At 58.3% G+C, this 115,343-nt stretch carries 113 protein-coding genes, 1 tRNA gene and 1 riboswitch; of the genes, 90 read left to right on the top strand and 24 right to left on the bottom strand.

All coding sequences use genetic code 11. The features are described from left to right. Positions 1 to 5 precede the first annotated feature (5 nt). From VN622_09740 to phoU, 25 genes are all read left to right on the top strand, one after another. On the top strand, positions 6 to 707 hold the full coding sequence (locus tag VN622_09740) for a cytochrome c3 family protein (GenBank protein ID HWR36137.1): 702 nt from the start codon (positions 6 to 8) through the stop codon (positions 705 to 707). A gap of 69 nt (positions 708 to 776) precedes the next feature. Next, positions 777 to 3,866 carry a TAT-variant-translocated molybdopterin oxidoreductase gene (locus VN622_09735; protein ID HWR36136.1) on the top strand — a complete coding sequence of 1,030 codons (3,090 nt, stop codon included), beginning with the start codon at positions 777 to 779 and terminating at the stop codon, positions 3,864 to 3,866. A 6-nt stretch (positions 3,867 to 3,872) separates the two neighbouring features. Next, positions 3,873 to 5,288 carry an NrfD/PsrC family molybdoenzyme membrane anchor subunit gene (gene nrfD / locus VN622_09730; GenBank protein ID HWR36135.1) on the top strand — a complete coding sequence of 472 codons (1,416 nt, stop codon included), beginning with the start codon at positions 3,873 to 3,875 and terminating at the stop codon, positions 5,286 to 5,288. Further along, positions 5,281 to 5,817, top strand: a complete 537-nt coding sequence (locus tag VN622_09725) for a DUF3341 domain-containing protein (GenBank protein HWR36134.1) — start codon at positions 5,281 to 5,283, stop codon at positions 5,815 to 5,817. The genes nrfD and VN622_09725 overlap by 8 nt, the downstream gene beginning before the upstream one ends. A 43-nt stretch (positions 5,818 to 5,860) precedes the next feature. Continuing rightward, the gene (locus tag VN622_09720) at positions 5,861 to 6,526 is read left to right on the top strand and encodes a cytochrome c (protein HWR36133.1); all 666 of its coding nucleotides are present in this window, start codon (positions 5,861 to 5,863) and stop codon (positions 6,524 to 6,526) included. After that, positions 6,523 to 7,734, top strand: a complete 1,212-nt coding sequence (locus tag VN622_09715; protein HWR36132.1) for a hypothetical protein — start codon at positions 6,523 to 6,525, stop codon at positions 7,732 to 7,734. Before VN622_09720 ends, VN622_09715 begins: the two co-directional genes overlap by 4 nt. Beyond that, positions 7,724 to 8,440 carry a hypothetical protein gene (locus tag VN622_09710; protein HWR36131.1) on the top strand — a complete coding sequence of 239 codons (717 nt, stop codon included), beginning with the start codon at positions 7,724 to 7,726 and terminating at the stop codon, positions 8,438 to 8,440. The genes VN622_09715 and VN622_09710 overlap by 11 nt, the downstream gene beginning before the upstream one ends. Positions 8,441 to 8,474: 34 nt before the next feature. After that, positions 8,475 to 9,347, top strand: coding sequence for an SCO family protein (locus VN622_09705; protein ID HWR36130.1), 873 nt, complete (start codon positions 8,475 to 8,477; stop codon positions 9,345 to 9,347). Positions 9,348 to 9,353: 6 nt separating this feature from the next. Further along, positions 9,354 to 10,337, top strand: coding sequence for a cytochrome c oxidase subunit II (coxB, locus tag VN622_09700; GenBank protein ID HWR36129.1), 984 nt, complete (start codon positions 9,354 to 9,356; stop codon positions 10,335 to 10,337). A gap of 85 nt (positions 10,338 to 10,422) precedes the next feature. After that, positions 10,423 to 12,057, top strand: coding sequence for a cytochrome c oxidase subunit I (gene ctaD, locus VN622_09695; GenBank protein ID HWR36128.1), 1,635 nt, complete (start codon positions 10,423 to 10,425; stop codon positions 12,055 to 12,057). A 46-nt stretch (positions 12,058 to 12,103) separates the two neighbouring features. After that, positions 12,104 to 12,709, top strand: coding sequence for a cytochrome c oxidase subunit 3 family protein (locus VN622_09690; GenBank protein ID HWR36127.1), 606 nt, complete (start codon positions 12,104 to 12,106; stop codon positions 12,707 to 12,709). 9 nt (positions 12,710 to 12,718) lie between these two features. Beyond that, a complete protein-coding gene (locus VN622_09685; GenBank protein ID HWR36126.1) occupies positions 12,719 to 13,015 on the top strand; it encodes a cytochrome C oxidase subunit IV family protein in 297 nt (98 codons plus the stop codon). A 408-nt stretch (positions 13,016 to 13,423) separates the two neighbouring features. Then, on the top strand, positions 13,424 to 14,542 hold the full coding sequence (locus VN622_09680; protein ID HWR36125.1) for an enolase C-terminal domain-like protein: 1,119 nt from the start codon (positions 13,424 to 13,426) through the stop codon (positions 14,540 to 14,542). Between the two features lie 140 nt (positions 14,543 to 14,682). Next, positions 14,683 to 17,673 carry an FAD-linked oxidase C-terminal domain-containing protein gene (locus VN622_09675; GenBank protein ID HWR36124.1) on the top strand — a complete coding sequence of 997 codons (2,991 nt, stop codon included), beginning with the start codon at positions 14,683 to 14,685 and terminating at the stop codon, positions 17,671 to 17,673. Continuing rightward, entirely contained in the window at positions 17,670 to 18,887 is a 1,218-nt protein-coding gene (locus VN622_09670; protein ID HWR36123.1) for a Xaa-Pro peptidase family protein, read from the top strand. Before VN622_09675 ends, VN622_09670 begins: the two co-directional genes overlap by 4 nt. A gap of 102 nt (positions 18,888 to 18,989) precedes the next feature. After that, positions 18,990 to 19,682 (top strand): response regulator transcription factor, encoded by a 693-nt coding sequence (locus VN622_09665; protein HWR36122.1) that lies wholly within the window; start codon positions 18,990 to 18,992, stop codon positions 19,680 to 19,682. Continuing rightward, positions 19,679 to 21,394, top strand: coding sequence for an ATP-binding protein (locus VN622_09660; protein ID HWR36121.1), 1,716 nt, complete (start codon positions 19,679 to 19,681; stop codon positions 21,392 to 21,394). Before VN622_09665 ends, VN622_09660 begins: the two co-directional genes overlap by 4 nt. 100 nt (positions 21,395 to 21,494) lie before the next feature. Beyond that, positions 21,495 to 22,196: a PhoU domain-containing protein gene (locus tag VN622_09655; GenBank protein ID HWR36120.1), complete on the top strand. Its 702-nt coding sequence runs from the start codon at positions 21,495 to 21,497 to the stop codon at positions 22,194 to 22,196. Positions 22,197 to 22,282: 86 nt separating this feature from the next. Then, entirely contained in the window at positions 22,283 to 22,558 is a 276-nt protein-coding gene (locus VN622_09650) for a hypothetical protein (GenBank protein HWR36119.1), read from the top strand. Positions 22,559 to 22,763: 205 nt separating this feature from the next. Continuing rightward, positions 22,764 to 23,768: a phosphate ABC transporter substrate-binding protein PstS gene (gene pstS, locus VN622_09645; GenBank protein ID HWR36118.1), complete on the top strand. Its 1,005-nt coding sequence runs from the start codon at positions 22,764 to 22,766 to the stop codon at positions 23,766 to 23,768. A gap of 72 nt (positions 23,769 to 23,840) precedes the next feature. Further along, on the top strand, positions 23,841 to 25,526 hold the full coding sequence (locus VN622_09640; GenBank protein HWR36117.1) for a putative porin: 1,686 nt from the start codon (positions 23,841 to 23,843) through the stop codon (positions 25,524 to 25,526). A gap of 288 nt (positions 25,527 to 25,814) precedes the next feature. After that, positions 25,815 to 26,777, top strand: coding sequence for a phosphate ABC transporter permease subunit PstC (gene pstC, locus VN622_09635; protein HWR36116.1), 963 nt, complete (start codon positions 25,815 to 25,817; stop codon positions 26,775 to 26,777). Then, positions 26,767 to 27,639, top strand: coding sequence for a phosphate ABC transporter permease PstA (gene pstA / locus VN622_09630; protein ID HWR36115.1), 873 nt, complete (start codon positions 26,767 to 26,769; stop codon positions 27,637 to 27,639). Before pstC ends, pstA begins: the two co-directional genes overlap by 11 nt. A 51-nt stretch (positions 27,640 to 27,690) precedes the next feature. Beyond that, a complete protein-coding gene (gene pstB, locus VN622_09625) occupies positions 27,691 to 28,452 on the top strand; it encodes a phosphate ABC transporter ATP-binding protein PstB (protein ID HWR36114.1) in 762 nt (253 codons plus the stop codon). Then, the gene (gene phoU, locus VN622_09620) at positions 28,449 to 29,156 is read left to right on the top strand and encodes a phosphate signaling complex protein PhoU (protein ID HWR36113.1); all 708 of its coding nucleotides are present in this window, start codon (positions 28,449 to 28,451) and stop codon (positions 29,154 to 29,156) included. The genes pstB and phoU overlap by 4 nt, the downstream gene beginning before the upstream one ends. Before the next feature lie 74 nt (positions 29,157 to 29,230). On the opposite strand, the gene VN622_09615 is transcribed toward phoU, so the two are convergent. Beyond that, entirely contained in the window at positions 29,231 to 29,695 is a 465-nt protein-coding gene (locus VN622_09615; protein ID HWR36112.1) for a MerR family transcriptional regulator, read from the bottom strand. Between the two features lie 375 nt (positions 29,696 to 30,070). Here VN622_09615 and VN622_09610 point away from each other — a divergent pair, with 375 nt between their 5' ends. After that, positions 30,071 to 31,018: a phosphate acyltransferase gene (locus VN622_09610; protein ID HWR36111.1), complete on the top strand. Its 948-nt coding sequence runs from the start codon at positions 30,071 to 30,073 to the stop codon at positions 31,016 to 31,018. After that, positions 31,008 to 32,150, top strand: coding sequence for a butyrate kinase (buk, locus tag VN622_09605; protein HWR36110.1), 1,143 nt, complete (start codon positions 31,008 to 31,010; stop codon positions 32,148 to 32,150). Before VN622_09610 ends, buk begins: the two co-directional genes overlap by 11 nt. A 63-nt stretch (positions 32,151 to 32,213) precedes the next feature. Here buk and VN622_09600 read toward each other — a convergent pair whose 3' ends face one another. The 3 genes from VN622_09600 to VN622_09590 form a co-directional block, all read right to left on the bottom strand. Further along, positions 32,214 to 32,948 (bottom strand): endonuclease/exonuclease/phosphatase family protein, encoded by a 735-nt coding sequence (locus tag VN622_09600; GenBank protein ID HWR36109.1) that lies wholly within the window; start codon positions 32,946 to 32,948, stop codon positions 32,214 to 32,216. Next, positions 32,945 to 33,103, bottom strand: coding sequence for a hypothetical protein (locus VN622_09595; GenBank protein ID HWR36108.1), 159 nt, complete (start codon positions 33,101 to 33,103; stop codon positions 32,945 to 32,947). The genes VN622_09600 and VN622_09595 overlap by 4 nt, the downstream gene beginning before the upstream one ends. A 174-nt stretch (positions 33,104 to 33,277) precedes the next feature. Next, on the bottom strand, positions 33,278 to 33,622 hold the full coding sequence (locus VN622_09590; GenBank protein HWR36107.1) for a hypothetical protein: 345 nt from the start codon (positions 33,620 to 33,622) through the stop codon (positions 33,278 to 33,280). A 282-nt stretch (positions 33,623 to 33,904) separates the two neighbouring features. On the opposite strand from VN622_09590, the gene VN622_09585 reads away from it, so the two are divergent. Continuing rightward, positions 33,905 to 34,300 carry a hypothetical protein gene (locus VN622_09585; protein HWR36106.1) on the top strand — a complete coding sequence of 132 codons (396 nt, stop codon included), beginning with the start codon at positions 33,905 to 33,907 and terminating at the stop codon, positions 34,298 to 34,300. 133 nt (positions 34,301 to 34,433) lie between these two features. On the opposite strand, the gene VN622_09580 is transcribed toward VN622_09585, so the two are convergent. Beyond that, complete coding sequence (locus tag VN622_09580) at positions 34,434 to 36,650, bottom strand: sigma 54-interacting transcriptional regulator (protein HWR36105.1); 2,217 nt, start codon at positions 36,648 to 36,650, stop codon at positions 34,434 to 34,436. 15 nt (positions 36,651 to 36,665) lie between these two features. Between VN622_09580 and VN622_09575 the strand changes: the two genes are divergently transcribed. Then, positions 36,666 to 36,995, top strand: a complete 330-nt coding sequence (locus VN622_09575) for a hypothetical protein (protein HWR36104.1) — start codon at positions 36,666 to 36,668, stop codon at positions 36,993 to 36,995. A 53-nt stretch (positions 36,996 to 37,048) separates the two neighbouring features. Here the strand turns inward: VN622_09575 and VN622_09570 are convergent, their stop codons facing one another. Beyond that, the gene (locus tag VN622_09570) at positions 37,049 to 37,183 is read right to left on the bottom strand and encodes a hypothetical protein (GenBank protein HWR36103.1); all 135 of its coding nucleotides are present in this window, start codon (positions 37,181 to 37,183) and stop codon (positions 37,049 to 37,051) included. Between the two features lie 99 nt (positions 37,184 to 37,282). Between VN622_09570 and VN622_09565 the strand changes: the two genes are divergently transcribed. The 10 genes from VN622_09565 (at position 37,283) to moaA (ending at position 44,850) form a co-directional block, all read left to right on the top strand. Then, positions 37,283 to 38,053: an electron transfer flavoprotein subunit beta/FixA family protein gene (locus VN622_09565; GenBank protein HWR36102.1), complete on the top strand. Its 771-nt coding sequence runs from the start codon at positions 37,283 to 37,285 to the stop codon at positions 38,051 to 38,053. 57 nt (positions 38,054 to 38,110) lie between these two features. Continuing rightward, on the top strand, positions 38,111 to 38,341 hold the full coding sequence (locus tag VN622_09560; GenBank protein HWR36101.1) for a hypothetical protein: 231 nt from the start codon (positions 38,111 to 38,113) through the stop codon (positions 38,339 to 38,341). A 68-nt stretch (positions 38,342 to 38,409) separates the two neighbouring features. Continuing rightward, positions 38,410 to 38,655, top strand: coding sequence for a hypothetical protein (locus VN622_09555; protein HWR36100.1), 246 nt, complete (start codon positions 38,410 to 38,412; stop codon positions 38,653 to 38,655). Then, positions 38,652 to 38,900 (top strand): hypothetical protein, encoded by a 249-nt coding sequence (locus VN622_09550; protein HWR36099.1) that lies wholly within the window; start codon positions 38,652 to 38,654, stop codon positions 38,898 to 38,900. The genes VN622_09555 and VN622_09550 overlap by 4 nt, the downstream gene beginning before the upstream one ends. After that, a complete protein-coding gene (locus VN622_09545; GenBank protein ID HWR36098.1) occupies positions 38,900 to 39,892 on the top strand; it encodes an electron transfer flavoprotein subunit alpha/FixB family protein in 993 nt (330 codons plus the stop codon). Before VN622_09550 ends, VN622_09545 begins: the two co-directional genes overlap by 1 nt. Before the next feature lie 38 nt (positions 39,893 to 39,930). Further along, a complete protein-coding gene (locus tag VN622_09540; protein ID HWR36097.1) occupies positions 39,931 to 40,152 on the top strand; it encodes an alpha/beta hydrolase in 222 nt (73 codons plus the stop codon). Positions 40,153 to 40,209: 57 nt separating this feature from the next. Continuing rightward, positions 40,210 to 41,925, top strand: a complete 1,716-nt coding sequence (locus tag VN622_09535) for an electron transfer flavoprotein-ubiquinone oxidoreductase (GenBank protein HWR36096.1) — start codon at positions 40,210 to 40,212, stop codon at positions 41,923 to 41,925. A 130-nt stretch (positions 41,926 to 42,055) separates the two neighbouring features. Continuing rightward, positions 42,056 to 42,619 carry a cysteine hydrolase family protein gene (locus VN622_09530; GenBank protein ID HWR36095.1) on the top strand — a complete coding sequence of 188 codons (564 nt, stop codon included), beginning with the start codon at positions 42,056 to 42,058 and terminating at the stop codon, positions 42,617 to 42,619. Positions 42,620 to 42,885: 266 nt separating this feature from the next. Beyond that, the gene (locus tag VN622_09525) at positions 42,886 to 43,503 is read left to right on the top strand and encodes a hypothetical protein (GenBank protein HWR36094.1); all 618 of its coding nucleotides are present in this window, start codon (positions 42,886 to 42,888) and stop codon (positions 43,501 to 43,503) included. A 104-nt stretch (positions 43,504 to 43,607) separates the two neighbouring features. Next, a riboswitch (molybdenum cofactor riboswitch) is annotated at positions 43,608 to 43,762 on the top strand. A gap of 71 nt (positions 43,763 to 43,833) precedes the next feature. After that, entirely contained in the window at positions 43,834 to 44,850 is a 1,017-nt protein-coding gene (moaA, locus tag VN622_09520; protein ID HWR36093.1) for a GTP 3',8-cyclase MoaA, read from the top strand. An 84-nt stretch (positions 44,851 to 44,934) separates the two neighbouring features. On the opposite strand, the gene VN622_09515 is transcribed toward moaA, so the two are convergent. The 4 genes from VN622_09515 to nadA all read right to left on the bottom strand — a co-directional run bounded on the left by VN622_09515 (position 44,935) and on the right by nadA (position 48,611). Continuing rightward, positions 44,935 to 46,038, bottom strand: coding sequence for an ATP-dependent 6-phosphofructokinase (locus tag VN622_09515; protein ID HWR36092.1), 1,104 nt, complete (start codon positions 46,036 to 46,038; stop codon positions 44,935 to 44,937). Between the two features lie 105 nt (positions 46,039 to 46,143). After that, positions 46,144 to 46,740 carry an Ig-like domain-containing protein gene (locus tag VN622_09510; GenBank protein ID HWR36091.1) on the bottom strand — a complete coding sequence of 199 codons (597 nt, stop codon included), beginning with the start codon at positions 46,738 to 46,740 and terminating at the stop codon, positions 46,144 to 46,146. A gap of 226 nt (positions 46,741 to 46,966) precedes the next feature. Then, entirely contained in the window at positions 46,967 to 47,407 is a 441-nt protein-coding gene (locus VN622_09505) for a DUF2203 domain-containing protein (protein HWR36090.1), read from the bottom strand. A 73-nt stretch (positions 47,408 to 47,480) separates the two neighbouring features. After that, positions 47,481 to 48,611 carry a quinolinate synthase NadA gene (gene nadA / locus VN622_09500; protein ID HWR36089.1) on the bottom strand — a complete coding sequence of 377 codons (1,131 nt, stop codon included), beginning with the start codon at positions 48,609 to 48,611 and terminating at the stop codon, positions 47,481 to 47,483. A 359-nt stretch (positions 48,612 to 48,970) separates the two neighbouring features. Here nadA and VN622_09495 point away from each other — a divergent pair, with 359 nt between their 5' ends. The 3 genes from VN622_09495 to VN622_09485 all read left to right on the top strand — a co-directional run bounded on the left by VN622_09495 (position 48,971) and on the right by VN622_09485 (position 52,286). Further along, entirely contained in the window at positions 48,971 to 50,107 is a 1,137-nt protein-coding gene (locus tag VN622_09495; GenBank protein ID HWR36088.1) for an SH3 domain-containing protein, read from the top strand. Between the two features lie 250 nt (positions 50,108 to 50,357). Beyond that, a complete protein-coding gene (locus VN622_09490) occupies positions 50,358 to 50,582 on the top strand; it encodes a hypothetical protein (GenBank protein ID HWR36087.1) in 225 nt (74 codons plus the stop codon). Positions 50,583 to 50,603: 21 nt separating this feature from the next. Then, positions 50,604 to 52,286: a hypothetical protein gene (locus VN622_09485; GenBank protein ID HWR36086.1), complete on the top strand. Its 1,683-nt coding sequence runs from the start codon at positions 50,604 to 50,606 to the stop codon at positions 52,284 to 52,286. 158 nt (positions 52,287 to 52,444) lie between these two features. On the opposite strand, the gene VN622_09480 is transcribed toward VN622_09485, so the two are convergent. Both VN622_09480 and VN622_09475 read right to left on the bottom strand, forming a co-directional pair. Further along, positions 52,445 to 53,671 carry a DegT/DnrJ/EryC1/StrS family aminotransferase gene (locus VN622_09480; GenBank protein ID HWR36085.1) on the bottom strand — a complete coding sequence of 409 codons (1,227 nt, stop codon included), beginning with the start codon at positions 53,669 to 53,671 and terminating at the stop codon, positions 52,445 to 52,447. A 155-nt stretch (positions 53,672 to 53,826) separates the two neighbouring features. Further along, complete coding sequence (locus tag VN622_09475; GenBank protein ID HWR36084.1) at positions 53,827 to 54,210, bottom strand: DUF309 domain-containing protein; 384 nt, start codon at positions 54,208 to 54,210, stop codon at positions 53,827 to 53,829. A 318-nt stretch (positions 54,211 to 54,528) separates the two neighbouring features. On the opposite strand from VN622_09475, the gene VN622_09470 reads away from it, so the two are divergent. After that, a complete protein-coding gene (locus tag VN622_09470; protein HWR36083.1) occupies positions 54,529 to 57,708 on the top strand; it encodes a carboxypeptidase regulatory-like domain-containing protein in 3,180 nt (1,059 codons plus the stop codon). A 99-nt stretch (positions 57,709 to 57,807) separates the two neighbouring features. On the opposite strand, the gene VN622_09465 is transcribed toward VN622_09470, so the two are convergent. Continuing rightward, entirely contained in the window at positions 57,808 to 58,575 is a 768-nt protein-coding gene (locus VN622_09465) for a urate hydroxylase PuuD (GenBank protein ID HWR36082.1), read from the bottom strand. Between the two features lie 292 nt (positions 58,576 to 58,867). Here VN622_09465 and hfq point away from each other — a divergent pair, with 292 nt between their 5' ends. Together hfq and hflX are read left to right on the top strand one after the other, a co-directional pair. Continuing rightward, positions 58,868 to 59,188 carry an RNA chaperone Hfq gene (gene hfq / locus VN622_09460; GenBank protein ID HWR36081.1) on the top strand — a complete coding sequence of 107 codons (321 nt, stop codon included), beginning with the start codon at positions 58,868 to 58,870 and terminating at the stop codon, positions 59,186 to 59,188. 172 nt (positions 59,189 to 59,360) lie between these two features. Beyond that, on the top strand, positions 59,361 to 60,692 hold the full coding sequence (gene hflX, locus VN622_09455; GenBank protein HWR36080.1) for a GTPase HflX: 1,332 nt from the start codon (positions 59,361 to 59,363) through the stop codon (positions 60,690 to 60,692). 63 nt (positions 60,693 to 60,755) lie between these two features. On the opposite strand, the gene VN622_09450 is transcribed toward hflX, so the two are convergent. Next, positions 60,756 to 61,706 carry a putative sulfate exporter family transporter gene (locus VN622_09450; GenBank protein ID HWR36079.1) on the bottom strand — a complete coding sequence of 317 codons (951 nt, stop codon included), beginning with the start codon at positions 61,704 to 61,706 and terminating at the stop codon, positions 60,756 to 60,758. Positions 61,707 to 62,215: 509 nt separating this feature from the next. Here VN622_09450 and VN622_09445 point away from each other — a divergent pair. The 11 genes from VN622_09445 (at position 62,216) to VN622_09395 (ending at position 71,840) form a co-directional block, all read left to right on the top strand. Beyond that, the gene (locus tag VN622_09445; protein ID HWR36078.1) at positions 62,216 to 62,695 is read left to right on the top strand and encodes a hypothetical protein; all 480 of its coding nucleotides are present in this window, start codon (positions 62,216 to 62,218) and stop codon (positions 62,693 to 62,695) included. Further along, positions 62,692 to 63,456, top strand: a complete 765-nt coding sequence (locus tag VN622_09440; GenBank protein HWR36077.1) for an ATP synthase F0 subunit B — start codon at positions 62,692 to 62,694, stop codon at positions 63,454 to 63,456. The genes VN622_09445 and VN622_09440 overlap by 4 nt, the downstream gene beginning before the upstream one ends. Then, a complete protein-coding gene (gene atpH, locus VN622_09435) occupies positions 63,457 to 63,996 on the top strand; it encodes an ATP synthase F1 subunit delta (GenBank protein ID HWR36076.1) in 540 nt (179 codons plus the stop codon). A 101-nt stretch (positions 63,997 to 64,097) separates the two neighbouring features. Then, the gene (atpA, locus tag VN622_09430) at positions 64,098 to 65,636 is read left to right on the top strand and encodes a F0F1 ATP synthase subunit alpha (GenBank protein HWR36075.1); all 1,539 of its coding nucleotides are present in this window, start codon (positions 64,098 to 64,100) and stop codon (positions 65,634 to 65,636) included. A gap of 112 nt (positions 65,637 to 65,748) precedes the next feature. Then, positions 65,749 to 66,786, top strand: a complete 1,038-nt coding sequence (gene atpG, locus VN622_09425) for an ATP synthase F1 subunit gamma (protein ID HWR36074.1) — start codon at positions 65,749 to 65,751, stop codon at positions 66,784 to 66,786. A 141-nt stretch (positions 66,787 to 66,927) separates the two neighbouring features. Then, entirely contained in the window at positions 66,928 to 68,376 is a 1,449-nt protein-coding gene (atpD, locus tag VN622_09420) for a F0F1 ATP synthase subunit beta (GenBank protein HWR36073.1), read from the top strand. A gap of 124 nt (positions 68,377 to 68,500) precedes the next feature. Continuing rightward, a complete protein-coding gene (locus VN622_09415) occupies positions 68,501 to 68,917 on the top strand; it encodes a F0F1 ATP synthase subunit epsilon (protein HWR36072.1) in 417 nt (138 codons plus the stop codon). Between the two features lie 235 nt (positions 68,918 to 69,152). Continuing rightward, entirely contained in the window at positions 69,153 to 70,013 is an 861-nt protein-coding gene (locus VN622_09410; protein ID HWR36071.1) for a 3-hydroxybutyryl-CoA dehydrogenase, read from the top strand. 89 nt (positions 70,014 to 70,102) lie between these two features. Next, a complete protein-coding gene (locus tag VN622_09405; GenBank protein ID HWR36070.1) occupies positions 70,103 to 70,459 on the top strand; it encodes a hypothetical protein in 357 nt (118 codons plus the stop codon). Positions 70,460 to 70,581: 122 nt separating this feature from the next. Beyond that, positions 70,582 to 71,385, top strand: a complete 804-nt coding sequence (locus VN622_09400) for an MBL fold metallo-hydrolase (GenBank protein ID HWR36069.1) — start codon at positions 70,582 to 70,584, stop codon at positions 71,383 to 71,385. Positions 71,386 to 71,396: 11 nt separating this feature from the next. Further along, a complete protein-coding gene (locus VN622_09395) occupies positions 71,397 to 71,840 on the top strand; it encodes a hypothetical protein (GenBank protein ID HWR36068.1) in 444 nt (147 codons plus the stop codon). A gap of 53 nt (positions 71,841 to 71,893) precedes the next feature. Here VN622_09395 and VN622_09390 read toward each other — a convergent pair whose 3' ends face one another. Together VN622_09390 and VN622_09385 are read right to left on the bottom strand one after the other, a co-directional pair. Further along, positions 71,894 to 72,802: a dihydroorotate dehydrogenase gene (locus VN622_09390; GenBank protein HWR36067.1), complete on the bottom strand. Its 909-nt coding sequence runs from the start codon at positions 72,800 to 72,802 to the stop codon at positions 71,894 to 71,896. 62 nt (positions 72,803 to 72,864) lie between these two features. Then, on the bottom strand, positions 72,865 to 74,490 hold the full coding sequence (locus VN622_09385; protein HWR36066.1) for an alkaline phosphatase family protein: 1,626 nt from the start codon (positions 74,488 to 74,490) through the stop codon (positions 72,865 to 72,867). Between the two features lie 180 nt (positions 74,491 to 74,670). On the opposite strand from VN622_09385, the gene serS reads away from it, so the two are divergent. Next, entirely contained in the window at positions 74,671 to 75,963 is a 1,293-nt protein-coding gene (gene serS / locus VN622_09380) for a serine--tRNA ligase (GenBank protein HWR36065.1), read from the top strand. Between the two features lie 354 nt (positions 75,964 to 76,317). Here serS and VN622_09375 read toward each other — a convergent pair whose 3' ends face one another. Further along, positions 76,318 to 77,661 (bottom strand): GAF domain-containing protein, encoded by a 1,344-nt coding sequence (locus tag VN622_09375; protein HWR36064.1) that lies wholly within the window; start codon positions 77,659 to 77,661, stop codon positions 76,318 to 76,320. Between the two features lie 181 nt (positions 77,662 to 77,842). Between VN622_09375 and VN622_09370 the strand changes: the two genes are divergently transcribed. The 8 genes from VN622_09370 (at position 77,843) to VN622_09335 (ending at position 84,930) form a co-directional block, all read left to right on the top strand. Further along, the gene (locus VN622_09370) at positions 77,843 to 78,094 is read left to right on the top strand and encodes a hypothetical protein (GenBank protein HWR36063.1); all 252 of its coding nucleotides are present in this window, start codon (positions 77,843 to 77,845) and stop codon (positions 78,092 to 78,094) included. Between the two features lie 106 nt (positions 78,095 to 78,200). Continuing rightward, positions 78,201 to 79,190 (top strand): PilZ domain-containing protein, encoded by a 990-nt coding sequence (locus VN622_09365; protein HWR36062.1) that lies wholly within the window; start codon positions 78,201 to 78,203, stop codon positions 79,188 to 79,190. A gap of 46 nt (positions 79,191 to 79,236) precedes the next feature. After that, positions 79,237 to 79,620, top strand: coding sequence for a hypothetical protein (locus tag VN622_09360; GenBank protein HWR36061.1), 384 nt, complete (start codon positions 79,237 to 79,239; stop codon positions 79,618 to 79,620). Positions 79,621 to 79,663: 43 nt separating this feature from the next. Beyond that, a complete protein-coding gene (locus tag VN622_09355) occupies positions 79,664 to 80,368 on the top strand; it encodes an outer membrane lipoprotein carrier protein LolA (protein ID HWR36060.1) in 705 nt (234 codons plus the stop codon). A gap of 322 nt (positions 80,369 to 80,690) precedes the next feature. Further along, positions 80,691 to 80,906, top strand: coding sequence for a hypothetical protein (locus VN622_09350; GenBank protein HWR36059.1), 216 nt, complete (start codon positions 80,691 to 80,693; stop codon positions 80,904 to 80,906). A gap of 341 nt (positions 80,907 to 81,247) precedes the next feature. Then, positions 81,248 to 82,837: an L-glutamate gamma-semialdehyde dehydrogenase gene (gene pruA, locus VN622_09345; GenBank protein ID HWR36058.1), complete on the top strand. Its 1,590-nt coding sequence runs from the start codon at positions 81,248 to 81,250 to the stop codon at positions 82,835 to 82,837. A gap of 357 nt (positions 82,838 to 83,194) precedes the next feature. Next, entirely contained in the window at positions 83,195 to 83,566 is a 372-nt protein-coding gene (locus VN622_09340) for a response regulator (protein HWR36057.1), read from the top strand. A gap of 140 nt (positions 83,567 to 83,706) precedes the next feature. After that, on the top strand, positions 83,707 to 84,930 hold the full coding sequence (locus tag VN622_09335) for an ATP-binding protein (protein ID HWR36056.1): 1,224 nt from the start codon (positions 83,707 to 83,709) through the stop codon (positions 84,928 to 84,930). A 401-nt stretch (positions 84,931 to 85,331) separates the two neighbouring features. Here VN622_09335 and VN622_09330 read toward each other — a convergent pair whose 3' ends face one another. From VN622_09330 to VN622_09320, 3 genes are all read right to left on the bottom strand, one after another. After that, positions 85,332 to 85,688, bottom strand: a complete 357-nt coding sequence (locus VN622_09330) for a MarR family transcriptional regulator (protein HWR36055.1) — start codon at positions 85,686 to 85,688, stop codon at positions 85,332 to 85,334. An 86-nt stretch (positions 85,689 to 85,774) separates the two neighbouring features. Then, entirely contained in the window at positions 85,775 to 86,224 is a 450-nt protein-coding gene (locus VN622_09325; protein HWR36054.1) for a pyridoxamine 5'-phosphate oxidase family protein, read from the bottom strand. Further along, a complete protein-coding gene (locus VN622_09320) occupies positions 86,221 to 86,685 on the bottom strand; it encodes a nuclear transport factor 2 family protein (protein ID HWR36053.1) in 465 nt (154 codons plus the stop codon). Before VN622_09320 ends, VN622_09325 begins: the two co-directional genes overlap by 4 nt. A gap of 484 nt (positions 86,686 to 87,169) precedes the next feature. Here VN622_09320 and VN622_09315 point away from each other — a divergent pair. Next, a tRNA-Leu gene (locus VN622_09315) sits at positions 87,170 to 87,256 on the top strand. 25 nt (positions 87,257 to 87,281) lie between these two features. On the opposite strand, the gene VN622_09310 is transcribed toward VN622_09315, so the two are convergent. After that, on the bottom strand, positions 87,282 to 87,449 hold the full coding sequence (locus VN622_09310) for a hypothetical protein (protein HWR36052.1): 168 nt from the start codon (positions 87,447 to 87,449) through the stop codon (positions 87,282 to 87,284). A 60-nt stretch (positions 87,450 to 87,509) separates the two neighbouring features. Between VN622_09310 and VN622_09305 the strand changes: the two genes are divergently transcribed. Further along, positions 87,510 to 88,166 (top strand): alpha/beta fold hydrolase, encoded by a 657-nt coding sequence (locus VN622_09305; GenBank protein ID HWR36051.1) that lies wholly within the window; start codon positions 87,510 to 87,512, stop codon positions 88,164 to 88,166. A gap of 59 nt (positions 88,167 to 88,225) precedes the next feature. Here VN622_09305 and VN622_09300 read toward each other — a convergent pair whose 3' ends face one another. Continuing rightward, positions 88,226 to 88,969, bottom strand: a complete 744-nt coding sequence (locus VN622_09300; protein ID HWR36050.1) for a TrmJ/YjtD family RNA methyltransferase — start codon at positions 88,967 to 88,969, stop codon at positions 88,226 to 88,228. A gap of 262 nt (positions 88,970 to 89,231) precedes the next feature. Between VN622_09300 and VN622_09295 the strand changes: the two genes are divergently transcribed. The 9 genes from VN622_09295 to trxA all read left to right on the top strand — a co-directional run bounded on the left by VN622_09295 (position 89,232) and on the right by trxA (position 95,646). Further along, complete coding sequence (locus VN622_09295) at positions 89,232 to 89,783, top strand: LemA family protein (protein ID HWR36049.1); 552 nt, start codon at positions 89,232 to 89,234, stop codon at positions 89,781 to 89,783. Between the two features lies 1 nt (position 89,784). Further along, positions 89,785 to 91,551 (top strand): DUF2207 domain-containing protein, encoded by a 1,767-nt coding sequence (locus VN622_09290; protein HWR36048.1) that lies wholly within the window; start codon positions 89,785 to 89,787, stop codon positions 91,549 to 91,551. 410 nt (positions 91,552 to 91,961) lie between these two features. Then, entirely contained in the window at positions 91,962 to 92,534 is a 573-nt protein-coding gene (locus VN622_09285; protein HWR36047.1) for a hypothetical protein, read from the top strand. Further along, positions 92,527 to 92,952: a phage holin family protein gene (locus VN622_09280; GenBank protein ID HWR36046.1), complete on the top strand. Its 426-nt coding sequence runs from the start codon at positions 92,527 to 92,529 to the stop codon at positions 92,950 to 92,952. The genes VN622_09285 and VN622_09280 overlap by 8 nt, the downstream gene beginning before the upstream one ends. Then, the gene (locus VN622_09275; protein ID HWR36045.1) at positions 92,949 to 93,164 is read left to right on the top strand and encodes a hypothetical protein; all 216 of its coding nucleotides are present in this window, start codon (positions 92,949 to 92,951) and stop codon (positions 93,162 to 93,164) included. Before VN622_09280 ends, VN622_09275 begins: the two co-directional genes overlap by 4 nt. 215 nt (positions 93,165 to 93,379) lie before the next feature. Then, the gene (locus VN622_09270; GenBank protein ID HWR36044.1) at positions 93,380 to 93,718 is read left to right on the top strand and encodes a PilZ domain-containing protein; all 339 of its coding nucleotides are present in this window, start codon (positions 93,380 to 93,382) and stop codon (positions 93,716 to 93,718) included. Beyond that, complete coding sequence (locus tag VN622_09265) at positions 93,715 to 94,380, top strand: response regulator transcription factor (GenBank protein HWR36043.1); 666 nt, start codon at positions 93,715 to 93,717, stop codon at positions 94,378 to 94,380. The genes VN622_09270 and VN622_09265 overlap by 4 nt, the downstream gene beginning before the upstream one ends. 148 nt (positions 94,381 to 94,528) lie before the next feature. Continuing rightward, positions 94,529 to 94,885, top strand: a complete 357-nt coding sequence (locus tag VN622_09260) for a hypothetical protein (GenBank protein HWR36042.1) — start codon at positions 94,529 to 94,531, stop codon at positions 94,883 to 94,885. 428 nt (positions 94,886 to 95,313) lie between these two features. Beyond that, entirely contained in the window at positions 95,314 to 95,646 is a 333-nt protein-coding gene (trxA, locus tag VN622_09255; protein ID HWR36041.1) for a thioredoxin, read from the top strand. Between the two features lie 100 nt (positions 95,647 to 95,746). Here trxA and lexA read toward each other — a convergent pair whose 3' ends face one another. Further along, a complete protein-coding gene (gene lexA / locus VN622_09250; protein HWR36040.1) occupies positions 95,747 to 96,361 on the bottom strand; it encodes a transcriptional repressor LexA in 615 nt (204 codons plus the stop codon). A 397-nt stretch (positions 96,362 to 96,758) separates the two neighbouring features. Here lexA and VN622_09245 point away from each other — a divergent pair, with 397 nt between their 5' ends. The 10 genes from VN622_09245 to VN622_09200 all read left to right on the top strand — a co-directional run bounded on the left by VN622_09245 (position 96,759) and on the right by VN622_09200 (position 108,826). After that, positions 96,759 to 98,279, top strand: coding sequence for a glycoside hydrolase family 27 protein (locus tag VN622_09245; GenBank protein ID HWR36039.1), 1,521 nt, complete (start codon positions 96,759 to 96,761; stop codon positions 98,277 to 98,279). A gap of 247 nt (positions 98,280 to 98,526) precedes the next feature. Then, positions 98,527 to 101,094, top strand: coding sequence for a diguanylate cyclase (locus VN622_09240; GenBank protein ID HWR36038.1), 2,568 nt, complete (start codon positions 98,527 to 98,529; stop codon positions 101,092 to 101,094). A gap of 111 nt (positions 101,095 to 101,205) precedes the next feature. Beyond that, entirely contained in the window at positions 101,206 to 102,657 is a 1,452-nt protein-coding gene (locus VN622_09235) for an AMP-binding protein (protein ID HWR36037.1), read from the top strand. Between the two features lie 727 nt (positions 102,658 to 103,384). Beyond that, positions 103,385 to 104,587, top strand: a complete 1,203-nt coding sequence (locus VN622_09230; GenBank protein HWR36036.1) for an acetyl-CoA C-acetyltransferase — start codon at positions 103,385 to 103,387, stop codon at positions 104,585 to 104,587. A 35-nt stretch (positions 104,588 to 104,622) separates the two neighbouring features. Then, positions 104,623 to 104,988 carry a hypothetical protein gene (locus VN622_09225; protein ID HWR36035.1) on the top strand — a complete coding sequence of 122 codons (366 nt, stop codon included), beginning with the start codon at positions 104,623 to 104,625 and terminating at the stop codon, positions 104,986 to 104,988. Between the two features lie 77 nt (positions 104,989 to 105,065). Then, a complete protein-coding gene (locus VN622_09220; protein ID HWR36034.1) occupies positions 105,066 to 105,986 on the top strand; it encodes a 3-hydroxyacyl-CoA dehydrogenase family protein in 921 nt (306 codons plus the stop codon). A 96-nt stretch (positions 105,987 to 106,082) separates the two neighbouring features. Further along, complete coding sequence (locus VN622_09215; GenBank protein ID HWR36033.1) at positions 106,083 to 106,886, top strand: enoyl-CoA hydratase-related protein; 804 nt, start codon at positions 106,083 to 106,085, stop codon at positions 106,884 to 106,886. A gap of 647 nt (positions 106,887 to 107,533) precedes the next feature. Then, positions 107,534 to 108,046: a 6,7-dimethyl-8-ribityllumazine synthase gene (gene ribE, locus VN622_09210; GenBank protein ID HWR36032.1), complete on the top strand. Its 513-nt coding sequence runs from the start codon at positions 107,534 to 107,536 to the stop codon at positions 108,044 to 108,046. 42 nt (positions 108,047 to 108,088) lie between these two features. After that, complete coding sequence (gene nusB, locus VN622_09205) at positions 108,089 to 108,508, top strand: transcription antitermination factor NusB (GenBank protein ID HWR36031.1); 420 nt, start codon at positions 108,089 to 108,091, stop codon at positions 108,506 to 108,508. A gap of 42 nt (positions 108,509 to 108,550) precedes the next feature. Continuing rightward, on the top strand, positions 108,551 to 108,826 hold the full coding sequence (locus VN622_09200; GenBank protein HWR36030.1) for a hypothetical protein: 276 nt from the start codon (positions 108,551 to 108,553) through the stop codon (positions 108,824 to 108,826). 177 nt (positions 108,827 to 109,003) lie between these two features. Here VN622_09200 and VN622_09195 read toward each other — a convergent pair whose 3' ends face one another. After that, positions 109,004 to 111,052 (bottom strand): hypothetical protein, encoded by a 2,049-nt coding sequence (locus VN622_09195; GenBank protein ID HWR36029.1) that lies wholly within the window; start codon positions 111,050 to 111,052, stop codon positions 109,004 to 109,006. A gap of 941 nt (positions 111,053 to 111,993) precedes the next feature. On the opposite strand from VN622_09195, the gene rpsL reads away from it, so the two are divergent. From rpsL to VN622_09175, 4 genes are all read left to right on the top strand, one after another. After that, complete coding sequence (rpsL, locus tag VN622_09190; GenBank protein ID HWR36028.1) at positions 111,994 to 112,368, top strand: 30S ribosomal protein S12; 375 nt, start codon at positions 111,994 to 111,996, stop codon at positions 112,366 to 112,368. 22 nt (positions 112,369 to 112,390) lie between these two features. After that, on the top strand, positions 112,391 to 112,861 hold the full coding sequence (gene rpsG / locus VN622_09185) for a 30S ribosomal protein S7 (GenBank protein ID HWR36027.1): 471 nt from the start codon (positions 112,391 to 112,393) through the stop codon (positions 112,859 to 112,861). A gap of 154 nt (positions 112,862 to 113,015) precedes the next feature. Then, positions 113,016 to 115,115 (top strand): elongation factor G, encoded by a 2,100-nt coding sequence (fusA, locus tag VN622_09180; protein HWR36026.1) that lies wholly within the window; start codon positions 113,016 to 113,018, stop codon positions 115,113 to 115,115. Between the two features lie 90 nt (positions 115,116 to 115,205). Next, positions 115,206 to 115,343 (top strand): GTP-binding protein (locus VN622_09175; protein HWR36025.1); only part of this gene is annotated, 138 nt, incomplete at its 3' end.

Here is a 115,343-nt window from a genome sequence, read left to right as displayed (position 1 = left end):
TAACCATGGCGCAAATCTTCCATAGAAGTGCCAACACCATCGCGCGGGTCTCGATCTTCGCTGCCATGTTCCTGGTGGCGGGGTTGATGTGGGCCGCTCTCCAGATGCAGCGTTCGCCGTACTTCACGTATGCGGGAGTAGCCAAGGCTCAGCCTGTCATGTTCAGTCATCAACATCATGTGTCTGGACTTGGGATCGACTGCCGGTATTGCCATACGTCGGTAGAGGTCTCGGGTTTTGCCGGCATTCCTCCGACGAAGACCTGCATGAACTGCCATTCGCAGATCTGGACGAACGCACCGATGCTGGAACCTGTTCGTGAGAGCTTCCGAAGCGGGAAATCGCTGGTCTGGACGCGCGTCAACGATTTGCCGGATTTCGTGTACTTCGACCACAGCATCCACGTGAACAAGGGTGTCGGCTGCAACACCTGCCATGGCCCGGTGGACAAGATGCCGCTGATGTACCAGTACGCTTCGCTGCAAATGGAGTGGTGCTTGAACTGCCACCGCGCTCCAGAGAAGTACCTGCGGCCGCGCGACCAGGTATTCAACATGGCATATGAACAGCCGAGTGCCGGCCACGAGGTAACTCTGGCGGATGGCAAGAGCTTTACGGATCAGGAGTCTCTGGGGAAGTACCTGAAGACGTCCTACAAGGTGCGCAGCGTTCAGGACATCACGAGCTGCAACACCTGCCACAGGTAACGACGAACAAATGCCGGCAAACGACCGGCGCCAGTTGGAAGACATCGACGAGCGGAACTGACAAACCGAATGGATAACGAGCAAAAGACTGGTAAGAACGAGCCCGCAAAGACGGGTCCGGATGTTTGCCCAGGCAAGCACGAGAAACTGGAGCTGGCCGAAATTCGTGACAGGCTCTCCGATGCGAAGGGCGCGCAGTATTGGCGCAGCCTGGAAGAACTCGCGAATTCGCCTGACTTCGAGGAATTGCTGCATCGCGAGTTTCCGCGTCAGGCCTCGGAGTGGACGGGCGGCGTATCGCGTCGCAACTTCCTAAAGGTAATGAGCGCCTCGCTGGCGTTGGCTGGCCTCAGCGCCTGTACGAAGCAGCCGCTGGAGCCCATCGTCCCCTATGTGCGCCAGCCGGAAGAGATCACGCCGGGCAAGCCGCTTTTCTTTGCGACGGCAATGCCGTTCGGCGCATACGCCATCCCTGTATTGGCAGAGAGTCATGAGGGGCGTCCGACGAAGATCGAGGGCAACCCTCAACACCCGGCGACGCTTGGCGGCAGCGACATGTTCTCGCAGGCGAGCGTACTCACCATGTACGATCCGGACCGCTCGCAGACGATCACGTATCTGGGCGACCCACGTCCCTGGGGACAGTTCCTGAATGCGATCCGAGGTCCGATCAACGCCCAAAGAGCAGCGGGTGGCGGGGGGCTACGTATCCTGACCGGAGCGGTAGGTTCGCCCACTTTGGCCGCCCAGATACGAGATGTGCTGAGAGCCTTCCCGCAGGCCAAGTGGCACCAGTGGGAGCCCGTCAACCGCGACAACATACGCGGTGCCGCGCAAATGACCTTCGGCCAACCGGTCGAGACGCTTTATAACTTTGAAAACGCCGAAGTGATTCTCTCGCTCGATGGCGACTTCCTGTCGAGCGGCTACCCGGGATTCCATCGATACGCACGACAGTTCGCGGCGCGGCGTCGTCCGGAGTTGAAGGAGCGCATGATGCGCTTCTACTCCATCGAGAGCACGCCGACGAACACGGGCGGCAAGGCCGACCATCGCTTGCCGGTACGCGCCTCTGACATCGAGAATATCGCTCGCGCTATTGCCGCACAGGTTGGGGTGGCCAACGCCGGGGCCGGTCAGCTTAGTCCCGAGCATCAGAAATTCGTCTCGGCGGTGGGAAAGGAACTACAAGGCAAGCGCGGTCGCGCCGTTGTCGTCGCAGGCGATCACCAGTCGGTTGCCGTGCACATGCTGTCGCACGCGATGAACCAGGCGCTCGGCGCGGTCGGACAGACCGTTTCTTACGCGCCTCCCATCGAAGCCAACCCGGTAAACAACGGGCAGTCATTGCGCGAGTTGGTGGGCGACATGTGGGCCGGAAAAGTCGATCTGCTGATGACCTTCGGCGTGAATCCCGTGTACGACGGGCCAGCCGATCTCGATTTCGCGAAGGCGATGCAGAAGGTGCCGCTGCGCCTGCACCACGGGCTACATGCGGACGAGACGGCGAACCAGTCGCACTGGCACGTGAACGCAGCGCACTACCTGGAAATGTGGAGTGATGCGCGGACGTTTGACGGAACTGCCGGCATCATCCAGCCGCTGATTGCGCCGCTGTACGGCGGCAAGAGCGAGCATGAAATCTTTGCCGTCCTGAACAACCAGCCGGATGCAACCGGCTATGACCTTGTACGCAAGTATTGGCAATCGCAGGTGAAGGTTGCTGATTTCGAAGTGTGGTGGCGCAAGGTGCTGCACGACGGCTTCATTGCTGATTCGGCGCAGGTGGCGATCACGGTCGCTCAGCGAGCAACGGCCATTCCGCAGACTGTGCCATCCGATGCGAACGCCATGGAAGTGATCTTCCGCCGCGATCCGGCGATCTATGACGGCCGCTTCGCGAACAATGCCTGGCTGCAGGAAATGCCGAAACCGATGACGCAGATGACTTGGGATAATCCCGTGCTCATCAGCGTTGCGACCGGCCAGAAACTCGGTGTCAAAAGCGAAGACGTGGTCGAGCTGGAGTTGCAAGGGCGCAAGGTGAGGGGCGCGATCTGGTTGCAGCCTGGACACCCTGACAACTCTGCGACCGTATTCCTGGGCTACGGGCGTGACCGTGCCGGACGCGTCGGCTCGGGAGTGGGCTTCAACGCTTACCAGATTCGGAGAAGCGAAACGCCCTGGTTCGCAACCGGCCTGAAGGTGACGAAGACGGGCGAGCAGTACGGCTTTGCCTGTACGCAGGGCCATCAGAACATGGAAGGCCGCGCATTGGTGCGTGCGGCTACGCTGGAAGACTTCATTAGCAATCCGGGCTTCGCGCACGAGATGGTGGAAGCTCCTGCTCCGGGACTCACGTTGTACCAGGCATACGAGTACAAAGAGCATAAGTGGGGTATGACGATCGACCAGAATTCCTGCATCGGTTGCAAGACCTGCGTGGTCGCATGCCAGGCAGAGAACAACATTCCTGTCGTCGGCAAGATGGAAGTGAAGCGCGGCCGCCACATGCACTGGCTGCGCGTGGATAACTATCACGAAGGCTCGCCCGAAAATCCCAAGACCTTCTACCAGCCGGTCCCATGCATGCAGTGCGAGAACGCACCGTGCGAAGTGGTCTGTCCGGTAGGCGCGACGGTTCACAGCAGCGAAGGCCTGAACGACATGGTCTACAACCGCTGCGTTGGTACGCGCTATTGCTCGAACAATTGTCCGTACAAGGTGCGCAGGTTCAACTTCCTGCTTTACCAGGATTGGGACACGGCACAGCTCAAGATGTTGCGCAATCCGGATGTGACGGTACGCAGTCGCGGCGTGATGGAGAAGTGCACGTACTGCGTGCAACGCATCACACATGGTCGAATTCGCGCCGAACAGGAAGACCGTCGCGTACGTGATGGGGAAGTGCTCACGGCGTGCCAGCAGGCGTGCCCGGCAGACGCCATCGTTTTCGGCGACATGAATGACCCGAACAGCCGCGTTTCAAAGCTGAAGGCATTGCAGCGTAACTACGGTTTGCTCGAAGACCTGAACACGCGTCCGCGCACGACCTATCTCGCGGTGGTGCGGAACCCGAATACCGAACTCGAGCCCGTTCACAAGAACGAGGAACATGCTTTGGGCAATCAACCCGAAGCCACCGGCAAGGGAGTATAGGTAGCGATGCACGAAGGTCCAGAGGAAAAGACACTTTTGCATGATCGGCTGTTGCCGGGGCAGGCGCCGGTTCTGGAACCGGGTCATACCTTCGGCACGGTCACGGACAAGATTTCGTGGATCGTGCTGCGCCGTCCGGTAACGCTGGGCTGGGTGGGCGGATTCGCCATCGCGTTCAGCCTGCTGATGCTCTTGCAACTCGCGGTCGGTTATCTCGTCTTTCGGGGTACCGGCATTTGGGGCATCAACATTCCGGTGGGCTGGGGCTTCGCGATCATCAACTTTGTTTGGTGGATCGGTATCGGTCACGCCGGAACGCTGATCTCAGCGATTCTGTTGCTGTTCAAGCAGAGCTGGCGTAACTCGATCAACCGTTTCGCAGAAGCTATGACGCTGTTTGCCGTGGCTTGTGCGGGTATGTTCCCGCTCATCCATACCGGCCGTCCGTGGCTGGCGGTGTATTGGCTGTTCCCGTACCCAAACACGATGGGCGTTTGGCCGCAGTTCCGCAGTCCGCTCATCTGGGACGTGTTCGCGGTATCGACTTACGGAACCATTTCGCTGCTGTTCTGGTTCGTAGGCCTTATTCCGGATTTCGCGACTTTCCGTGATAGCGCGAAGAACAAATACGCGAAGGCCGTATACGGATTGCTCTCGATGGGCTGGCGAGGTTCGGCCCGTCACTGGAAACGATACGAGAGCACGTACCTGTTGCTGGCTGGCCTGGCGACGCCGCTCGTGCTCTCCGTTCACACGGTTGTCAGCTTCGACTTCGCAAGTTCCATTCTGCCCGGCTGGCACACGACGGTGTTCCCGCCGTACTTCGTCGCAGGCGCCATCTACTCCGGTTTCGCCATGGTGCTGGTGCTCGCGATTCCGATCCGTCACTTCTATGGGTTGCGCGACATGATCACCATGCGGCACCTGGATAACGCCGCAAAGGTCATGCTCTCCACCGGACTCATCGTCGCCTATGGCTACGCGATGGAAGTGTTCTTCGCGTGGTATAGCGGCAACGGCTACGAGCGCTTCATGATGTGGAATCGCATGACGGGACCGTACTGGTGGTCGTACTGGACGCTGATCCTGACGAACATCTTGATCCCGCAACTGCTCTGGACCCGCTCCATTCGTCTTGCACCCGTCAAGCTGTTCTTGATTTCCATCGTCATTCTGATCGGCATGTGGCTCGAGCGTTTCGTCATCGTGGTGACGAGCCTGCATCGTGATTTCCTGCCGTCATCGTGGGGCATCTACACGCCGACGCGCTGGGACTATGCGACCTTCGCCGGGACGCTTGGCCTGTTCTTTGCGGCGATGTTCCTGTTCGTCCGAATCATGCCGGCGATCTCAATCTTCGAAATGCGTACGCTCCTGCCCGAAGCTGAACTGAAAACGGAGGAGGTGGCGGCCCATGACTGATGCGCCTATCTACGGACTCATGGCCGAGTTTGATAATCCGACCGACATCGTTGAGGCTGCCGAGCGGGCTCATGCTGCGGGGTACCGCCGCATGGATGCCTATAGCCCTTACCCGATTGAGGAACTGTCGGACGCAATTGGCTTTCGCAAAACTCGCGTGCCGCTGGTCGTTCTGGTCGGCTCAATCCTGGGTGGCTTGTCCGGCTACCTGCTCCAGTATTGGATTTCCGCGGTGAGCTATCCCCTGAACATCGGCGGACGCCCTTATCACTCATGGCCATCGTTCATCATCGTGACCTTTGAGATGACGATTCTGTTCGGTGGCATTTCGGCTGTTGTGGGCATGTTGGCGCTGAACGGCTTGCCAATGCCGTATCACCCTGTGTTTAACAATCCGCGATTCTCAGCCGCCAGCCGCGACCGGTTCTTCCTCTGTATAGAGGCGTCCGATCGTCAGTTCGATCCCGAGAGCACGCGTGCTTTCATGAGAAGCCTCAACCCGCTGGACATTGCGGAGGTGTCGAATTAACACGCCGACGCAAATCGAACACCGCAGCGCAGTGAAGATTGCCATGAAGAAATGGATGGCGGCAGGAATTATCGGCGCGTCGATATTCATGCTGGCGGGATGCCGGCAGGATATGCACGATCAACCGAAATACAAGCCGCTGAGAGTCAACGAGTTCTATGCGGACAATCGCTCTGAACGTCCGATGGTCGAGGGCACGGTGGCGCGCGGCAATCTTCGCGAAGACACCTACTTCTACACGGGAAAAATTGGTCCGAACCCGGGCGACGTGTTCCCGTTCCCGATGACGGCTGACGTGCTGAAGCGTGGACAGGAACGCTTCAACATCTTTTGCACTCCGTGCCACTCGCGCGTGGGCGACGGCAACGGCATGGTCGTGCAGCGTGGCCTGCGGCGGCCTCCGTCGTACCACATCGACCGGCTGCGAAAGGCGCCCGTCGGCTACTTCTTCGACGTGATGACGAACGGCTTCGGAGCGATGCCGGATTACGCGGCGCAAATCCCGGTGAAAGACCGCTGGGCAATCGTCGCTTATATCAGGACTTTGCAACTGAGCCAGAACGCTACGCAGGCTGATGTTCCCGCCGGAACGCAGATTTCGACGACGGCACCGGCCCTGACAGTTGGTCCCGAGAAGCCTATGGAGGGCAGGAAGGGAACGCACGGCGAGAGCGGCGACGTTCGCAAGGAAAGCGAGTTGCAGAAATGAGCACGACGAACGTTAGAACCGGAGACTTCGCCGCGCCTGCCGCGCTGACTGCATTAAGACAGCGCGCGATCGTTGCCGGCGTTGTCGCCGGGACCGTCGCCATCATCGGGGCATTCATTACGCCAGAGCAGTTCTTTCGCGGTTATCTCATGGGCTTCATGTGGTGCCTGGGCCTGTCGCTGGGATCGCTGGTGCTGCTGATGATCGGACATATGTCGGGCGGCAACTGGTGGATGCTGTCGCGCCGCGTCTTTGAGGCGGCCACGCGCACTCTGCCCATGATGACCGTTCTGTTTATCCCCGTCATTGTGGGCATGAAGAGCCTGTTCGTCTGGACGCACGCAGACCTCGTCAGGGGCGACCACGTGCTGATGGCGAAGGCTCCGTATCTCAACTTGACTTTCTTCATCGTTCGCGCGGTCATCTACTTCGCAATTTGGAATGGGCTGGCGTATTTCCTGAACAAGTGGTCGGCGCAGCAGGATGCGGATACGAACCCGAACATCTGGCGGCGCATGAAGACCATCTCGGCGATTGGCTTGGTCCTCTACGCGTTCACCATCACGCTGGCCACTGTGGACTGGCTCATGTCGCTGGATCCCCATTGGTATTCGACCATCTACGGGATGCTGTTCATGGACGGCCACATGCTATCGGCGATCTCACTCGCCATCGTGGCACTCGTGATGCTGGCGAGATACGCGCCGATGAACGAAGTTGTGCTTCCCGATCACCTGCATGACTTGGGAAAGCTGTCGCTTGCGTTCGTAATGATCTACGCCTACTTCTCGTTTTCGCAGTGGCTGATTATCTGGATGGCTAACCTTCCGGAAGAGATTGTCTGGTACCTGGACCGCATCAAGAACGGCTGGCAGTTCGTCGCGCTGGCGCTCATCGCGTTGCACTTTGTATTGCCGTTTGCGCTGCTACTCTCGCGCGATCTGAAGCGCTCGGCGAAACGCCTGGTACCGCTCGCGCTGCTGCTGATTTTCATGCGCCTGGTCGATCTCTACTGGCTTGTCGCCCCGAATCCATTTCCGGGCTCCGAGCATCATCAATTCCAGATGCACTGGACCTATCTGGCCGCGCCAGCTGCTCTCATGAGTTTCTGGGTGGCGGCCTTTCTATGGAACCTGAGCAAGCGGCCGCTGCTGGCAGTGAACGAACCGCAGTTGCCGCGACTGTGGGAGCGCAGCCATGGACATTAATCAGCGCGATCACGATATTCACGGCGAGGATCATCTGCAAAACCGGGATGTAGCGTATGAACGCCGGGACCTTGGCGCGCGCGGAATCATCCTGTTCTTCGTTTTCCTGTTCATCACGGGACTCGTGATTCATTTCGCGGTTTGGGGTATGTACAGGATTTTCACGAACGAAGCGGCAAAGCAAGACCCTGTGTTGCATCCGCTGGTGAGCCCCGAAAAGCTACCGCAAGCGGCGATCCTGCAGAATACGCCGGCCACGAACTTCGACAAATTTCCGCAGCCGCGCCTACAAGTGGACGACACAACAGACATGGACAAATTCCACTGGCAGGAGAACCAGATATTGAACGCGCAGCCCTGGCAGGATCAGCAGGGTTCGGTTCATATCCCGATCTCGCATGCCATGGAATTGATGTCGGAGCGTGGATTGCCGTCGCGCAACGTTCCCGCACCGATGACATTGATGGAGACGCAGGGCGTGGCAAGCAGTCAGCCGCCGATGGATCAGACGGAGAGCGGCAACATCGCTCTCAGCGACAGCAGGCGGCAGTCCGACGCGAGCTCCGCGCCGGGCGCTCCGCAGGGCGACACGAAGAACGTCTCCGGACGCGAGCGCGAGCGGCCGATTCCTGGAGTTAATCCGAACGAACCGAAGAACCCGAGCCGCGGTGCGGGCGAGAGTCAGAAAGCCGGTTCTCCGCGGTAGTTGGCTGATAGCCGCCGATAGTACGGCGACAGAAATGGAATACGTTGTGAGCGGGTTGCGATCATTATTCTCGAAATGGGCTGTATTAGCCGTGATGCTGGCGGCTGGCAGCGTCGCCTCTTTGGCGCAGTTCATGCAACCGCCGGACACGAAGCGAGTGTCTCCGCCGGGGCTGGAACACGTCACGATCGAGCAGAAACTCGATGCCCAAGTTCCACTGAACTTGCAGTTCAAAGACGAGCAGGGCCGAGCGGTAAAGCTGGGCGACTACTTCCATGCCGGCAAGCCGGTGTTGCTGACGCTGGTGTACTACGAGTGCCCGATGCTCTGCGGCGAAGTTCTGAACGGCGCAACTGCCGCTATGAAAGTCCTGAAGTTCACACCCGGCAATGAATACGAGGTGGTGACTGTCAGCATCGACCCGCGCGAGACACCTGATCTGGCACTCGCCAAGAAGCAGTCGTACATGGAAAGGCTTGATCGTCCAGGCGCGGAGAAAGGCTGGCACTTCCTTACCGGGAACGAACCGGACATAAAAGCACTTGCCGACGCCGTGGGCTGGGAGTACCAGTACGACCCGAAGACGAAGCAGTTCGCGCACGCGGCAGGGATCGTCCTGCTGACGCCACAGGGCCGCGTTGCCCAGTACTACTACGGCGTCGAGTATTCAGCGAAGGACTTGCGCCTGGGGATGGTCGAAGCTTCAAAGAACAAGATCGGCACGATCGCCGACAGGGTATTGCTCTACTGCTATCACTACGACCCGAGAACCGGAGCCTATGGCGCTGTCATCACGAACATCATGCGCGCTGCTGGCGGAGCCACCGTTCTCATACTCGGCAGTTTCCTCGTGCTGATGTTTCGTCGTGAAGGACACGACAAACGGCACGGAATAGGACGGGCTTAGATATCTATGTGGCCGAACCTTCCACTATTTCCCGAGCGCGCTTCTACTCTGGCCGGCCGGGTCGATGCACTCTATTTTTTTCTGATTGCGGTGGCGTTGTTTTTCACGACGCTTATAGCCGTACTGATCCTGGTGTTTTCGATTCGCTACCGCAAGCAGCGGCAATTGAAGGCAAAACAGATCGAAGGCTCTCTTGCGCTTGAGCTGACATGGACGCTGATACCGCTCAGTATCGCCATGGTCATGTTCGTCTGGGGATCGGCCGTCTTCTTCTACCAAGCGCGTCCACCGCGCGGCGCCATGGAGATTTATGCCATCGGCAAGCAGTGGATGTGGAAGTTTCAGCATGTGGAAGGTCAGCGCGAGATTAACGAACTGCACATCCCCGTCGGGCGCGACGTGAAGATGATTATGACCTCGCAGGACGTAATTCATAGTTTCTTCGTGCCGGCGTTCCGCGTTAAGGCTGATGTGTTGCCGAGTCGCTACACGTCAACCTGGTTCCGGGCAACGACTCCCGGCACCTATCACCTGTTCTGTGCAGAGTATTGCGGCACGCAGCACTCGGGGATGATTGGCCGGATCGTCGTCATGGAACCCTCGGCCTACGAAGCATGGCTGGGCGGCGGAGGAACCGAAGGGTCGCTCTCCGCAACCGGGCAGAAGCTGTTCCAGGAACTCGGTTGTGCCACCTGCCATCGCAGCGACACGCAGGGGCGCGGTCCGAACCTGGTAGGAGCGTTCGGCAAACCGGTCATCCTGGAAGACGGGCGAACCGTTGTGGCAGATGAAACGTACGTGCGCGAATCTATCCTGAATCCGGGCGCGAAAGTCGTTTCGGGCTTCAAGCCGATCATGCCGACTTTTGAAGGACAAGTTTCGGAAGAGGGACTCGTGTCCCTAGTCGCTTACATCAAGTCGCTTTCGCAGACCCAGCAAGGGACGCAGAAACAGAACGAGCCGGCGGCACCCGTTCCGGCCGGGAAGTAGAACGATTGGCGCGCAGAGAGCAATCTCTGCCAGGCACGCAACGGACGCGCTTTGAGCGCGTCGCCTAGAACCTGAGGGCGTAACAATGGCAACGACGGTACAACCAGTCGAGCAACAGAATTACCTGAACAGCAATTACGGTATCAAGTCCTGGCTGCTGACGACGGACCACAAGCGCATCGGCTTGCTCTACCTGATGTCTATCACGCTGTTCTTCTTCCTCGGCGGCTTCTTCGCGATGCTGATCCGCCTGGAGTTGCTGACGCCTGCAAGCGACCTGATGCAGTCGGACAACTACAACAAAGTATTCACCATGCATGGCATCATCATGGTGTTCCTCTTCCTGATCCCATCCATTCCGGCGGTCCTCGGTAATTTCCTGGTGCCGCTGATGGTGGGCGCGAAGGACCTCGCATTTCCCAAGATAAATCTAGCGAGCTGGTACCTATTCATGCTGGGCGGCGTGGTGGCGCTCTACGGTATGGTCACCGGCGGTGTGGATACGGGTTGGACCTTCTATACGCCTTTCAGTACCACGTACTCGAATACTAACGTGGTGACGGTGGCGATCGGAGTGTTCATCACGGGATTCTCGTCGATCTTTACCGGACTGAATATCATGGTGACCGTTCACCGCATGCGCGCGCCGGGCATGACCTGGGGACGTCTGCCGCTGTTCATCTGGTCGCATTATGCCACCAGCGTCATCATGGTTCTGGGCACGCCTGTCATCGCCATCACCCTGTTGCTGGTCGCGCTGGAGCGCTTGTTCCACATCGGCATCTTCAACTCGCAACTCGGTGGCGACCCGCTACTGTTCCAGCACCTGTTCTGGTTCTACTCGCATCCTGCCGTGTACATCATGATTCTGCCAAGCATGGCGGTGATCAGCGAAATTGTGGCCTGCTACTCGCGCAAGCGCATCTTTGGATACAACTTCGTCGCGCTCGCCAGCGTAGCCATTGCGGTGTTCGGTTTCCTGGTTTGGGCGCACCACATGTTCGTTGCCGGAATTTCGGTGTACGCGGCGATGATCTTCTCGCTGCTCAGCTTCCTGGTGGCGATCCCGTCCGCGGTGAAGGTGTTCAACTGGACAGCAACGCTCTACAAGGGTTCCGTGCACTTCGATACTCCGATGCTGTACGCATTCGGGTTCATCGGGCTATTTACGATCGGCGGCCTGACTGGATTGTTCCTGGCGTCGATCGGCATCGACGTTCACGTACACGATACTTACTTCGTCGTGGCGCATTTCCACTACATCATGGTGGGCGGTGCGGTCATGGGCTACCTGGGCGGACTGCACTTCTGGTGGCCGAAGATATCCGGCCGTTTGTATCCGGAAGGCTGGGCCAAATTGTCAGCGCTGCTGATCTTCGTCGGCTTCAACGTCACATTCTTCCCGCAGTTCTTACTTGGCTACCTGGGCATGCCTCGCCGCTATGCCGCATATCCCGAAGAGTTCCAGGTGTTGAACGTCTTGTCGACGGCAGGCGCTTCGATCCTGGCGGTCGGCTACGTGTTGCCGATGATCTATTTTGTATGGTCATTGCGTTACGGGAAGATCGCAGGTCCGAATCCGTGGAATGCAGCGGGACTCGAGTGGCGCACGTCTTCTCCACCGCCAACCTACAACTTTGAAGAAACGCCCATTGTGACCTGGGAAGCCTACAACTACGACGAGATCTCTGAGGAGAAGGGGGTGGAGGTTGCCGGCTAGCCATCCAGCCACGAATCAGCATCAACTTCAGCATCACTTCGCTGACATGGAACAGCAGCGTGAGACTGCCGCGTTTGGCATGTGGCTGTTCCTTGTCACCGAAATCATGTTCTTCGGCGGCATGTTCTGCGCATACCTGGTTTATCGCGTGTCGTACTTCGACGCGTTCGTCGCGGGCAGCCAGAAGATGAACATCACGCTTGGCGCGCTGAACACGGCTGTGCTCATCTGCAGTTCCGTAACGATGGTGCTCGGCGTACACGCGGCGAAAACCAACCGGCGGCGCGCGACTGTTCTGTTCCTGCTCCTCACGATCATGCTTGGATTGGTGTTCCTTGGCATCAAGGCCGTGGAGTACCACGAGCACTGGATTGCCGGTGAGTTTCCTGGGCCGAATTTCCATTTCGACGGCCCTGACCCACGGCATACGCAACTGTTCTTCTCCCTGTATTTCGCCATGACCGGCCTGCACGCGCTGCACATGATCATCGGCATCTGCGTCGTGGGAACAATCGCATACTTCGCGTGGAAAGGGCACTACTCGTCCGAGTTCCACACTCCGGTGGAGATCACCGGCCTGTACTGGCACTTTGTTGACGTGGTCTGGATCTACCTGTTCCCGCTGCTCTACTTGATCAGCCACAAGCATTGAGGGAAACGAATGTCTGAGCCTGTTGCAACTGTCAAAACGTTTATGGGCGTGTTCGTCACACTGCTCATCCTCACTGGCATCACGGTGGCCGTTTCGCTCATCAATCTCGGCCCTTTTAGCGCCGTCATCGCGTTAACCATAGCGACCATCAAAGCCTTGCTGGTCGTGTTGTTCTTCATGGAAGTACGCTACTCGCCGAAAATAACGATGGCCGTAATCATTGCGGGCATCTTCTGGCTCGGCATTCTCCTAGCGCTGAGTATGACGGACTATCTCAGTCGCGCGTGGGGGACTTACGGCCAGTAACGAACGCCGGCGGTCGCCAATCGGGGAGCCTTAGGGCTTCCTTCTTCTGCCGCCCTAATTGTCGCGCTGAATCTTCTTCCGGCAGTCTTTATCGAACTCCGCTGCCCACAATCGCTTCTACATCAACTGCGATATCAATTCAGTTCTTCTGCCTTCATTGTCTTCCTGAGCGCAGTCGCGCAATCGAAGGACCCTATGAAGGACCCTATGATCAGCACGAAGCTGGCAAAATGGATCCTTCGACTCGGGCTAACGCCCTCGCTCAGGAGGACGCATTTTTGCTGTAGCTCAGCGACTAAGCGACTAAGTAGCTCCGGCAATTGATGAGCCGCCAGCATCGCTCCGCCATTCCGCTGCCAACTGCGCATCAGACCGTACCATCTAGATAGATGAAGAACTCATTCAACGATGGCTAACGTCCTCACAAGCCGCGGAAACAAAGTTGCAATCGAGCAGATCGAGGTGGACGCATTCACCATCCCTACTGATCTTCCAGAATCGGATGGCACGCTCGAGTGGGATCGCACGACCCTTGTGGTGATACGTGCGAAAGCCGGGGGCGAGACCTCTCTCGGCTATGGGTATGCCGACCTTGCGACGGCCAAACTGATCGGAACGACACTCGCGCCTGTAGTTGAGGGGATGGATGCGATGTCTACAGAAGCGGCCTGGTGGGCCATGGTGCGCCGCATCAGGAACCTGGGACGTCCTGGCATCAGCAGCATGGCCATCTCGTGCGTAGATTCCGCGCTGTGGGATCTCAAGGCGCGCCTGCTCGGAGTCCCGTTAGTCACTTTGATTTGCGGGGCTGTGCGCTCCTCCGTACCGATTTATGGCAGCGGCGGATTCACCTCGTATTCCGACCAGCAGTTGCAAACGCAACTCGATGGCTGGGCCCAGCAGGGCATACGGATGGTGAAGATGAAGATTGGGCGCGATGCTGTCGCCGATGGAAATCGCGTCAGGAGTGCGCGGGCCGCCATTGGGCCAGACATCGAATTGTTCGTGGACGCCAATGGGGCCTACTCGCGCAAGCAGGCGATTGCTCAGGCGGAACGCTTCGCTGCCTTCGATGTGCGCTGGTTCGAAGAACCCGTTTCATCGGATGATCTTGAAGGATTGCGGCTGATTCGCGACCGCGCGCCGGCAGCTATGGACATCGCAGCTGGCGAATACGGCTACGACGCTTACTATTTCCGCCGCATGCTGGATGCCGGAGCCGTGGACGTTCTCCAGGCGGATGCGACGCGGTGCGGTGGCATTACGGGCTTCCTTCAAGCCTCCGCCTTGTGCGTAGCTCACGGCCTTGCTCTTTCGGCGCACACAGCGCCTGCTCTGCACACGCATCTCGGCTGCGCGCTCACGCCAGTGCGGCATCTCGAATATTTTCACGATCACGTCCGGATTGAGCAGATGTTGTTCGACGGCACTCCACGGCTCGTGAAAGGAGAGCTTGCGCCGGACATGTCACGCATTGGGCTTGGCCTGGAACTCAAGCGCGCCGATGCCGAGCGCTACGCTGCCTGACACTCTTCTCACGACTCTATGCCGATTTAGAAGGAGAGCGAATGTCCTCAGATCTGGTTTCCATCGCCAAGAACAACCTTAACCTTTCCCCCACGCCACCACCCACGCGATGGAGCGGCGTGGCAGGCGAACTCGCGCAGATGTTACTAAGCCGCGTTGAGGGAGAAGTTCGTTTCGACGATGGCAGCCGCGCGCTCTATGCGACGGATGGCTCGAACTATCGGCAGGTGCCAATCGGTGTGGTCGTGCCGCGCAGCACAGACGATGTGCTCGCGACTTTGGAAGCCTGCCGGAAAGTGGGTGCGCCCGTGCTGGCGCGAGGCGGAGGAACCAGTCTGGCGGGGCAGTGCTGCAACGTGGCAGTCGTAATGGACTTTAGTAAGTACATGAACCGCGTGCTTGAGATCAACGCAGCCGGCTCCTATGCGCGCGTGCAGCCCGGCGTTGTGCTCGACGACCTTCGCAAGCAAGCCACCCTCCACGGGCTGACATTTGGCCCCGATCCTGCGACGCACAACCATTGCACACTCGGCGGCATGATCGGCAACAACTCCTGCGGAGTGCACTCGGTGATGGCCGGGCGCACGTCTGACAACGTCGAAGACCTCGACATCGTTACCTACGACGGCCACCGAATGCGCGTGGGGCGCACGTCGGACGACGAACTCGAGAAGGTCATTCGCGAAGCTGGCCGTCGCGGAGACATTTACCGACGCCTCAAGGCGCTGCGCGACCGCTACGCGCAACTCGTGCGCGACCGCTATCCGAAGATTCCGCGACGTGTTTCCGGCTACAACCTCGACGAACTTCTTCCGGAGAACGGCTTCAACGTCGCGCGCGCTCTCGTCGGGTCGGAATGCACCTGCGTCATTGTGAATGAAGCCAAGCTGCGCCTGGTCAAGAACCCAGCCGTGCGCACGCTGGTTGTGCTCGGCTATCCGGACGTTTACTCGGCCGGAGATCACATTCCCGAGGTGATGAGCTTCGGGCCAATCGGTTGCGAGGGTATCGACGACCACCTGGTGAGCTACATCAAGAAGAAGAACATGCACATTCGCGACCTCGACCTGCTGCCGGAGGGAAACGGATGGTTGCTGGTTGAGTTCGGCGGGGACACCAGGGATGAATCGGACGACAAGGGCAGACGCATGATCGATGCCCTGCGCGGCAGCCCGAATGCGCCGAAGATGCAACTTTACGACGACAGGACAAAGGAGCAGATGATCTGGGAGATACGCGAGTCGGGCCTTGGTGCGACGGCGTTCGTCCCCGGAGAACCGGTCACATGGGAAGGATGGGAGGACTCGGCGGTTCCGCCCGATAAGGTCGGTGCTTACCTGCGCGACTTCCGCAAGTTGCTTGAGAAGCATGGCTATGGATGCGCACTCTACGGACACTTCGGCCAGGGCTGCATTCACACGCGCATCGACTTCGTCCTGAGCAGCGCGGACGGCATCGCGAACTACCGATCATTTGTCGAGGAGGCCGCCGACGTTGTGATCAGCTACGGAGGCTCGCTCAGTGGCGAACACGGGGACGGGCAGTCGCGCGCCGAACTGTTGCCCAAGATGTTTGGGCCGGAACTCATCGAAGCATTTCGCGAGTTCAAATCCATATGGGATCCGGAATGGAAGATGAATCCAGGGAAGGTGGTGAGCGCATATCGTCTCGACGACAATCTCCGGCTGGGCGAGCATTATCGCCCATGGGAGCCAAAGACTCACTTCCACTATCCCGAGGATCATGGGAGTTTCGCGAACGCGGCTCTGCGATGCGTAGGAGTCGGCGAGTGCCGTCGGCATGAGGGCAAGACCATGTGCCCGAGTTATCGCGCGACGCTGGAAGAGATGCATACGACGCGTGGTCGCGCGCACCTCCTCTTCGAAATGGTGAAGGGCGATGTGCTCCATGATGGCTGGCGCGATGAAAGCGTGCGTGAATCGCTCGACCTGTGCCTTGCCTGCAAGGGCTGTAAAGGCGATTGTCCGGTCAACGTGGATATGGCGACCTACAAGGCTGAGTTTCTCGCGCACTACTACGAGGGCCGCATCCGTCCGCGCCACGCTTATGCTTTCGGGAACGTGGATATTTGGGCCGCGCTTGCCTCGAACTTTGCGGGGATCGCAAACCTCGTGACGCAAACGCCTGGCCTGAGTGCGATTGCAAAGTTTGCTGCTGGAATGCCGCAGCAGCGTCAAATCCCCGCCTTCGCTCCGGTCACGTTTAAGAAGTGGTTTCGTGAACGTCCAGTGCGAAACGGCAGTCGCCCAAAAGTTCTCCTGTGGCCGGATACCTTCAACAACTACTTCCTGCCGCACACATCGAGGGCAGCTGTCGAAGTGCTTGAGGCTGCCGGGTTCCAGGTCGTTGTGCCGCAGGAGCGACTCTGTTGCGGACGGCCGCTCTACGATTTTGGAATGCTCGATCGCGCGAAGCGCTTGATCCGCCGAACGCTCGACGTCCTGGGCGACGCAATCGATTCCGGCATTCCCGTCGTCGGACTTGAGCCGAGTTGCGTGGCGGTCTTCCGCGATGAGATGCCGAACCTGTTTCCCAACGACGAGCACGCGAAGCGGCTGCACGACCAGACATATATCTTCAGCGACTTCCTGGAGCAGCACGCGAAAGACTTCGCACCGCCGCCGTTACATCGGAAGGCCATCGTGCAGGGTCACTGTCATCACAAGGCCCTGTTCCGCATGGATACAGAAGAGGCCGCGCTGAAGAGAGCCGGGCTGGATTGTGAAATACCCAATAATGGTTGCTGCGGTCTGGCAGGCTCGTTCGGCTTCGAGAAAGACAAGTACGACGTTTCGATGAAGATTGCAGAGATCGAGCTGAAGCCGCTGCTCGAACGCGCCACGCCGGAGACCATCATCGTGGCCGATGGTTTCAGTTGCCGCGAACAGATTGCGCAAACCTCCGACCGGCACGCGCTACACCTGGCGGAGGTCATGCAGATGGCATTACACGGCGAGCAATCTGTTCCGAAGCAATTCCCAGAGCAGGAGATCGTCGCCGTCCAGGAGCGAGAGCGGAAGCTGTCCATCTTGCGGGTTACGTTGCGGGCTGCGGCCGGACTGGCGGTGATTGCGGGTGGCGCGCTCATCTGGGCGATGAGGCGCAAGTGAGCGACGACGGCAAAGCCGTGACTAACCCGGAGCGTATCGCGCTCCTGCAACAACATTTGAAGGAGAACGAGCTCGACGCGCTGATTTGCGCGCTACCTGCACACGTTCTCATGATGACTGGCTACTGGCCGGTTGTGGGTAAGAGCATCGCTGTTGTAACCACCGAAGGCGAAGTGGCAATTCTCGCGCCAGAAGACGAAGAAGAACTGACGGCCGTAGGGTGGGCGACTGCGATTGAAACATATCCTCCGAACTCACTAGAGCGTCTGACGACGCCGGTGGAGTCTGCCGCCGAAGGGCTGCGCCGGTTGGCGCGGAAGCTAAAGGTACACTGCGCACGCATAGGTTATGAGTTCGGACCCGCGTCAGAGCCGGCCTCCTATGCGGCGATGAATATCTTCGGCTGCAGCATGGTCAACCTGCTACGTACGGCGGCACCCTCGGCGGCGCTCGCGCCCGCCGACGACATTCTTCAGCGCCTGACAACGACGAAAACGCCGCTCGAAATTGCGCGGATTCGGCGCTCGTGCAGCATCGCCCAGAGCGCCTTCGCGAAGGGACGCGAGCACCTGCGCGCAGGCATGGATGAGCAGCAGATAGCTGTGCTGTTCCGGGCCGGCCTGAGCACTGGTTCCATCGCTAGCTCGGGGGTACAACGCGCCGACGGCTTCGCCTATTGCATGAGTGGACCCAACTCGGCGAAGGCGTTCGGAGCGTATGCGCGTTCGCGTTATCGACACCTGGAGCCTGGGGATTTCGTTCTGCTGCACTGCAATTCGTACGCAGACGGCTACTGGACGGACATTACGCGCACTTATGTTCTTGGCAAGCCCGATGAGCGTCAGCAGGTTCTATACGAGGCAGTAATGCAGGCTCATGCGGCGGCCCTGCGGGAGGTTCGTTCCGGCGCGAAGACTGCCGACGTGGACCACGCGGCACGCGAGGTGTTGCGACAGCGGGGGCTGGCTGACGCCTTCAAGCACAGCACAGGGCACGGTGTCGGATTCGCTGCCATTTCGGCCAACGCACATCCCCGCCTGCACCCGTCCTCGCAGGAAACGCTTGCAGCAGGCATGGTGTTCAACATTGAGCCTGCCGTATACATCGACGGTTATGGCGGAATCCGCCACTGCGACATGGTGGCAATCACGGATGCCGGGACGGAGATCCTGACTCCGTTCCACGCAAGCCTGCCTGAGCTGACGATTCATTAGCGACGCTATACCTATTGTCGCCATGTTAATTATTGGTTAAAAAGCGGCGGCAGAGAGCAGTCAGCCAATGCTTTGTACCCGGCGTGCGGCTACAATACCCGTGTGAAGTCCACGATATTCGTGGTTGAAGACGACGCCGACATAGCCCGTCTCATACGCCATAACCTCGAGGGCGCCGGTTTCCTCGTGCGCTCGTTCTCGGCTTTGACCAGTGTCGTCCTGGAAGCCGAGAAAGACCCGCCTTCGTTATTTCTTCTGGACATCATGGTTCCCGGCGGAGACGGCTTCGAGCTTTGCCGCCGTATACGGCAGACGCAATCCATCGCGATGACGCCGGTCATTTTCCTGACTGCAAAGACAGGCGAAAGCGACCGTGTGCTCGGCCTCGAACTCGGCGCAGACGATTACATCAGCAAACCTTTCAGCCCTCGCGAACTGGTGGCGCGCATCAAGGCCGTACTGCGCCGGTTCGAGCGCCCACTGCCGCCGCAAATCGTGGAAGCCGGTGACATCAACATCGACACCGGAGCCATGATCCTGACCGTCCGCGGCAAGCAGGTGCCAACGACTGCGACCGAATTCCGGCTGCTTGATTACCTGGCGCGGCATCCGGGACGCGTCTTTACGCGCGACCAGTTGCTCGATGCCGTCTGGCGCGATACTGCGTACGTGACGCCGCGTTCGGTGGACGTTTACGTGCGGCGCATTCGCGAGAAGATCGAGCGCGATCCAGAGAATCCAAGGTTTCTGAAGACCGTCCGCGGGGCAGGCTACCGCTTTGAGGCACCGAAGTGAGAAGCCGAATCTTCTTCAAAACGCTTGCGGCGTTCGTGCTGGTCATCGCGGCCGCGACCTTGACGCTCGACATCAGTATCCGCCGTGCGTGGGAAGAGTCGCTCTACTCTGAGATTGAACGCTCGCTTCGCGAGAAGACGCTGATGTTTGCCGGCAGCGTCCAGGCCGACTCGCAACACGCCGTACAGAAGACCACAGCCGAGACCGCGAAAGCGGCAGATGCGCGCGCCACCGTCATCGATTCCACCGGGCGGGTGCTTGCCGACTCGGAAGCCGATCCTGCGCACATGGAAAACCACAGTACGCGTCCGGAGTTTGCGGAGGCGCTTCGCGGCCGTGTCGGGATATCCACGCGCGGAAGTCATACGATCGGCATCGACTTCCTCTACATCGCGGCTCCGGTGAATGGCGGTGCCGTGAGGCTGGCGTACCCGCTGCAATCGATAGCTGCAACGACGCGAAAGATTCGACGCACACTGCTGTTCAGTTCGATTCTGGCCATCCTGCTCGCGATGCTGCTCGCCGCAATCGCGGCCCAGAGCATCACACGACGCCTGCAGAGCATTGTTCGTTTCGCCGAAACGGTTGCCGAGGGAGATCTCTCTGCGCGCCTGGACGAGCGCTCGTCAGATGAGATCGCGCAGGTCGCTAAAGTGCTGGACGCGACTGCACACAAACTTGAGGAAAGCTTTGCCGCCGTGGAAACCAGCCGGCGTGAACTCGAAGCCGTTCTCAATGGTATGCAGGAAGCCGTGATCGCCGTCGGGGCCGACACTCGCGTGAAATGGGCGAACCAGCGTATGGAACGGCTGCTCGGCGTTCGTCAAGACTCCGCGCTGGTTGAGACCGTGCGCGATCCAGAATTGCTGGCGACGGTGCGCACTGCGATGACGACGCGTGCTGTGTGTTCGGCGCGCGCAACCAGCATCGTTCCGGGGCGCATGTTCCAGGTGACTGCGGCACCCATGCCGGCAGGCGGGGCCGTCGCGGTATTGCACGACTTGACCGATATTGAACGCGTGGAGAAGACCAGGCGTGATTTCATCGCCAACGTCTCCCACGAATTGCGTACTCCGCTCACTTCCATCCAGGGTTACGCAGAAACTTTGCTGGATGGACCCCCGGAGTCGGGTTCGCGTGAGTTTCTTGAGATCATCCGCAAGAACGCTGCTCGCATGACTCGTTTAACCGAGGACCTGCTGGTGCTGGCGCGCGTGGAATCCGGCGAGCAGCACTTCGATTTGAAGCCGCTGGCCCCAAGCGAACTTCTGCGCGATGCGCAGCAGAACTTTTCCGAGACGGGCGCGAGTGCAGTCTTGCTGGAGATCGACGATCGATCGACGAGACTGGTGGGCGTGGATCGCGACGCCATCTTCCAGGTCTTTACGAATCTTATCGACAACGCTTTGAAGTATGCCGCTTCGGGTGGCCGCATCGTCATCGGCGCGAGGGATGTGGAAGCTGGAGTTGAATTCTTCGTGCGCGACTTCGGGCCGGGCATCTCGTCCGAGCACCTGTCGCGCCTCTTCGAGCGCTTCTATCGCGTGGACACGGCCCGCTCGCGCGAGAGCGGTGGTACCGGTCTTGGGCTGGCAATTGCAAAACATATCGTGCTGGCGCACGGCGGGACGATTCGGGTCGAAAGCGAATTGCACCACGGCTCAACGTTCGCGTTCATGCTACGGACGGCGGAAGCCACGGCGCACGCCTGAGTTTTTACATAATGTTAATCTGCCTCTAACCTGTCCGTAACCGGCTCCCTCTTAAGCTGGGTGCAGTGGAATCGGGGTTAGTATGAATGCGGCGGCAATCATGAATAGCAACAGATCGCACCTGGTGGAATTGACGTTGGAGGCATTTCGCCTGGCTCATGAGGCGGCTACCGCTGCCGCCCAGGGTATCGCAACGGGCAACAAAGAACTGCTCGCCTCTGTGCGCAAGTATGAGCGCGACCTCGACGGGCTGGACCGCGATGTTGATGATCTGGTCACCACAACCATCACTCAGGTCAGCGCGCCGGAAGCCCACGAATTACTTGCTTGCATGAAATTTGTCATCGCGTTGGAACGTATCGGCGATCTTCTGCTGAGCTTCGCGAATCGTGCTGATTCGGTGGCACAGCGGATCGATCGTCAGGATGCGGAGGACCTGGCGCGGATGGCCTCGCGGCTTGAGCACATGGTCGCCACCGTGCAGAGTGCGTTTAGCAATCGCAGCCTGGACGCTGCGGTGGATGTGTTACGCTCCGACTCCGAACTTGATCGCCTTCGCAATCTGATAGTTCTGCGGCATCTCGAGCCTGCGACGGACGATACGCGCCAGGAGAGCTTCCACGTTGTTTTCATGGCGCAGGAGCTTGAGCGCGCAGGCGACCATACGAAGAACATGGCGGAAGAAGTTTGCCACCTCGTCAGCGGACACACCGTCCGGCACGTCCTCCGTAGCTACGACCGTCCTGTCGAGCAGATGTTTATTGAGCACCTGCGCCGGCAACAGGGCGAGCACTCCCGCTGAGGTCCGGAGCCGGGAACTGCAAATTCACCGTGTGTTCATATCCATGTAACAATCCCGCGCTTAAATAGTAAGTGCGGGAGGTAGTTATGAATGCTGTTTCATTCATCTCCGCTGCTCCGCAAGGTACTTTTAAGGAACCCCCGGCAAGCACCTACGGCGTTTCTGTCCCGGTATTCCCGGCCGACGTCCTCTTCGTGATTGCAGTCGTGGCTCTGGTTTACTTTGCTCTGATTTTCGTGTGGCATTGCCCCAGCCCGCGCCACACGCTGATGCTAGACCTGATCGGTGTCAAAGAGCTGACTCGAGTTGAGCCGATCGCTCCACCGACTGAGATTGAACCACGGCGGAGAGCGCGTGCCTGACTGGCGTGGGCGCCAGTTCCGGAAGCTGTGCTGCTACGAACGGGATTCGTTTCATCTCACGCGCCGATAGCAGTACCAGTGACAATCGGGCGCGCCATCGCGTAGCGCGTTCCCCGCATGTAACATGAATTTCACTTCCTTGTAACTCTGCTGTAACACACCGCAGCTACTAATTGACTCAGCAGAGATCAAGGAGGATTGACGAGTGATTCGCTCTTTCAAGTTAATGCTGTTCATGGCGCTGTTGGCCACGCTGGCATCCGCGCAGACCACGTTGAATGGCGCCGGCGCCACCTTCCCGTATCCGATGTACTCCAAGTGGTTCAGCGAGTACCACAAGAAGAACCCCAACGTTCAGATCAATTATCAGTCGATTGGCAGCGGCGGCGGTATCCGCCAGGTGCTGGCCGGAACCGTTGAGTTTGGCGCCAGCGATGGTCCCATGACGGACGAACAACTCTCGCAGGCGAAGACGAAAATCCTGCATATCCCGACTGTGCTCGGCTCCGTCGTTCCGGCCTACAACGTGCCCGGCGTGAGTGCGGAACTGAAGTTCACGCCCGAAGTGCTCGCCGGAATTTTCATGGGCCGCATCACAAGCTGGAACGATCCGCAGATTGCGAAAGCGAATCCCGGCGTCAACCTGCCCGCCCAATCAATCATCGTGGTGCATCGCTCGGATGGCAGTGGCACAACCTTCATTTTTACCGACTACCTCTCCAGCGTGAGTCCGGAGTGGAAGAGCTCGGCCGGCAAGGGCACCAGCGTGAAGTGGCCTGTTGGAATGGGCGCGAAAGGCAATGAAGGTGTCGCAGGCATGATCCGGCAGCTACAGGGTTCCATCGGCTACATCGAACTGATCTACGCCGTTCAAAACAAAATTCCGTACGGCACCGTTAAGAACAAGGCGGGAAGCTTCGTAAAGGCCACACTGGAAAGCACCACGGCAGCAGCGGCTTCCGCCAAGATGCCAGCCGACTTCCGCGTGTCCATCGTGAACGCTCCCGGAAAGGACGCTTACCCGATTGCCAGTTTCACCTGGCTGCTTGTTTCTGCACAGTCCAAAGACGCGGGGAAGGGCAAGATCATGAGCGAGTTCCTGAATTGGATGTTGGACGAAGGACAGAAAATGACGCCGCAGTTGACCTATGCACCGCTGCCGAAAGACGTGATCGAAAAGGTTCGCGCAACGGTGAAGCAGGTTCGGTAAGCCGCACGCCAAGTGGCGGGCACACGTAGGCAACGGTTTCTTAAGCAGTTCTGAAGAGAGGAAAGTCACGAGATGATGCCAGCGTTGAAGAAGACTGCGGTGCTGCTACTGATGTGCGCCACGGCATTCGCGCAGACCAACCCGACGACAGGTGCGAATGCGAAGAAGACGACGCAGCGCACAACCAGAAAGGTGGCTGCGCCAGCCGTCACTGCGGAAGACGTGAAGGCCCTGCGCGACGCGCTTGCCGCACAACAGCAGCAGATTGAGATGTTGCGGCAGGAGATGCAGCGCCGCGACCAGCAGTTCCAGGATGCACAGCGTCAGGTTGCTGAGGCGCAGAGTGCCGCGCGCGATGCGCAGACCAAGGCCGCGGCCGTGGAAAACTCCGCCACCGAGCAGAAACCCGCTTTCACCCAGTTGCAGAGCGACATGGCGGACGTGAAGACCACGCTGACCAATAGTGCAACCAGCACGCAGGATGACCAGAAAAAGGTTAGCGAACTCGCAAGCACGCTCGGCCGCTTCCGCTGGACGGGCGACGTTCGTGTTCGTTACGAGAATTTCCTGCAGGATGGGACCGCTGACCGCCATCGTCCTCGAGTTCGCCTGCGTCTCGGCGTAGAAGGAAAGCTGAACCAGGACTTCCTTGCCGGTATTGCGATTGCCTCCGGTGCAACGAATGATCCGACCTCAACGAACTCGACTCTCGGCGACGCCTTCCAGCGCAAGCCGGTGTCGCTTGACCGCGGTTACATTACCTACAACCCGGTCGCGCACAAGTGGCTGTCGTTGACAGGCGGGAAGTTCGCTTACACCTGGACCCGCACAAACGCGAGCCTCGACCCCGATATCAACCCCGAAGGTTTCAGCGAGAAACTTTCGTTCGACATCAAGAACCCGGTCGTCAAGAACCTCACCGTGACCGGTATGCAATTGCTCTTGAACGAAGTTAACAATACGAAGAACAACTTCACCTCGACCCTGCCATCGGGCTTCCCGACTTTCAGTAACGACTCGTGGGCGGTAGGCGGCAGCATCTCCTCGAAGTTGCAGATTGGAAGCTTCTGGTCGATGACGCCGTCGTACACCATCCTGAACTTCCGCAACCCTGACTCGCTCGTGAACGGTTTTGCCAGCCTGGTGAACGGCGGTAACTCTCTGGACTTCAGCAAGCTTGCTACTCCAACCGCGGTGAACACGACCGGCTTCGCCCCGAACGGCATGACCAATGCGATCTGCACCAAAACGGTTGGCACGACCCTGCTGCCACGGTTCTGCTCGCAATTCCTGTATTCGGACATCATCGTGGCGAACGTCTTCAAGACGCCCATGGAGAAGATGCCCTTCAACCTGACGGGCGAATATTTGAAGAACCTGAACGCCGCTAGCGACAACTCGCACCTGTACTTCGTGGAAGCCAGCCTGGGCCAGACGAAGAACAAGAACGACGTGCAGTTCGGATATTCGTTCACCCGCTCGGAGCAGGATGCGGTAATCGCCTCATTCGTGGAGAGCGATCAGCGCTTCCCGACAAACGTGTTGCAGCACCGCATCTTCGGTTCATGGAAGGTTGCGCCGAACACTACTCTCGGCTACACGCAGTGGATCGGCCGCGCACTCAGCACCACGCTGGCTAATACTTCGGCATTCGGTTTTGCCGGCGGCAAGCCCTACGGCTTCTCTTCACTTACAGTCCCCGGTGGTCACGAGCCGTTCCTCAAGCGTGGCCAACTAGACCTGATCTACTCGTTCTGAAGTTTTCCGGGACTCCCCAACCAGGGTGTCCCGTTTGTGCAAGCCTCCGGCGTAGCCAAAACAGACTGCGCCGGGAACAAGAGAATCGAATGGCCTGCTGCCGCACTCACGGATTAAGGTGCAGCAGGCCATTTCATCTTGGGATTTCACAGTCCTGTAACAATGTTTTGTTAGCGTTGAAGGGTGAACTTCAGTAAGTCCAACACAGAGCATTCATTCCCGCGGCCGGTGCCGCCTGTGCAGACGAGTTCTCCAGTGCCGAACCTGGAGAATGTGCCACGGCCGGTCATGCGCGCGCGGCGGCTTCTGCTCACAACCAGCCGTTCCAGCCGAATTGCCGATAACGCCTTCAAGTACGCCATGCTGGCATGTTCGCTCTCGGTGCTCGCCATAGTCGTTCTTGTGTTGCTCGAACTCTATTCCCAGTCGAAGCCATCGCTGCTGCAATTCGGGTTCAAGTTCTTCACCGGCACCAACTGGGATCCGGTTTCCGGCGAATTCGGCGCGCTGCCCTTCCTTTACGGAACAATCGTTTCTTCGCTCCTCGCGCTGTTCTTAGCCGTACCGCTTTCAGTTGGTGTCGCTGTCTTCATCACCGAGATGTGCCCGCGGTCAGTTCGCGGCATTTTCTCCTTCATGGTCGAGTTGCTGGCGGCGATTCCAAGCGTTATCTATGGTCTTTGGGCGATCTTCGTTCTTGCCCCTCTTCTGCGTGAACGTGTGCAGCCTGCGCTGGCGCGCACGCTGGGCTGGACAGGCCTGTTCGACGGACCGGCTTACGGCATTGGCATGTTGGCCGCCGGAATCGTGCTTGCCATCATGATTGTCCCCATCATCTCTTCCATTACTCGCGAGGTGCTGGTCGCTGTTCCGCAGCATCAGCGCGAAGCGGCGCTGGCGCTTGGCGCCACGCGTTGGGAGATGATTCGCATCGGCGTCCTGCGCAATGCTCGTGCCGGCGTTCTCGGAGCCATCATCCTCGGCCTGGGACGCGCGCTCGGCGAAACCATGGCTGTAACAATGGTCATCGGCAATAGGCCGGAGATTGCGAAGTCGCTCTTCGCGCCTGGATACACAATGGCCAGTGTTATCGCCAATGAATTCAGCGAAGCTACCGATGACCTTTACCTGAGTGCGCTAGTCGAGATTGGGCTCGCGCTGCTGATCGTGACGCTCATCGTGAACGGCCTGGCGCGCCTGCTGGTCTGGTCGATAACTCGCGGAACGCCTGCGGGGGTCCATGCACAATAACGCCGCACCCATGCGGAATGTCGGAATCTTCCGCAAACTGAAAGACCACATTGCGACTTTTGCCGCCGCACTCGCTGCCATTCTGGTGCTTGCGCCTCTCGTGTCAGTCTTCGCATATCTGGTTTACAAGGGCATAGGCTCCATCAACATAGAGTTCCTGACGCACACCCCGCAACCGGTTGGTGAACTCGGCGGAGGCATGGCGAACGCCATCGTCGGTTCAGGACTGATTCTTGGGATTGCCAGCCTTATCGGCGTGCCGCTGGGCATCGGCGCGGGCGTCTATCTCGCCGAGTACGGTCGTAATCGATATTCGAACTACGTTCGGTTCACGGCTGACGTGCTCAACGGCGTACCTTCCATCGTGATCGGAATAGCGGTCTATTCACTCGTGGTGCTCAGGCAGGGACATTTCTCGGCTTTCTCTGGAGGAATAGCGCTGGCCATCATGATGGTGCCGACGATTGCGCGCACGACCGAAGAAATGTTGCTGATGGTGCCGCTCAGTGTTCGCGAAGCTGCACTCGGCCTGGGCATTCCACAGTGGCGCAGCACGGTTTCGATTTCATTGCGCACGGCGGCTTCCGGGGTTATCACTGGAGTCATGCTGGCCTTCGCGCGTGTCGCCGGCGAGACTGCGCCGCTGTTGTTTACCGCTTTCGGCAACCAGTTCTGGAGTCTGAAGCCGAATCAGCCCACCGCCGCTTTGCCATTACAGATCTTCACGTACGCCATTTCGCCGTTCGATGAATGGCATCGGCAGGCCTGGGCGGGAGCTCTCGTGCTCATCGCGCTCATAGTTGGCACGGTGGCAATAGTGCGTCTGGTCGCCAGTCGCGGCATGATGCGGCACTCTGCGTAGATCAAAAACGAGCTGCCCGAAGGGTAGCGGAATCTTAAGGAGCCCATCGGAATGGGTGTAGGAATAGAGGTGAATAGCCTCAACGCCTGGTTCGGCAAGAGCCAGGTGCTGCAACAGATCGACATGCACGTTGAGCCGAACAAGGTAACGGCCATCATCGGACCGTCCGGCTGCGGCAAGTCCACGTTTATTCGCTGCCTCAATCGCATGCACGAAACAATCGCGGGAGCGCGGGTTGATGGCAAGGTTCGTGTCGGCGAGATCGACGTTTACGGTAACGGAACCGCCGCTGTCGACGTGCGACGACGCATTGGCATGGTATTCCAGAAGCCGAATCCGTTTCCAAGCATGTCGATTTACGACAACGTAGCCGCCGGACTGAAACTGAACGGCTACCGCAATCGGCAGGCTACCGACGAAGTCGTGAAACACTCGCTGGAGATGGCGGCGTTGTGGGACGAAGTGAAAGACTACCTTCGCAAGAAGTCAGGTGCCAGCCTGTCGGGCGGCCAGCAGCAGCGCCTGTGCATCGCACGCGCCCTGGCCGTGGAGCCGGAAGTTTTATTGATGGACGAACCCGCCTCGGCGCTCGATCCGATCTCGACCGGTAAAATTGAAGAACTCATCTTCCAATTGAAAGAGCAGTACACGGTCGTTATCGTCACCCACAACATGCAGCAAGCGGCACGAGTGGCTGACCAAACCGGCTTCTTCCTAATGGGGAAGCTCATCGAGTTCGATAAGACTGAAAAGATATTCACCACTCCGTCCGACAAGCGCACGGAAGACTACATCACTGGCAGGTTTGGATGATTTTACGAAGCCGTTTTCAGCAAGGGCTGGCTGACTTGAAACAGAAGCTGCTGAACATGGGCGGCATGGCGGAGCACGCCGTGGAGCGCGCCACCGAAGGCTACCAGAAGCGCGACTCGAAACCGTGCCAGGTGGTGTTCGAGCGCGAGAAAGCCATCAACAGTATCGAACGCGAGATCGACGAACTTGCTATCGACCTGCTCGCGATGCAGCAGCCCATGGCCTCCGATCTGCGTTTCATCGTCGCCGTACTCAAAATCAATGCCGATCTGGAGCGCGTCGGCGACCAGGCCGTGAACATCGCGCAGCGCACGCTCGATATGTTGCAACAGCCGCCGGTAGATATTCCGGTGGACATCGCGCGCATGGCCGGCACGGTGAGCACCATGGTGCAGCGCGCATTGGAATCCTTCATCGACGCCAAGGACGAACTGGCGCAGGCCGTGCTGGAGATGGACAACATCGTCGACCGCATGAAGGACGAGGCTTTTATCGCACTGGTACACCGGATGAAAGAAGACCCGGAACACACGCAGCAGTATCTCGATGCGCTGCTGATCACGCGCAATCTCGAGCGTGTGGCCGACCACGCCACCAATATCGCGGAAGACGTTATCTTCTGGGTGCGCGGCGCTGACGTACGTCACAGTGCGCCGCAAGACCGGACGGAAATTGGCGGTGTTATTCCAAAACGCGAGCAGTAGCGGCGAGAAAAGTTTTCGTCGACGATGTTTGGGGGAGAGACGATTGTCTCCCCCAGAAGCATTTCAGCAGCCTGTCAGTTGTGGATAGGGCTTACTACTAACAATGCTTTCAGGTTCTCGCATTGCGGGGCTGAACGATACACGCTGCAACCATAACAATCCTTCACTTCGCCGGGACGGCAGCACACGCGATTCGTCCAGCACGGAGCCGTTGAATCTTTCACGATCGGGCAGTTGCCATTCTTTTCGAAGCCGCATTGCCGCATCTCCCAGCACGGCAGCAATGCGAGCAGATGACGAATTCCGGCAAAGTTCAGGCGTGCCTCGCGCACCAATCGCAACACGGTTGCGATCCAGACATAATCCTGTTCGGTGAAATAGCGTGTCCCCTTCTGAGATTTGATGGGAATCAGCAATCCTTCGCGTTCGTACAAACGCAACAGATCCACCGAGATATTGAAATGACGCGCAACCGCGCCGATCTTGATTCTTAACCCTGCTTGCGGGATGGCGTTTGTAGTCTCGTCTTCGACTCGCATAAGGACCTCAAAAAAAGAGCGTAGATTCTCGAAATGCCGTGCATCTCCATTAGCGCAATTCTTTAGCCAATACTCTGGAATTAAACGTGCTTGTTTCACCCCTGCGTTCAATTACTTAGGGCTCATGTTCTCATGATTTCTTGAGTTGCAGGTCGAGAAACGGGGCAAATCTCGCACCGCCGGGCGTGATTTCCCGCATAACATGACGCAAATCTGCGCACGAGCAAGTCAGGTTACTCGGAGCCGCGTTGTTGATACGATGTCGCCCCCAGAGGTGACGTATGACACAGACGTTTTGGCCGTCTACGCGTCATCTTCAAAAGGTTGTAGACAAATAGGTTTTAGAGTGGAACGTTTCCGCAAGTGAGGACGAAGATGCCTACTCCCGCCATCGAGTGCTCCGGCACCGCCATCGCCAATTTCCAGCAGTTACGCATACGCGCACAGGCCGCGGGCCCCAAGCGAGTAGGTGTCGTCGTGGCCGATGACGAAGTCGCGCTGCTTGCAGCCGCAAGCGCCGCGGACCAGGGCATCGCCGTAGCGGTTTTGTTCGGAGACGAGTCACGCATACGGGCCAAACTCGTGCAGGTGGGCACGCCTCAGTTGCTCGACAAAGCTCAGTTCATCCATGCACCTGAGCCAGCTCTTGCCGCGAACGCCGCCTCGCAGATGGCGCGTGATGGCAAGGTGGACATTCTGCTCAAAGGACACTTGCGCACGGACGAACTTCTGCGGGCAGCGCTCGATAAGCAGAACGGACTTCGCACTGGCCGCCTGCTCAGCGACGTGCTGCTCTACGAAGACACGCTTTCTGGAGAGACGCGCCTTGTGGGCATGAGCGATGGAGGCATGAACGTCGCGCCAACGCTCGAACAAAAGAAGCAGATCGTCCTGAACGCTGTCACGGTGATGCACGCCCTTGGGATTGCGCGGCCGAAGATTGCAATCATGAGCGCCACCGAGGTTGTCACGGACTCTGTGCCTTCCACCATTGACGCCAAACTGCTCAGCGAGCTGGGCACCAGCGGCGAATTCGGCGAGGCGGACGTGTATGGACCGCTCGCGCTGGACAATGCATTGCTCGAATCGGCGGCGAAAGCCAAAGGTATTACCAACCCCGTCGCGGGCCACGCCGATTGCATGATCGTGTCCAACATCGAAGCCGGCAACCTGCTAGGCAAAGCCGTTAAATATCTCGGGAGATCGCAATGTGCGCACGTCATTGTTGGCGCGCGCGTCCCGATCCTCATTCCTTCGCGGGTAGAGAGCGTGGACGATAAGTTGAACTCGGTCGCATTGGGGGTACTGGCTCATGGAGCGTAAAGCGCCGTCGCACATTGCCGTGTCAAGCGTTGTCGCGTCGAACGTTGTCGTCATCAATCCCGGCTCCACATCCACCAAGTTCGCACTTTACGCGGGCGATCAGCCGGTCTTCACGCAGACGCTGCGGCACAGTGATGAAGAAATGGCGTGTTTCAAGGGTCGCGCAATTCTGGAGCAAAGCGACTTCCGCCGGCGTCTGATCGAGGCCGAACTTGAACAGCGCGGATTCAAGCTGTCGCAGATCGACGCCGTCGCCGGACGCGGCGGCTTGCTGAAGCCGCTCGCCAGCGGAACCTATCGCGTGAATGATGTGATGCTCGAGGAGTTGCGCCGCGCCGAACGCGGCGAGCACGCATCCAACCTCGGCGCGGTCATCGCGAAGGGTATTGCCGATGATGCCGGAGTCGATGCGTACGTCGTGGATCCCGTCAGCGTGGATGAGTGGCCGGAGAAGGCGCGCCTTTCGGGCTCGGCGCAACTCGAGCGCCAATGCCTCTCTCATGCGCTGAATACCAAGGCCGTGGCAAAGCGCTACGCACGCGAGCGTGGCGTCGCCTACTCCGCCCTGCGCTTGGTCGTTGCGCACGTTGGCAGCGGCATCTCCGTCTCTGCGCATGAAGATGGCCGGATGATCGACGTCACCAACTCGCGAGAAGAAGGCGCATTCTCCACCGAGCGTGCCGGAACCGTACCGGCCATGAAGCTGGTCGAGCTGTGTTTCTCAGGCAAACACACGTACAAGCAGATCGAGGCCATGCTCTTCCGCGAAGGCGGATTCTACTCGTACCTGGGCACCAAGGACTTGGTCGAGGTCGAACGCCGCATCAGCGCTGGGGGCGAGCACGCCGAGCTGGTCTTCGATGCCATGGTGTACCAGATCGCAAAAGAGATTGGCGCTATGTCAGCGGCTTTGCGCGGACGCCTCGACGCCATCCTGCTCACCGGCGGCATGGCGCATTCTGAAAAGCTTGTTGCCGCACTCAAGGCGCACGTTGAATGGATCGCGCCCGTACTTGTGTATCCGGGCGAAGACGAGTTGCAGGCGCTGGCAGAAGGTGTGTTGCGCGTCCTGCGCGGCGAGGAAGCGGGGCACGAGTACGGATCGCAAGTTGCAGCGATAGTGACCCTCTGAATCACACGGCGCGTACGACGGTTTAACTTTATCTGCTTCGCTACTGATGTAAGCAGTTGTGGCCTACATCTCAAATTCCGCTATGAGCGGGAGATGGTCGCTCGCGATCAGCGCCGTGCGCGAGCGATGCATGTAGAAGCGCTTAAGCTTAAGCTGGCCGTCGTAGTAGACATGATCGAGATGCAGCACTGGAGCGAAGCCAGGATAGCTGCGTACGCGCCATTGCCGTGGCGTAAGCTCTGCGCTGGCGAAGTTCGCGCCGAGCATCTTGGTCGCCAACCCGCGCGTCCACTCGTTGAAGTCGCCTAATATGATTCGCGGCCCTTGCATATCGGGTGCCAGCAGAACCTCCGGGCTTAGCATCAAACGCGCCTGTGCGCGCCGCTCCATGAATCCCGTTCCCAGGTGTACGTTGAGGAGGTGAAGCAGGCGTCCGTTCGGCAGTCGCACATCCGTGCGCAGGCAGCCGCGCCGCTCCCGTATGGAGTGTGACAGGTCGTAGTTCTGCGAATGAACAATCTTTAGCCTGCTGGCCGTCGCATTCCCGTACACGCCTGTGAGGATTTTCCTGTTCTCGCCGAAGCAGAAATCTTTCATGCCGAGCTGCCCCGCGATGAATGCGAGTTGGTCATGCTCCGCCACGCAGTCGTGCACGCGCACGACTTCCTGCATGGCGACGATGTCAGCTCCGGTCTGGCGGATTGCATCGGCAACGCGCGACGGGACGACGCGCTGATCCAGGCCGCGGCACTTGTGAATGTTGTAGGTGACAATGCGGATCATGCCGTTGGGCATCATTGCTGGCGTTTATGCACTAAGCTGGTTGAGCCGGCGACCGGCCACAATCCATCCACGATCAGCGACTTGGTACGGATCATCGAAGGCTCGTAGTGATAGATGCGCGCGCCGGCCTCAAGTAGCACTCCGAACAGGCGGCTTGAGCTGCCCGTCAATGCAGCCGAAAGTCTCCGGAGAGCAGAACATTCGGCCATAGCATGGCCAAAGAAAAAACATATGGGCAGATCGGCAGGCCCAGTGCTCCCGTCTCTTGAAGCAGTCAGCCGATCTGCCCGCCCCACCTCCGCCATAGTGGTGGGGAATCCTGTCGCATCAGTGCGCGGCGATCTTTAGCCGCACTGACTCAGTCTCCTCTTCAGTGAAAACTGCTGGACACCTTCGGGTGCCAGTCGCGCAGCTTGTGCGTGCGCCTCGATTTTCCGAACAAGGTCTCGCATCATCGGGCCGCGTGCGACGAGTTCTGCGCCCTGCCTCGCAAATCCGGTCAGCAGAGACTTGCCTTCTTCATCTACGAACGAAACTTCTGTCAGATCAACTCGCACTGCACTGCGGTCAGGGAATACCCTGTTTAGTCGCCAAGCCTTCCCAAGTTCCGCAACCCAAGCATCGCTCAGCTTGCCCTCCAGACGAAATACCATTCCCGACGAGTCGCTCTGTACCGTGATTCTTAGCATCGCCGTTCCGACGCGCCTCTCGTGATACGTGGGACAATCGCCATTGTGCGCTTCTTGTAGTGCAACTAAGCGTCCATATTTGCCGAAATCCCGTCCCGCCTATACCGTCTGTTTTGTTTACGTTGCAGGCATAACGGTTCCATCGGAGGCATAGTGGCTCCGGATGGGTGCCTAAATATCGGCGCTGTGCCGGTATGTAGTCATTCTCTCTTTGAATATGTTAGTCACGCGCTATGGTGAGGAGAATCACGATAACCTGCGAACCTTGGTCGAATAATCTCTGTGGCAAAACTTTGCGCCCAAGGTGTCCGTGTGTCGTTATCCATTCAACCGACCTTTCTTCGCAATTGGAGCCTGACCGGAATCAAGGTTCTGCATACGGCTGTTTGGGCAGTGCTAGCTGCGTGTATCGTTGCGCTCCCGGTTCTTGCTTTTGCCGGGCAGTTCCGTTGGGCAGTCATCCTCACGGTAGCCATTCTCTGCGAATGCGCAGTGCTCGCTGCAAATCAAGGCCGATGTCCGTTCACAGATTGGGCGGCTCGATTCACCGACGACCGAGCAGACAATTTCGATATTTATCTGCCCAACTGGTTGGCTCGGCACAACAAGGTGGTATTCGGCACACTGTTCGCGTTGAACGAACTAATTGTCCTCTGGCGTTGGCTCGCCCAGCAGTGAAATAGAACCCCGAAGCTGGCGTGCCCGGCGTCGCAACCTGTTTGCTTTGCGGCAGTATCGATGCGGCCGGGAATGGAGCGTGAGAGGGACGGAGAGTTTCGCAACCGCCATCGCGGCAATTTCGGTACTTGAGTTAATACTTCAAGCGGGAGATTCCGAGCTTCTGCATTTTGGATTGCAGTGTCGTGCGCTTCAGCCCTAGTCTTTCCGCAGCGCCGTTCGGGCCGGCGATCACCCCTCGCGACTCACGCAGTACGTTCACGATGTGCGCGCGCTCTGCGTCTTCCAGGGTGACGGGCGAGGCGGTCTCTTTGCCTGCGGCCTCGGTCTTCAGTTCCGCAAGAGGAACATGCAGCGAGGGGCCTTTCGTCAGGATCACGGCGCGCTCAATGTAGTTTTCCAGCTCGCGTATGTTTCCCGGCCACGGACATGCAGCCAACGCGCGCATCGCCTCGGAGGGAATGGATTCGATCCTACGATTCATGCGGCGTGAATACTTCTGGACGAAGTAGCGCACCAATGCCGGAATATCCTCCGGGCGTTCACGCAGGGGCGGCGCCTGCATGGGGAAAACATTCAGCCGATAGTAAAGATCGCTGCGGAAAGTACCTTGCTTCACCATCGCGGCCAGGTCGCGGTTTGTCGCGGCTACGAGCCGGGCGTCTACGCGGATCGTCCGCGTTGCGCCAAGTCTTTCAAATTCTCTCTCCTGCAATGCGCGCAGAAGTTTCGGTTGCAGTTCCAGCGGGATATCGCCGACTTCGTCCAGGAACAGAGTTCCGCCGTGTGCCAGTTCCAGGCGGCCTATCTTCTGCGCAATGGCCCCGGTGAAGGCGCCGCGCTCGTGACCGAACAGCTCGCTTTCCAGCAGGCCGGTCGGGATGGCGGCGCAGTTCAGCTTCACAAACGTGCGCTCCGACCTCATGCTCAGCCGGTGAATAGCGCGCGCAATCAGTTCTTTCCCGGTGCCGGTTTCACCCAGCACCAGCACGGTCGCATCGGTGGGTGCAACGGTTTCAACTTGCTTCAAAATGCGCTTCAGCGCGGCGCTCTCGCCGACAATTTCGTCGAAGTTGAACTCGGTGCGGATTTCGTCTTCGAGGTAAAGCTTCTCTTCCGCGAGCTTGTCCTTGAGTACAGCGATTTCGCGGAACGCCAGCGCGTTCTCCACGCCTATAGCCACCTGGTTTGCAATCTGCCGCAGGTATTCGACGTCTTCATCGCTGAAGGTGTTACTACGAAAACACGCGACGGTGAGGATGCCTAGCACTTTGTCTTTCGCAATCAATGGCAGGAAGCACGCTGACTGGATTCCCTCTGCGACAAGCCTGCGCATGATGTCGGAAGGGAACCGCGCGACATCGATAGGGCTCATGCGCAGAGGTCGCCGAGAGTGAAAGACCCATCCCTCGGCCGCGCCCTCCAGCGGGAAAGTCATATCATGCTCGATCAATCCCTTGCCCTTGAGGAAATCGATGGCGAAGATTCGTAGCTGTTCGGTTCTCTCGTCGTACAGGGCGACGCTGGCGTAATCGTGGTGCGGTTCCACGTCTCGATGGCTCTTGGACAACGCAACGAAGAGCTCACGGAATTCCAGGTTGCGAACGACTGCATTGTTGATTTCCAGCAACATGCGTATGCGGTCGCGATCGCGCGCTAACTGCACTTGCGCTTCCTGCAGGCGTTCGTAATTCAAGGTGTTGCAAACGGCTAGCGCCACATGTGTTGCTACTCGCTGAAGGAAATCGGCATCCTCCTGCCGATAGGCCGCCACCTGCTTCGAGCCAAACCCAAGCGCGCCCAACCTTCCCTGCGCCGTTGTGAGCGGCAACACACAAATCGATTTCACGCCTTCGCCCCGCAGTGCGGTCATCAACTTCGGAAAGCCATCCACCTGGTCGATATCGTCCACCACCATCGAGCGCTGGGAGTCGATTACCAGCTTGCTTATGCTCTGGCAGGCAGGCACTTCCATGGTTGGCGATGCCGCCTTCAACTGCGCGCCCTCGAGCAAATACGACCGCACAACGTCACGTTGCTGGTCATACAGGATGACGTCGATCCAATCGAAGTTGACAATTGAGGCGAGTCGTTCGGCAAGGTCGTGCAGCAGGCCCTTCAAATCGCGATGCAAGGCGATGGAGTCCGCCACGTCCAGTAACGCGCGGTACCTCTGCAACGCTATCGCATTCTTTTCCGGGCCGGGTTGTGGCATGGCAAAAGGATACCAGCGCCGTCCAGCCCCGCGATGAACACGAACCAGACGCTGGACTGCGGCGCAGATTGTCTCCTGAGCGGGAGCGATAGTCACATCGTTTCCGGCCATCCGTGTGAAATAATCGTAGGCCATAAAAAAGGGGGCCAGATGGAAGAGCGCGAGTTCTACGATGAGCGGCAGGAAACGAAAAAGCATACCCTCACGTGCCCGCATTGCCGCCAAAGCGCCGACTACGATATCGGATGGACCGTTCGGGTGAAGAAGCGTCAACTTCCACCGCGTGCCGATGAGCGCGATCGTGCTCGCTTCGCAAAGGCGCGCTCCTACATGGTTCGCCGGGACGACCTGATGGGCTGCAAGAATATGCGGTGCCGCAAGCGGTTTGAAGTCGCTGGAGTTCAGTCGGTCGTTTTCATGGGAGAAGGCGCGTCAAGCGCCAGCATGGCTGCCGACCCGGACAATTTCGGCAATCGATAAGACCCACTCCTTGTTGGGTCATCCTGAGGTCACGCCGTTTTTGCGCGACCTCCTTACGTTGCGAACAGCAGATCCTTCGCTGTGCTCAGGATGACGCTTGGCTCGGTGACAGTCATGGCAGCCCGGCCTGGTTCGGCACGACTTGGGCTGTCGCCGAACCGAATCATCTGCATTTTCCAGTAAATCATTTATACTTTCCCGTTCTGTACACGGACCTGGGGTGGTCCGCGTCCTGTCCTCTAACTTTCAATTGTGCAATTTGTCACGTCGTGGTCAACGAGGTGCTTGTGAAGATCCTGGTTTGCATGAAGCAGGTTCCGCAGAAGGACGCGCCGCTCAAGTTGAATGAGTCCGGCACGTGGATTCGCGAGGACGTTTCCTACGAAGTGAACGAGCCTGACGCATACGCCCTGGAAGAGGCGCTGCGCCAGAAAGAGAAGCATGGCGGCGAGGTTGTGGTAATAACCGCTGGCCCAGCGCGTGCTCAGCAGGTGCTGCGCGAGGCCCTCGCGAAGGGTGCCGATCGCGCCATTCATCTTGAAGACAACGCCTTTGTCACCATGGACCCCGTCAACATCGCAAAAGCGATCGTCGGCGCGGTGAAGGACGAGCAGTTCGATCTTATCTTCACCGGCCTTCAGTCCGATGACATCGGCGCGGCACAGACCGGCGTTCTTCTTGCTGAGTTACTGAACTGGCCGCACGCGACCATCATCATGCAGATCGAAAAGCAGGATGGCGGCATCAAGGTGAAGCGAGAACTTGAGGGCGGATTTTTCCAGTTTGTCAACATGCCGTTGCCTGCCGTCCTGACGATCCAGTCCGGCATTAATAAACTTCGGTACGCGACGCTGATCGGCATAAAGCAGGCCAAGAACAAGCCGCTGCGCAAGGTGACGCTCGACGAAGTGAAGGCGTCCATCGGCGATAACCTGCAGAAGATCGAACGCCTGTACATTCCGCAGAAAACGAAGAAGACGGAGATGATTGAAGGTTCGCCCGCGGAAGTAGCAAAAAAACTCGTCGACAAGCTGCGTAACGAAGTGCGGGTTCTCTGACGCTCGCCGGTCATCTGCAAAACTGCGAGATTCGCATCTAACCAGTGCAGGTGAGTTATGGCTCAGATTCAGAGAACGCAGGACGCAGAAATCGACGCGCAGCGCACAGGATCTCTCCTGCTGACACTTGGATGGTTAGTGCTGGCCGTGGACGCCCTGCTGGGAATCTATGCTTTCCCCGCCATACGCGACGGGTCGCAAAGTTGGCTGTGGCTGGTAGCCATTTTAGGAGTGATTGGATTCACGCTGCTGGTCGCTGGTTCCGTGAAGCGCAGTCGTGGCAGGTGAGTCGATCTCAGGCAGGGAAATGGTTCTCGCTCGAAGGCAGCAAGCAGGCTTTCTTTTTGGAGGCTGTGATGCCGGAACCCGGAGTGAAACCCGCAGGAGAGGACGCAGAAGAAGAACGTCGCGAGACCGGTACGAGTCTCATTCTCATCGGATGGCTCTGCTGGATATTCGCTGCCTTGGTCATGTTCTTCAACCCGTCGGCTATCAGGCTCGGACGGCTCACGATGGTCGAGATTGCTGTCACGCTGGCGGTGGCTGGCCTGGTTCTCAACATCCTTGGTCTTCGTGTCCGCAAAAGGAAAAATAGCGAATGAAAGCTAAAACAACGCAGAAGGCGGCCGGGAAGGTGCAAGCTCTCTCGACGAAGCACCGTTACATCAGTATCGGCACCATCTTTATCGGCACGCCTCTGACGCTTTCTATTCCGGTCATGAAACTTTTCCGCGGAGAACTGGGCACGGCCGCATATGTTCTTGCGGCTGCGCTGTTGATTGAAGTCACAGTCGGGATAGGTTTCCTGGTAAAGGGCCTAACTTTAAAGGAAGAGCAGGAATTCTAATGGCTGAAACTATCCTTGTCGTCGTCGAGCAGCGTGAGGGAAAGCTTAACCGCGTCTCGTTAGAGACTTTGACAGCCGCGCAGGCCATCGCCGCCGATACCGGCTGGACCCTGGAAGCCGCAGTCGTCGGCTCCGGCGTTGGCGACATCGCGAAAGAGATTGCGCCATGCAAGGTCGCCAAGGTTTACGAGGTCGAGTCGCCGAAGCTGACGCGCTACACGCCGGACGCTTTTGTCGCCGTACTCAAGCAGTTCGTCGAACAGCGCCAGCCGCGACTCGTCTTGATGCCGCACACGTACCAGGTGCGCGACTTCGCACCGAAGCTCGCGACGGCGCTCAACAGCACGCTCATCAGCGACTGTATCGGATACAGGAAGGACGGCGAAAAGCTGATCTTCATGCGCCTGATGTTCCAGGGCAAATTCGCAGCCGACGTAAGCTTCACTGGCCCCGGCCCTTGGTTCGCCACCTTCCAGGCGGGGGCCTTCCGTGGCGATCAGGTGCAGGACGGACCTTCGCCCGCGAGCGTTGAAACCGTCAATCTCGACGTCGCCGACGACGCCATTCGCAACAAGCCCGAAGACGTGTTTAAGGAAGCCAAGCAGGCCGTCGATCTTTCGCAAGCCGAGGTGATTGTCTCTGTCGGGCGCGGGATCAAGGAACAGAAGAACATCGAGATGGCGAAGCAGCTTGCGGAAGCACTCGGCGGCGAAATCGCGGCTTCACGCCCAATCTGCGACTCCGGCTGGCTTCCGATGGATCGTCAGATAGGTTCGTCCGGCCAGACGGTCGCGCCCAAACTTTACCTCGCACTCGGAATCAGCGGCGCCATCCAGCACATCGTGGGCATGAAGGGCTCGCGCACGATCATCGCCATCAACAAGGACAGCGAGGCGCCTATCTTCGAGATCAGCGACTTCGCCGTTGTGGGCAACATCTTCGACATCGTGCCGCCGCTTATCGAAGAAGTGAAGAAGACCAAGGGTGCGTAGGCATGACGTCATGCGTTTCGCGCTGGAAGCGCTGACGCGTGCGTGTAGTACTTACAAATGACACCGACCATCCTCACGATTCCCGAGATCGATGGGCCAGCTTCGAACGCGCATCTTACTTTGCAAGATGCTGGGGTGCTGAACTGATCGATGTCGGCGAAGCCTGCCACATCAACGCCGGTGCTGGCTGTGAACCGTGGCCGCAAGGGCTAGAGATCCTGTGCGGATTGAGAGACGCTGGGTACGCTGTGACTGGTTAACAAATCGTAATGGCCTAAAGAATTTCGCTATCTGCAAATTTTCGAAACGAGCTACTTATGATCGTTTTTCGCAAACCGATTCCCGGCGTCGAGCACCCGCAGATGGAAGCCGATGTCGTCATCGTTGGCGGCGGACCGGCAGGCATGGCCTGTGCCCTGCGCCTCTCTCAACTCATCGAAGAGCACAACGCCAAGAACCCCGACGCGCAGCTCTCGAAGGAAAACATTTATGTACTCGAGAAGGCTCGTGAAATCGGTCAGCACTCGCTTTCCGGAGCGCTGCTCGACCCGCGTTCGATGCGTGAGCTGTTGCCCGGCTTCGAGAAAGAAGCGCCGCTCGACGCGCCCGTCACGCGCGAAGCCGTTTATTACCTGACGCGCAAATCGAAGTTCAAGGCGCCCATCACGCCGCCGCCGTTGCGCGATCACGGCAACTACGTCATCTCGCTAAATCGGTTCGTCAAGTGGCTTGGCGGAAAAGTCGAAGAGACCGGCATCACCATTTTCACGGGATTCGCCGGCAGCGAACTTTTGATCGAAGACAACAAGGTTGTCGGCGTTCGCACGGACGACAAAGGTGTCGATAAGCAGAATCAGCCCAAGTCGAACTTCGAGCCCGGTTACGATCTCAAGGCCAAGGTCCTCATCCTCGCCGAAGGCCCGCGCGGCTCGCTGACGAAGCAACTCGTCGGACGCTTCCAGCTTGACGAAGAGCGCAACCCGCAGACCTATGGCGTCGGCGTAAAAGAGCTATGGGAGGTTCCGAGTGGACGCATCGCTCCCGGCGAAGTCATCTACACGATGGGTTATCCGCTGACCACAAAGGAATATGGCGGCGCGTGGATTTACGGTGGCAAAGACAACATCGTCTCCCTCGGTTATGTCACGGGACTCGACTACCCTGACCCGCGGACCGATCCGCATCACGTACTACAGGCTTATAAGCAACATCCGTTCATTCGTCGCCTGCTCGAAGGCGGCAAGATGATCCGCTACGGCGCGAAGGCGTTGCCGTATGGCGGTTGGTGGTCGATGCCTCCGCTCGCCGGCGACGGATGGATGATCATCGGCGATTCTGCTGCTTTCCTGAATTCGCAGCGCCTCAAGGGCATCCATCTTGCGATCAAGAGCGGCATGCTTGCAGCCGAAACTGCATTCGAAGCGTTGCAGGCGGAAAACTTCTCCGCCGCGCAGCTCATGAAATTCAAGGAGCGCGTCGATAACAGTTGGATCAAAGAGGAACTTTACAAGGTCCGGAATTTTCACCAGGGCTTCGAGCAGGGCTTGCTATCCGGGATGCTCCACGCCGGGCTACAGCAGATCACGGGCGGAGCCGGTATGCGTGAACGCTATCCGGCGCATGCCGGACATCAACGCATGAAGTACGTTTGGGACGCCTGGGGTTCTGCCGCCGAGCGGGAGCAGTTCCTCGGCTGGGCGAAGGGTGATGGCAAGCTGACGTTTGACAAGCTCACGGACCTCTACCACTCCGGTACCAAGCACGAAGAGGATCAGCCGGCGCACCTGGTCATTCACGACACGAATGTCTGCTCCACGCGCTGCACAAAAGAATTCGGCAACCCTTGCCAGTTCTTCTGCCCGGCCAATGTTTACGAGATGATGGATTCGGGCGACGTCCCCGGCGGCAAAGAAATCCATCTCAATCCGTCGAACTGCGTGCATTGCAAAACGTGCGACATCATGGACCCGTACCAGATCATCACCTGGGTGCCGCCTGAGGGCGGCGGCGGACCCAACTACGACGGAATGTAATCTGCTCCGATGTGGGGCGGGCGTCTGCCCCGCCCACATTTCCCCGCTGCTACGCGAGTTCGAAGAATGGCTTCAGCGAAATCTGCCGAACGGATGAGCCTCGCGTCGGCAAGTGTGATGAAATGAACGTATGAACCGCGCTCTTGTGGTAATCGACGTCCAGAACGAGTACTTCATTGGCAAGCTACCCGTCACCTATCCTGCCAACTCGCTTGCGAAAATCCTGCGAGTGATGGATGCCGCCAGTACCGCGGGCATACCGATCGTGCTCGTTCAGCACAATGCACCGCAGCCCGATTCCGCTACGTTCCGGAAGGGAACTCCAGAATGGGAGCTTCACCCGGACGTCGCCGCGAGACCTCATGACGCGCTTATTCACAAGAGCCTGCCCGGCAGCTTCACGGGCACGGAACTCGAGGGTTTTCTCCGCGAGCGCAACATTGATACGGTTGTCATTGCTGGCTACATGACGCAGATGTGTTGCGATACGACGTCGCGAGAAGCCGTACACCTCGGCTTCAACGTCGAGTTTCTTTCCGACGCCACCGGAACGCTAGCGTTCAGCAACAGTGCAGGGTCAGTCACCGCCGAAGAACTCCACCGCGCCATTCTGGTCACGCAGCAACTCCGCTTTGCCGACGTGCTTCCGAGTGCTGACTGGGTGGCGCGCACATCGAAAGCAGTTTCCACCTAAGTGCTTAGAAAATGATGCGAAGAAAATAATGCAGAAGTTGTGAAACTTTCTCCCTGCGCTTGCGTTCTACTGCACTGAGGGGTGGGTTGGCTTGTCTTCGGCCACTTCAATGGTTTGGAAAGCAGATGTTCGCCACACTTAGCATGTCACTACGGAGGGCGTTAGCCCGACGATGGATCTGCTCCCAAATCGACCGAGGGACGAGCCTATACATCCGCTAGCGCAAGAAGTACCTCTGGCCAAATCACACTCTGGAGAAAATTCACATGAAGAGCAGACTTGTGGTTGTGATGTTTATGGCCGTTGTGATGGTTTGTGCGTCCAGGCCAGCCTTCAGTCAGGGGCGCGGGCAGGGCGGCATGGGCCGTGGGAATCCCGGCGGAATGGGCCAAGGCGGCAATATGGGGCAGGGTGGCGGAATGGGCCAGGGCGGCGGCATGGGCCAAGGCACTGGTATGGGGCAGGATGTGCCGCAACGTGACCACTCTGGTGACATGAATCGCGATCGAGCACGCACGCACCGCCGCGACTTGGATGAGACGGCGAAGCAATCCGGCGCTTGGGAGATGCTTCAACACAAGTCCGGAATGACCGGAGATCAACTCGAGCAGATGTACAAGGACAGTGGGGCCCGCAATTTCGGCCAGTTCGCCTCAGCTGTTGTCGTTTCCAAGAACCTGAATCTCGACACCAGTAAGGTGTTGGGCGAAATGAAGTCCGGCAAGTCGCTTGGCCAGTCGTTGCAGGATCTCGGCGTGGCGCCTGACAAGGCAAAAGATGCGATGAACAGCGCGCACAAAGAAATTCGCGCATCTGAACACGACAGAAATAATAAGGACCGAGATAGAACAGAAGGCGTCAAGACTGACAAAAGCAAGTCCTGATGCGCATCTCTGTCATTACAGGGAGCCCAGCCGTGGACTCCCTGTTTTCGTACAAGCCCCCGCACCGCTACAACTGATTCCCCTTATCGCCCCGCTGTCCTATAATTAACATGTGTTTCCGATCGGCGTTGCCCTCAGGGGATACCCGGGCGCGTCGGCGGTGCTTTGTGCGTGGCTCTGTTGCATGCGTGAAGCCGAGGGCTGTGGATGGAAACGTCCCCGCCTCCCGTATTTGGAAAGGAAACGCGAGTGCCAGGACCGCATCTGTCCCCAGCCCGCCTCTTTCCTCCAGTTTTGGATTTGTGGATTTACGCTCAGATATTAGGCTCGATGTTGAGCGATGGCGGTGATGGCTCCATGCACCTTATCGACAAGTACGGACGACAGATCACGGACCTGCGAATCTCCGTGACCGACCGGTGCAATTACAAATGCGTCTATTGCCGCACTGGACGCGAAGGCGCTCTCTTCGCCGATCTTCCCGTCGCCGATTACTTGCGCATGGCGCGTGTTTTTGTCTCGCTCGGCATTTCGAAAATCCGCATCACTGGCGGGGAGCCTCTGCTCCGCCGCGGCGTTGTGGAGTTTGTCCGCGATCTCGCACAGCTACGCACGGAAGACGGACAACCGCTTGATCTCGCCATCACGACCAATGGACACCTGCTCGCCGATTTGGCCGAGCCACTCGTCCGCGCCGGACTGAAGCGCGTCACCGTCTCCATGGATGCCGTTTCAGCGGAGCGTTTTGAACGCATTACGCGTGTTGCTGGCGCATACGAGAAAGTCCTGGCTGGGGTACGCGTGGCGCGCGACGCAGGACTCGCTCCCGTCAAAGTTAATTGCGTTCTGTTGCGCGGATTCAACGAAGACCAGATTGTTCCATTCGCGCATTTCGCGCGCGAAGAGCGCGTTGTCGTTCGCTTCATTGAATTCATGCCGCTGGAAGAGGACCGCGTATGGTCACCCGGAATCGTCGTTACTCTTAAGGAAATCCTGGCGCGCATCTCTGAAGTCATGCCGATTTGCGAAGTGCCACGCGCACCTAGCGAAACCGCTCGCCGTTACGTTTTAGGCGATGGCGACGGCGAGATCGGCGTCATCGCGCCCGTGTCCAATCCCTTCTGCGGACACTGCTCTCGTGTGCGTCTGACCTCGGACGGCAAACTCCGCACATGTCTTTTCTCGGCGGTCGAGCACGATCTTCATGCCCTCATCCGCGGCGGCGCCTCTGATGACGAGATGCGTGAGTTCATCGTCGGCGCGGTTGATAAAAAGGAAGAGCGCCACCACATCGGCGAACCCGAGTTCCAGCGCGCCTCCCGCACCATGGTACACATCGGCGGCTAACCTCGTCGCTTCCAAGGCAGGCATTCATCATCCTTGAAAGAGGGCTGGGGCAGCCGCATTCTGGGCCATGCAGCCGAATGCAGGCTAGAACGTGGTTCCGTCGCCGAAGTTGATGCCGATGGACTTTGCGGTTTGCACCATCTCGCCGTTCGGGTCCACGATCTTCATCCGGCCGATCGCCTCGGCGATGTCCACGGCTCGCACTTTCGCATCTCGCAAGGCGACCATTTTTCCAAAGCCGCCTTTGGCGATCAGGTCCACGGCCGCGACGCCAAACCGAGTGCTCAGGATGCGGTCGAAGGGTGAGGGCGATCCGCCGCGCTGCACATGTCCCAGCACGGTGACGCGTACTTCCTTTCGCGAGCACTTCGCGATAGCGTCGCCGATCAGGTTTCCGACTGCACCTGCACGCGAGAACTGGCGTTTTTCTTCTTCGAAGCGCGCCTTCAAGTCTTCCGGAATTTTCACGCCTTCCGCGATGCAGATGATTGTGAACTTCCTCCCGAAGATACTTCGCTGCTGGATGTGGTCGCAGATCTTCTGGATAGAGAACGGAATTTCTGGAATCAGGATAACGTGCGTGCCACCGGCGATGCCGGCCTCTAGAGCGATCCACCCCGCGTCGCGTCCCATCACCTCAACGATCATCACGCGGTGGTGCGATTCAGCCGTGGTATGGATTTTGTCGATCGCGTCCGTTGCCGTGTGCAGCGCCGTGTCGAACCCGAACGTGATCTCCGTTGCCGAGAGATCGTTGTCGATCGTCTTCGGTACGCCCACCACCTTCAGTCCTTTTTGCGAAAGCTCCAGGCCGATTCTCTGAGTTCCATCGCCGCCGATGACAATCAGGCAATCCAGTCCGAGTGCTTTTGCGTTGCGGATCACGTCGTCGGAAAAGTCGCGTACTGTCTCTGTGCCGCCGTCCGAATCGAGTTTGTAGGCGAACGGGTTGCCGCGGTTCGTTGTCCCCAGGATTGTCCCGCCCCTGGGCAGGATTTCGCTCACGTCCTGCAGGCTGAGCGGTTGCACCTTCTCCGGCCAGATCAGCCCATCGAAGCCATCGCGTATGCCGATCACTTGCCAGCGGTACTTCAGGATGGCGGTCTTGACGGCGGCGCGGATTACCGCGTTCAGCCCTGGGCAATCGCCACCGCCCGTGCAAATTCCAATCTTCCGAATTTCTGTCATAGATGAGTGCTGGCGTACAGGCGGGTGTGGAAAACCCGCGACGAGCAGGCGATCATAACAAAGTGCCGACGTTGTCATGCCCAAACGCCGAGCCGGGGTGCCCCGTTAGAAGGAGTTCACCGTCAGCGTAACGGTCCCGGTAACCTGTCCGGAAGCATTGCTGGCCGTCGCCGTGATCGTGCTCGTGCCCGTTGCAACGGCCGTGGCAAGACCGGAACTGCTGATGGTTGCGATGGCTGTGTCCGAGGAGCTCCAGGTCACAAGTGTCGAGATGTTTTGCGTGGAGTTGTCCTGGAATGTGCCGGTAGCAGTGAATTGCTGCGTGGCACTTACGCCGATTGCCGGATTATTGGGCGTGATCTGAATGCTCTGGAGGGTGCTCGCGAATACGTTCACCAGCGTCGACCCGGTAGTGCTGCCGGAAGCCGCTGTGATTGTCGTCGAGCCCGCGGCATTTGCCGTGACAAGACCGCTGGCGCTGACGCTTGCGATGTTCGTATCCGAACTCGTCCATGTTGCCGAGCTTGTCAGGTCGCTCGATTCGCCATTTCCCAATACGCCAGTCGCGGTCATCTGCTGCGTTTCGGCAGTTTTCAGGAATCGATTCAGTGGTGCCACGTCGATGTGGTCAAGCGACCGCTCGGAAGGGAAGAAGTCGTCGCAGGCGAGCAATCCGAGCAGGACCACCAACACGCATGCCATCGAAGAACTACGGAAAAGGCCGCCCGTGGTACGGAAGCTCGAAAACATCACACCCCCCCCGCGCCGCACCCAATTGCCATCTCGCAGCGCAACGCGAGGATTTTAACAAAATAGGGCAACTCTCATTTTTTCGCGGCCGAACCGGCGCGCCCGAATGCGAAGCAATTGTCTTTCGGCGGACAAAACAAAAGGCGCCACCTGGGCGCCGCGAGTTGCCGGACGAGACTTAGTTCGTGCGCCCACCGCCTGCGCGCGAGATGCGTTCGTCAATCGGTTTGCGCGCGGAAAATCCTTCGTCCGTGCCATGCCAATGTGTAATGCCGGTCTCACCCATTTTCCAGCACAGCAGGACAACTTCCTCGCCCACCACGCAGGGGAAGTCCAAGAGTCCTATGTCGAGATCCTTGACCTGCACGCCCATGGCGTGGATTTCTGCCAGCGCATCCTTGGCCCGCCGAATGGCCTTGTGCCGTTCGGCTTTCCGCCGCGCATAGCGCTCAACGTCCAGCAGCATTCCACCGGCCATCAGGATGCGCTCGTTCACCTGGGTGAACTCGGCATCGATTTCCTCTATGGTCTGCTTGCTTTCGATCGAGGTGCGCAGCAAGGACTCCAGTATGGGTAGCAGCGACAGAGCTTCGTTATATGTGAATGTCCGTTCCGGCATGCGATGTAGATTTATTCTAACGCGTAACCGGCCGTGCCGCCGAAGCGCCAGGACGTTTGTTGCCGGAAGTTTATTACTGGATTTCCAGCATTCGGCCGAGTGCAACTTGTGCCCAGTGCTTTACGTCATCGCTCACTTTGATCTGGTTTACCACGTTCCCGCCCACTAAATTCTCCAGGGCCCAGCATAGGTGCTGCGGAGAGATGCGATACATCGTGGTGCACAGGCAACCTGAATCATCGAGGGTGATGATCTGCTTGTCGGGATTCTCTTTGGCAAGCCGGTTCACGAGATGAATCTCAGTGCCGATTGCGAAAGCCGCGCCTGCCGGAGATTCGCGCACTATTTTGCGCAGCTTATCCGTCGATCCGATGTCGTCGGCCTTCTGGCACACTTCCCATCGACATTCCGGGTGCACAATTACCTTGATTGCCGGATTCTTCGCGCGGACGTTGTCAACGTGTTCCGGCAGGAAGCGTTGATGCACCGAGCAGTGGCCCTTCCAGAGGATCACTTTCGCTTTGCGAAGTCTTTCCGCCGTCTGCCCGCCCTGTAACATGTACGGATCCCAAACCACCATGTCGTCGAGCGGAATTCCCATTGCGCAGCCCGTGTTGCGTCCGAGGTGCTGGTCCGGCATGAAGAGGATCTTTTCATTTTTCGTCAGTGCCCAATCGAAAGCACCGCGCGCATTGGAGGACGTGCATACCACTCCGCCGCGTTCGCCGCAGAAAGCCTTGATGGCAGCCGTCGAATTCATGTACGTGATCGGCGTGATGCCTTGCCCATCCTCCGTGGTGATTCCGAGCGACACTAACTGGTCCCAGCAGTCTTCCACCTGCGAGACATCTGCCATGTCGGCCATCGAGCAGCCGGCATTCAGGTCTGGCAGCACTACGACCTGTCCCGGACGCGCCAGCACATCGGCGCTCTCCGCCATGAAGTGCACTCCGCAGAAGACGATGTAGCGCCCCTGCGCGCGCGCGGCCTGCTGCGACAGCCGGTATGAATCGCCCTGTATGTCGGAGAAGCGAATGACCTCGTCGCGTTGATAGTGATGCCCCAGAACGACACACTCGCCGCCGAGTTTCTCCCTGGCCGCAAGGATGCGCGCATCCATCGAGTGATCCGGGAGAATCAGGTAGTTGTCCAAGGAGCACGATGCATCGCTCAGCGATGCCTTTGTATCGACAGCAATAGCCAATGTCTTCTACTCGCCTTCAGTTTCGGTCGCTAGAACGGCCAAAACGGGGATGTTGAAAGCTGTTCAGCGGCTCCAGGCGGTGCGCTCAACCAATTCTGGCTGCCATCGCCGGGGTTGTTGAAGCCGACGTAAATAACTTCAATATCTTAGATGCCGCGTAGCCCATGATGACCCAAAAAGAACGTCACATGCACACGTGACATCCTATTGATTGTACAAGATTGAGGTTGGTAATCAAGATTTGTCTCCGCCTCGGTTCAGTTACGCCTTAGCGAATGAACGGCTCAATCAGCGCCCGGACTAGTGTAGTTCTTCTATTCCGTCATTTGTGGTCTGTCCGGTATATTCTTGTCGTAGCCGTGAAATCCCCTTTCGCAACTGGCGTCCGTTCCTGGTCGCGCCTCACCGCGCGCTTTTGCCTCATCCTTTTCGGTGCACTTCTCCTGTCGCTCGCCGCCTGTAAAAGTGGTCCGCTACGTTCGAATGAAGTTGCATACGTCGCTGCGCCGCAGGTCAACCTGCGTGATCGGGTCGCCGCGCTTTACAACAAGATAGCGATCGTTAAGAACGGCGACAAGGTCGAGATACTGGACCGTCAGAAGCGCTTTGTCCGCGTGCGCACTGCGCGTGGTGAAGAAGGCTGGATGGAACAACGCTACCTGGTTGGCGAAGACGTCTTCAACACTTTCCAGAAGCTTGCTGAGGAAAATCGCGCCACGCCTCTGCAGGGACACGGCTCCGCCCGCGCCGAACTCAATATGCATATGAGCGTTGGGCGCGACACCCAGAAACTTTATCAACTCGCCGAAGGCGAAAAAGTAGAAGTTCTGCGGCGCGCCACAACCGAGCGCAAATCCAAACTGCCGGTCGCCAGGCCTGCAATAAAACCAGTCGCCGGCAATACTGCAAGCAGTGGAGGAGAAAACGGGCAGCCAGATCGCGAACCACCGGCAGCGCCCAAGCTGTACGACGACTTCTGGCTCGTGCGCAATGCGCAGGGGAACGTCGGTTGGGTGTTAGCGCGCATGATAGACCTCGACGTGCCGCTCGAGATTGCGCAGTATTCGGAAGGCCAGCGCATCCAGGCTGCCTTCATCCTCAACGTCGTTCAAGACGCGGAGAAGCAGGTGCCGCAGTACGTCGTTCTCTTTTCCGAGAACAAAGACGGAATGCCTTTCGACTTCAACCAGGTTCGCATCTTCACCTGGAACGTAAGAAAGCATCGGTACGAGACTGCTTACCGCGAACGCAACCTCTTCGGCTTGTTTCCGGTTACCACCAGCACCGAGAACTTCGAAAAAGAAGGCATGCTGCCCACCTTCACCGTGCATGCCAAGAACGAGGATGGCTCAGTCGCAGAGCGCAAGTACAAGCTGAACGGTCCTATCGTCAAACGTGTACTCGCCCCCGGCGAAGAGGAGCGGAAGCTTGCTTCGACCAAGGCTACGAAAGATAAAGCGAGCACTTCCAAGTCCGTACGTAAGCGCCGCCGCTAGAGTCGATCGCCTTGTTCGGGGCGCGCCGGTTGCGCCAACGAGTAACTTCCGGCGCAACTTCATGCATATTATTCATGACCAAGCGCCTTCCGTTACGGCGGAAGATGCGCCACACACCGATAGAGACGGGTGCACCGGCATCCGAAACCAGAGGCGTTCCGAGTTGTCTCCACTTTTGCTCTACGAACGTTTTGCGGGGCGGCAACAGAGCGAGCGTGCGCCGAATCCAAGGAATCGGTCGGAGGGGCCAATGGCCGAAAAAGTTAAAAAGCTGAACCTCCAGCGGGACTATAAGACCTTTCTCTATTTCATCGACGGAAACGGCAACGTTTGCCAGAAGCCGAAGTCAGGCAAAGGCGACTCCAAAGTTTTGGTCGAGAATGCCGTCGAGCGCGACAACCAATTCCTATATTTCATCGACAAAGATGGCGACGTGTCTCGCTCTCCGCGTGGCACAAAGAAGCGTGCCGCCTGATGCACGTTCTCGACTGACAACATGGACAACTCGGGCTGGAACATGTGGGTCTTCCGCGACGGGCGGAAGCTCGTTACAGGTAAGTGGCTGGTCGCAGGTCTTGCGATGTCCTTGCAGGCGCTCGCGTCGTGCTGCGATCGCGAGCATCTGCTCGATGCGATTCTCTGGGCCGGTGAACTGGAATGTGCCTTGTCCGACGCTGATTCCATCCACGTCCCCGTTGCCGCGGCGATTACCGACGCGCTCGCCGCCGCGCTCATCGGTTCCAGCATTGCCCGGTCCGAAGTACTGCGACAGCAACTTGCAAGTATCGAGTTGTGCGGCACTGTCCGGGTTTCCATCCCCGAGAGCTTCGCATACTATGCGCTGAACCCGCTCAAGTTCGCCGATCTTGTCTCGCGTCTGGAACTGACGCATCGGCATAACGATTGCAATCACCGTTCGCAAACGGCCGGAGTTGTCGGAATTCGCAGCATTGGAACCACGCTCAGCGCGGTTGTGCTTGCGGCACTTCGGCGTCAGGGGATTGAAGCAGAACGCATTACCGTGAGGCCCAGCGGCCACCCATACAATCGGGAGCTGAAGTTTTCCGCTCAGCAGTTAGCGTGGGTGAATGAACTTCGTTCTTCAGATTTCCTGATCGTCGATGAGGGACCAGGCCTCAGCGGATCATCGTTTCTCGCCACGGGCGAAGCTCTCCTTGGCGCTGGCGTCGATGAAGCGAAGATTACGTTCCTCGGCACACGCCAGCCCGATCCGGGCGCTCTGCGCGCGTCCGACGCGGCGGTTCGGTGGGCGCGCTTTCGCTCATTCTTCACCTCCGACGAGCGCTATCTGCCGGAAGGTGCGGGGACTCCACTTGGCGGTGGAGCATGGAGGAAGCACTTCCTTCCAGCCGATTCGCAGCCTGGCTCATGGACTCAAATGGAGCCGCTCAAATTTCTCTCCGCCGATCGGCAACGCATCTTTCGGTTCGAAGGATATGGCCGGTATGGCGCGGAGGTAGGGCGGCGGTCCGCGCAACTCGCTCTCGCACGATTTGCGCCCGGCTACTTCGGCAACTTCGCTGGTTTTGGCTGTTACCAGTACCTCAGCGGACGCCCTGCGCTCCATAGCGATCTATCGAACACGATTCTTCAGCGAATGGCCGACTACTGCGCGTTTCGAGCGTGCGCCATCCATCCGGAAGCCGAACAGCCATCGGATCTCGAACGTATGCTTCGCTTCGACTGGAAGACGGAATTCGGAATTGAGCTCGGCGAAGAAGCTCTGCTCCAACTGGCGCGCCCGGTCGTGGCCGACGGTCGCATGTTGCCGCACAAGTGGTTCCTGACCAGTAGCGGGGAGGCGCTCAAACTCGACGCTGCTACGCACGGTGACGATCACTTCTTTCCCGGCCCTTGCGACATCGCATGGGACCTCGCCGGCACCATCGTCGAATGGGGCCTTGGGAGCGCAGCTACCGAAACATTTCTCGCGCGATACAAAAACATTTCCGGGGACGACCCGCGTCCGCGCCTGAAAGCGTATCTCCTCGCATACGGAATTTTCCGATGCGCTTACATGAAGATGGCGGCGAAAGCCATGGGAGGTACGATCGAAGAACCGCTGCTTCACAATCAATACATGCAGTATCGCGCCATCTGCGAACGCATCTACAACGCACAGAATGTCGAGCTGGCTGCTGAACCACTGAGCTACTGAGCTGGGTTGCCTCAGCGAGTTTCGTTGTCCTCCTGAGCGGATCGACGACGGCGCGGAGTCGAAGGATCCCTTTCATCAGCACCGTGCTGGAAAAATGGATCCCTCGAATTCGAGCTTACGCCCTTCGCTCTGGAAGGAGTTTCAGAAACGTTGCTCGATTAGCTGTAGAACTGTGCAATCGCTTGCACGACGGTTCGCTGTTCGTCCTCTGTAAGTTCGGGGAAGACCGGCAACGCGAGCACATCCTTCGCCGCCTGCTCTGCTTCCGGCAGATCGCCCTGACCGTATCCAAGGTAGGCGAAACACTTCTGCAGATGCAGCGGCACCGGGTAGTAGATTTCCGCGCCGATCTTGCGGTCGGCAAGGAACTGGCGAAGTTCGTCGCGTTTCGGTACGCGCACAACATATTGATGAAAGATGTGGTACGCCTCGCCTGCCGTACTGAGGAGCCGTACCGGCGCCGCCGGGTTTGCGAGAGGCACTTCGCCCGGCAGCGGACGCCCGTGCGAGAGTCCGGCTTCTTCGAATAGTCGATCGTACAAATCGGCTACTTGCCGGCGTCGCTCGTTCCACTGCTGAATGTGCTTCATCTTCACGCGCAGCACCGCAGCCTGCAGCGCGTCGAGCCGGCTGTTCCACCCCATTTCTTCATGGTAGTAGCGCCGGTCACTGCCGTGGTTCCGCAGCCTGCGCATACGCGCCGCCAGTTCAGGGTCGCTGGTCGTGACGCAACCACCGTCGCCAAATGCGCTCAGGTTCTTCGTTGGGTAAAAGCTGAAGCCAGCGGCGTTGCCGAGGGAACCGGCACGCTTGCCGCGCCAGGCAGCACCGTATGCTTGTGCCGCGTCTTCCACAATGGTCAATTTGTGTTCCGCGGCGATGTCCTGGAATTGGTCTATGCGCGCGCACTGTCCATAAAGGTGTACCGGCATAATGGCGCGCAGCGATCCGTCGCCACGGAGTTTCACGCGGCGCAACACCTGCTCAGGATCGAGATTCAGTGTTGACGGTTCAACGTCCACAAACACAGGACGCGCGCCGCAACGCACGATCGTGCTCGCCGAAGCAAAAAAACTGAACGGCGTCGTAATAACGGAGTCGCCCGGTCCTATGCCGCTGGCTTGCAGCGCCAGCCACAACGCGTCGGTGCCGGAAGCGCACGAAACTGTATCGGCCGCGCCGGTGAACTGTGCGACCTCGCGCTCGAACTTCGCGACCTCTTCGCCCATGACCAGGTGCTGGGTCTCGCAAACGTGCCCAATGGCAGCCTGCACCTCTTCGCGGATGGTTGCGTACTGCCGCCGCAAATCAAGCAGCGGAACACCTGCGCCAGCCCTAGGAGAAGCCGCGCTCGTTTTTGCGGTGGTCTTGGAAGCTTCGCTCAAACTTGACCCTTAATGTTGGATTTAGCGACGCGCACATTCTACGACTGATGTACACGAAGACGATGCTCGCTGAAAACGCGATTTTAGCACTCGCCGTCACACCGTCTTATGATGTGTGCGTTTGCGCTGACTTATTTACCTGCGCCTGCGGTGGATCAAACCGTCATGCGCACCTGCGGCCATGGCGGAAACTCCCCGCCGTTCGCCAAAGCCGATTGCCAGACCACGAGCTGCTCGTGCAATCCGCTTGCATCAAATCCGGCGGACGCGCGCGCGGAAGCGACCAAGTTGCGAACCGCGCGGTCAAGGACTGAGCGCCCGCCCCTCAGATTTCCTTTCGAACAATGGTGCATCGCTACCGCTACCTGCACGAGCGACTGGTAGAACAGCTTGTAGTCCGGGGGAGCGGCACGCCAGGCATTTTCCAATTCTTCGTGTGCGTCGAAGAATTGCTGTGCATTCAGCAGTTCGATCCCGCGTTGTAAATGTTCGTCAGTCATGGGACGCCATACCGCACCTTTGCGCCACGCCTGCTGCACGAGTTCTCTCGCGCTTCCGAGCTACCAAGCAGAATTGGCATTTCGTCAATGCCGTTAAGTCACCATACCTTGTGGCAGACGTCACATTTCTAATTTAATAACTCGCCTCTGAAAGTATCCAGAAATTGGGAGCCTCGGTCGATTTCGCTTCTCAAGCGGTGTAGACGATTCAGACACTTACATCAATTTCGTATTTGGAACGCAAGTTGCTTTATTACTTCCAGCGTTCACAGGTAATGAATCTATTTTGACCGCGCGCATAGAAATGCGCGTGGAGGCCCTTAACTCATCACACCACTTTTAAATTTGGAGAACGAAGTGAAGCAATCATCGATAGTTCGTACCCTGGTCACGATCGTCGCCATTTTGGTGCTCGTCACCGGTGCGGCGTTTGCGCAGACCTCGAAGGGCACTCTCGGTGGCACGATCACGGACAATACAGGTGCCGTAATCGCAGGCGCCTCCGTGACGGCCAAAGGCTCGATGGGCGAAACTCGTACAGCGGTTACAGGTCCGAACGGCCAGTATCGTATGGACGCGCTCACCCCGGACACCTACACCGTTTCAATTACGATGCAGGGCTTTGCCCCGCTGACGATCTCAAAGGTGGAAGTCACCGCTTCTACCATCACCAGCACCAACGGCAAGTTGCAGATCGGTGGCAATGCTGAAACCGTGACGGTCGAAGCGTCGGCCACAAGGGTGCAGACAGAGTCCGGCGAACTCAGCCACAACATTCAGCCCAAAGAGATCACCGAGCTTCCGATTCTCGGCCTGAACCCGATCTCGCTCGTACTCACGCAGCCCGGCGTCGTGGCGAACTCCGCCCGCGAGAAGTTCACCAATGGCGTCAGCTTCTCGGTGAACGGTACGCGCCCGCGCTCCAACAACTTCCTGATTGACGGCCAGGACAACAACGACACCTCGCTCAACGGCCAGTCTCTGCAGCCGCAGAACGCCGAAGCGATCGGCGAAGTGGTCATCCTTACCAACTCGTACGCTGCTGAATTCGGTCGCGGTGGCGGTTCGGTAACGAACGTTGTAACCAAGGGCGGCACCAACCAGTTCCATGGCTCCCTCTGGGAACTGCACCAAAACAGCGCACTGGAAGCCATTCCGGCCGAAGACGGCCTGGCAGGCGTCACGCGCGATGACATGGAAAAGTACCGTGAGAACACTTACGGATTCGCGATCGGTGGCCCGGTAAAGAAGGACAAACTGTTCTTCTTCGCGACTTCGCAGTGGGACAAAACACGCTCCTCCGCGCAGGGCGGTCAGTTGACGATTCCGACCGAACAGGGCGTTGCGACCCTGAAGTCGCTGGGTGTGAACTCCCGCGTTGACCAGTTGCTCCAGGCGATCGGCGGCCTTCGCGGCAAAACCAATTTCGGCACGATCGCGCTCGGCGACGGCCGCCCGGCAATTGAGGTTGGCACGGTCCAGCGTGGCGGCATCGCCCAGGTCAACGACGATGTGCAGTGGAACGCGCGCGTCGACTGGCTCGCAACCTCGAAGGACAGCTTCAGCTTCCGCTACATCTTCGACGACAACATCCTTACGCCTGATTTCTACAACAATGGCAGCGCGCTTCCGGGCTATGACACGGAGCAGGGCGGCCGCAAGCAGAACCTCGGAATCACCTGGGTACGCACGCTCTCGCAGAAGATGGTCAACGAGTTCCGTTTTTCGTTTGGCCGCATGAATGCCGGCTTCTGGCTGGCGGACCCGAACGGTGCAGCGGCACAGCAGGAGCAGGTCACGATTGCGAACCTGCTGACCTACGGTGTGAATGCAGCTTTCCCGCAAGGCCGTTTGATGAACACGTTCCAGTACCAGGACGCGCTCTCGTTCAGCTGGGGTAACCACACCACGAAAATCGGCGCGGACGTTTCTCGTGCCCAGGTGAAGGCTAACGTTCCGTTCAACTCGCGTGGCACCATTGGCTTCACCGACGGTGGCGGCTACACGGCTCTGGCCAATTTCATCGACAACTTCACTGGCGCCAGCGCACAGGCCGGAAAGGTCTTCGGCAGCCCGGTCGTTTACCCGAACCAGCTCACTCAGGCCTACTACATACAGGATACGTGGAAGCTGCGTCCGAACCTGACGCTCGACTACGGCATTCGTTACGAATATTACGGAACGCCGATCAACGTTCTGCCTTATCCGGCAATCGACATGAACAGTCCGTTCATGGTGACGCCGGTTCGGCACGAGCTCCAGCCGGATTACAACAACTTTGGACCTCGCGTTGGCGTCGCCTACACTCCGCGGTTCTGGAATGGTCTCTTCGGCGACAACAAGACGGTCATCCGTGCCGGCTACGGCATGTTCTATGACACATTCTTCAACAACATCCTCGTAAACTCAGCAGCCAGCAGCCCGAATGTAATGGGTACGACGATTCAGGCTCCTGTCGGCGGGCGTGGTCTCTCTGGCGCCATGGAGTTGATCCCCAACATGAACTCTGTGTACAGCCCGACGGCTGCCATCACAGGAGTCGCCAACAACCTGGTTGCCCCCAACACGCACCAGTGGAACTTGGATATTCAGCGTGAGTTGCCCGGCAGCTTTACCTTGACAACTGCCTACGTCGGAAGCCGCGGTATTCGCCTGTTCGTCAACGATCAGCTCAACCCCGGCGTCAACGGCGTTCGCCTGAACCCGAACGTAGGCAATTACGGTGTCCGCACCAACTCCGGCGACTCTATCTATCATGGATTGAACGTGAAGGTCGATCGCCGCTTCACGAACGGCCTGCTGTTCCGTGCGGCATATACCTATTCGAAGATGATCGATACCGGCTCCGAAGTGTTCACGAGCACGGGCGGCAGTTCGTACGCGCAGAGCACCCGCGCACTCGAACGCGGCCTCTCGGCTTATGATCGCCGCCAGCGCCTGGTACTCACCTACGTGTACGACATTCCGAACATGAAGTTCAGCAAGAGCTTCCTGAATGGAATCTCCTACATTGCTCGCGATTGGCAACTATCGGGAACGACCTCCTTCCAGGCCGGCGCTCCTGAGACCGTCTACATCAACGGCACGGATACAGACCAAGACTTAAACGCGGGCAACAACCGCCCGAATCTCGGTAACCCGGCTGCACCCATCACGCGCTGGGCGATTGACGGATCGTTCATCAAGCAGACTGCCGGAAAGCTGTACGACGGTCACGATTATTACCAGCACGGAGGGACGGTCACCCCCGTTACCGTTAACGATGTGCACTGGCTCATACAGCCGGGTATCGGCAATGTAGGCCGCAATACGTTGATCGGTCCGGGGCGTCAGGACTGGGATATGGGCATCGTTCGTCGCTTCAAGCTGCCTATGGAAGGACATCAGTTCGAGTTCCGTACCGAGATGTTCAACATATTCAATCACCCGAATCTTGGGAACGTGAACTACAACGTGCGCAGCAAGTACTTCGGCGACGAGTACAACACCCGCGAGGGTGGCCGTACGCTTCGTTTCAAAGTGAAGTACTCGTTCTAAGGTTTGCAACATATCTGCGGTCCTGAAAACTAAAGGGGAAGCCTGTGAGGGCTTCCCCAATTATTTAGAACTAGCGACCTGACATCTTCCTGCCAAACCCTACCTGCCAAACATCGGATAGTGCGACGCCGCGCCCATAAAGAACAACATAGGGAACGACAGCCAGAAGTTTGCTCTCGATGCCACGAAGGCCAACCGCGAGAGCTTCGCCGCTTCTGCCGGCATCGGAGTTCCTTTCGCGGCGCTCTCGGCCGTCCAACGAATTAGTTTCTTCTGCGCGCGCCAGATGATGCCCCAGACGTTCATCATCATGACCCAGCCCAGCCCTCCGCCGACCCCAATCGCCAGCAGGCGATTGCTTTCCCATCCCTGCGAGTTCACCGCAAGAAAAACCCACGACGCGGCGATCACGATCACGGCAACGATGACGCCCAGCAGCACGCCTCGGTCGTTCAACTTGCCCATCATCAGTATGCCAATCATCAGCACGGACGCCAGAGTCCATATACCGAAGAAGCTGCCGATTGCTGCTCCCCCACTCGCGTTCACGCCTTCGGCAATTGCATTGCGCTTGTCGGTTCCGACGATCACCATCCAGTACCAGACACCCGCGAAGACGGTCACGACGGAAGCCCAGCGAAACCACCACAGGGCGCGCGGCATCAGCGTTGGCACTACTTTGCCCCTGGTCGTGGCGTCCAGTTCGCGCATTAGGGGAACGTTCACCAGGTTGAAAAAGTACAGCAGGCCCACCCAGGCGATGCCGGCGAGGAAATGCACCCAGCGGAGCATCATCAACACGTTCGTATTCGCATCTTGAGGGAAAATGATATGCGGCGCCAGCTCCGCAACAGAGCTTGTGTACATTTGTCCTCCTGGTACGTCTAAGGTAAGGTTGCGCGTTAAGGTTGCGCGCTGAAAAGAATTCCGCGGCAGCTACCAGGCGTGCATCTATCGGTAGATGCTTTCCGCGCAGGCGCATTCTATACTGCCCGGGCAACAACTCTGCGGAGGTTGAATTTGAGTCTCCGCAGCCGTATCGTAGTCGTGTCTGGCCGCCCATGCGCAGGGTAGTCGTCGGCACATCAATAACGCGCAACACAGGTGGTTGGCTGTTTACTCAGCAATTGGCTGTTTGACCAAGGAGACACCAAAACTTATGGACAACAAGCCAGCACAGAACATTCAGGACTCATTTCTGAACACAGCTCGCAAGGATAAGGCAGTCATCACCATTTACTTGCTCAGCGGCGTCAAACTTTCTGGACGTATCCGGTCTTTCGATAAGTATTCCGTGGTGCTGGACACGAACAACCAGGAGCAGCTCATCTTCAAGCACGCCATTTCGACTGTCGTTATGGCGCGTCCCATGCACCCGCCAGGTTCGCCCGGCGAGCGCGAACCGCGCGTAGTCACTCCGCAGACCGCCCAGGCTTCACAGCCTGCAACCGCCACTCCGCCCAACAATACGGAGAGCTAGTATTCCGCGCGGCCCTAAGCATACGAATCTGCATCACCGCATTCTCGGCGCACGCACTTCCCATGATCCGCACGGAGCTGCGGACCAGGAACGCGCGTTCCTGGTAGGCGTCGATTATCGCCTGCGGCGTCGCGATACGTCTCCCAAAGCCGAACTGGCAGATCATGACGATGTGAAGACCGGCGCTTCGCGCGCCGGTCGCATCGCGCCAATACCGGCGTCCGCTCGCGCGGCACGCAGCGCGCTCGCTGCGTCCGCCGACCTGGCCGAAGACCGGGCGCTTCCATTCACCGCCGAAGAGTCGCTCGATGAACTTGCCGAACTTGCGTCGAGTGCAGGGGCAACCATCGTTGGCCGCTTCCTGCAGCATCGAGATCGACCCGATTCCGCAACGCTTGTTGGGCGCGGCAAACTGGAAGAGATTGCCGGAGCGATTGCGTCCGCGGATGCCCATCTCGTTATCTTCGATCATGAACTCACGCCGTCGCAGCAACGCAATGTGGAAGCCGAATTGAAGTGCCGCGTCATCGATCGAACGCAGCTTATTCTCGACATCTTTGCGCGCCATGCCCGCACACGCGAAGGTCAGCTCCAGGTGGAACTCGCACAGTTGGAGTACCTCTTGCCGCGTCTCGCCGGACGCGGCATTGAGATGTCGCAGCTTGGCGGAGGCATCGGAACACGCGGTCCCGGCGAAACGCAACTCGAAACGGACCGCCGCAAGATCTATCGCCGAGTACGCCACGTCAAGGAACAGCTTGAGAACGTTCGCCGAATTCGTTCTCAGCAACGCCAGCGTCGCGAATCTGTTCCCGTAGCCACCGTTGCCCTTGTTGGCTATACCAACGCTGGGAAATCGACGCTGTTCAATGCGCTCACTCGCGCCGGAGTTCTTGAGTCGAAGCGCATGTTCGCCACGCTTGACCCCACGCTGCGGTCGGTCACGCTTCCGTCACGCCGCCAGGTCCTGCTTTCGGACACCGTCGGCTTCATCCGCAACTTGCCGCACACCCTCGTGTCTGCGTTCCGCGCCACTCTGGAAGAGGTGAAGCGCGCCGCTCTGCTGCTGCACGTCAGCGACGCGACTTCTCCCTATGCAGCCGAACAGAAGGTGCAGGTGGAAGGCGTGTTACGCGAACTGGAGTCATATGACAAGCCCTGCATCAACGTAGTAAATAAGACCGATATGCTACCCGCCACCAGGCGCGAATCGCTCATCGACAACGACAAGACGGTGCACGTTTCGGCCGCAAAAGGTATCAACCTGGAACGCCTGCTCGAAGCTATCGATCACGCCATCGAGCAGAACCCACTCCGCCTCATGCACGTGCGCGTACCTCAGTCAGAGGGCAAACTGCTTTCTCTGCTCGACGCCAGGGCGCGCATCAACTCACGCGAATATCAGGATGGATTGGTAGATATAGAGGCGCAGGTGCCGGAGTCCGTGGCACGCCGCCTGCGTGAATTCGAAGTCGCCACGCGCGCACGCGGTTCTAAGCGGTAGCCAAGTTCACATGAAGTGTTGCCGCTAGAACTTGTGGCCCTGCCCGATTCTGCACGTGACGGCTTACAGTTGCACCCAGCCCCCGCGAATGAGGGCCAGACCCAGGGCGCCGACGATCAACCAGAGAACGATGCCCTGTAGCAGCGGACGCACGCCCACTCGCTTGATCTGCGCGGGCGAGAGACTTGCGCCGATGAGGAACAGCGTCAGTGTGAGCCCGATTCGTCCAGCGTGGTAGAGCGCGCTCCACACCTGCGCGCCGGCCGTCGCATAGGAATTCACAACCGCCGCAAGCACGAATAGGAAGATGAACCACGGCACCTGCACGCCAGCGCGAGCGCCGGTTTCCGCCGAGCATGCCTTCCTGCGCTGTAAGGCCGCCACGCCCAGAGAAACAGGGATGATCCAGAGAGCGCGAGCCAATTTCACCGTCGTACCCACGGCGAGCGCCACGGCTCCGAACTTAGCCGTCGCTCCTACGACGGAACTCGTGTCATGGATTGCCAGCGCTGCCCACAATCCAAACTGCTGCTGAGTAAGTCCCATGGCCGTGCCGATAATGGGGAAAATGATCAGTGCGACGGAATTGAGTATGAAGACCGTTCCCAGCGAAACGGACATCTCGTCTTCTGTTGCGCCGGTGATCGGTCCCACGGCGGCGATTGCGCTTCCGCCACAGATCGCTGTCCCCGTCGATATCAGGAAAGCCGCACGCGGATGCACATTCATCATGCGGCCCAGCGCCCAGCCCAACGTCAGCGCAAATGCAATGCCCACCGCCGTGTACGCAATGCCCGAACGCCCGGCGCGAAGCACCTGGGACAAATTCATGCCGAACCCAAGCCCCACCACGGATGCCTGTAACAGCCATCTAGATCCTTTGCGCGACTCCTTCGCGTAGGGGTGGGTAGCGACGAAGCCGAAGATCAACCCCGCGCCGAGCGCCAGAGGCGGCGATGCCCACGGCGAAACCGCGAACAACACTCCTATCAAGAACAGCAGTTTTGAGTGCATCACCGGAAGTTAACAGAGGAACAGGATGTTGGAACAGTAGAAGGATGGTTCGCCCAGCGCGGGAACAAAGTGAGGGGTAACCAAAATAGGCGCGCGGCCAAGAAGCGGTGACATTTCCTTGGCCGCACGCCCATTCGATCCCGACTCGGATCGGAGGTGATAGCTTTATGGTACCCCTGCGGTTGACCTTGTCAAGTGAACTCGCGAGTAGCGGAAGCGTTTCGGCGAACTGCGCTTCTGGCCTGCCTTTCGCGCCAACTCACGCCGGGAACCCTCATCGATGCAGGAGTTTCGCGATTTTGGTTTCAGCCAAGGGATCCTTCGACTCGGGCTTGAGCCCATCGCTCAGAAGGACAATTTTATCCTGCTCAGTAGCTCAGCATCTGCCGAGTTTCAGAGAGCGCAGCCCTTGTTCCGCGCCTGCTTTCGTTGACACTATCCTGTCAAGACTGCTAATCTTCTCGGTTCAGAACCCCTTTCTATTCTCTCATTAGGCTTACTAAATAAGGATGGAACAGACTCTTAGGCAAGTAGGCGAATTACTGCTTGGGGCCGTGCCGACAGCGGTGCTCCTGCTCCTCGTATATGCCGTGTACCACTTCCTGGTGCACCGCCCACTCGAGGGCATTTTGGCCGAGCGCCTTAGCCGAACGGAAGGCGCTATCGAGAAAGCTCGCGCCGACGTGGCCGCCGCCGAAGCCAAGACGTCGGAATACGAATCGCGTTTACGGGAAGCGCGTGCGTCCATCTTCCGCCAGCAGGAAGCCCGCCGCCAACAGGCGCAGCAGGCCCGTGCCGCCGCAGTGGCGGAAGCACGTGGCCGAGCCGACGCTCAGGTCCAGGCCGCCCGCCAGGCCTTGCAGCAGGATATTGAGGGCACCAAAGCCGGTCTTCAGGTAGAAGTCGAAAGACTTGCGTCGGAAATCATACGCACCATTCTGCAACCCGCCGGCAAAGGACAAATTCCGGCCATAGGCGGGCAGCGATGAAAATCCTAAATCGGTCTATCTTCGGAGTCATTCTTCTGGCATTCGTGTTTGCGGCCTCCGCTCCCGCCGTGAACGCGCAGCACGAACCCGCACCGACAGTACAGGGCGAGTCCGCCGAACACCAGCAGGCGGCAGGCGATCCTAATGCCGCGGCGGATAGTGAACTCGCTCATGAATCCAAGGAAGCCGAAGGTGAAGGCGGGCATCAGGCATTCAAGCAGTCGCCCATGGTCAAACGGCTTGCCACGTCGATTGGTATTCACCCCGCAGTCGCCTACTGGGTCTTCCTTGTTCTGAATTTTGTTATCCTCGCCATCTTCTTCTACTGGCTCCTGGTAAAGAAGCTTGACCTGGGCAACACCATGCGCGCCCGCACCGCCAGCATTCAGAAGGGAATGGAAGAAGCGCGCCGCGCCAGCGAAGAAGCGAACGCCCGTCTCGCTGCCGTTCAGGGCCGTCTGGATCGGCTGGACGCCGAAGTCGCCGATATCCGTATCGCCGCTGAAACAGATTTTGCAGCAGAAGAAGCGCGCATCCGCCAGTTCGCGGATGAGGATGCCCGCCGCGTCATAGTTGCCGCCGAGCAGGAGATCGCCGCCGCAGCCAAGAGCGCGCGTCGCGAGTTGAAGGCTTATGCCGCCTCCATCGCCGTCGATCTCGCGGCTAAAAAGATTCGTGTGGATGGCGCGACGGACGAGGCGCTTGTTCGCGATTTCGTCGATCAGCTTGCGCCTGGGCGCGATGGAAAGGACGGAAAATAAATGGCCGTCTTTGAGAGTCGCTACGCCCGCGCCTTCGCCGATGTTGTGCTGGAAATGAAGCTTGACCCGGACTCAACCGTTCAGCAGTTGCGCGATTTTGTCGCTCTGCTCGACTCCGCGCCCGAGTTGCGCGGAATCTGGGAGAACCCATCTGTTCCGGGCGAGCAGAAGCGAAATCTGTTGGACGCCATTGCCGCCCGCATTGGGGCTGCGCGGCCGTTGCGCAACTTCATTGCCGTACTGATGGACCATCATCGCATCGCCGCGCTGCCGCAGATCGCAAGGCAGTTCGAAATGGAACTGAACCAGCGCCTAGGTCGGGTTAAGGTGGAGATCGCCAGCGCCCGTGCCCTTTCGCAAGCCGAAATCGATGCCGTCAAGATGCAGGTCGCGCGACTTACTGGTAAGCAGGTGACCGCAAGCAGCAGTATCGACGCTGGGCTTATTGGCGGCGTCGTGGTGAAGCTTGGTTCCACCGTGTATGACGGTTCGGTGCGTGGACAGTTGCAGCGTTTGAAGGAAGAGTTAAGCGCCGAGTGATCGCGGCGCGCTACGCGGCATTCGTGCCGCGGTGGTAAATACAGGGATTCAAATCGAAAGGTTTTCAGTCGCTGGCTACCGGCCAGTGGCAACTGGATTTTATGGCTCAGATCAAAGCAGACGAGATCACGCAACTCATCCGTGAGCAGATTGAGAACTACGAGAGCAAGATCAGTGTCGATGAAGTTGGCACAGTGCTCTCCCTGGGTGACGGTATCGCCCGCATTCACGGTCTCGATAAGGTCATGTCCGGCGAACTGCTTGCCTTCCCGCATGGTGTGGCCGGTCTTGCCATGAACCTGGAAGAAGATCAGGTCGGTGCCGTAGTGCTGGGTGATTACACCGAAATCAAAGAGGGCGACGAGGTCAAGCGCACCGGACGCATCATGAGCGTGCCCGTCGGCGATGCCATGATCGGCCGCGTCGTTAACGGACTCGGCCAGCCCATCGACGACAAGGGCCCGGTTGCGACTGACCAGTTCCTGCCCGTTGAGCGTGTCGCTCCAGGCGTGATTGATCGCCAACCCGTACGCGAGCCCATGGCCACCGGTATCAAGGCCATTGACGCCATGATCCCGATCGGCCGCGGACAGCGCGAGCTCATCATCGGCGACCGCCAGACCGGCAAGACCGCCATCGCGCTCGACACCATCATCAATAGCCGCGGCAAGGGACTTATCTGCATCTACTGCGCCATCGGCCAGAAGCGTTCGTCGGTCGCACAGGTCGTGAAGATTCTGGAAGACAACGGTGCCATGGACTATACGATCGTGGTCTCGGCGTCAGCTTCCGATCCGGCCCCGATGCAGTACATCGCTCCGTACGCCGCATGCGCCATTGGCGAATACTTCCGCGATTCGGGACGCCATGCGCTGACTATTTACGACGATCTTTCGAAGCACGCTGCCTCATATCGCGAAATCTCTTTGCTGCTGCGTCGTCCTCCGGGTCGCGAAGCTTATCCGGGCGACGTGTTCTATCTCCACTCCCGCCTGCTGGAACGCGCCTCCAAGATGAGCGACGCGAAGGGCGGCGGGTCGTTGACGTCGCTGCCCATCATCGAAACGCAGGCTGGAGACGTCTCGGCCTACATTCCGACGAATGTTATTTCGATCACCGATGGCCAGATATTCCTCGAATCGGACTTGTTCAACTCCGGCATCCGTCCGGCGGTGAACGTTGGCCTTTCGGTCAGCCGTGTCGGTTTCTCGGCGGCCATCAAGGCGATGAAACAGGTTGGCGCAACGCTGAAGCTTGAACTTGCGCAGTTCCGTGAACTGGCGGCTTTCGCGCAATTCGGCAGCGATCTGGACAAAGCGACGCAGGCGCAGCTCAATCGCGGCAAGCGCCTGGTGGAAGTGTTGAAACAGCCGCAGTTCCAGCCGCTCTCGTTCGCCAAGCAGATTACTATCATCTACGCCGGAACCAACGGCTTCCTTGACGAACTGCCGGTTGAGCAGATTACTGCCTTCGAGAAGCACCTCTACTCATACGTGGAGACGATGAACCCCGGCTTGTTCAAAGCGATCGAAGAAAAGAAAGTGCTCGACGATGCGATCAAGGCCGATCTGAAGAAGGTCATCAACGAAGCAAAAGAACGCTTTGCCGCCGAGCACGCAACTGCCGCTGGCGCACTGTAGATCCTGAACGCTGTCGGACTTTGAACGCAGTAGGATTATTGAACAAAGTAGCGGCCGTGAGCCGCGACCGAAGTAGCTGGCCACTGGCAACTGGCCACTGGCAACTAAATCAATGGCTAACGTACTCGACATTCGCCGGCGCATTCGAAGCGTGACCAACACGCGGCAGATCACCAAGGCCATGAAGATGGTCTCGGCCGCCAAACTGCGTCGCGCGCAGGACCGCGCCCTTACTGCGCGTCCATACGCGCAGATGCTCACGAACGTGCTGAAGTCCGTGGTGTCGCGCTCCGAACTCTTTGATCCGGAAACCGGGGAAGCCCGCCATCCGCTACTCGCGCGCCGTCCCGAGCGCAACATTCTCGTCATCGTCGTAACCGGCGACAAGGGATTGGCTGGCGCTTTCAACACGAACATCCTGAAGACTGCATTCCGTTTTATCGAATCGAAAGCGGATTGCAATATCGACATCGAAGCTATCGGCCGCAAAGGTCGCGACATCTTCCGCCGCCGCTATCCCGCCGGTGAAGTTGGCGCAGAGCGCAACGGCCCGGTTCAGGTGGTTGGTGAGCAGGTGGGCCTGCTGAACAAGTTCGATTTCTCGCAGGTGCGCGCGATCGCCGCGGGTGTGATCGATCGCTATACTCGCGGCGAAATCGATGCCGTTTACCTGCTTTACAACGAATTCAAGTCCGTTATCGTGCAGCGATTAGTGGTGGACGAAATCCTGCCCATCGGAGAGATCGGCGAGAGAAAAGAGATTCTCCAGGCCGACGAACCTACGGCCGAGCAGAAGAAGCGGGCAGCCGAAGCCGCCGAGAGCGCAGGAGTGAGCGCATATGGGGTGGACACGCGCGAGATCGATCGTCGCGCCGCCACTTTCGGAACCGCCCCGGTGGACTACATCTACGAACAGCCCGCGGGCGATTTGTTCCGATCACTTTTGCCCAAGTACGTGGCCATACAGGTATTCCGCGCCATGCTGGAGTCGGTTGCCGCTGAGCATGCCGCCCGCATGACTGCGATGGATTCGGCAACGAACAATGCTACCGACATGATCGACTCGCTGACGCTCACCATGAACCGAGTGCGCCAGGCTTCGATCACGAAAGAAATTATCGAGATTGTCAGCGGCGCGGCAGCGCTTTAGAGCTGCTGAGCTGCTATAGCTACTGAGTCGCTAAGCCACTGGGCCGCAGTGTTGCAGGGCTTGCATTGAATGAGAATGGATTTGGGGTCAGCTTAGTAGCTCAGAAGCTCAGCCGCTTAGAAACTTACTTTTAGAGACTTTATGGAAAACTTTGGACACGTAATTCAGATTTCCGGTCCCGCCGTGGACGTGCAGTTCAGCGAACAGAAGCTGCCTCCTATTTACCAGGCGGTTCGCGTCGTCAGCGACGGATTCAATGTGCCCCAGCCCATCGACGTGGTACTTGAGATTCAGCAGCACCTTGGCGAAGGACGCGCGCGTTGTGTCGCCATGCAGCCCACGGACGGCATGGTTCGGGGCATGAAGGCCATCGACATGGGTGGTCCTATCAGCGTGCCGGTGGGACGCGAAACGCTGGGCCGCATCATGAACGTGATCGGCGAACCGGTCGATCAACTCGGTCCGATTAAGTCGGATACGAAGATGCCGATCCACCGTCCCGCTCCTGCATTCGACGAGCAGGCTACCAGCGCCGAAATGTTCGAGACTGGCGTCAAAGTCATCGACTTGATCCAGCCCTTCTTGAAGGGCGGCAAGATCGGTCTGTTTGGCGGCGCAGGTGTCGGCAAGACGGTCGTCATCATGGAGCTTATCAACAACGTTGCGAAGCAGCACGGCGGATATTCCGTGTTCGCAGGCGTTGGCGAGCGCACCCGTGAAGGCAACGATCTCTGGCTGGAAATGTCGGAGTCGGGTGTTATCTCGCCAGGCGATCCGTCAAAGTCCAAAGCGTCGTTGATTTACGGACAGATGACCGAGCCCCCCGGAGCGCGTCTCCGCGTAGCGCTGACCGGGCTAACTGTGGCCGAGCACTTCCGCGATCACGAAGGCGCAGACACGCTGCTCTTTATAGACAACATCTTCCGTTTCACGCAGGCCGGTTCTGAAGTTTCCGCGCTGCTGGGCCGCATGCCGAGCGCCGTCGGATATCAGCCAAACCTAGCCAGCGAAATGGGCGAACTCCAGGAACGCATCACCTCGACGAACCGCGGTTCCGTGACGTCCGTGCAGGCGATTTACGTGCCCGCCGACGATCTCACCGACCCGGCTCCCGCGACCACCTTCGCTCACCTCGATGCGACGACCGTGCTCTCGCGTCCTTTGACCGAAATCGGCATTTACCCTGCCGTCGATCCGCTTGCTTCGACCTCGCGCATTCTCGATGCGCGCATCGTCGGCCAGGAACACTACGACGTGGCGCAGGGCGTGAAGCGAATCCTGCAGCGCTACAAGGACTTGCAGGACATCATCGCCATTCTCGGCATCGACGAATTGAGCGAAGACGACAAACTGACCGTCGCCCGGGCACGCAAGATCCAGAAATTCCTCTCCCAGCCGTTCCACGTTGCCGAGCAGTTCACGGGCATCAAAGGACGCTACTGCAAGATCGAGGACACGGTGCGCAGCTTCCGCGAGATCATTGAAGGCAAGCACGATAACGTCCCAGAGCAGGCCTTCTACATGGTCGGCGCAATCGAAGAAGTGCTTGAAAAGGCAGAGAAGCTGAAGAGCGCAATGGCCACTGCGTAAGAAAATAGTTGTCAGTAGCCGGTTGCCAGCAACAGCACACGACTGAGCTTGGAGCTTGCAACTGAGAACTGATAACTGGCAACTGGCAACTGGCAACTGGTATCCGGCAACTGGAAACTGACGAATGGCAGAGACTTTCGAACTCGAAATTGTCACACCCGACCGGCTCGTCGTGAAGGACGTTGCCGAGGAGATGCAGATCCCCGGCGCAAACGGGTATCTCGGAATCCTGCCCGGACACGCTCCGCTGATTACCGAACTTGCTGTGGGTGCGATCACTTACCGCACGGCGGGCACGGTCACGCGACTCTGCGTCGCATGGGGCTTCGCCGAGGTATTACCGGACAAGGTCACTATCCTGGCTGAGACTGCTGAACGCGCCGAGGAAATTGACGTTGCACGTGCACAGAGGGCCCATGACCGAGCCGAACAGTGGCTCAAGAGCAATGATCCGAACGTGGACTACAAGCGAGCCGAAGAGGCTCACATGCGCGCCGAAGCCCGCCTGCATGTCGCACAGACGACTGCCGCAAACAAGTAGCTAGAGCCGACCACGAACTTCGTCCCGAGGCCGAACGCCTCGGGATTTTTGTTTCCGGAGCACGGCTTAGGGTAGACCGCGCCGGAGTCCCGCAGACGATCAGGGTTCACTAACCTCGCCCGCTCCCCGGTTCCTGGCCTTCTGTTAAACTTCTCAGTTCTTTGTGCCGCGATTCGCGCGCCTGTGGGGTGTGCGCGTTGGGCTCCTATATCTCCTCCGTGAGGCAATTATGGCGATGGGTGTAAGCGATATCAGGAACGTTGGCGTTATCGGTGCTGGCACGATGGGCAACGGCATTGCTCACGTTTTTGCCAAAAGCGGTTATAGCGTCACGCTTGTTGACGTCGAGCAGCGCTTTCTCGATCGCGGGATGCAGACGATCACGAAGAACATCGAGCGCGAAGTCGCCAAGAACAAGCTTACTGCTGACGATCGCGATGCAGCTCTGAAGCGCATCACGCCCGCGCTCGACCGAAAGCAGCTCGCAGCCTGCGACTTCATCGTCGAGGCGGCCTCGGAGCGCTTCGAGATCAAGATGGAAATCTTCCGCGATCTCGACCAGATTTGCCGCCCTGAAATTGTTCTCGCTTCGAACACATCTTCCATCTCCATAACGAAACTCGCGGCCGTGACGAAGCGTCCGGAGCAGGTGATTGGCATGCACTTCTTCAATCCCGTTCCGATGATGAAGCTGGTGGAAGTCATCCGCGGACTTGCCACGTCGCACGAAACGTATCAGGCGACGAAAGAGCTGTCGTTAAAACTGGAGAAGACTCCAGTGGAAGTGAATGACGCGCCGGGGTTCGTTTCTAATCGAGTGCTCATGCCGCTTATCAATGAAGCGATCTACACGGTGATGGAAGGCGTGGCGACTCCCGAGGCGGTGGACGAGGTATTCAAGCTTGGCATGGCGCATCCAATGGGCCCGCTGACGCTGGCTGACTTTATCGGCCTGGACATCTGCCTTGACATTATGCGCGTCATGCACAACGGGCTAGGCGATCCCAAGTACCGCCCCTGCCCTTTGCTTATCAAGATGGTGGACGCCGGATGGCTGGGGCGCAAGTCCGGACGTGGCTTCTACAAGTACGAGTGACGCAGGGTAAGCGTCGCGAAGCTCTTCGAATCTGGCGTTTACGATCGCGGGACGGTTCGAGAGCTACTGGGCACAACAGCGCCATGAGAATGACGGAAGAGAAAACGCGCGACTGGCCGTTTTACGTGCTTGGCTCGCTGCTGGGTATTGCTTCCGGAATCGTGCATGTCGGCGTGGAAGACCCGCTGTTGACTGCCTTGTTCGTGGTGGCCTCAACCATGTGTCTGGGGTTTTTGCGCCCGCGCCGGCCTTGGCGATGGACGCTTCTCGTCGGCATCATGGTGCCAATTGTCATGCTCACCGCGAATCTACTGAACTACTACACGACATTTACGCGCGTCGGTTTGTATGGTTCGGTAATCATCATTCTGCCCGGCATCGCCGGCGCATTCGGCGGCATGTTCGGTCGCCGTGTTCTGCAAGAAATTTCATTCAGTAAGAAATAGAGTTTCGACTCAGTGTGCTGCGAACAGTTCGGTTCAGTCGAGATGCCTAGCTGAATGAAGAACTTCACTGAGTTACTGTCTAGCTACTCCCGCAATGATTACGTTCCGGCTATTCTCGCGGAATGGGTGTATCCCTCACGGTCCTTGCCAGCGGCAGCGGCGGGAACAGCACGGCAATTTCATCGTCCGGGACCACGTTGCTTGTGGATATAGGGCTTTCCTGCAAAGAGACGTGCCGGAGACTGGCCGAGCGCGCGCACGATCCCGGCGCAATCGACGCCATCCTGATCACTCACGAGCATTCTGACCATGTGCAGGGCGTTTACGTGATGGCGAAGAAGTTTGGGATTCCCGTATTCATGACGGGTGCAACGCACCAGGCATGGTCGCGTTGGGCGCGGGACAGCGCAGGCAACAAAGTTTCCATCGAGCGCATTGAGATATTTGAATCGGGCCGCAAGTTTCAGGTCGGCGACATCGAAGTGACTCCGTTTACGATTCCCCACGATGCGGTGGACCCCGTCGGGTTCACCTTCCATGTTGAGGGTGTAAAGCTTGGCGTAGTAACCGATCTCGGATACATGCCGGCGAGCGTGAAGGAGCACATCCGCAAATGCCACGGCCTGGTGATCGAGTCCAATCACGATTTGGAGATGTTGCGGGGAGGCCCGTATCCATGGGCTGTTAAGCAACGGGTTATGAGCCGGGTGGGGCATTTGTCGAACGAGGCTCTCGCAGAATTCCTCGCCAGCGACTATGATGGTGACGCGGCTTTTTTGATTCTGGCGCATCTTTCGGAAGCGAATAATCATCCTGAAATCGCGAGGGTGGCCGCCGAACGCGCGCTGGGATCGCGATGCAGTTTGTTGCACAATCGTCTTGTGCTGGCTTCGCAGAATCAGCCGCTGGAGACGTTTACGCTGTAGCAAAACAAGATATGAGCGAGTGCACAGATCGAGTTGTCGGAGGCATACTGGCGGGGTGGCGCTACGACATTTCGGGTCTCGCGCCGGAAATGTGTGGCGACTACGAAGCCCATCTTGCTGCATGCGAACGTTGCCGCAGCAAGCAGCGTCTCCACCGCACGATTGATATCTCGCTGATCGTGCTTGCCTCAATGTCGGCAGTCGTATTCCTGTTCGGCTACGGAATAATCCGGCACTTTGGCCCGAAGCACGCGTTCATCCTGGAAATTGCGGCGCTTGGCGGGTTTGTACTCTCAACGCTCATCTGGCTCATTGTTGCCATCTCTACACCGGCTCCGCTGGTTGTCGTTGGAGCGGCGCGCACAGGCGCGCGACTGGTGCATGATCGCTTACCGCCGGAAATCCGCGAACGCATTCCGGAAGAATTACGTCTTAAAATCTCCGGCCAGTCCTGAGCCGGAAGGCATCTTCTCATCGAAGTTTGAGTTTCTGGCAGTAGCGACCTTCTCTATTGCGTGATCAGGCCGCCGGTGAGATCGGTGATGTCGCCAATGCGGTGTTCGAGGCACCAGCGTTCGAGCGAGTCGACGATTTTTTCGCAGGCGCAGGGATCCCAGAAATTTGCGGTGCCTACCTGCACGGCTGCGGCACCCGCCAGAAGAAACTCGATTACGTCTTCCGCCGTCGAGATTCCGCCCATGCCGATGACGGGAATTTCTACCGAGTGAGACGCCTCGTAAACCATGCGAACCGCAATCGGTTTGATAGCTGGACCGCTGAGGCCGGCGGTGATGTTGGAGATGCGTGGGCGTCGCGTTTCGGGATCGATGGACATGCCGACGAAGGTATTGACCAGCGAGAGCGCGTCGGCTCCTGCATCTTCCGCGGCGCGCGCCATTTGCGGAATACTGGTGACGTTGGGTGAGAGCTTGACGATGAGTGGACGTTGCGAGGCGCCCTTGGCGCAAGCGACCACTTCCGAGAGCAGAACCGGGTCCTGACCGAAAGCGATGCCGCCGTGCTTCGTGTTTGGGCAGGAGACGTTCAGTTCGTAAGCGGCGATGCCTTCCCCTTCGTTAAGGATGTGGATCACCGTTTCGTAATCCTGGACGGTGTAGCCGAAGACATTCGCGATCACTACTGTGTTCGGCACCTTGCGAAGCAGCGGCAGCTTCTCCTCAACAAAAGCCCTTGCACCGATGTTTTGCAGCCCGATTGCGTTCAGCATTCCCGCGGCGGTTTCAAACAATCGCGGCGGCGGATTACCCGGCATCGGCTCGCGCGAGAGTCCCTTAACGCAGAATCCGCCGAGCTTGGCAAGCGTGACGATGTCCTCGAACTCTATGCCATAGCCGAACGTTCCGGCGGCTGCGATGACAGGATTTTTGAACGTGATCCCGGCAAAGCGCACGCTCATATCGAGTGCAACGGGCGCATGAGGGCGCAGCGGTTTCTCGGGCGTTTTTGTGTCCTGTGGGCTCATCGCATTTGCTCCTTGGTCCTGCTCGGCGTGGGAGAGTCGGCGAAGGCTTCTGTGAGCACGCGTCCCATGGCGCTGGCCGGCGGGTTGACGCCAAGCAAGGACGACAACGTGCTTGCCAGATCCACCGGCTCGCAAGCGCTACGATACTGGCCGGCGCGGAATGAAAGTCCGTAAAGTCCGAGCGGAACGTGCGTGTCATAGCTGAAAGGCGTGGAGTGATCGACCGGATCGTACTTTGACCCGGTCACGAACGGTCCCGGCAGCCCCATCACGTACCAGGTCGAATACGGCGAGTAGCTGTTGAAGTAGCGACGACGGAATGCAGAAGGCGGCAAATCGCCGCTGGCGAGCTGCGACTTCGTAAAGAACTCGCGGAACCCGCTCTGCAAAAGTTCGTTGCCGACGGCCCTTTCAGCCTCCGCTTCTTTCATATTTACAGCGCCAAACGCTTCCTCGGATAAGTAGAAGACAGGGAACTCCAGGTCGCGGATATATTCGGCGCGACGGCCCAGGCGAGCGGAGAGCGCGGCGTTCACCTTTGTCTCGAGTTGGTCGGGATTCACGTTCGCGGCCGGGAGTCGAAGCGACGCAGCGTAGGCCGGCAGCGGCGACGAGCCATGGTCGGCCGTGATGGCGATGGTGACGTTCGCGAGCCCAATCTGGCGACCGATGAATGCGAAGAACTCGGCTAGCTGGCGGTCGAGCGCAAGCAGCATCGCACGCTCTTCGGCGGAATCGGGACCCACCTTGTGGCCCAGAATATCGTGCGACGAAATACTGACGCTGAGCAGGTCCGTGGTCTTGCCGGTACCAAGCTTTTCTTTTACGAAGAGTTCACGGGCAAACTCAAATTCGTAGTCATTGGCAAACGGCGTGGGACCGACTGTGTCGTAGAAGCTTACGGGTGTGCCATCCGGCTTCTTCTGCGGCACAGTGGTGCGCAGTGTCTTGCCGTCCGCATCCTTCCAAGTCAGGTTCAGATATTTCTCGGCGCGATGGCCGGAGTTGAACTCAGCGGCCCACGCGGGCAACTGCTTCATGTAGTAGCTGGAAGTAACCCACAACCCGGATGCACGGTCTAGCCAGAAGGCGCCATCGGCGGCAAAGCCTACAGGAAGGATGGCGGCGCGATCCTTCAGCGCGATGCCGAAGACGCGAGACTGGCCACCGGTCGCAAGCTTGAGTTCGTCGGCGAAGGTGCTGGTAAGCAGGTTGCGCGGCGACGAGCCTGAGCCTCGGACGCTTGCGCCGACGACGGTCGTATTCTCGTCCTCGACGGCTTGCACGTTGCGCTTGCGTACCGGGTCGTACCACCCGTTCGACATGATGCCGTGCCCAACCGTGTAGGAGCCGGTACCCAGGGTCGCGTGTCCGGGAGCGGTCCGCGTGTTGGCGTACTCGTAGTTGCAGTTGGTGAACCAGGCGCCACGGTCCAGGATGAGACGGAAGCCGCCCTCGGTCAACTGGTCGTGATAGCGCTCCAGTACGTCCTCGCGAAGCTGGTCGACAACGAAGACGACAACGAGTTTAGGGCGCGCGTTATAAGCGGAAGCCAACGCACTCGATGCGAGCAGGAGTGCGACGATGAGTACGGCCGGTAGGCGCTTAAGTTTGTTGTGCATGAGCACGAATAGTTTACATCGGGTGCGGCAGAACATGGCCAGCGCGCCTGCCGTTCCTCGCAGTTGGCCTGTTCATGAAAGCCACGTCGCGGCACTACTCGGGCGAATATCCAAACGAGGTGAGTGGTACATTTATTGTTTGCCGATGCACCCATGCCTGGTGCCAAGGGGACTGGACCTATGCTCGATCTTGCATTCGTACGAGACAATCTTCCGATCGTGGTAGAGAAGCTGCGGCAGCGCGGGATGAATCCCGGCGATGTGCTGAAGGATTTCAACGAAATCGACCAGCACCGTCGCGCCGCGATTACCGAAGTGGAAACTCTGAAGTCGCAACGTAACAAACTGACGGAAGAGATTGCCCGGCGAAAGAAGAACAAAGAGAACGCGGACGAGCTGATTCAGGAGACGAAGCAGATGCGCGAGCGCATTCCAGCGCTTGAGCAGACGGCCGAGGCTGCCGAGAAGGAGTTGCGCGGGATTCTGTCTGGCATCCCGAACCTGCCGCACGAGAGTGTTCCGGTTGGGCGGGATGAGTCGGCGAACCAGGAGGTCAAGCGCTGGGGCGACGCTCCCAAGTTTGACTTCCAGCCAAAGCCGCATTGGGAGTTGGGCGAAGCGCTTGGCGTCCTCGACTTGGGCCGCGCCGCCAAGGTTACAGGCGCGCGATTCGCTGTGTATTGGGATCTGGGCGCGAAGCTGGAGCGAGCATTGATGAACTTCATGCTCGACCTGCATACCAGGAAGCACGGATACACCGAGGTCATGCCGCCGTACCTCGTGAATTCTGAGTCAATGTACGGCACCGGGCAGTTGCCGAAGTTCGAGGCAGACCTGTTCAGGGTGCCGCATGGCGAGCGTGACCTGTGGCTGATCCCGACTGCCGAGGTCCCAGTTACGAATCTTTACCGCGATGAGGTGTTGGACGCGGCGCGGCTTCCAATCTCGCTCACGGCCTACACCCCTTGCTTCCGCAGCGAGGCTGGTTCGTATGGAAAAGATGTGCGCGGCATCATCCGCCAGCACCAGTTCCAGAAAGTCGAACTGGTGAAGTTCGCCAAGCCTGAAGAGAGTTATGTCGAGCACGAAAAACTGACCCGCGACGCGGAAGAGGTGCTGGAGAAATTGGGATTGCACCATCGCCGCATGACGCTAAGTACCGGTGACATGGGCTTCTCCTCCGCCAAGACCTACGACCTGGAAGTCTGGTTGCCGGGCCAGGGATTGTTCCGGGAGATCTCGTCATGCTCCAATTTCGAAGCCTTCCAGGCGCGCCGCGCCAACATTCGCTATCGTCCGGAAGGGAAGAACAAGACTGAGCTCGTGCACACGCTGAATGGCAGCGGGCTCGCCGTGGGCCGCACATGGGTGGCGATCCTTGAAAACTATCAGCAGGCAGATGGCAGCGTTGTGATCCCCGAGGCCCTGCGACCGTATATCGATGCAGACAGGATCACGCCGAAGAAGTTTTAGTGGCGCACGAGCTACTGAGCCGCTGAGCTGCTGAGCCCAACTCCGTGAACGGCAAGTTCACCGGTCAGCGAGTCATCATGAGGTGCGCCTGCTTTTGGCACGACCGAAGGATCTGCTTTGTTCTCAGCACAGCACAAAGCAGATCCTTCGCTACGCTTGATCTCATAACGACGTTGGCTCCGAGCGGGAGTAGTGTTGTCTTTGTGCGAAGAGAACTGGCTACTCGGGCAGGAGCCAACGATGTTGATTGTAGGATGACGCTTCACCTCTCAACGTCTTTTTTCCACGTGCACGAGTCTGCCTACAATCTGAGCCCTGCCGAGCGGCAGGCTTTCTTTTTTCTGGTGGCGCGGATTAGTTGGCTTTGTCGGGTTTCGGCTGCAAGTCGAAGACGATAAGGTACGGGTTCGAGGTCGCGCTGACCAGGTATGCGGACGGAGTGTTTAACTCCATCACGAGCCGCACAACGCCTTCGGCGTTCCTGCCGATGCGGAAGTTCCTCACCATTCCAGCCGATGCCACCCCGCGTACCTTCATCTCCGGCGAAAGTTCAACGCCGTGCAGGTCAACGTAGATGCGGTCTGGGTTCGAGAGCTGGTGCGTTTGGAACTGCGCTGGTCCGCTTAGGCGGACGGAGACGAACGTATGGCCCGGGGTGACCTGCGTAATGACGGCGGTTATTGTAGGCACTCCGGCTAATTGTGGAACCGGAGAACCTGTCTCAGGAGAGCGTGTCTGGGGAGAGTCGGGCTCGGAAGAACCGGGCACAACCATTTCATTTGTTGGCGTCACGTGCGTCACGTCTGAAGGAAGCACCTGGGGTTCGGGCAGGGAAGGGGCGCTCTGCGCGACGTTGACCGAGTCAGTCGAAATCGACCTGGGAACCAACCGCCACGACAACGCGATAAGGGCGATGATTGCCAATGCCGAGGAGACTAGCAATAGCGTCCGCGAACTCGTGCGGTGCTCGGTTAGATCAAAGCTCGGGACTTCAAAAACCGGAACGCTTATTGCGATACTCGTCTCGGCCATGCTGGCGAAATCGTCGTTGGAGCACTGGGGGAAGCTCTCAGCGACGCCATCGGGCGGGTTCGCAGGCTCGGAGGCTTCGATGGCCGGTTGTTCAGAGCAAACGACTGGGGTGGGCAGCGAATCCGCAGCACGCTCCCACTGCAAAAGCTTCGTCACCTCGCGTGCGATCAGCTTCACCATCTTCAGGTCACGGATGTCGAAGTGGTTCGATTCGCCGGAGAAGACGCCAATCACTCCCGCTGGTTGCATACCACGCAGCAGCGGGACATAGATGATGGAGCGCACGCCGAAATCACGTGAGTGCATTCGGTCTACGATTGGGTGCGTTTCGGTATCGGCGCACAGTTGGGGAATGCCGGTGCGTATGCATTCTCCGGAAAGTCCGACGTTGCCTTCAGGGCGCGATCCGAGTTGTGGCGCGGCCTCGCCGCTGCGTGCGATGCACTCAAACTGATTCTGATTCGAGATGGCGATGGCCGCGCCACCGGCCATGGTCGCTAACCGTGCCTGGCGCGCGAGGTCCATGAGCTCAGAGTGCAGACGGCGCGTCTGCCCAACCTGCAGACCGTAGGCGAACGCCAGTATTGTCTGCAGAGTGCGGCGCGCGGTGTCGGCTTGCGGCACCCAGCGTGGCGCGATTATGCGCGAGCGTGGCTCGTGGCTCATGGCGACTGGTCCAAATAGTTCGAAATCGGGTCCCGGAAGTGTGTAGCGTGAACTCGCGAGTGTCAATGGCATGGAATGCGACTTGCTACCGGCACAATCCGAACGGCGAAGGCGTGCGCGGCGCAAATCCTGTTGACTTTGGAAGCAGAGTTGCTATATTCCCGCACCAGAGCACTAATCTATGAAGAGCCTTCACGATTTGCTTCGACAGAAAGAACTTGCGATGAAGCGCCTCGAAAAAGAAATCGAAGCCATTCGCGCAGTTATTTCCATGCTCGCCGAAGAAACCGAGCAGCCTGATGGGGTAGAGACCAGACAGGCAGTCGGCGCACCCGCTGTGCATCCGACGGCCACCATTCCCGCAGGTTACTACTCGGCAGTTTCGCAGAACGCGCCCGCTGAGATTCCGAAGCGCAACGGCAATTGGCCGTAGGCTTGGTTCGCTGCATTCGCGCGTCTCGCATCGCTCGCCAGTTACTTCGGTCATTCAACGGGCGTAACTAGCGGGTGCAGGCATTGTTTCGTACCATCCCACCCCGATGGGCTACCGTCGAGAAGAGCGTGTTCCGCTGCAAGTGCCGGCCCTGGTTTCCGGGCTGGATCGTGGCGGACGTGCGTTCATCCAGCAAGCCAGAACGCTGGATATATCTTCGGTTGGCGCACGCATCAGTGGACTCACGTACCAACTCGATCTCGGCTCCATCCTCTCCGTGCAACTCGGCGACCGCAAGGCGCGCTTCCAGGTTCTGTGGGTTGGAGAACCCGGCTCGGAGAGAGATGGCGAGATTGGCCTGAAGTGCGTCGAGGTAGGCACGCATACGAAGCGTCGCCTGCTTCACGTGGACGATGAGGAGTTCGAGATTGAAGCGCGCCGTGGGTTCCTGGAACTTGCGGGATACGAAGTAGCCTCGGCACGGTCTGGGCGTGCAGCCGTGGACCAGTTGCGGAACTACACGTTCGACGCGGTCATCCTCGACTATCCGCTCCACGATCTCGACTGCGGCGAACTCGTTGAGGCCATCAAACGGAACGCACCGCAGACCAAAATCATCATCTTGTCGGTGTATCCAGGCCGTATTCCGGAAGCCGTGCTGGCGCTTGCCGACGCCTTCATTCACAAGGGCGAGTCGCGACAGAAACTCTTAGTTGTGCTGGGAGAGACGGTTGGCCCGGGTTCTGGACTGAAGTGGCCGCTGGTACGCTCGAATTCGCGCTTCGCGATTTGCGTGCCCGTCAAGGTCAAGGTTTTCCGGTCAGGAAATCCCTTGCATATCGTTGGCACGTCGATCGATCTGAACGAAACGGGCATGGGCGCAGTACTGGACCAGGCCCTACTGCCGGGCGAGAATATCACCGTCGCGTTCCGCCTGCCGATGTCGGAAGAGGTGTTCGAGGCGCGCGCTACGGTGCGCCGGCGCTCAGGTTCGCAATACGGCTTCGAATTCGTCAGCATCGATCCGCAGCAGCAGGAGGCCATCCGCGCGCTGTGCCAGATGCTGCCGCCGCTCGATATTCCCCAACCCGTGTAGCGGGGCTTACCCCGGCAAGCGCTCTACGCTATACTCACCCGTAGAGATGACCCACGCTTGGAAGACAATTCGGGGTTACATCTGGTGGACGCATCCGCGGGGCAACCTGCATTACGACATCATGGTGACCCTCATCCTCGTTTTTATTTTTGTTACGCCGCTGTTTGTGAACTTCAAAGACAAACCAGCAGAGCGGACTCCGCATCCAACCGGAGTAGTCGTTCTTCCAGACGGAAAAGACGGGTTCATCTATCGCGTAGATGCCGCCGCCGTGCATGGCACCAGCGATGACGCGATCAGGCAGGGCCTGATTTCCGTAATCGAGCCAATCGCTGGCGAAGTAAAACTGCTGCGGTATGAAGCCGTGCAGGACCTACAGGGGCGCGTGATTGCGTATCGCGTGTGGGTGCGCCGGGGTATCGGCGGTTAGCGCCGCAGACGCCAGTTTCCGGATGAACACTGGGGAAAAACTCATGAAGCGAATTGTCATCGTTACGATGTTTGCTTTCGCCCTGTGCGCAGCGGCTTTCGCGCAGGCACAGAAGTCCGGCCAACTGGAAAACGTCTTGAACGCGATGGACCGGACAGCCACGAACTTCAAGTCCGTCGAGACGGAGTTCCAGTGGGATCAGTATCAAAAAGTTGTTGATGAGTCCGACACGCAGAAGGGCATGATGTATTTCCGCCGGCAGGGAAATAACACCGAAATGTCGGCCGAGATCAACCAGGTGAACGGTAAGCCGGAAACCAAGTTCGTTCTGTTTACCGACGGCACCGTGCGGATGTACCAGCCGAAGATCGATCAGATTACGAAGTACAACGCCGGCAAGAACAAAGCCGATTTCGAGAGCTTCCTGGTATTGGGTTTTGGCGGACGCGGGCACGACCTGCAGAAGTCTTTCGATGTCAGGTACGCGGGCGAGGAGTCGGTTGCAGGTGTGAACGCTGCAAAGCTCGAGTTGACGCCGAAAGTGCAGCGCGTCAAAGGCATGTTCCAGTTGATTACGCTATGGATCGACCCCGCGCGCGGCCTTTCAGTGCAGCAGAAATTTCAGGAGCCTACAGGCGATTATCGACTGGCGAAGTATTCGAATATCAAGATGAACCAGAAGCTGCCGGAGAGCGCATTCAAGTTGAAGACCACCTCGAAGACGCGCGTAGTCACGCCTCAGACATAGTCTGAAACGGAGAGCAAAGCATGAGAAGGCAGCGCATCGCGCTGCCTTATTTTTTTTGCGTGACACAATCGTGAAGTGCCGATGTGTAACCTCCGAGTGCGTGGCTCTTATGTACTAAGCATTTATTTCTCTAGTGAGTGGCGCAAACGAGACTTATACTCGCCTCACTTTAGGTGCTGGGGCAACGGCGTTGGGGCTGCGCGGCGTCTTACTCAATAGACTGCTGAAGATTACATTTCTTGAAGACTGCTGAAGATAACATTCTTTGAAGGGGCACGCCGTCAGGTGTGCCGTAAGTAGCACGTCAGAGGTATCGGTTGCTATGGGAAAAGTCCTGATCATTCCGGCGCGTCCGAGCAGCGAACACCTGAAACGGAAGCGCAGCTCCGATCCGCGTTACGTGGAAGGACAGCGTTTGTTGGTCGGTGCCATGCGTTACCTGGCTCAGGCGGATTTGGAATCGAACCGTCCCGCGATCGAGTTGCTGTCGGAACACTTCCGCACAAAGTTCCGCATGTCTGACAAGCCACAGCAGTGACGCGAGAGGTTATAAACTTAGCGAAGGCACGGTACCCGCCGTGCCTTTTGCCTTACACGCATGCTCCCGCTTCGATCGCTTCGGACGCTCAAATACCTGGTGTGGGACAAGCAATTTCGTCCGGAAACGGCGAATTCCCGCTTCCAGCAACTCTTGCACCGGCCGGAGGCGAATGGGGCGGTTGGCCTCGGCTGCGACCCCAATTTTTATGACTGAGAGCGGTGCAGCGGCAGCCGTTCAGCAGAGTTGGAAAAGAGGTGGCCAGCGCAGGGAACTGGTAGAATTTAAGAGTTTAGTGAAGCAGGTTCGCTGCGGCGGGCCTCCGAGAGGACATGCATTACATGGCGACTACACAAGCTCCGACCAAAGAATTCATTGCAGTAACGTCATTTAAGAACGAACCCCTGACAGATTTCTCTAAGGACGAAAACGCGCGGAAGATGCGTGCGGCAATCGCGAAGGTGCGGTCGGAGCTGGGCCGCGAGTACGACCTGGTCATCGGCGGACAGCGCCTGAAGACCAAGGACAAGATCAAGTCCATCAACCCGGCGAAGCCGTCCGAGGTGGTTGGCGTATTCCAGAAAGCAGGCGTTGCGGAAGTTGAGCCGGCGATGCAGGCCGCGCTGAAAGCCTTCGAGACCTGGAGCCGGACTCCGATTGAAGAGCGCATCCAGTTGCTGCTGCGGGTTGCACAGGCATTGCGGGAGCGCAAGTTCTACTACTCGGCCATCATGGTGTTCGAAGTCGCAAAGAACTGGGCTGAAGCCGATGCCGATATCGCCGAACTGATCGACTTTGCCGAATTCTACGCGCATGAAGCCATGCGGCTTTCCAAGGCTGAGCCTCCAGTGCAACTGCCGGGCGAGCGTGACATGTTGTCGTACATTCCGCTGGGCGTTGGCGCCGTCATTCCGCCGTGGAACTTCCCGGGCGCCATCATGGGCGGCATGACGATGGCCTCCATCGTTTGCGGCAACACCGTCGTGCTGAAGCCCTCCAGCGATGCACCGCTCATTGCGGCGAAATTTTTCGAGTTGCTGGAAGAGTGCGGCATGCCTGAAGGCGTAGTCAACTTCTGCCCGGGTGGCGGCGGCACGTTTGGCGATGCCGTTGTGAATCATCCGAAGACACGCTTCATCGCCTTTACGGGATCGAAGGAAGTTGGCTTGGACATCAACCAGCGCGCAGCCAAGACGCAGCCGGGACAGAAGTGGATCAAGCGGACCATCCTCGAAATGGGCGGCAAAGACTCCATTGTGGTCGATGCCGACGCGGATCTGGATGCGGCGGTAGAAGGCGTTGCTGTGGCGGCGTTCGGCTTCCAGGGCCAGAAGTGCTCGGCCTGCTCGCGGGCCATCATCGATGAGCGTATCTACGACAAGTTCGTCGAGCGCCTGAAAGCGCGCGTCGAGAAAATTACCATGGGCGATCCGACGGAGAACCCCGGGATGTGCGCGGTGATCAACAAGGGCTCTATGGAGTCGATTCTGGGCTACATCAAGAAGGGTCTGGCGGAGGGCGGACGGCTCATCACCGGTGGCGGCCCGGCCGAAGGATTCGGCGAAGGCTACTTCGTGCAGCCAACCGTCATTGCCGATGTCGATCCGATGGGCACCATTTCACAGGAAGAAATTTTTGGTCCTGTGCTGGCGGTCATCAAGTCCAAGAACTTCGACGATGGGCTTGCAATCGCCAACAACACGGAGTTCGGTCTCACCGGCGCAGCGTTTACTAGTTCGGAAGAGAAGATCCAACTTGCTATGCGCGAGTTCCACGTCGGCAACCTGTACATCAATCGCAAGTGCACGGGAGCCATCGTTGGTGCGCATCCGTTCGGCGGCTTCAACATGAGCGGCACGGATTCCAAGGCTGGCGGGCCGGATTATCTGTACCTGTTCTCGCAGGCTAAGTCGATTGCCCGGAAGGTCTAGCTTCCAGAACAGCTGGTTTCAGTTTGAGAACAGGGAGGCCAGGGCAAAAGCGCCCCGACCTCCCTGTTCTGCCGCATGACGTTATGGCAGCTCGACCCGCGCTTACTGCTCTGAACGGAAACAGAGCCCCGGCGGCTGCAGGACGCTTGCGATAGTCCCTATCTCAGGAGGGACAACCTGCATCTGACAGAAACAGACGTAAAGTCGCGATTCAGCAGCATTTGACAATTCATCCGAACGTGCTGAAAATGATGGGCAGATTTCGGCTCCGTAGCTCACATCCTGTTCCTGCGCCGAGCTCCGGACTGAGACTTCCTTGGTACGCTGACGCGCTCAGGTTGAAGGACCCTCTTCATTATGGCGAATATCCTGTGTATCGATGACGAGCCGCATGTCGTCATGTTGAAGTCCGCAATCCTGGAAGCGGCAGGACACACCGTAACGGCTGCAACCTCCGCTCATGAAGCAATAGAAAAGCTTAGGTCGAACACCTACGATGCGGTCGTAACCGACTGGCGCCTTGGTGACGCGAATGGTCGAGCCGTGGTACAAGCCGCTAAGTCGAATTCGACCATGCCCGTGGTCGTTGTGTCTGGCTATGTCGCGGAAGCCTTTCAGGCAGCAGAGCCGCTGGCCGACCTCTACTTGGAAAAGCCCGTGAATCCAGAAGAGTTGGTAACCATTATTAACGAGCTGCTGAAGACAAGCGACCGTACTGCCCAGCCATAAAAGCACATCCGCGACCTGCAAAAGTCACATCAAATTTCCTATAGGGCCAATCTACTCTCGCGCGCACTGGATGGGAGCTTCCTTCAGGCTCTGAGTGTGCCGGTAAAACATGGGCCTGTTCGATGTACGGAAGTTTGATTGTGTCACTCGAAAACTTGATCACTCTCTGGTTCGGCCTCCATGCAGCGTTCTTTATGTGCGTGCAGTCGCTTCCACTGCTCGTGGGCATGGTGCACCTAGTCGAGCGTCGGGGCAAGATGCCGCAACTCCACGCCGGTCGACAGATCGATATCGCCACGCTGCTGGAAAGTATGCAGGAAGCCGTTTTCCTGTTCGACTCCGCGGGAAAGATTCTCGAAGTGAATAGCGCTGCGGAACGAATCTTCCGCAGCGGGCGGGACGAAATGAAGCGCTACACCGCCGCGGACATCGCACGCTTCATGTCGGAAAATGTGCCGCAGCCTGTGGCACCGGAGCACCTGGCCGTCAATCGCGCTCTAAGAGGGGAGACGGTACGGCAGGAGCAGCGGACTCTTGCACTCGCGACCGCTCCCGCGCCTCTGGAAACTCTCTTGTCAGCAAGTCCGATTCGCAACGATGCCAACGAGATCGTAGGAGCGTTGGTCATTGTGCGCGATGTGACGGAACTCGTAACCCTGCAGCGCAGGATGGCCGAAACCGAGCAGCACAACGCCATCGGAAAAATGGCCGCCGGCCTCGCGCATGATTTCAACAACGTGTTGCAGACCATCGCCCAGGCCGTCGCCGTACTTGAGTACGACCAGAACCGGAGTTCGGAAGAGCGCAGCATGATTCTGCGCATGGTCCGCAACGCCGTGAAACGCGGCACCGACATCGTAGCCGGAGTGCGCCAGTACTTAGCGAGCGGCACGACCGGCTCCGACCTCGTTGACATGAACCAGGTACTGGAAGAGGCCGTCGAGTTGACGCGCCCGTTGTGGCAGGCTGCCCGCAACATCTCCATCGTGCGGCAGTTCCAACCCGTGAGCCGCGTTCGCGTCAATACCAACGATCTTCGCCGGGTCTTCACCAACCTCATCATCAATGCGCTCGAGGCCATGCCCGTCGGAGGCACCCTGACCGTCGGTTGCGAGCAGAAGGATTCCTCGGTACTGGCCTTTGTCGCCGATACCGGCGAGGGAATCCCACCCGAGCGGCAGAAGAAAATCTTCCTGCCGTACTACACCACCAAGCGGAGCGGCACCGGTCTGGGACTCGCCACCGCGCAGCGCGCAATGGCCGCGCAGCGGGGCCGAGTAAGCTTCGAAAGCAAGGCAGGCATGGGAACGAAGTTCGTGGTGGAACTGCCTGTGCAGGAAGAGCTTCTCGATAAGGCAGCGTAGTAATCTGCGGCACACGAGAGAACGATGTTTGATCAAAGCGTGTCGGATAACCTACGACTATGAGTAACTGGATCTATTACTTCGTGACTTCTGAGACATTCGATGACTGTATTGTGGAGCGTTTTTGCCGAACGGGGTGGTGACTACGCGAATATCCAAACCATCACCGCCGCAATTAGTGATAGAACCGGACGGGTGAAACCACCTCAGGCCGCGTCGCGAGTGCCCCATTCTAGCTCGCCTTCGTTGGCGAGATAGGGTGGGACGAATGAAATTGGCGTCGAGCGCCTCCAAGATCTGCGGGCAGACGTGAGAACGAAGGAGAGTGGTCGTTCACGCGAAACGCTGAAATGTAGCGCCGGGTTCCCGCCCGGCGGCCCCTGCTCGCGCCACCAACGCCCTCACTCCTCGCCGGATTCCAACCTGGCCAGGTTTTTCAGCACGCGCTCCAGGCACCACTCGAATCGGGTGATTTCGTCGGCCGTGAAACCACCATAAAACACCTCCGTCATCTTCTGCGAAACTTCCTCGTAATGCTTATGCATAGCCCGATTCTTTGGCGTTAGCTCGATCAGGATTTTCCGTCCGTCCTCGGGACTGCGCAAGCGCACCACCTGGCCGCCAGCTTCAAGCCGGTCCAGCGTACTGGTCAGGGTCGATTTGCCCAGCGACACCCGTTTCGCGAGCTCGTGTATGGTCATCGACCCCTCTTCCCACAGCACGAACAGTACACGGCCCTGAGCCGGGTTGATTTCCATATGGCGCTCCCGGAGCATGCGCGCAAAAACCCGGCCCGCTGTCGAGTGGACCTTGGAGATGAGAAATCCGCCTTGGCGTTGTCGGCTCACAGTTTGCGTAGGTCGACGTGAAACGGTTTGCCAGCATACCAGCCGGTGGCCTCCGTTGGTTTCAGACGAAGGATGACGTAGTCGGGATCGTCGGCACCCGTCCAGTAGATCCGCCATCCTTCATCCCAAAGCGCTTTCTTAAGCTCCGGCCCCGTGAGAATTTCCATCTTTCCTGAAAACGTGGCGCCACGAAACGTGAGCGGATCGCAGTAGTAAGCCGATGCCGCCGGATTTGAGCGGACCTCGCGCACTTTGCCGGAGGACATGGAAGTGGAAAAATAGCAGGCGAAGCCATCGGCCCGGCACACCTGGCTCGGTTCGGGATACTGATCCTGCCGTCGAAGGTTAACCATCGCCCGAATACGAGGGCTGGTGCCGTCCACCGTGGCCAGGTAGACGGCATCCGCTCGGTTGGCAATTTCCAGCAGCGATTCTTTATCGATCATGACGCAGGTTGCGCTTTGACGTAAGACCAGTGAGTTTGGACGATAGCCCAGCCGTTCTTTGTGCGACGGTAAACTTCCGTGCAGTTCCATCCCAATCTAGGCAGGCCCTCGCCAACATAGTTGAATGTGAGCACCGCGGCATCCTCGCCCACCACCTGCACCTTGGCGTTAACCATTTTTCCGCTGATCGGTGGGGAGGGAGGCAACCCGTGATAGAAGGTCCGAAGCGCCTCCAAGCCGTAGATTGGCTTGTCCAGGAACGGATCCATATACACCACCTCCGGGTCGGTGATCTCCAGAAACCCGTCACAGTCACCCTTGTCCGAGCGGTCGAGGGCCGCGCGCTCCATCGCGATGATGGTGGACGGGATGTCCTTCCCTGAAGTCTGCGCGAGCGCCGCTGTTCCCGCGAAGGATAAGAGTAGCGAGGTTGAAAATACGTAACTGAGCATCCTGAGCATCAAGCCTCCGTGGTGCAGCCATGATTGAGTTATAGCGGTTCCAAGTTGTCGTATCCCGCCACGACGGCGTCATTTCGACCGGAGCGCATCCACTTCTGGCGCGCGGAGTGGAGAGACCTGCGGTTCGACCCTCTCCACCCCGGAATACGCCTTCACCGGGAGTAGCCCGCCATCGAATAGTACGGTACCGAACTATAAAAATAGTACGATAGCGAACTATCTGTAATCAATCATCATTTGCTCGTTGTTCGCGAACAGTACACCAGGGCTGTAGCCAATTCGCACTTGCCGGAGTGTAGCGCCGCGCTCCCGCCCGGCGGGCCGGGTGCCCCATGTCTGCGCGCCTGGTTGGCGTGCAGACGTGGGAACGAAGGAAGTGGCGCGAAGCGCCTCCAAGATTCTGTTTCTCGCCGTATCACCACACTGGCGAGTTGGCGCAACAGTTCTGCTATGCGATACTGGGTGTGCCTACCAAATTCTCTAAGCCGGGATGGCGGAACTGGCAGACGCAGCGGACTCAAAATCCGCCGGGCTTCGGCCCTTGGGGGTTCGATTCCCCCTCCCGGCACCAGTCTTTATCTCCACAATTTAAGGACTTAGATCCCGTACCGCTTCCACAGCCGGAACCATGGATTGTCAGCAAGCATTTCGTCATGCTTCTGGTTCGCAGCTTCGCGGTCGGCTAACCGGAGGGGCCTTGTGTCCGGCAGCGTGTACAAGTGTTCCAGCAACTCTACGTCGGCTATTGTCTTCTCGACATCCATATCTGGGATACTGATGCCTGACCGCGAACTTCGGGATTCCCGCACAGTCGAGTTGGACGTATGGTTCGAGAGTTCTTTGACGACACGCCCACAGAGGAACCTGTTCGCGGCTTCCTCCACTTCCCGGAGCACCCTTCTGGCGATGGCCTCATCCTCACGCATGGTGCCGGAGCGAACTGCCAATCGACACTCCTCGTCACTCTCGCGGCGGCATTCTGTGCGTCAGGTCTGACCGTTCTCCGCTGCGACCTTCCGTTCCGGCAGTTGCGTCCGCATGCGCCACCGCCACGCGGCAGTGCTGAACGTGACCAGCAGGGATTGCGGCGTGCAATCGAGTTATTCAGGCCGCAGACTCCGGGGCGCGTTTTCATCGGCGGACATTCTTATGGCGGTCGTCAAGCATCGATGCTGGCGGCATCGGAACCGGGGCTGGTCGCTGGACTCTTGTTGCTCTCGTATCCGCTTCATCCGCCAAAGCGTCCCGCCCAGTTGCGGACGGCTCACTTTCCGGGTCTCCTCACGCCTGCACTCTTCGTCCACGGGACTAGAGACGGGTTCGGCTCAGTTGAGGAGATGACGGCGGCATTGAAGCTGATTCCGGCTAAAACAGAACTGCTTTCGCTCGCGGGTGCGGGGCACGAACTCGTCTTGGCGCGAAAGGCTCGGGACGAGACGATGACTGTGGTGAAGGCGTTTTCGCAGTTTGTTGAACAATAATCGTGCGATAACGCAAGGTCCGACATCGCACCAAATGTAGGTATCCGCTCCCGGCCATCTCAGCCGGCCGAGTCTTCCTGTGATCGCATCTTCCATACGATTTGTCGCAGCATTCCGAGCCAGAGTTCTGCGTCGTGCGATTCCAGATTTAGGCGGCGCACGAAGCGGCGCACCTTGTCTTCGGTTTTAGCTGCGGCGAGGGGGTTCACGTAGCCGCTGACGCGCAGCGCATGGAGCAGCACCTCGGTAATGCGCTCGATCTCGCCCGCACTTGCGGGCTCCACTTCGACAGGTTGCAACGGAATCGTGGCGTCGCGGACCAGTTCGTAGAGGCAGACCGCAACGGCCTGTCCCAGGTTCATTGAGATCTGCGCTTCGCGTGTGGGAATGCGCATCAGCCAATGACAATGGCTGAGGTCTTCGTTGGACAGGCCGCGCTTCTCTGAGCCGAATAGAAGGGCGACGCCGTTGGAAGCGAGCTGCTGACGGATCAGGCGGCCACCTTGTTCCAACGGTCTGACCAGGTGCTGCAATTCGCGGTCGCGGACGGCCGTGGTTCCCACTACGAGCGTACAGTCGGCGACGGCTTCGGCGACACTCTTGAACTCTACCGCGCTCGCGAGCAAGTCCGAGGCGCCAACGGCGGAACGCGCCTCCCGAAACGCCACTTCGTAAGGATTCACGACTCGCAGGCGACTGAATCCGAAGTTGCTCATCGCGCGAGCCGCTGCGCCAATATTCAGCGGGTTGCGCGTGGCCACCAGCACAACGCGCAAACGGTCGAGTTCATCCGGAGCAGGCAAGGGAAGTTATTCTACGACACGCGGACTGCGCTTGGATTGTTCTTCCGGAGCGTAGCGGCGAAGCCGCGCAGTCGAAGGACCCCTTTCATTAGCACGAAGCTGGCGAAAAGGATCTTTCGACTGGGGCTTACGCCCCTCGCTCTGGAGGGCAAGTTTTCGGTAAGCAGAATGGAACTCCCGACGCCGTCCTATTCGTCTTAAATGCTGCTACGCCGCTGATATACTTTTTCCGCACGATTGGACTCAGCAATTTGGAGGAGCAATGGTTTTCATTGTCCTTGTGATCGTCCTGCTGGTGATCGGCCTGATCATCGCCGGGATGTACAACGGCCTCGTACAGCTCAGGGTACGTGGCGATAACGCCTGGTCCGACATTGACGTGCAACTGAAGCGGCGTCACGACCTGATTCCGAACCTGGTCGAAACCGTAAAGGGCTACGCCGCACACGAAAAAGGTACGTTCGAGAACGTTGCGCGGTATCGCTCGGCTGCAATGGCAGCTACCTCGACCGAAGAACGTGCGCAGACCGAAGGCATGCTGACGCAAGCCCTTCGCGGATTGCTGGCCGTCGCAGAGCAGTATCCGCAACTGCGAGCCTCGGAGCAATTCCAGGCGCTGCAGGGTTCTCTGAATGAAATCGAGAACGCCTTGCAGAACGCGCGTCGCTACTACAACGCTGTGGTGCGTGATCTGAATACGCGTATCCAGTCGTTCCCCACGAACATCATCGCGGGAATGTTTAACTTCCAGCAGCGTCAGTTCTTTGAAATTGCCGACCCGACGGAGCGCGCTACTCCGGTCGTCAAATTCTGATATGCAGAGAATCTGGCGGGCGCAGCGTCTGGCGCGTTGTGTCACAGTCGTTCTACTGCTCTTCCTGCTACTCCTGGCTGTGCCTGCACACGCCAGGAGTTGGCGCGTTGCAAGTTTCCACAGCACCATCGCCGTGATGCCGGACGGCACCATGGTCGTCAATGAAAAGATCAACCTGGTATTCATTGGCTCGTGGAACGGCATCCACCGCTTCGTCCCCATCCAGTATCCCGGCCCACGCAGCACCAACTACACGCTCTTCCTCGACATTCGTGGCGTTACAGACGAAGCGGGGAACAAGCTCAAGTACGAGAGCGGAATCAAGGGCGCGTATCGCGATCTCAAGATTTACATTCCCGGAGCTATCGACACGAATCGCGCGGTGCAGATTTCCTATACCGTGCGAAACGGTATCCGATACTTCGAGGATCACGACGAACTCTATTGGAATGTAACGGGCAATGACTGGCCCGTGCCGATCGACAACGCGTCCGCATTTGTCTCCTTCTCTGAGAACGCTACGGGCAGTCTGCGCGCGCAGTCCTTCACTGGCGTGTATGGGTCCACGGAAGGCGCTGCCACGTCTATAGTGCAGGGGCGTAACGTCGCCTTCGAGACCACAAATCCGCTACCCATGCGCGGCGGACTGACCATCAATGTGTTTCTGCCGAAGGGGATAATTGCGCAGCCAAGCGCATTCACAACCTTCATCTGGTTCGTAGAAAGCAACCTGATCGTGTTGCTGCCGCTGTTTGCCTTCGTCGTGATGTTCACGATGTGGTGGTACAAGGGACGCGATCCGGAGTCAGGCCTATCCGTCGCGCCGATGTATGAGCCGCCAAAGCAGATGTCTCCGGCGGAGGTGGGCTCGCTCATTGACGATTCCGTCGATCCTCGAGACATCACATCCACCCTGGTCGATCTCGCGGTGCGCGGATTTTTGAAGATCGAGGAGACGACCGATAAGGGCCTGTTCTTCAACAGCCGCGACTACATTTTCCATCTGGTGAAACCGCGTGCGGAGTGGACGGGACTGGCGGCACATGAGCACGAAGTTTTGGACAAGATGTTTTCCGGAGGCGGCGAGAGTACGACCCTCTCCAGCCTGAAGAACCGCTTCTATACAGCGATTCCGACCATCAAGACGAACATCCTTTCGGCACTCAAGCAGAAAGGAATGTACTCTGTGGACCCGGACGGTGCGAATGCATACCGGTTGGTAGCGATTCTGCTGATCGCGACGCCGTTCATATTGGCGCAGGTTCTTGGACTAGCGCAGTTCTTCCAGGCACCGGGTATTGCCATCGTCTCGATCATGCTTGCTTTGATCATCGTCTTCCTGATTGGACGGTTGATGACGGCGAAGACACTGCGCGGCGTTCGCACCGTGGTAGAGATCCAGGGCTTCAAGGAGTTCATGACGCGAGTGGACGAGGATCGCCTGAAGCGCATGCCACCGGATACGTTCGAAAAGTTCCTGCCATACGCAATGGCGCTCGGAGTCGAGAAGCATTGGGCGCAGGCGTTCCAGGGTCTTATCAAGGATCCTCCGAGTTGGTACGTGGGACCGGGCGGCTACTATCCGGGCGCCTTCAATCCGATCTTCTTCGCGCATTCCATGCACACGATGTCTAACTCTACGTACGAAGCATTCGTGGCGGCTCCGCGTGCAAGCTCGACGGGTTCTGGATTTTCCGGCGGAGGCTTCAGCTCTGGCGGCGGGTTCTCCGGCGGCGGTTTCGGTGGAGGCGGCGGGTCAGCGTTCTAGGAACCTTGTTCCTGCGCAGAAGATCAGAAATGGAAAGGCGCTCGATTTAGTTGAGCGCCTTTTCACTGCTGCCAAACACTTAGAACACGCGTCATGGTTAGCGTAGCGCCGTTCCTGGGGCGTGCGGTCGAACCACCTTCTGGTTTCGCCGCACACGAAACGCAAGGTGTCTCCACTTCGGGCCTTCGGTGCTCCGGTCGACATGACGCAATAAGCCAACCATTTACACCCGCGACACGACTCCATTTCAACCGCAACTCGCGGCTCACGACTACCAGCCAGTACGCTGTCCCGCAACTCGTGTTTTTGTGCATTGCTTCAAACATCCTGTGCATATCGAACATCCCACTTGTGGGATCCATTCAAACGAACTTGCATTGTGGGTACTCTCCCACGCTGAAAGGGAAGTTATGGCTAAACCGCTGCCAGATTGGGAAGATCGGGATTTCGCGCCCTCGACCTTGCCGGAGAATGGAGAACTGACGTATCCGGAGCCTGTGGCGCAAGAGGCTGTCATGCCGCCCGCATTGCCTGGGACTCCGCCCGCCTACCAGGCTCAGGATCGCGCCTTGCCTGGATCACGATCAAGTTCGCGACTCAACTCCGCGGCGGAGAGCATCGGCGGCACGCTTGGTTTGGTGCGTAAGTTGCCCCGGAAAATGAAGTCGCGCCTTCGTATTGTCGGCGGGCGTGACAGTGCGGCAGGCGTTGCGCGCGGCCCAGGGGAAAGTGCGCCTGAGTGGGAGGATGCGGCGGTGGAGACTCTGAAAGAAGCCGCCACCGGCACCATGGTCGAAGTACGCGAAACGGCGGCGCAGCGGTTGCGGCAGTGGTCGGTCGTAACACGCAGGCAGGTCCTCAACGCCCGCCGTCGTGCCGCATATTACGCCGACAACTATCCGGTGCAGACGATTTCCGCATTCACCGGACTGGCGTTCTGCGCCGGGTTTGTTTTGAGGGTTTGGAGGTCAAACAGTGACTAACGGCAGTGTGCATAACGGAGGCAGATCTTTCGCCGAATTGCTGACGGAATTCAAAGAAGAACTCAAGGAATTTGCGAACACAAGATTCCAGATGCTCCGCGCGGAGCTAACGGAAAAGGCGGGTGCCTGGAAAGCCGCAGTCCCCATGCTGGCAATCTGTGGGGTGCTGCTGCTGTTCGCATTCATGCTCCTCACGGGAGCTCTCGTGGCGCTGATTGCGTTGGCCTTTGCGAATCACCCGTGGGCGTACGCGCTCTCGTTCGCCATCGTTGGCGTGATCTACTTGCTGGCGGGTGGGGCGGCAGGAGCTTACGGCTATCGGACAATTAAGGCCAACGGCATGGCGCCGGAGCGCACGATGCGCATCTTGAAACAGGATCAGGTCTGGTTGCAGACGGAGGCGAGGACTCAGTTATGACAAATGCACTTCCCGCTGATGTTCTGGAGCAGCGTGCGGCGGAGCAGCGTCGCCGCATACACAACTCGGTCGTAGAGCTTCGCAGCACCGTGCGCGATAAACTTGATGTCAAACGAAATGCCCGCGAGCACCTGTGGCCGGCTGTCGGTGTTCTCTCGTCCGTCGGTTTGATGATGGGATATCGTTTCGCAGGGGCATTCGTGCGCCATTGATGCATCGAGTTCTGTAAGGTTTGTCTTCCCCCGCCGACACCGATCGCTGGCGGGGGTTTTGTTTTTATGAACCGAGATGTGAAACACAGGTGGAACTCCGGGCTAGGTATAGCGCATGTTTCCATGGTATGTTCCGATATCAAGCTGGACACGCGGCCTTCCCCCAGAAAGTATTCCGGCCAACGCCGGACGCGTCCGATTTTTCAGAGGACTCTGTGGCAGATGCTAGAACGGCAAAACGGTTCCCACTGACGTTGCCGATACGGTTTGAGGATCCAGACCGTGGGCTGCGACTGGTAGGGGAGACCGACAATTTAAGCGGGTCCGGCGTGCACATATTGCTGGCGGCGGAGCTAAAGATAGGTTCGGACGTCGAGTTTGACATGACCATACCGGCGGCTGCGATCGGTACATCGAAAGATGTTGTAGTTCACTGTCGTGGCCGCGTTGTGCGCAATGACCATGGCGAAGAGAGCGAACCCAAACCGGGCGTCGCATGCGTAATCGACACGTACGAGTTTCTGCGTGCCGTGGAGGATTCAGGGAAACAATGATGCTCAAGATCATCTTGGCTGACAACCAGGCGATTTTCCGAGCCGGCATCGCCAAAGTGCTTGCCGTCGAAGACGATTTTCGTGTTGTTGCGCAGGCACAGTCGGTGGAACAGATGACCATGGCTGTGGAGAAATTCAGAGCCGCTGTCTTGGTGTTCTCGGCAGGATTCCTGGCCAATCTGGAAACTCTGGTCACCGCTGCCAGACAGGCGAACACGCGCCTGATCGTGCTTGCGGAAAATGGCGAGAAGGCCGAGCGTTACCTGACGGTTGGCGTGCAGGGCGTTTTGTTCCGGAATGTCAGCGGAACGACGCTCGTGGAATGCGTCCGGCGTGTCGCCCGAGGTGAAACGTTTGTACAGGACTCCCGGAATGTGGCGGCGGCCGCCGATACCGATGACTTTGTCGGGGCGCGTGTCCGCGACCGCTTGACCAGCAAGGAACTGCGTATCGTCGCATTGATCGTGCAAGGCTTCAAGAACAAGGAAATCGCGGTACAGCTCGGTACCACCGAGCAGGTCATCAAGAATTATCTCCGTAATGTGTACGACAAGATTGGCGTTTCAGACCGGCTGGAACTGGCGCTGTTCACCATCCACCATCGAATCCTGGCAGAAGCAGCGGCCGCAACCGCGACCAACGCGAGTCAGCAAACCGCATAACTTCGCTACCCGGATCCGCTTATAATCTCCCTCGCTGACGGCGGGGGATTTGTTTTGCTGCTGGGGTAGCCGTCTGTAAGCTGAACAGCATCTAAGTTGACATCTTTATTTCTTACATCAAGCAGCCTGCTGTTCACGGAGGCAAGGCATGAAACACTTTGGCAGGGTGGAACGTATTTTCGCGTCGGTTCTGATTGTCGCGATGATGTTGATGCTGGCAGCGTGTCCGCAGCAGAAATCCATTGCAGATATTCTGCGAGATCCGGCGCGTTACACGGATCGGGATGTGGCTATCAAGGGCACGGTCGTCCAATCCTTCGGTGCACTTGGCACCGGAATCTACGAAGTCGACGATGGCACGGGCAAGATGTGGGTCTTCAGCGACAAGTACGGCGTGCCGTCAAAGGGAACGAGGGTTGGCGTCGCAGGCAAGATTTCGCCAACTGCGACCTTTGCTGGCCGCAGCTTTGCTACTGTGATGCGCGAGAGCGAGCGGCGCCGCTAGCCGCAAGCCGTATTGAACTGGATTGTTGCGCCTTATGATCTCCGGTGAATGAATAGATCGGCGATTACCCGCGGTTACCTGGAAATTACTTCGGTGATATTTACAGGGCAGCCGGCTTGCTCCATTATTTGCCTCGTCGTATGGCAGCTCTGGGGGAGGGCTGCCAAAAGCGAAGCGTCCGGGATGATAGTCCAGGACGCTTTTAGTTTGAGCCTTTTGTGTTGTCGCTGCCAATATTTTCAGCGGCCTGCCAGGGAATACGTCATGGGTTTGCTCCCGAAACTGTACTGCACCACGAACCCTGAGTCGCAGCGACCCTCGCAGCATCCAATGTAGTGATAGGATAAACGGTTCTGTGGAGTGGCCTAGGTTCGCAACGTACCTGACCAGCCATAAGGAAATATCCGCGAAATCGAATTGGAGGAAGAATGGCAAGCGACGCAATCATGGAAATAACCGACGCTAACTTTGACCAGTTGGTGCTGAAATCGGACGAGCCGGTGATAATCGATTTCTGGGCCGTCTGGTGTGGTCCTTGTCGCGCATTGGCGCCAATCGTGGACGACGTGGCGAAGAGTTACCAAGGCCGTGTAAAGGTAGGCAAGATGGACGTTGACAAGAATCCGGGCACGCCGCAGCGCTATGCCGTGCGCGGTATCCCGACGCTGCTAATTTTCAAGGGTGGCCAGGTTCGGGAGCAGATCGTTGGCTATGTGCCGAAAGAGACGATCGAAAAGGCGATCGAAAAGAACCTCGTCTAAGGAAATTTGGACGGAGTTACACGTGGCAAGAGTTCGATAAAGCCCGGCCTGTGGGAAGCCGGGCTTTTCTGTGTCAGGAGTTCAGCGCCAACGCTCGATCTTAATACTTGCGCAGCACGCCGATCACGCGGCCTTGTATTTGGACGTTCGCGGCCGGGACCATGATGGGCTGCATCGTCGCATTCGAGGGCTGCAAGCGCACCATGTCGCCTTCGCTATAAAATCTTTTTAGGGTTGTTTCTGAGGTGTTTACCAGTGCGACGACGATTTCGCCGTTGCGCGCCGTCGCGGTTTTCTCGACCAGTACATAGTCTCCATCTACGATGTGCTCGTCCTGCATGGATTCCCCTGCGACCTCGAGCACGAACACGTCTCTGGAGCGCGTGAAATCGGAGAAGCAAATGGTTTCAGGCGTTTCGAGTTGTTCGACAGGACGGCCTGCAGCAATGCGTCCTACAAGGGGAAGGCTGGTCGAAGCCGCCATCTCGGTTCTTCTCCGCCCCTTTTGTGCGACGATGTCGATCGAGCGGCTGCGATTGTAGTCGCGCCGGAGCAACCCCTTAGCTTCCAGGTTGCTGATGTGCTTGTGGACAGTCGCAAGCGAGCTGAGCCCAAGGCCGATACCGATTTCCTCGAACGAAGGCGAGTAGCCCTGGTTCTGTACGAAGTCGGCGATGAAGTCATAGACTTGGCGCTGGCGTCGCGTAAGTGCCATTGCTCACCTCTGCCCCGCGCACATTGCGGGTACACGTTTGCTGACGCCTCGGCATCGCAATATGTGCGCCAATTTTCAGCGAATAAAAGGCGAATGTCAATAGGCAACTCAGTTAGCTACTGAGCTACTAAGCTGCTGAGTCGCTAAAGCTACTGAGCTACTAAGCCGAATTGCGTTGTCCTCCTGAGCGCAGCGACGAAGTCGCGGAGTCGAAGGACCCCTACGATCATCGCTAACTCGGCGAAAGGGATCCTTCGATCCTTCGACTCGGGCTTGCGCCCTCGCTCAGGAGGACACGGGTTACGTCTCAGCGACTCAGCAGCTCCTGGCATTCCGGTCAGCATGACGAGAGCCGCCCGGTGCCGCTGGGTATTTCATCAGCTACGGCAGTCAAGGTATGATTGCCACAATCATGAATACCCGATTGGTGCGCTTTTTCCCGCTTCTGTTATTGGCCGTTGCCTGTTCGGCAGCGGATTTAACTGGTAACTGGGCTATTACGCCCCCGAACGCAGAGGGCGCCAAGAAGCTATATTTCAAACTAAAGCAGGAAGGTTCGAATGTCACAGGCACGATTCGAACCGAACACGTCTATTACTTCGTCAAGGAGTCTTCACCGGGTCCTGAAGATACGACCAATCTGATCGCCAGTATGATCGATAACGGCAATGAGCGATTTATTCAGTATCAGGTAAAGCGCGTTGGTGATGATCTGCACATCATTTACCCTCGCAGACGCCCCAATGCCCCAGTTAGGGCAACCGTCGCAAAGCGAGTTCCTGATAGCGAGGGCGCCTACCCGGCTCGACTGCCGATTCCAGCTAAGCTGCGTCAAGTCCCCTATAACGGACTTGCTAAAACGCCGCCAATGGGCTGGAACAGTTGGAACAAATTTGGCGCAGCCATTGATGACGCGACGATACGCGCTATGGCCGATCTTATGGCGAGCAACGGCATGAAAGAAGCCGGATATCAGTACATCAACATCGACGACGGCTGGGCCTCGGTACGCGATGCCAAAGGCGAAATAGTTCCGAACAAAAAGTTCCCGGACATGAAAGCCCTAGCCGACTACGTCCACAGCAAGGGCTTGAAGCTTGGTATCTACTCTTCGCCCGGCCCGGATACGTGCGCCGGTTACGAAGGCAGCTACGGGCATGAAGAGCAAGATGCCGCAACATTTGCGAAGTGGGGCGTCGACGCACTGAAATACGACTGGTGCGGCGCTATCAACATCTATACTAGCGACGAAATGCAGGCCGTTTACCAGAAAATGGGCGAAGCCCTGCTCGCGACCAAACGACCCATTCTTTACAGCCTGTGCCAGTATGGCCGTGCGGAAGTCTGGAAGTGGGGGCCGGAGGTAGGCGGCAATCTGTGGCGCACCACCGGCGACATTACCGATACATGGGAGTCCATGAAAGGGATTGGCGACCGGCAGAATTCTCTGGCGCAGTTTGCAGCTCCGGGACACTGGAACGATCCCGATATGCTGGAGATCGGCAACGGTGGCATGACCGATACCGAATACCGTACTCACATGAGTTGGTGGGCAATGCTGGCCGCTCCGCTGCTTGCGGGCAACGATCTTCGTAAGATGACGCCGGAGACTCTCGCTATTCTTACCAATCGCGATATCATTGCCATCGATCAGGACAAGGCTGGCAAACAGGGCGCCCGAATCCTGCGGACCGGCAATCTTGAAGTCTGGCTACGTGAGTTGGACGGCGGCGAGCGCGCTATTGCCATCTTCAACTTCGGCCCGGAGCAGGGCAGCGTCAACGTGAAATGGGCTGACCTGCGGATCGCAAAACCCGTTAAGGGACGCGACCTCTGGCTGCAAAAAGACCTTACTTTTGGTGACGCGCTTACCGCAACGGTCCCGAGCCACGGCACCGTTATGTGGCGAGTAAAGTAAAATAAAGCAGAACAACTGATTAAATAACGCGTCCGCTTCGGCGGGCGCGTTTTTGCGCTCCGGGAGCGCGTCGAATACTCTCAGGAGGAGACCGCTGAATACCGTGACTCAGCAGCTCAGCGACTTAGCAGTTTAGCGACTAAGTCGCTCCAGGCAGAGGTTCTCCCAACGGTACATCACCCAATGAACGATTGCTGCTCTAGAGCTAATCTGCATACAATGCGAAAGCGCCTCGCATCTGCTTACCATGACGGACATCTCTAAACGACTCGACAAGGCCGACAAGTACCTTCAGAAGGGGAAGCTTGACCTCGCGCTCGAGGAGTACCTGGAGGCTCTTCAAGAAGACCCGCACAACGATGCGGTTCGGCAGAGTGCGGCCGATCTCTGTCTCTCCGTCGGGCGCACGTCGGACGCTGCGGGACTGCTCTCGGAGCTATTCGACAGGCAGGTGGCGAGTAACGATTTAGGTAAAGCCGGGATCACTTACAAAAAGCTTGCTCGCCTGGCCGCGCCGACCACAGACCAGACTTTTCACTACGCACAACTGATTGAGAAGAGCAGCGTTCGCGATGCGATTGAAGCTTTCGCGCACGCCGTGAAAGGTTTCGCGGACGCCGGACGCAAGCAGGATTCCTTTGCGGCCCTGAACCGGTTGGTTGCGCTCGATGCTTCTCTTGAACATCTTCGCGCCAAGGCTGAGATGGCGGCCCAGTTAGGCGAGGCGAAACTGGCGGCGTCGACTTATGTGCAGCTTGGCGTCGCGCTCGAGAAGGCCGACAATAATCCGGCTGACGCCTATGAGCGCGCGCACAAACTGGACCCTGAAAATCCGGGCGCTTCGCTCGGTCACGCATTATGCCTGGTGAAGGACGGCCGCGCAGAGGTGGCTGTTCGTCTGCTGGAGCCACTGGCAAACTATCCTTCCGCGCCTGCCGAGGCGCGGGAAGCCTACGCTCTGGCCCTGGTCGCAATCAACCGGATCTCCGATGCAGAGCCATTCTTGTGGGAGATGTTTGAGCGCGACGCGAAGTTCCTGCCCCACATCTGCCGCTTAATCGGCGCGTTGGTCGACGAGGACAGGGCCGAGAGAGCCCTTGCTGCAGCGCGCAAATTAGAGGAGCACCAGAGACGTGCCGGCATGCGTCGCGAGTTCGTCAACCAGATGAAAGAGGTTGGTGAGCGGCACGGAAAGAACACGCAGTTTGTCGAATACCTGGTTGAGCTATACAACTCTTCGAATCGCGAACACGACTACTGCGCTGCTCTCCTCCAGTTGTTCGAACTGCACTATGCCGCTGGGAATTTTTTGAAGGCCTCCGACTGCCTGGATCGGGCGGGGGAGGTGGACCCATACGAAACGGGCCACCAACGACGCCTTGAGATGCTGCGCGGCAAAATCGAAAGAAATCGCTTCAACGCTCTGGCGAGCCGCTTTGCGTCCGTGCTGAAGACGGAAGCCGAAGCGGACAATTCGCAACCGGTGCAGGAGAGCGAATCGACTGTGCTCGAAGACCTGATACTGCAGGCGGAACTTTTCCTTCAGTATTCCATGCGGTCGAAGGCCATGGAGCGGATTGAAAGAATATTCAGTCTCTTCCCGCGCGAGGAGGAAAAATCTGACAAGCTGCGGCAGCTCTATTTGAACGCGGGCTTTGTCCCCAGGTACACCGACGGCAGCGCAGCAGTCAGCAGCGGAGTCCCCGCGATCGCGCACCAGCCTGTGGCAAGTCCGCAGGCCGCCGCCGACGAGAATGCCGTCGAGAACATCTCTCGGGTTACTGACATTACACGCAACATCTATCGGCAGGCGAACGTGAAAGGTGTTCTGTTCGCGGCCGTGAACGATGTGGGACGGCACTGGTCGGCCAGTCGCTGCGTGGCGGGACTCTGCACTCCCGGCAAGCCACCGTCTGCGGCTATGGAGTACTGCGCTCCCGGTATCAAGCAGAGCGATGTCAGGGGCATCGTCAAACTGATCACGACCGTTCAGAAGCTTTGCGTGCCGCACGGTGCGGCAATGATTATGAATGCGGCGCACGCGCCGGAACTGGCGTCGATACGAGCTGTCGTAACAGCTTTGGGAATCGACTCGCTTCTGGCAGTGCCGCTGGTGGACGCCGACGAGCATCAGGGCGTGCTCATCCTGGAGCAGTGCGGCGGGCAACGCGACTGGCGCGAGACGGACATCATGGTTCTCCGCACAATTGCCGACCAGATGGTGTTGGCAGTGAATAATTCGCGCCTGCGCAGCCTGGTCAAGACGCTGGCCGTGACCGACGAAAAATCAGGGCTCCTGAAGCGCTCTTCCTATCTCGACGTGCTGCTCTCCGAGGTGCAGCGAGGCATGCAGCAGGCGTCGGCGACGACGTTAATTCTTCTGGAGTTCGGCAAGGCTTCGGCGATGGTGCGCGAGTTTGGCGAGGCAGCAGTCGAAGCCATGATGCAGCAGATTGGGCTGGTTATTTCTTCACACATTCGCCAGAACGATGTCGCCGTGCGTTATGACCTGACGCGGGTCGCGGTCATTCTGGCGGACACGAATGACGAGAACGCCTTCTTCGTGGTGGATAAGTTGCGCAAGGCGCTGGAAGCGGTTCGAACACCTGGTAAAGAGACGCAGCCCAGCATCACCGCCGGCATTGCCGAAGCCGTCATGCAGCCATCGTATGATCCGGTGGATGTGGTCACAGAGGTGATAAACCGAGTCGAGTGGGCACTGGATGCCGCACGCGCCGACGGCGGCAATGTTGCACGTTCGCTGGCGTCCTCCATGGAATCAACCGCCGCCGACGGGCTGCCGCAAATCTGGTAAACACAACTCCGCTTCCTGCACCTTAGGTCGAACGTGCTACTATTTGACCCCGGCGTGGTGCCATTCACGCCATATTTCTCGCCATTCGGCGACAGGCGAAGACCTTTCCCTATGAGCAGCGCAGTCGTTTCGGCATTTCGTAAAGTCGCGTCGCAAGTCCCAGACCGGGCGGCCCTCATCGCCAACGAGCAGACCACCACGTACTCGCAACTGGAGAGGCGTGCGGCCGCAGCCGCGGCTAAGATCGCGGAGACAGTCAAGGGCAACACGGTTGCTTTGTTGCTGCCGAACAACGCCGATTTTGCGCCGCTGTTCCTGGGCGCTCTCTGGGCCGGCAAAACCGTCGCCGTTATGCCGACGCTTGCCCCGCCGCCATTGTTGAAGTTGATGGCGGCCGAAGCACGCGCTGATGTGGTAATCACCACCGAGGAGTTTGTGCCGCGCCTCATCGAAGTGCAGCTTCATTGCTGGATCGCCGACGCCAGTGGTGAGGCCGACCCCGCAGCGGTCCCCATGCGCGAACTGGCCACCGAGACCGCAGTTCTGCTCTACACGTCCGGTACTACAGGGCGGCCGAAGGCGGTTGCGCTGAGCGAGCGCAACATCATGGAAAACGCCGAAGGGTGTCGCCTTGCCACAGGCTTCGATGGCAAACAGGTGATGCTCGCCATCCTGCCCCTGTTCCATGCTTATGGCTTGACCGTGACACTGCTGCTGCCGCTCATCTCGGGCGCGACGGTGCTGATCCCCGACCGGTTTGTACCGCGTGCGATTCTGCAATCGATCGAGAAGTACAAGGTGACCTGCCTGGTCGCCGTACCTAGCCAGTATCGGCTGCTCGCGAAAGATCCGACTACGGTGGATACGAGTTCGCTGTGGCTCTGCATCGCCGGAGCGGAGCGTTTGCCGGAGCACGTGGCGCAAGAGTTCGAGGAGCGCTTCAACCACGTCGTCGTGCAGGGTTACGGCGCGACGGAAATTTCTCCTGTCGTTTCGTTGAACATGCCGGAGGCGAATCGCTTCGGGTCCGTTGGCAATCCGCTTCCGAACCTCAAGGTGACGATCTGCGACGAGAGCGACCACGTACTCGCGCCGAACGAGGTAGGAGAGGTTTGCGTCGAAGGCTCGGCCGTTATGTTGGGCTACAACAACGATCCCGAGGCCACTTCGCGCAAGATATGCAATGGCGTCCTGCACACGGGCGACAAGGGTTTCATCGACAATGACGGCTACCTGTACCTCGTGGGTCGCGCCGACGACCTGGTAAAGGTCAGCGGCGAGAAGGTTTATCCCGCCGAGGTCGAAACCGCGCTGGAGACCATAGAAGGCGTGGACGAAGCTGCCGTTGTCGCGCTGCCGGACGAGAAGCACGGTGCGCGCCTTCACGCGTTTGTGCAGCCGCTACCGGGCGCTGCGCTGAACGAAATGGAACTCAGGGCAGCGTGCCGCGAATTCATGGAACCATTCAAGATTCCGCGCAGCTTCGCCTTCGTCGATCAGTTACCGAGAACCGTGACCGGCAAAACGGACAAGAGGTCGCTTGCAGTCACGGCCGCCGGGTAAGGTCAACGCAGAGAATGCAGGCGCGGAGAAGACAGCTTCTCTCAGATGCTCGACAAGACGATTCAGGGATATATGTCATGGTGAGCGTAGCGCCGTCTTTTTGGGCGCGTAGTCGAACCACCTTGTGTTTCCGCCGCACACGAAACACAAGGTGTCTCCACTTCGCGCCTTCGGCGCTCCGGTCACATGACGCTTTAGTTTGTAGCAATCTGAGGCGTAAAGAAGATAGGTTTTTCGCCCACGTTCGCAATGCCCCTTTCTTTTTCAAACCCGCTCCCGTTCCGGAGTATGATTTTTGGTTCGTAGCGGAGGACGTTATGGCCGGCACTCATCTGAGCACCACCCCGATGGATAACCCCGCGTGTCCGAGCTGCGGATCGAACAAGAATGTGGTTCGAATGGCGAGCTCCCTCACTCCCTTTGAACGTCCCGACACGAGCATGGACCCTGGCCGCTGGTATTGCCAAAAGTGCTCGCATGACTTTGAACCGGAAATCGAAGACGAAGCCTGAGACGCGGCCGGAAATTGGGCCTGAAATAGTGCGACAGCTTCCGCCCAAGAAACCGCGGTGCGAAGCGCGTTAGCATGTTGGTGTTTGCCGCCGCTGACTCGCCGCTGATAGACTTTTCATCTTGTGGGGTGTCGCTTCCGCGCTGGGGTGCGTGAGCTTCGCCAATAGTTCGTTCCGTAACTGCAAAAATCCAATTTGTTCTAAGTTCAGGACGCATGCTGAAACCGACGGACATCGCCATTGTGAGCGGCGTGCGTACGCCGATGGGGCGCTACTGCGGCAAGCTACGCGACTTCACTGCCATGGAACTGGCCGCGGTCGCGGCTCAGGAAGCCATCAAGCGTTCGGGCGTGGACGCCAATGATTTCGACCACGCCATCTTCGGCAACGCGCAACAGACTTCAGGCGACGCCCTTTACGGCGCGCGTCATGTTGCTTTGCGCGCGGGCCTGCCAATCGAAACCCCGGCGCTGACCGTGAACCGTCTGTGCGGTTCGGGGATGCAGGCCATCGTCTCTGGCGCACAACTGATCCAACTCGGGGAGGCGAAGACGGTGCTCGCCGGCGGCATGGAATCCATGTCACAGGCGCCGCATGTTATTCGCGGAATGCGCTGGGGCGTTGGACTAGGCGAAGGCAAGCTGGAAGATTCGCTGATGGTCGCGCTGCTGGATACCTACTGCGGCCTGTACATGGCGAATACCGCCGAACTCTATGCCGAGCAGCACGGAATCACGCGCGAGGCCATGGATGAGTTCGCGCTGCGTTCGCAGAAGCGTGCCGGCGATGCGCAGCAGGCGTGCCGACTGGGCGAGGAAATCACTCCTGTCGCGCTGAAAAATCGCAAGGGCGAGCCAACGGGTGAACTCTTCGACAAGGACGACCATCTCCGCCCCGACACCACTATGGAAACTCTTGCGAAGCTTCGGCCTGCATTCGGCAAGAACGGTACCGTTACGGCCGGAAACGCCAGCGGCATCGTAGATGGCGGCGCGGCCGTGGTGCTGATGTCCGTGGATGACGCGCAGAAGCGAGGCCTCGCCCCGACGGGCCGCATCGTGAGCTGGGGCATTGCAGGTGTCGAACCGAAGATTATGGGCTCCGGCCCAGTGCCCGCTTCGAAGCTGGCACTGGCGAAAGCCGGCCTGAAGCTCGATGACATCGACTTGATTGAGGTGAATGAGGCTTTTGCCGCGCAGTATCTCGCGGTCGAAAAAGAGCTCGGGCTCGATCGCGAGAAGGTCAACGTGAACGGCGGAGCCATCGCGCTCGGACATCCGTTAGGGGCGACCGGCACGCGCCTGGTCATCACGTTGCTCTACGAGTTGCGGCGTCGAAAGGCGAAGTACGGTTTGGCGACTGCATGTATCGGCGGTGGCCAGGGCATCGCGATGATCGTTGAAAACCTGCAAAGGTAGATACAATCCCACACCGGACAGATGGAGGCACCAGAGTGCTGAGAGCGATTGTGGCTGTGGTGGTTGGATACCTGATATTTGCCGTTGCCGCTGTGACGCTGTTCGCGGCCCTCGGACGCGACCCGCACGGCGCGGCTGCGCCGGCCTTCATGATTGGCAGCACCTTATACGGAATGATTTTTGCCGGCGTGGGCGGCTTCGCAGCCGTTGCTATAGCGCGAACGCTGCGAGTGGCATATGCGCTGACGGGCATCATCGCGCTTGGTGCCGTCGTATCCATGTTCGGTAGTAACGCGTCTGGGCAAAACTGGTCTCAACTTGCGGCTCTGTTGCTGATGGCGCCGATGGCGTCAGTTTGTGGAGCGCTTCGCGTACGCTCTGCCGCACACGCCAGTAACTAAGGGCCGTGCTCCTCGATCTCTCAGAATCCGCTTCAACCCGCGTGGTCCGCGGCTATTCTTCATGACAAGGAAGAACAATGGAAATTAAGAAAGTCGGCATACTCGGTTGTGGACTGATGGGTTCCGGTATCGCACAAGTCGCGGCGATGGCGGGCTTCGATGTGACGGTGCTCGAGACCGAACAGCGCTTCCTCGACAAAGGCTTTGGCAACATCGAGAAGTCGCTCGCGAAATTCGCCGAGAAGGGCACGCTCAAAGAGTCGGCTGAAACCGTGCGCGCACGTCTGAAGGGTACGATGAACGCCGAGGATCTCGCCGAGTGCGACATCGTCGTCGAAGCGATTATCGAGAACCCAGGTGAGAAGAAAGAGATGTTCGCCCGGCTCGACAAGATCGTGAAGAAGAGCGCAATTTTCGCGACCAATACATCGTCGATCTCGGTGACAGAGGTAATGACGGCGACGGCTCGTCCCGAGCGCTTCATTGGGCTGCACTTCTTCAACCCCGTGCCACTGATGAAACTAGTCGAAGTCGTTCGCACGATTGCCACCGACGACCAGGTCTTTGAGACAGCTTTCTCGTTCGGGCAACGGCTCGGCAAAGTTCCCGTTCGCACTAGCGACAAAACCGGGTTCATCGTGAACCGCCTGCTGGTGCCTTATCTTCTCGACGCCATTCGCGCCTACGAAGAGGGTGTCGGCTCCATTGCCGACATCGACCTCGCAATGAAGCTCGGCTGCGGGCATCCCATGGGGCCCTTCACTCTGCTCGATTTCGTCGGCCTCGATACGACCTACTACATCACCCATGTCATGTTCGACGAATTCAAGGAGCGGCGGTTCGCGTCGCCTCCGCTGCTCAAGCGCATGGTGATGGCCGGCTGGTTCGGCAAGAAAAGCGGCAAAGGATTTTATGACTGGAGCAATCCGGAGAAGCCTGAACCGCAGGATGCCGCTTTGAGAAGTGGCGGAGCCTTGCAAAGAGCGACTGGTGCGTAGGTCGATCGCGACTACGCCCAGTGCGGTGCCGAAACGATCGTGGCTGTTTGCTGCCTTCCAATGAGTGCAATTTTGAATAGCCAGACAGGAGTTCCAATGTCTTCATCTCCGCAAGCTTGGCAGTTCGAGAACATCAAATTCGACAAGCGCAGGCAGATCGCGTACGTCACCATCTCTCGTCCGAAGGTTCTCAACGCGCTCAACACGGCAACCATGGCCGAGCTTGGCCGCGCCTTCGAAATGGTTAAGGCCGACACCGATATCCGTGCCGTCATCCTGACGGGCGAGGGCGAGAAGGCTTTCATCGCCGGAGCCGATATCAATGAACTCGCGACGCAGGGCGCCGTGGAAGGCAAGGAGTACGCCAGCCGCGGTCAGGCCGTGCTCGACCTCATCGAGAACTGCGGAAAGCCGGTGATCGCCTGCATCAACGGATTCGCGCTCGGCGGTGGATGCGAAGTGGCTTTGGCGTGCACCATGCGCCTCGCCAGTGAGAACGCGAAGCTTGGCCAGCCCGAAGTGAAGCTGGGCATCATTCCCGGATATGGCGGTTCGCAACGCTTGCCTCGACTCATCGGCAAAGGGCTTGCGCAACACATCCTGCTCACCGGAGATGTGATCTCGGCGCAGGAGGCTCTGCGTATCGGCCTCGTCAATGAGGTTGTGCCGCAAGCTGAGTTGATCGCTCGCGCTGAGGCCATCGCGCAGAAGATCATTGCCAACGCGCCGCTCGCGATTCAGTACGTCATCGAGGCCGTCAACAAGGGCATGGAGATGTCCTTGCAAGAAGGCTTGTTTCTGGAAGCATCGCTATTCGGCCTGTGCTGCGCAACCGAGGACAAGAACGAGGGCACCCAAGCTTTTCTCAATAAGCGCACGCCGGAGTTCAAAGGCGAGTGAACCAGTTGTCGGTTGTCAGTTGCCGGTTGCCGGCCGCCAGTTGTCGCCAGTATGGTGGGCAGTAGTGATAGTGGAAAGTTTAGTGAAGCGGAAGTGTGTCGTGATGAATGTTGCTTTTGTGCAGCGCGAGACTGAAGGCGCGCATTATCCTGCGAACGACACCGGGAACGAACAAGTGTTTCACTGACACCCGACAAGTGGTTGGGTTCAATACGCCAACCGCAACTGCTTCAAACACTGGCAACCGGAACTGACAACTGACAACTGACAACTCAGAACCGTTCCTGTAGGATGAGGGTTTCTCACTGAGATTGGCGGTTTGCTGCATGATCAAGTCCTTTCATCGCCTCTTCGTCGTAAAGACCGACGCGGATTATGAGGCGCTCAAGCAATTCTTCTCAGCTCTTGGCCTCGCGCATGGCGAAGCCTGGGATGGTCGTCGTAGCCGGGGTATCAAGCTGGACGCGCCCGAGGCTGGCGTCGAGATTGGCATGGGCGAAGGTTTCCCCAATGCCGACTTGGTCGTGGAAGCGGACAGCGCAGACGCCGTGTACCAGGTCGCACAGCAGCGCGGCTTCAAGGTGCTGGACGAGATTTCTGATGCCGACTGGGGCGCGCGCATGTTCACGCTTGCGGTGCCAAATGGGATGGGAACGCTCGCCGTTTTCTCGTATAACGACGACTGGCGAAACCAGAGCATTGAAGGCAAGCTCGAAGCTTCGGGCAAGAAGTTCGCGCTCGTCGTAGCGCGTTTCAATTCGTTCATTACGGAGCGCCTGCTTGCCGGCGCGCTTCAGGCGTTGCGCCAAACCGGTGCCAGGAACGAGGATATTCATATCGTGCGCGTGCCGGGTGCGTTTGAGATTCCGGTTGCGGCGCGCAATCTGGCACAGACCGGAACATATGACGCAATTGTGTGTCTCGGCTGCCTTCTTCGTGGCGGCACGTTGCACTATGAGGTGATCGCGAACGAAGTGACGCGCGGCATGGGTCAGGCATCGCAGGAGACGGGAGTGCCCATGGGCTTTGGCGTGCTAACGTGCGACACGCTGGAACAGGCCATCGAACGTGCCGGCCTGAAGGCCGGCAACAAGGGATATGAGGCTGCGCTCGCTGCCGTCGAGATGGCTTCGCTGAAGCAGCAAGTGGACAAGAAATAGAAATTGGTAGAAGTTTTTATTGCAAGATTCTGATTGGGGTTTATGGGCACTCGTAGAAAGTCGCGTGAGCTGGCTTTGCAGATGCTGTTCCAGTCCGACATGGGACGGCAGACTTCAGAGCAGGTAATGAAGACGTTTTGGGCAGAACGCAACGACCTGGAGGACAGCGTCAAGGGCTTTGCCGAAGATTTGTTCCGGCTGGCAATCGAGCGCGCGGGAGAGATCGACAAACTGATTGAGGGTCATGCCGAACATTGGCGCATGGACCGCATGGCGGCTGTCGATCGTAACATTCTGCGGGCGAGTGTGGCGGAGTTCATCGGGTTTCCGAAGACGCCAAAACCCGTGGTCATTAACGAAGCGCTGGAGATTGCGCGCAGATTCTCCAGCCCGGAGTCGGTGCAGTTCATCAATGGAGTGCTGGACAGCGTAGCGCGCGACCTGGAGCCGGCCAAGAAGTAGTACATCAACGTCATTTTTCATTTTGATTCGAATACGGATCAGATGGGCTTACAAGTAATGGAATGGTCTGAAGAAGCGAACGAGATTGCGAGAGAATTGCTAAGGCAGCTGCCGGCTGGCGTGCGCGATGCAGTGCGCGAAGCAGCTTTCGCACGCGCCGAATCCCTGGCCGAAGACGAGGGAGAAGACGAGATCTCGATGGAGTCAGCGGTGCTGGCCTTCATCGAGTGCACCCCGGAAGAGTGGCGTGATCGCCTGAAAGATACGCTGGCGTATCACGGGCTCGATCCAGAGGATTACGACCGTACCTCTTCCTGATCGCACTCTCGCCAGAACAGAAACATTAGCTGGCCCTCGCGCGCGAGGGCCTTTGCTTTTGGTTGCGAATGGGTTAGTTGGTCACAGTCATCAGTGGAACGAAAACTAAGGGCGCGGAAGAGGTGCTCTTCCGCGCCCTCGTTGAACGTTTAGCTAATTTGGCAAAACAGTCAGTGCCTACTTGTTGCGCATTGCGACCAGATCGGGCACTGCCGCCGTGTTATCAGCCTTTGTGAGGCCCACGATTATCTGTTGCACATCGGCCAGCGTCGCCACGTCGATGCGGTGCAGCGTTCCGTCCTTCGCGCCGACGTAGAGCGTCTTGCCGTCGAGCGTTACGCCTTGCGTGTAAGACTCCGCTGCGCCCGCCGCCAGCGTAATCGTCTTCGCCGTTTTTGCTGACAAGTCATAGGAGAGCAACTTCGCGCTGTCATTGGTGATGAAGGCAAACTTGCTATCCGGCGTGACGAGCAACTGCCGTGCGGAGACGCTACCGCCGAGCAGGTCCACCGTGTTGCTGCTTTCTGTCAGCGTAGGAGGGCAGGTCTGCGTCGCGTTTACGCTCGAGACATGCACAATGTTTGGCGAGTCGTATGCCAGAACGCCATCGCCATTCGGGATGGCAGCGACAAGCGTGGGATTCGCAGCCGTCTGAGTATCGACGACGGTACCGTTACAGGTGGCGCGCGCCTGTATCGCTCCGGGAATTGTCACGTATGCGGCAGGTCCGTTCGCGAGCGAGGCAACGCCGCTCGGCGTGGCTCCAAGGGGCTGGTCGGTCAGGCCGGTGAGCAGGTTCAAGACGTACAACCGATTGTTGCCGACCATAAACAAATAGCGGTTATCCGGGGTGAACTCCGCGGCCTTGATCCCGCCGGGAATGGAGAGCGCCGGACTCACACTACCCTTCGGAACATCGATGAAGGTGACGCTGTTCGCCGCCGCATTGCTGATTACCGCGATGCTGCCATCGTACGAAAAAGCGACCACGCGGCCACTGACGCCCAATGTCTGGACCGTAACCAACGCCGTGTCGAGCAGCATGATCCCGTCAGCGTCCGCTCCCAGAATTCCCTTCGTGCCTTGCCGATTGATCAGGATGGAATTCGGCGCGCGCGGCAGCGTAATCGCGGTTCCCGCCGTATTTGTGGCGACGTCCACCGGGATGAGCTTCGTGCTGCTGGTGCTACCGACATATACCGTGCCCGCAGCCGTGCCGCTGATCGTGGCGATGATTGGATTGCTGAAAACGGGGTCGAGATTGCGATTGCAGGTGGAAGGCACGCAGGAAGCGACCAGCGTGGACGTTCCCGCTGCGTTCGCCGTTGCCGAACCGGTTTGCGGAGTCGCTGATGACGATGTAATCGACATCGCAAACGGTTGCGACGATGACCAGGAAATCGGAACGTTATCCAGCGTCTTGTTTTTTGAATCAATCGCCGTCGCCTCAATGACCTTCGTCGTCGCCTTCTCGACCGTGAACGGCGCTGCGGTCGAGTCTTTCACCGTGATTGCCAGCGAAGCCACCGGGCAAGTTGTGAAGTTGACGCTGGGGCTGTGGTTCGAACTCAGCGCGGCGTATACCGTTGTTCGTCCCGGGATGCCGGCCGTAGCCAAGCCGGATTTTTCGACGGTGTTGTCGATAGTGACGACGTCCAAATCCGTTGAGGTCCAGGTGAATTGTCCGAGCGTTGCAGCGGGCAACTCGCAAGGAACGGTCGCGTTAAGACGCGCACACGCAGCGGCATCTTTGCTGAACGCCTTCGCCGTGAGTTGCTGCGTTTCCTTCGCAGAGATGCAGCCCGCCGGCGGCGGTATCACTGAAACGATGTCCACGTGCTCATGCACAACGCCAGGAACCTTTGTCGAGACGCTCTGGCTTGTAATCGTCACCTCGGCGCTACCGACCGTGGCGGCAGGTGTGCAGACAATGAAATTTGCGTCCCACTTACCGGCGCACACGTTCCCGGCCGTAGAGACGGAGAGAACTTCGGGATTGTTGCTGGTGTAGGAAAATTGCGCGAGGACTTGCGCGTCGCTTGCATCAACGGCCACAGGAGTGAGCTGAACAACATCGCCCTTGTTCATCGACAGAGTCGCGGGCGCGACGGTGACCTTGGCTACCTTGTTGGCCTCAGCGAACTGGCTGCCTCCGCAAGCAACAAGCGAAAGTGCCACCAGAATGATGACGTATGAAACAAAAAGCCTGGATGCAAACCGCTCCATGTATCCTCCCCGCGCAGTGCAGATGACGGCGCGGTACCGCGATTGGGTGGAAAAATCAGTGTAGAGGCTCAGGCATAATTCGGCAAGTTGCGCAGCGCCTTACGCCTTGTAAGCGCAAGGCTTACAACGTCGACCACTACTGAGGGACGGGTTCACTCGAGCCGAGTACAATTTCAGATTGCGGCAGCGCCAACGTCCACCTCTCTGCGTACAGCGCTCGGCGGTGAATGAGTATTGTCCGCCAGTCTTGGCGATTGCGATTGATGTATCTGCCGCGGAACGCGTGATTGGAAGGTGCGTGAAATGCCGATTGTGATCGGCCGGCAGGGAGCGGCCCCGCGAAAAATCGCGCCTGCCGGGATGAGTGGTTGGGCACGAGCGCGGAAAAGCTGTGGTAGAATCCGTTTTGTCAATTGCGAGCCCTGATTTCGTGAGCTCAAGGTTGACGGCCAACTCCTGAGTTGCTATATTTGCTAGGTTCTGCGAGTCAAGTCTTCGTTGACGAGCGTGTGTGTGATCGTTAGCGGTCGGCTTGCCCAAAGCTCTTCTGGCTGAGCTGTCGAGATGTTTGCCCGAGGACGTGTTCGTTTCGTCCGAGATTAGGGCACCCTCGCTGAAACAGATCTGCGCTACCTTCCGCGCTATGCGGAAGGGTATGCAGATCGAGGTCTTCGAAACGGAGTGCTTCCGCGTGAGCGGGTCATAGCGCCACCGTCGCTGGCCAACTCAAGGAAACCCAAGTTCCCCGAAAGCTGTTCTCTGAGCCTGCGGGGAAGTATGGTCAGGCCCCGGCCCAGTCGTCTTTGCGACAAGGGATTTCCGGTTGCCGATCAGTCCCTTATCAAGGGTTGAAGCAGATACGTTACCGCTCTGCGCCGAGCGCAGCGGTGCGACTGCCGCAGGCGTGCGTATGGCCGCCTGCAATACAAGGAGCTGCAAGAGTGCCTACGTTTAATCAACTCGTGCGTAAAGGTCGCAAGGCGCCGCGGTATAAGACGGCTAGTCCCGCGCTGCAGGCGTGTCCGCAGAAGCGTGGTGTTTGCACCCGCGTGTACACGCAGACGCCGAAGAAGCCGAATTCGGCGTTGCGTAAAGTCGCTCGCGTTCGCCTGACCAACAGCATTGAAGTAACGACTTACATTCCCGGCGTCGGCCACAACCTGCAGGAGCACTCGATTGTGCTGATCCGCGGCGGCCGCGTGAAGGATCTGCCTGGCGTCCGCTATCACGTTGTTCGCGGCACGTTGGATTCAGTCGGCGTTGCCAACCGCAAGCAGAGCCGTTCGAAATATGGAGCGAAGCGCCCCAAGGCGTAGCGCGTGAGGTTTTGAGGAAAGCATGCCGAGAAAAGGACACATCTCGAAGCGGGAGCCGATAGCCGATCCGGTTTATGGCTCGACTCTTGTCAATAAGTTCGTGAACTCCATGATGTGGCAGGGCAAGAAGAGCACCGCGCAGGGCATCTTCTACGAAGCCATGGACAAGTTGCAGCAGAAGGGCGGAGACGAAGCCCTCAAGCTGTTCAAGAAGGCGGTTGAGAACTGCAAGCCTCTTCTGGAAGTGAAGACCCGCCGTGTCGGTGGCGCTAACTACCAGGTGCCGGTCGAAGTAAATCCCGATCGTCGCACCTCGTTGGCCATCCGCTGGCTGGTCAGCTATGCGCGCGCGCGTGCCGAAAAGGGCATGGTCGACAAGCTGACGAATGAGTTGCTTGACGCCGCCAATGGCAAAGGCGCGGCGATGAAGAAGAAAGAAGATGTCCACCGTATGGCTGAGGCCAACAAGGCCTTCGCGCACTACCGCTGGTAATTGGTAATCAGCAGGTGGCCTTCTCCGGCGTTCCCGGGGATTGCCGGACGCGACAAACGGGCCGTGTGAGTGGGGCAGCCATCCTCGGCTGCCAATCTGTAAGAAGTGCGCCGTCGAGGGTGCCGGCGAAATGACGAGGGAATAGGTAAGAGTTTTGGCGAGAGAAGTTCCATTAGAACGTTGCAGGAATATCGGCATCATGGCTCACATCGATGCCGGTAAGACCACTACGACCGAGCGCGTCCTGTTCTATACCGGCCGCACACACCGCATTGGTGAAGTGCATGAAGGCACGGCGACGATGGACTGGATGGCGCAGGAGCAGGAGCGCGGCATTACGATTACGTCTGCCGCCACAACCTGCGTCTGGCGTGACATTCGCATTAACATCATCGACACGCCTGGCCACGTGGATTTCACTGCCGAAGTGGAACGTTCTTTGCGCGTGCTGGATGGCGCAGTGGCTGTGTTCGACGCCGTCCACGGCGTGGAGCCGCAGTCGGAGACCGTCTGGCGCCAGGCTGACAAGTATGGCGTTCCGCGTTTCTGCTTCATCAATAAGATGGACAAGATGGGCGCCGATTTTGAGCGCGCCGTTGATACCATCCGTAAGCGCCTTAATGCCCGCCCCATCGCCATTCAGATTCCCATTGGTCAGGAAGATAAGTTCAAAGGCGTCGTCGATCTGTTCTCGATGAAGGCCATTTTATGGCATGACGAGACGATGGGTGCCGAGTACTCGGTGGAGGAGATCCCTGCCGAGTTGAAAAAGAAAGCTGAAAGCTATCACCAATTGTTGATTGAAACCATTGTCGAAAACGATGATGGCGATGAGTTGATGCACAAGTTTATCGACGGCGAAGAGATTTCAGCCCCTGAGCTGAAGACATCGCTGCGTAAGAGCGTGCTCGCGCTCAAGCTGTTCCCGGTTATCTGTGGCACGGCTTTCAAGAACAAGGGCGTTCAGCCTCTGCTCGATGCCGTCATCGACTTCCTTCCTTCGCCGCTGGATGTTCCTCCGGTCGTTGGCAAGAATCCCGAGACCGGTTTGGACGAGACTCGCAGCGCGAACGACAAGGAGCCTTTCGCGGCGCTGGCATTCAAGATCATGACCGATCCGTTCGTCGGTCAGTTGACGTTCATTCGGGTTTACTCCGGACATCTGAAGACCGGCGACAACGTGCTCAATAGCGCCAAGCAGCGCAGTGAGCGTATCGGACGCCTTCTCAAGATGCACGCCAACAAGCGTGAGGAGATCACCGAGATCTTTGCTGGCGATATCTGTGCCTGTGTTGGACTGCGTGGCGTGACCACGGGCGACACGATTTCGACAGAAGAACACCCGATTGTGCTTGAGTCTATCGAGTTCCCGGCTCCGGTGATCCACGTTGCAGTTGAGCCGAAGACCAAGTCCGACCAGGAAAAGATGGGCGTCGCACTGAGCAAGCTGGCGCAGGAAGATCCCACGTTCCGCGTGCACACCGATCCCGACAGCGGCCAGACGATCATCAGCGGCATGGGCGAACTCCATCTGGAGATCATTGTCGACCGCATGATGCGCGAATTTAGCGTTCAGGCGAACGTCGGCAAGCCGCAGGTCGCATATCGCGAAACGATTCGTAAGAAGTCCGACGCGGAAGGCAAGTACATTCGCCAGACGGGCGGCAGCGGTCAGTACGGACATGTGAAGATCCGCCTGGAACCGAACGAGCCTGGCAAGGGATACGAGTTCGTGAACGATGTTGTCGGCGGCACGGTTCCGAAGGAATTCATTAAGCCGATCGATCAGGGTATTCGGGAAGCCATGGAAGGTGGCGTTCTCGCCGGTTACGAAATGGTGGACGTGAAGGCCACGCTGTACGACGGCAGCTACCATGATGTTGACTCGAACGAAATGGCGTTCAAAATCGCCGGTTCGATGGCCTTCAAGGAAGCGGCCCGCAAAGCCAGTCCGGTACTGCTGGAGCCGGTGATGTCGGTTGAAGTGGTGGTACCAGAAGAGTTCATGGGCGCTATCATCGGAGACCTGAATAGCCGCCGCGGCCGTATCGAAGGCATTGAGCATCGCGCCGGATCGCAGGTAATCAAGGCGATGGTGCCGCTGGCCGAGATGTTTGGATACGCAACGAATATGCGCAGTAGCACGCAAGGCCGCGCGACCTACTCGATGCACTTCTCGCGGTACGAAGAAGCGCCACGCTCGGTCGCCGAGGAAATCGTGGCCAAGGTGCAAGGCAAGCCAGTGGGCAGGTAGTGAATTCTCGCCGTCCGTTAGCGCGGGCGGAAGCAGCGAACAACAGCGCAAGTTGCGCTTGCTGAAGAAATCAATAACGGAGCTCGAGCAATGGCGAAAGAGAAATTTGACCGCAGCAAACCGCACGTGAACGTTGGGACGATTGGGCACATTGATCATGGCAAGACGACGCTGACGGCGGCGATCACGAAGGTTCTGGCGAAGCACAACCCGAACATCAAGTTCCGG

The sequence above is a fragment of the Clostridia bacterium genome, from assembly GCA_035561135.1.
In the GTDB taxonomy this organism is placed as follows: domain Bacteria; phylum Acidobacteriota; class Terriglobia; order Terriglobales; family Acidobacteriaceae; genus DATMYA01.
The sequence above is the reverse complement of the archived record's forward strand: the minus strand, read 5'-3'. Positions and strand labels throughout refer to the sequence as shown.

Excerpts from the sequence above, each read along its gene's own strand:
- VN622_09740 (HWR36137.1), top strand. The coding sequence starts at position 6 with ATGGCGCAAATCTTCCATAGAAGTGCCAACACCATCGCGCGGGTCTCG.
- VN622_09735 (HWR36136.1), top strand. The coding sequence starts at position 777 with ATGGATAACGAGCAAAAGACTGGTAAGAACGAGCCCGCAAAGACGGGT.
- nrfD (HWR36135.1), top strand. The coding sequence starts at position 3,873 with ATGCACGAAGGTCCAGAGGAAAAGACACTTTTGCATGATCGGCTGTTG.
- VN622_09725 (HWR36134.1), top strand. The coding sequence starts at position 5,281 with ATGACTGATGCGCCTATCTACGGACTCATGGCCGAGTTTGATAATCCG.
- VN622_09720 (HWR36133.1), top strand. The coding sequence starts at position 5,861 with ATGAAGAAATGGATGGCGGCAGGAATTATCGGCGCGTCGATATTCATG.
- VN622_09715 (HWR36132.1), top strand. The coding sequence starts at position 6,523 with ATGAGCACGACGAACGTTAGAACCGGAGACTTCGCCGCGCCTGCCGCG.
- VN622_09710 (HWR36131.1), top strand. The coding sequence starts at position 7,724 with ATGGACATTAATCAGCGCGATCACGATATTCACGGCGAGGATCATCTG.
- VN622_09705 (HWR36130.1), top strand. The coding sequence starts at position 8,475 with ATGGAATACGTTGTGAGCGGGTTGCGATCATTATTCTCGAAATGGGCT.
- coxB (HWR36129.1), top strand. The coding sequence starts at position 9,354 with ATGTGGCCGAACCTTCCACTATTTCCCGAGCGCGCTTCTACTCTGGCC.
- ctaD (HWR36128.1), top strand. The coding sequence starts at position 10,423 with ATGGCAACGACGGTACAACCAGTCGAGCAACAGAATTACCTGAACAGC.
- VN622_09690 (HWR36127.1), top strand. The coding sequence starts at position 12,104 with ATGGAACAGCAGCGTGAGACTGCCGCGTTTGGCATGTGGCTGTTCCTT.
- VN622_09685 (HWR36126.1), top strand. The coding sequence starts at position 12,719 with ATGTCTGAGCCTGTTGCAACTGTCAAAACGTTTATGGGCGTGTTCGTC.
- VN622_09680 (HWR36125.1), top strand. The coding sequence starts at position 13,424 with ATGGCTAACGTCCTCACAAGCCGCGGAAACAAAGTTGCAATCGAGCAG.
- VN622_09675 (HWR36124.1), top strand. The coding sequence starts at position 14,683 with ATGTTACTAAGCCGCGTTGAGGGAGAAGTTCGTTTCGACGATGGCAGC.
- VN622_09655 (HWR36120.1), top strand. The coding sequence starts at position 21,495 with ATGAATAGCAACAGATCGCACCTGGTGGAATTGACGTTGGAGGCATTT.
- VN622_09650 (HWR36119.1), top strand. The coding sequence starts at position 22,283 with ATGAATGCTGTTTCATTCATCTCCGCTGCTCCGCAAGGTACTTTTAAG.
- VN622_09640 (HWR36117.1), top strand. The coding sequence starts at position 23,841 with ATGATGCCAGCGTTGAAGAAGACTGCGGTGCTGCTACTGATGTGCGCC.
- pstC (HWR36116.1), top strand. The coding sequence starts at position 25,815 with ATGCGCGCGCGGCGGCTTCTGCTCACAACCAGCCGTTCCAGCCGAATT.
- pstA (HWR36115.1), top strand. The coding sequence starts at position 26,767 with ATGCACAATAACGCCGCACCCATGCGGAATGTCGGAATCTTCCGCAAA.
- pstB (HWR36114.1), top strand. The coding sequence starts at position 27,691 with ATGGGTGTAGGAATAGAGGTGAATAGCCTCAACGCCTGGTTCGGCAAG.
- phoU (HWR36113.1), top strand. The coding sequence starts at position 28,449 with ATGATTTTACGAAGCCGTTTTCAGCAAGGGCTGGCTGACTTGAAACAG.
- VN622_09615 (HWR36112.1), bottom strand. The coding sequence starts at position 29,695 with ATGCGAGTCGAAGACGAGACTACAAACGCCATCCCGCAAGCAGGGTTA.
- VN622_09610 (HWR36111.1), top strand. The coding sequence starts at position 30,071 with ATGCCTACTCCCGCCATCGAGTGCTCCGGCACCGCCATCGCCAATTTC.
- buk (HWR36110.1), top strand. The coding sequence starts at position 31,008 with ATGGAGCGTAAAGCGCCGTCGCACATTGCCGTGTCAAGCGTTGTCGCG.
- VN622_09600 (HWR36109.1), bottom strand. The coding sequence starts at position 32,948 with ATGATGCCCAACGGCATGATCCGCATTGTCACCTACAACATTCACAAG.
- VN622_09590 (HWR36107.1), bottom strand. The coding sequence starts at position 33,622 with ATGCTAAGAATCACGGTACAGAGCGACTCGTCGGGAATGGTATTTCGT.
- VN622_09580 (HWR36105.1), bottom strand. The coding sequence starts at position 36,650 with ATGGCCTACGATTATTTCACACGGATGGCCGGAAACGATGTGACTATC.
- VN622_09575 (HWR36104.1), top strand. The coding sequence starts at position 36,666 with ATGGAAGAGCGCGAGTTCTACGATGAGCGGCAGGAAACGAAAAAGCAT.
- VN622_09570 (HWR36103.1), bottom strand. The coding sequence starts at position 37,183 with ATGATTTACTGGAAAATGCAGATGATTCGGTTCGGCGACAGCCCAAGT.
- VN622_09560 (HWR36101.1), top strand. The coding sequence starts at position 38,111 with ATGGCTCAGATTCAGAGAACGCAGGACGCAGAAATCGACGCGCAGCGC.
- VN622_09555 (HWR36100.1), top strand. The coding sequence starts at position 38,410 with ATGCCGGAACCCGGAGTGAAACCCGCAGGAGAGGACGCAGAAGAAGAA.
- VN622_09550 (HWR36099.1), top strand. The coding sequence starts at position 38,652 with ATGAAAGCTAAAACAACGCAGAAGGCGGCCGGGAAGGTGCAAGCTCTC.
- VN622_09545 (HWR36098.1), top strand. The coding sequence starts at position 38,900 with ATGGCTGAAACTATCCTTGTCGTCGTCGAGCAGCGTGAGGGAAAGCTT.
- VN622_09535 (HWR36096.1), top strand. The coding sequence starts at position 40,210 with ATGATCGTTTTTCGCAAACCGATTCCCGGCGTCGAGCACCCGCAGATG.
- VN622_09530 (HWR36095.1), top strand. The coding sequence starts at position 42,056 with ATGAACCGCGCTCTTGTGGTAATCGACGTCCAGAACGAGTACTTCATT.
- VN622_09525 (HWR36094.1), top strand. The coding sequence starts at position 42,886 with ATGAAGAGCAGACTTGTGGTTGTGATGTTTATGGCCGTTGTGATGGTT.
- moaA (HWR36093.1), top strand. The coding sequence starts at position 43,834 with ATGTTGAGCGATGGCGGTGATGGCTCCATGCACCTTATCGACAAGTAC.
- VN622_09515 (HWR36092.1), bottom strand. The coding sequence starts at position 46,038 with ATGACAGAAATTCGGAAGATTGGAATTTGCACGGGCGGTGGCGATTGC.
- VN622_09510 (HWR36091.1), bottom strand. The coding sequence starts at position 46,740 with ATGGCATGCGTGTTGGTGGTCCTGCTCGGATTGCTCGCCTGCGACGAC.
- VN622_09505 (HWR36090.1), bottom strand. The coding sequence starts at position 47,407 with ATGCCGGAACGGACATTCACATATAACGAAGCTCTGTCGCTGCTACCC.
- VN622_09490 (HWR36087.1), top strand. The coding sequence starts at position 50,358 with ATGGCCGAAAAAGTTAAAAAGCTGAACCTCCAGCGGGACTATAAGACC.
- VN622_09485 (HWR36086.1), top strand. The coding sequence starts at position 50,604 with ATGGACAACTCGGGCTGGAACATGTGGGTCTTCCGCGACGGGCGGAAG.
- VN622_09465 (HWR36082.1), bottom strand. The coding sequence starts at position 58,575 with ATGTACACAAGCTCTGTTGCGGAGCTGGCGCCGCATATCATTTTCCCT.
- hfq (HWR36081.1), top strand. The coding sequence starts at position 58,868 with ATGGACAACAAGCCAGCACAGAACATTCAGGACTCATTTCTGAACACA.
- VN622_09450 (HWR36079.1), bottom strand. The coding sequence starts at position 61,706 with ATGCACTCAAAACTGCTGTTCTTGATAGGAGTGTTGTTCGCGGTTTCG.
- VN622_09445 (HWR36078.1), top strand. The coding sequence starts at position 62,216 with ATGGAACAGACTCTTAGGCAAGTAGGCGAATTACTGCTTGGGGCCGTG.
- VN622_09440 (HWR36077.1), top strand. The coding sequence starts at position 62,692 with ATGAAAATCCTAAATCGGTCTATCTTCGGAGTCATTCTTCTGGCATTC.
- atpH (HWR36076.1), top strand. The coding sequence starts at position 63,457 with ATGGCCGTCTTTGAGAGTCGCTACGCCCGCGCCTTCGCCGATGTTGTG.
- atpA (HWR36075.1), top strand. The coding sequence starts at position 64,098 with ATGGCTCAGATCAAAGCAGACGAGATCACGCAACTCATCCGTGAGCAG.
- atpG (HWR36074.1), top strand. The coding sequence starts at position 65,749 with ATGGCTAACGTACTCGACATTCGCCGGCGCATTCGAAGCGTGACCAAC.
- atpD (HWR36073.1), top strand. The coding sequence starts at position 66,928 with ATGGAAAACTTTGGACACGTAATTCAGATTTCCGGTCCCGCCGTGGAC.
- VN622_09415 (HWR36072.1), top strand. The coding sequence starts at position 68,501 with ATGGCAGAGACTTTCGAACTCGAAATTGTCACACCCGACCGGCTCGTC.
- VN622_09410 (HWR36071.1), top strand. The coding sequence starts at position 69,153 with ATGGGTGTAAGCGATATCAGGAACGTTGGCGTTATCGGTGCTGGCACG.
- VN622_09405 (HWR36070.1), top strand. The coding sequence starts at position 70,103 with ATGACGGAAGAGAAAACGCGCGACTGGCCGTTTTACGTGCTTGGCTCG.
- VN622_09400 (HWR36069.1), top strand. The coding sequence starts at position 70,582 with ATGGGTGTATCCCTCACGGTCCTTGCCAGCGGCAGCGGCGGGAACAGC.
- VN622_09395 (HWR36068.1), top strand. The coding sequence starts at position 71,397 with ATGAGCGAGTGCACAGATCGAGTTGTCGGAGGCATACTGGCGGGGTGG.
- VN622_09390 (HWR36067.1), bottom strand. The coding sequence starts at position 72,802 with ATGAGCGTGCGCTTTGCCGGGATCACGTTCAAAAATCCTGTCATCGCA.
- VN622_09385 (HWR36066.1), bottom strand. The coding sequence starts at position 74,490 with ATGCACAACAAACTTAAGCGCCTACCGGCCGTACTCATCGTCGCACTC.
- serS (HWR36065.1), top strand. The coding sequence starts at position 74,671 with ATGCTCGATCTTGCATTCGTACGAGACAATCTTCCGATCGTGGTAGAG.
- VN622_09375 (HWR36064.1), bottom strand. The coding sequence starts at position 77,661 with ATGAGCCACGAGCCACGCTCGCGCATAATCGCGCCACGCTGGGTGCCG.
- VN622_09370 (HWR36063.1), top strand. The coding sequence starts at position 77,843 with ATGAAGAGCCTTCACGATTTGCTTCGACAGAAAGAACTTGCGATGAAG.
- VN622_09365 (HWR36062.1), top strand. The coding sequence starts at position 78,201 with ATGGGCTACCGTCGAGAAGAGCGTGTTCCGCTGCAAGTGCCGGCCCTG.
- VN622_09360 (HWR36061.1), top strand. The coding sequence starts at position 79,237 with ATGACCCACGCTTGGAAGACAATTCGGGGTTACATCTGGTGGACGCAT.
- VN622_09355 (HWR36060.1), top strand. The coding sequence starts at position 79,664 with ATGAAGCGAATTGTCATCGTTACGATGTTTGCTTTCGCCCTGTGCGCA.
- VN622_09350 (HWR36059.1), top strand. The coding sequence starts at position 80,691 with ATGGGAAAAGTCCTGATCATTCCGGCGCGTCCGAGCAGCGAACACCTG.
- pruA (HWR36058.1), top strand. The coding sequence starts at position 81,248 with ATGGCGACTACACAAGCTCCGACCAAAGAATTCATTGCAGTAACGTCA.
- VN622_09340 (HWR36057.1), top strand. The coding sequence starts at position 83,195 with ATGGCGAATATCCTGTGTATCGATGACGAGCCGCATGTCGTCATGTTG.
- VN622_09330 (HWR36055.1), bottom strand. The coding sequence starts at position 85,688 with ATGGAAATCAACCCGGCTCAGGGCCGTGTACTGTTCGTGCTGTGGGAA.
- VN622_09325 (HWR36054.1), bottom strand. The coding sequence starts at position 86,224 with ATGATCGATAAAGAATCGCTGCTGGAAATTGCCAACCGAGCGGATGCC.
- VN622_09320 (HWR36053.1), bottom strand. The coding sequence starts at position 86,685 with ATGCTCAGGATGCTCAGTTACGTATTTTCAACCTCGCTACTCTTATCC.
- VN622_09310 (HWR36052.1), bottom strand. The coding sequence starts at position 87,449 with ATGGATGTCGAGAAGACAATAGCCGACGTAGAGTTGCTGGAACACTTG.
- VN622_09305 (HWR36051.1), top strand. The coding sequence starts at position 87,510 with ATGGTTCGAGAGTTCTTTGACGACACGCCCACAGAGGAACCTGTTCGC.
- VN622_09295 (HWR36049.1), top strand. The coding sequence starts at position 89,232 with ATGGTTTTCATTGTCCTTGTGATCGTCCTGCTGGTGATCGGCCTGATC.
- VN622_09290 (HWR36048.1), top strand. The coding sequence starts at position 89,785 with ATGCAGAGAATCTGGCGGGCGCAGCGTCTGGCGCGTTGTGTCACAGTC.
- VN622_09285 (HWR36047.1), top strand. The coding sequence starts at position 91,962 with ATGGCTAAACCGCTGCCAGATTGGGAAGATCGGGATTTCGCGCCCTCG.
- VN622_09275 (HWR36045.1), top strand. The coding sequence starts at position 92,949 with ATGACAAATGCACTTCCCGCTGATGTTCTGGAGCAGCGTGCGGCGGAG.
- VN622_09265 (HWR36043.1), top strand. The coding sequence starts at position 93,715 with ATGATGCTCAAGATCATCTTGGCTGACAACCAGGCGATTTTCCGAGCC.
- VN622_09260 (HWR36042.1), top strand. The coding sequence starts at position 94,529 with ATGAAACACTTTGGCAGGGTGGAACGTATTTTCGCGTCGGTTCTGATT.
- trxA (HWR36041.1), top strand. The coding sequence starts at position 95,314 with ATGGCAAGCGACGCAATCATGGAAATAACCGACGCTAACTTTGACCAG.
- lexA (HWR36040.1), bottom strand. The coding sequence starts at position 96,361 with ATGGCACTTACGCGACGCCAGCGCCAAGTCTATGACTTCATCGCCGAC.
- VN622_09245 (HWR36039.1), top strand. The coding sequence starts at position 96,759 with ATGATTGCCACAATCATGAATACCCGATTGGTGCGCTTTTTCCCGCTT.
- VN622_09240 (HWR36038.1), top strand. The coding sequence starts at position 98,527 with ATGACGGACATCTCTAAACGACTCGACAAGGCCGACAAGTACCTTCAG.
- VN622_09235 (HWR36037.1), top strand. The coding sequence starts at position 101,206 with ATGAGCAGCGCAGTCGTTTCGGCATTTCGTAAAGTCGCGTCGCAAGTC.
- VN622_09230 (HWR36036.1), top strand. The coding sequence starts at position 103,385 with ATGCTGAAACCGACGGACATCGCCATTGTGAGCGGCGTGCGTACGCCG.
- VN622_09220 (HWR36034.1), top strand. The coding sequence starts at position 105,066 with ATGGAAATTAAGAAAGTCGGCATACTCGGTTGTGGACTGATGGGTTCC.
- VN622_09215 (HWR36033.1), top strand. The coding sequence starts at position 106,083 with ATGTCTTCATCTCCGCAAGCTTGGCAGTTCGAGAACATCAAATTCGAC.
- ribE (HWR36032.1), top strand. The coding sequence starts at position 107,534 with ATGGGAACGCTCGCCGTTTTCTCGTATAACGACGACTGGCGAAACCAG.
- nusB (HWR36031.1), top strand. The coding sequence starts at position 108,089 with ATGGGCACTCGTAGAAAGTCGCGTGAGCTGGCTTTGCAGATGCTGTTC.
- VN622_09200 (HWR36030.1), top strand. The coding sequence starts at position 108,551 with ATGGGCTTACAAGTAATGGAATGGTCTGAAGAAGCGAACGAGATTGCG.
- VN622_09195 (HWR36029.1), bottom strand. The coding sequence starts at position 111,052 with ATGGAGCGGTTTGCATCCAGGCTTTTTGTTTCATACGTCATCATTCTG.
- rpsG (HWR36027.1), top strand. The coding sequence starts at position 112,391 with ATGCCGAGAAAAGGACACATCTCGAAGCGGGAGCCGATAGCCGATCCG.